At 70.8% G+C, this 114,286-nt stretch carries 97 protein-coding genes (1 of these 97 only partly in view); 43 read left to right on the top strand and 54 right to left on the bottom strand.

Annotated features, from left to right (window positions below):
- Together ABEA24_RS25585 and ABEA24_RS25580 are read left to right on the top strand one after the other, a co-directional pair.
- Nucleotides 1-785 carry the 3' portion of an alginate lyase family protein gene (locus ABEA24_RS25585; protein ID WP_345433586.1) on the top strand. It extends 448 nt beyond the left edge of the window, so 785 of the gene's 1,233 nt are visible here — the last part of the coding sequence; the start codon falls outside the window, past its left edge; the stop codon is at nt 783-785.
- An 81-nt stretch (nt 786-866) separates the two neighbouring features.
- Nucleotides 867-1,280 (top strand): cysteine/serine endopeptidase inhibitor, encoded by a 414-nt coding sequence (locus ABEA24_RS25580; RefSeq protein ID WP_345433585.1) that lies wholly within the window; start codon nt 867-869, stop codon nt 1,278-1,280.
- A gap of 105 nt (nt 1,281-1,385) precedes the next feature.
- Here the strand turns inward: ABEA24_RS25580 and ABEA24_RS25575 are convergent, their stop codons facing one another.
- The gene (locus ABEA24_RS25575) at nt 1,386-2,027 is read right to left on the bottom strand and encodes a TetR/AcrR family transcriptional regulator (RefSeq protein WP_345433584.1); all 642 of its coding nucleotides are present in this window, start codon (nt 2,025-2,027) and stop codon (nt 1,386-1,388) included.
- Nucleotides 2,028-2,123: 96 nt separating this feature from the next.
- On the opposite strand from ABEA24_RS25575, the gene ABEA24_RS25570 reads away from it, so the two are divergent.
- From ABEA24_RS25570 to ABEA24_RS25555, 4 genes are read left to right on the top strand one after another with little or no spacing between them, the layout of a single operon-like run.
- Nucleotides 2,124-3,467 (top strand): cytochrome P450, encoded by a 1,344-nt coding sequence (locus ABEA24_RS25570; RefSeq protein WP_345433583.1) that lies wholly within the window; start codon nt 2,124-2,126, stop codon nt 3,465-3,467.
- A complete protein-coding gene (locus ABEA24_RS25565) occupies nt 3,464-4,945 on the top strand; it encodes a flavin-containing monooxygenase (RefSeq protein ID WP_345433581.1) in 1,482 nt (493 codons plus the stop codon). The genes ABEA24_RS25570 and ABEA24_RS25565 overlap by 4 nt, the downstream gene beginning before the upstream one ends.
- Nucleotides 4,946-4,978: 33 nt before the next feature.
- Nucleotides 4,979-5,179 carry a ferredoxin gene (locus ABEA24_RS25560; RefSeq protein WP_345433580.1) on the top strand — a complete coding sequence of 67 codons (201 nt, stop codon included), beginning with the start codon at nt 4,979-4,981 and terminating at the stop codon, nt 5,177-5,179.
- 1 nt (nt 5,180) lies between these two features.
- Entirely contained in the window at nt 5,181-6,452 is a 1,272-nt protein-coding gene (locus ABEA24_RS25555) for a cytochrome P450 (RefSeq protein ID WP_345433579.1), read from the top strand.
- Nucleotides 6,453-6,498: 46 nt separating this feature from the next.
- Here ABEA24_RS25555 and ABEA24_RS25550 read toward each other — a convergent pair whose 3' ends face one another.
- Nucleotides 6,499-7,572, bottom strand: coding sequence for a LacI family DNA-binding transcriptional regulator (locus ABEA24_RS25550; RefSeq protein WP_345433578.1), 1,074 nt, complete (start codon nt 7,570-7,572; stop codon nt 6,499-6,501).
- A gap of 65 nt (nt 7,573-7,637) precedes the next feature.
- Nucleotides 7,638-8,645 (bottom strand): hydroxyacid dehydrogenase, encoded by a 1,008-nt coding sequence (locus tag ABEA24_RS25545; protein ID WP_345433577.1) that lies wholly within the window; start codon nt 8,643-8,645, stop codon nt 7,638-7,640.
- A gap of 270 nt (nt 8,646-8,915) precedes the next feature.
- Between ABEA24_RS25545 and ABEA24_RS25540 the strand changes: the two genes are divergently transcribed.
- The 5 genes from ABEA24_RS25540 to ABEA24_RS25520 all read left to right on the top strand — a co-directional run bounded on the left by ABEA24_RS25540 (nt 8,916) and on the right by ABEA24_RS25520 (nt 16,905).
- A complete protein-coding gene (locus tag ABEA24_RS25540) occupies nt 8,916-10,226 on the top strand; it encodes an ABC transporter substrate-binding protein (RefSeq protein WP_345433576.1) in 1,311 nt (436 codons plus the stop codon).
- A 2-nt stretch (nt 10,227-10,228) separates the two neighbouring features.
- The gene (locus ABEA24_RS25535) at nt 10,229-11,212 is read left to right on the top strand and encodes a carbohydrate ABC transporter permease (RefSeq protein ID WP_345433575.1); all 984 of its coding nucleotides are present in this window, start codon (nt 10,229-10,231) and stop codon (nt 11,210-11,212) included.
- On the top strand, nt 11,209-12,111 hold the full coding sequence (locus ABEA24_RS25530; protein ID WP_345433574.1) for a carbohydrate ABC transporter permease: 903 nt from the start codon (nt 11,209-11,211) through the stop codon (nt 12,109-12,111). Before ABEA24_RS25535 ends, ABEA24_RS25530 begins: the two co-directional genes overlap by 4 nt.
- Nucleotides 12,112-12,164: 53 nt before the next feature.
- The gene (locus ABEA24_RS25525) at nt 12,165-15,104 is read left to right on the top strand and encodes a hypothetical protein (protein WP_345433573.1); all 2,940 of its coding nucleotides are present in this window, start codon (nt 12,165-12,167) and stop codon (nt 15,102-15,104) included.
- Between the two features lie 106 nt (nt 15,105-15,210).
- Nucleotides 15,211-16,905 carry a glycoside hydrolase family 43 protein gene (locus ABEA24_RS25520; RefSeq protein ID WP_345433572.1) on the top strand — a complete coding sequence of 565 codons (1,695 nt, stop codon included), beginning with the start codon at nt 15,211-15,213 and terminating at the stop codon, nt 16,903-16,905.
- On the opposite strand, the gene ABEA24_RS25515 is transcribed toward ABEA24_RS25520, so the two are convergent.
- Complete coding sequence (locus ABEA24_RS25515) at nt 16,880-17,656, bottom strand: alpha/beta fold hydrolase (RefSeq protein ID WP_345433775.1); 777 nt, start codon at nt 17,654-17,656, stop codon at nt 16,880-16,882. The genes ABEA24_RS25520 and ABEA24_RS25515 overlap by 26 nt on opposite strands.
- A gap of 85 nt (nt 17,657-17,741) precedes the next feature.
- Here ABEA24_RS25515 and ABEA24_RS25510 point away from each other — a divergent pair, with 85 nt between their 5' ends.
- Nucleotides 17,742-19,745, top strand: coding sequence for a glycoside hydrolase family 36 protein (locus ABEA24_RS25510; RefSeq protein ID WP_345433571.1), 2,004 nt, complete (start codon nt 17,742-17,744; stop codon nt 19,743-19,745).
- A 77-nt stretch (nt 19,746-19,822) separates the two neighbouring features.
- On the opposite strand, the gene ABEA24_RS25505 is transcribed toward ABEA24_RS25510, so the two are convergent.
- Complete coding sequence (locus ABEA24_RS25505; protein ID WP_345433570.1) at nt 19,823-20,728, bottom strand: polysaccharide lyase family 20 protein; 906 nt, start codon at nt 20,726-20,728, stop codon at nt 19,823-19,825.
- Nucleotides 20,729-20,840: 112 nt separating this feature from the next.
- Entirely contained in the window at nt 20,841-21,299 is a 459-nt protein-coding gene (locus tag ABEA24_RS25500; RefSeq protein WP_345433569.1) for a MarR family winged helix-turn-helix transcriptional regulator, read from the bottom strand.
- 59 nt (nt 21,300-21,358) lie between these two features.
- On the opposite strand from ABEA24_RS25500, the gene ABEA24_RS25495 reads away from it, so the two are divergent.
- The gene (locus ABEA24_RS25495; RefSeq protein ID WP_345433568.1) at nt 21,359-22,168 is read left to right on the top strand and encodes an SDR family NAD(P)-dependent oxidoreductase; all 810 of its coding nucleotides are present in this window, start codon (nt 21,359-21,361) and stop codon (nt 22,166-22,168) included.
- Between the two features lie 5 nt (nt 22,169-22,173).
- Here ABEA24_RS25495 and ABEA24_RS25490 read toward each other — a convergent pair whose 3' ends face one another.
- Nucleotides 22,174-23,280 (bottom strand): aromatic ring-hydroxylating oxygenase subunit alpha, encoded by a 1,107-nt coding sequence (locus ABEA24_RS25490; RefSeq protein WP_345433567.1) that lies wholly within the window; start codon nt 23,278-23,280, stop codon nt 22,174-22,176.
- A gap of 32 nt (nt 23,281-23,312) precedes the next feature.
- On the opposite strand from ABEA24_RS25490, the gene ABEA24_RS25485 reads away from it, so the two are divergent.
- On the top strand, nt 23,313-23,909 hold the full coding sequence (locus ABEA24_RS25485; protein WP_345433566.1) for a TetR/AcrR family transcriptional regulator: 597 nt from the start codon (nt 23,313-23,315) through the stop codon (nt 23,907-23,909).
- A 167-nt stretch (nt 23,910-24,076) separates the two neighbouring features.
- On the opposite strand, the gene ABEA24_RS25480 is transcribed toward ABEA24_RS25485, so the two are convergent.
- Nucleotides 24,077-25,648: a phytoene desaturase family protein gene (locus tag ABEA24_RS25480; RefSeq protein WP_345433565.1), complete on the bottom strand. Its 1,572-nt coding sequence runs from the start codon at nt 25,646-25,648 to the stop codon at nt 24,077-24,079.
- A gap of 194 nt (nt 25,649-25,842) precedes the next feature.
- Nucleotides 25,843-26,847, bottom strand: a complete 1,005-nt coding sequence (locus ABEA24_RS25475) for an aldo/keto reductase (protein ID WP_345433564.1) — start codon at nt 26,845-26,847, stop codon at nt 25,843-25,845.
- An 85-nt stretch (nt 26,848-26,932) separates the two neighbouring features.
- Here ABEA24_RS25475 and ABEA24_RS25470 point away from each other — a divergent pair, with 85 nt between their 5' ends.
- Complete coding sequence (locus tag ABEA24_RS25470; RefSeq protein ID WP_345433563.1) at nt 26,933-27,817, top strand: AraC family transcriptional regulator; 885 nt, start codon at nt 26,933-26,935, stop codon at nt 27,815-27,817.
- A gap of 35 nt (nt 27,818-27,852) precedes the next feature.
- Nucleotides 27,853-28,737: a polysaccharide deacetylase family protein gene (locus ABEA24_RS25465; RefSeq protein WP_345433562.1), complete on the top strand. Its 885-nt coding sequence runs from the start codon at nt 27,853-27,855 to the stop codon at nt 28,735-28,737.
- A 10-nt stretch (nt 28,738-28,747) separates the two neighbouring features.
- Here the strand turns inward: ABEA24_RS25465 and ABEA24_RS25460 are convergent, their stop codons facing one another.
- Both ABEA24_RS25460 and ABEA24_RS25455 read right to left on the bottom strand, forming a co-directional pair.
- Entirely contained in the window at nt 28,748-29,608 is an 861-nt protein-coding gene (locus ABEA24_RS25460; protein WP_345433561.1) for an aldo/keto reductase, read from the bottom strand.
- A gap of 102 nt (nt 29,609-29,710) precedes the next feature.
- A complete protein-coding gene (locus ABEA24_RS25455) occupies nt 29,711-32,386 on the bottom strand; it encodes a glycoside hydrolase family 2 protein (RefSeq protein WP_345433560.1) in 2,676 nt (891 codons plus the stop codon).
- 240 nt (nt 32,387-32,626) lie between these two features.
- Here ABEA24_RS25455 and ABEA24_RS25450 point away from each other — a divergent pair, with 240 nt between their 5' ends.
- The gene (locus ABEA24_RS25450) at nt 32,627-35,650 is read left to right on the top strand and encodes a glycoside hydrolase family 3 C-terminal domain-containing protein (protein ID WP_345433559.1); all 3,024 of its coding nucleotides are present in this window, start codon (nt 32,627-32,629) and stop codon (nt 35,648-35,650) included.
- A gap of 93 nt (nt 35,651-35,743) precedes the next feature.
- Here ABEA24_RS25450 and ABEA24_RS25445 read toward each other — a convergent pair whose 3' ends face one another.
- From ABEA24_RS25445 to ABEA24_RS25405, 9 genes are all read right to left on the bottom strand, one after another.
- Nucleotides 35,744-36,358 carry a flavin reductase family protein gene (locus ABEA24_RS25445; RefSeq protein ID WP_345433558.1) on the bottom strand — a complete coding sequence of 205 codons (615 nt, stop codon included), beginning with the start codon at nt 36,356-36,358 and terminating at the stop codon, nt 35,744-35,746.
- 367 nt (nt 36,359-36,725) lie between these two features.
- Nucleotides 36,726-36,935 carry a hypothetical protein gene (locus ABEA24_RS25440; RefSeq protein ID WP_345433557.1) on the bottom strand — a complete coding sequence of 70 codons (210 nt, stop codon included), beginning with the start codon at nt 36,933-36,935 and terminating at the stop codon, nt 36,726-36,728.
- Nucleotides 36,913-37,521 (bottom strand): DUF5947 family protein, encoded by a 609-nt coding sequence (locus tag ABEA24_RS25435; protein WP_345433556.1) that lies wholly within the window; start codon nt 37,519-37,521, stop codon nt 36,913-36,915. Before ABEA24_RS25435 ends, ABEA24_RS25440 begins: the two co-directional genes overlap by 23 nt.
- Entirely contained in the window at nt 37,518-38,081 is a 564-nt protein-coding gene (locus tag ABEA24_RS25430; protein ID WP_345433555.1) for a NifU family protein, read from the bottom strand. Before ABEA24_RS25430 ends, ABEA24_RS25435 begins: the two co-directional genes overlap by 4 nt.
- Nucleotides 38,074-39,870, bottom strand: coding sequence for a nickel-dependent hydrogenase large subunit (locus tag ABEA24_RS25425; RefSeq protein ID WP_345433554.1), 1,797 nt, complete (start codon nt 39,868-39,870; stop codon nt 38,074-38,076). The genes ABEA24_RS25430 and ABEA24_RS25425 overlap by 8 nt, the downstream gene beginning before the upstream one ends.
- 28 nt (nt 39,871-39,898) lie before the next feature.
- The gene (locus tag ABEA24_RS25420) at nt 39,899-40,978 is read right to left on the bottom strand and encodes an NADH-quinone oxidoreductase subunit B family protein (RefSeq protein ID WP_345433553.1); all 1,080 of its coding nucleotides are present in this window, start codon (nt 40,976-40,978) and stop codon (nt 39,899-39,901) included.
- A gap of 34 nt (nt 40,979-41,012) precedes the next feature.
- Nucleotides 41,013-41,369 (bottom strand): hydrogenase maturation nickel metallochaperone HypA/HybF, encoded by a 357-nt coding sequence (locus ABEA24_RS25415; RefSeq protein WP_345433552.1) that lies wholly within the window; start codon nt 41,367-41,369, stop codon nt 41,013-41,015.
- Nucleotides 41,362-41,886 carry a hydrogenase maturation protease gene (locus tag ABEA24_RS25410; RefSeq protein WP_345433551.1) on the bottom strand — a complete coding sequence of 175 codons (525 nt, stop codon included), beginning with the start codon at nt 41,884-41,886 and terminating at the stop codon, nt 41,362-41,364. Before ABEA24_RS25410 ends, ABEA24_RS25415 begins: the two co-directional genes overlap by 8 nt.
- A complete protein-coding gene (locus tag ABEA24_RS25405; RefSeq protein WP_345433550.1) occupies nt 41,883-43,289 on the bottom strand; it encodes a hypothetical protein in 1,407 nt (468 codons plus the stop codon). The genes ABEA24_RS25410 and ABEA24_RS25405 overlap by 4 nt, the downstream gene beginning before the upstream one ends.
- A 317-nt stretch (nt 43,290-43,606) precedes the next feature.
- Here ABEA24_RS25405 and ABEA24_RS25400 point away from each other — a divergent pair, with 317 nt between their 5' ends.
- From ABEA24_RS25400 to ABEA24_RS25390, 3 genes are all read left to right on the top strand, one after another.
- Nucleotides 43,607-44,032, top strand: a complete 426-nt coding sequence (locus ABEA24_RS25400; protein WP_345433549.1) for a PadR family transcriptional regulator — start codon at nt 43,607-43,609, stop codon at nt 44,030-44,032.
- Nucleotides 44,029-44,640 carry a D-sedoheptulose-7-phosphate isomerase gene (locus ABEA24_RS25395; RefSeq protein ID WP_345433548.1) on the top strand — a complete coding sequence of 204 codons (612 nt, stop codon included), beginning with the start codon at nt 44,029-44,031 and terminating at the stop codon, nt 44,638-44,640. The genes ABEA24_RS25400 and ABEA24_RS25395 overlap by 4 nt, the downstream gene beginning before the upstream one ends.
- Before the next feature lie 67 nt (nt 44,641-44,707).
- Nucleotides 44,708-45,394: a D-sedoheptulose-7-phosphate isomerase gene (locus ABEA24_RS25390; RefSeq protein WP_345433547.1), complete on the top strand. Its 687-nt coding sequence runs from the start codon at nt 44,708-44,710 to the stop codon at nt 45,392-45,394.
- Between the two features lie 60 nt (nt 45,395-45,454).
- Here the strand turns inward: ABEA24_RS25390 and hypE are convergent, their stop codons facing one another.
- The 7 genes from hypE to ABEA24_RS25355 form a co-directional block, all read right to left on the bottom strand.
- Nucleotides 45,455-46,621, bottom strand: a complete 1,167-nt coding sequence (hypE, locus tag ABEA24_RS25385; RefSeq protein WP_345433546.1) for a hydrogenase expression/formation protein HypE — start codon at nt 46,619-46,621, stop codon at nt 45,455-45,457.
- The gene (hypD, locus tag ABEA24_RS25380) at nt 46,618-47,745 is read right to left on the bottom strand and encodes a hydrogenase formation protein HypD (RefSeq protein WP_345433545.1); all 1,128 of its coding nucleotides are present in this window, start codon (nt 47,743-47,745) and stop codon (nt 46,618-46,620) included. Before hypD ends, hypE begins: the two co-directional genes overlap by 4 nt.
- Nucleotides 47,746-47,757: 12 nt before the next feature.
- Nucleotides 47,758-48,027, bottom strand: coding sequence for a HypC/HybG/HupF family hydrogenase formation chaperone (locus ABEA24_RS25375; protein ID WP_345433544.1), 270 nt, complete (start codon nt 48,025-48,027; stop codon nt 47,758-47,760).
- Nucleotides 48,028-48,293: 266 nt separating this feature from the next.
- Entirely contained in the window at nt 48,294-48,923 is a 630-nt protein-coding gene (locus tag ABEA24_RS25370; protein WP_345433543.1) for a hypothetical protein, read from the bottom strand.
- Nucleotides 48,910-50,523, bottom strand: a complete 1,614-nt coding sequence (locus ABEA24_RS25365) for a vWA domain-containing protein (RefSeq protein WP_345433542.1) — start codon at nt 50,521-50,523, stop codon at nt 48,910-48,912. Before ABEA24_RS25365 ends, ABEA24_RS25370 begins: the two co-directional genes overlap by 14 nt.
- Nucleotides 50,520-51,683, bottom strand: a complete 1,164-nt coding sequence (locus ABEA24_RS25360) for a toxic anion resistance protein (protein ID WP_345433541.1) — start codon at nt 51,681-51,683, stop codon at nt 50,520-50,522. Before ABEA24_RS25360 ends, ABEA24_RS25365 begins: the two co-directional genes overlap by 4 nt.
- Nucleotides 51,684-51,692: 9 nt before the next feature.
- Nucleotides 51,693-52,757 (bottom strand): hypothetical protein, encoded by a 1,065-nt coding sequence (locus tag ABEA24_RS25355; RefSeq protein WP_345433540.1) that lies wholly within the window; start codon nt 52,755-52,757, stop codon nt 51,693-51,695.
- 203 nt (nt 52,758-52,960) lie between these two features.
- Between ABEA24_RS25355 and ABEA24_RS25350 the strand changes: the two genes are divergently transcribed.
- Entirely contained in the window at nt 52,961-53,866 is a 906-nt protein-coding gene (locus ABEA24_RS25350) for a LysR family transcriptional regulator (protein WP_345433539.1), read from the top strand.
- Nucleotides 53,867-53,944: 78 nt separating this feature from the next.
- On the opposite strand, the gene ABEA24_RS25345 is transcribed toward ABEA24_RS25350, so the two are convergent.
- The 4 genes from ABEA24_RS25345 to ABEA24_RS25330 all read right to left on the bottom strand — a co-directional run bounded on the left by ABEA24_RS25345 (nt 53,945) and on the right by ABEA24_RS25330 (nt 59,010).
- A complete protein-coding gene (locus ABEA24_RS25345) occupies nt 53,945-55,498 on the bottom strand; it encodes an alpha-L-arabinofuranosidase B (protein ID WP_345433538.1) in 1,554 nt (517 codons plus the stop codon).
- 267 nt (nt 55,499-55,765) lie between these two features.
- The gene (locus tag ABEA24_RS25340) at nt 55,766-56,836 is read right to left on the bottom strand and encodes a glycosyltransferase family 2 protein (protein ID WP_345433537.1); all 1,071 of its coding nucleotides are present in this window, start codon (nt 56,834-56,836) and stop codon (nt 55,766-55,768) included.
- Between the two features lie 321 nt (nt 56,837-57,157).
- Entirely contained in the window at nt 57,158-58,216 is a 1,059-nt protein-coding gene (locus tag ABEA24_RS25335) for a cellulose-binding domain-containing protein (RefSeq protein WP_345433536.1), read from the bottom strand.
- Between the two features lie 188 nt (nt 58,217-58,404).
- Complete coding sequence (locus tag ABEA24_RS25330; protein ID WP_345433535.1) at nt 58,405-59,010, bottom strand: TetR/AcrR family transcriptional regulator; 606 nt, start codon at nt 59,008-59,010, stop codon at nt 58,405-58,407.
- A 56-nt stretch (nt 59,011-59,066) separates the two neighbouring features.
- Between ABEA24_RS25330 and ABEA24_RS25325 the strand changes: the two genes are divergently transcribed.
- Nucleotides 59,067-59,978, top strand: coding sequence for an SDR family oxidoreductase (locus ABEA24_RS25325; RefSeq protein ID WP_345433534.1), 912 nt, complete (start codon nt 59,067-59,069; stop codon nt 59,976-59,978).
- Nucleotides 59,979-60,054: 76 nt separating this feature from the next.
- On the opposite strand, the gene ABEA24_RS25320 is transcribed toward ABEA24_RS25325, so the two are convergent.
- The 3 genes from ABEA24_RS25320 to ABEA24_RS25310 all read right to left on the bottom strand — a co-directional run bounded on the left by ABEA24_RS25320 (nt 60,055) and on the right by ABEA24_RS25310 (nt 64,197).
- On the bottom strand, nt 60,055-61,239 hold the full coding sequence (locus tag ABEA24_RS25320; protein ID WP_345433533.1) for an acyl-CoA dehydrogenase family protein: 1,185 nt from the start codon (nt 61,237-61,239) through the stop codon (nt 60,055-60,057).
- Between the two features lie 19 nt (nt 61,240-61,258).
- Nucleotides 61,259-62,443, bottom strand: coding sequence for a CaiB/BaiF CoA transferase family protein (locus tag ABEA24_RS25315; RefSeq protein WP_345433532.1), 1,185 nt, complete (start codon nt 62,441-62,443; stop codon nt 61,259-61,261).
- A 137-nt stretch (nt 62,444-62,580) separates the two neighbouring features.
- Nucleotides 62,581-64,197 (bottom strand): thiamine pyrophosphate-binding protein, encoded by a 1,617-nt coding sequence (locus ABEA24_RS25310; protein WP_345433531.1) that lies wholly within the window; start codon nt 64,195-64,197, stop codon nt 62,581-62,583.
- 260 nt (nt 64,198-64,457) lie between these two features.
- On the opposite strand from ABEA24_RS25310, the gene ABEA24_RS25305 reads away from it, so the two are divergent.
- The 5 genes from ABEA24_RS25305 (at nt 64,458) to ABEA24_RS25285 (ending at nt 69,115) form a co-directional block, all read left to right on the top strand.
- Nucleotides 64,458-65,456, top strand: a complete 999-nt coding sequence (locus ABEA24_RS25305; RefSeq protein WP_345433530.1) for an ABC transporter substrate-binding protein — start codon at nt 64,458-64,460, stop codon at nt 65,454-65,456.
- A 75-nt stretch (nt 65,457-65,531) separates the two neighbouring features.
- Nucleotides 65,532-66,473: an amino acid ABC transporter permease gene (locus ABEA24_RS25300; protein WP_345433529.1), complete on the top strand. Its 942-nt coding sequence runs from the start codon at nt 65,532-65,534 to the stop codon at nt 66,471-66,473.
- A complete protein-coding gene (locus tag ABEA24_RS25295) occupies nt 66,473-67,273 on the top strand; it encodes an amino acid ABC transporter ATP-binding protein (protein ID WP_345433528.1) in 801 nt (266 codons plus the stop codon). The genes ABEA24_RS25300 and ABEA24_RS25295 overlap by 1 nt, the downstream gene beginning before the upstream one ends.
- Nucleotides 67,274-67,277: 4 nt before the next feature.
- Entirely contained in the window at nt 67,278-68,444 is a 1,167-nt protein-coding gene (gene solA, locus ABEA24_RS25290; RefSeq protein WP_345433527.1) for an N-methyl-L-tryptophan oxidase, read from the top strand.
- 5 nt (nt 68,445-68,449) lie between these two features.
- On the top strand, nt 68,450-69,115 hold the full coding sequence (locus ABEA24_RS25285; RefSeq protein ID WP_345433526.1) for a GntR family transcriptional regulator: 666 nt from the start codon (nt 68,450-68,452) through the stop codon (nt 69,113-69,115).
- A 63-nt stretch (nt 69,116-69,178) separates the two neighbouring features.
- Here ABEA24_RS25285 and ABEA24_RS25280 read toward each other — a convergent pair whose 3' ends face one another.
- The 3 genes from ABEA24_RS25280 to ABEA24_RS25270 form a co-directional block, all read right to left on the bottom strand.
- A complete protein-coding gene (locus ABEA24_RS25280) occupies nt 69,179-70,075 on the bottom strand; it encodes a carbohydrate ABC transporter permease (RefSeq protein WP_345433525.1) in 897 nt (298 codons plus the stop codon).
- Nucleotides 70,072-71,040 carry a carbohydrate ABC transporter permease gene (locus tag ABEA24_RS25275; RefSeq protein WP_345433524.1) on the bottom strand — a complete coding sequence of 323 codons (969 nt, stop codon included), beginning with the start codon at nt 71,038-71,040 and terminating at the stop codon, nt 70,072-70,074. The genes ABEA24_RS25280 and ABEA24_RS25275 overlap by 4 nt, the downstream gene beginning before the upstream one ends.
- A gap of 65 nt (nt 71,041-71,105) precedes the next feature.
- On the bottom strand, nt 71,106-72,407 hold the full coding sequence (locus tag ABEA24_RS25270; protein ID WP_345433523.1) for an ABC transporter substrate-binding protein: 1,302 nt from the start codon (nt 72,405-72,407) through the stop codon (nt 71,106-71,108).
- Between the two features lie 186 nt (nt 72,408-72,593).
- Here ABEA24_RS25270 and ABEA24_RS25265 point away from each other — a divergent pair, with 186 nt between their 5' ends.
- Nucleotides 72,594-74,192 carry a glycoside hydrolase family 43 protein gene (locus ABEA24_RS25265; protein WP_345433522.1) on the top strand — a complete coding sequence of 533 codons (1,599 nt, stop codon included), beginning with the start codon at nt 72,594-72,596 and terminating at the stop codon, nt 74,190-74,192.
- On the opposite strand, the gene ABEA24_RS25260 is transcribed toward ABEA24_RS25265, so the two are convergent.
- The 8 genes from ABEA24_RS25260 to ABEA24_RS25225 all read right to left on the bottom strand — a co-directional run bounded on the left by ABEA24_RS25260 (nt 74,189) and on the right by ABEA24_RS25225 (nt 81,819).
- On the bottom strand, nt 74,189-75,187 hold the full coding sequence (locus ABEA24_RS25260; RefSeq protein WP_345433774.1) for a LacI family DNA-binding transcriptional regulator: 999 nt from the start codon (nt 75,185-75,187) through the stop codon (nt 74,189-74,191). The two genes, ABEA24_RS25265 and ABEA24_RS25260, sit on opposite strands and share 4 nt — an antisense overlap.
- Before the next feature lie 123 nt (nt 75,188-75,310).
- Entirely contained in the window at nt 75,311-75,985 is a 675-nt protein-coding gene (locus ABEA24_RS25255; RefSeq protein WP_345433520.1) for a 4-carboxy-4-hydroxy-2-oxoadipate aldolase/oxaloacetate decarboxylase, read from the bottom strand.
- 17 nt (nt 75,986-76,002) lie between these two features.
- Entirely contained in the window at nt 76,003-77,202 is a 1,200-nt protein-coding gene (locus ABEA24_RS25250; RefSeq protein WP_345433519.1) for an aspartate transaminase, read from the bottom strand.
- A gap of 1 nt (nt 77,203) precedes the next feature.
- The gene (locus ABEA24_RS25245; protein WP_345433518.1) at nt 77,204-77,947 is read right to left on the bottom strand and encodes an SDR family oxidoreductase; all 744 of its coding nucleotides are present in this window, start codon (nt 77,945-77,947) and stop codon (nt 77,204-77,206) included.
- Between the two features lie 46 nt (nt 77,948-77,993).
- The gene (locus ABEA24_RS25240) at nt 77,994-79,304 is read right to left on the bottom strand and encodes an MFS transporter (RefSeq protein ID WP_345433517.1); all 1,311 of its coding nucleotides are present in this window, start codon (nt 79,302-79,304) and stop codon (nt 77,994-77,996) included.
- Between the two features lie 11 nt (nt 79,305-79,315).
- Nucleotides 79,316-80,302, bottom strand: a complete 987-nt coding sequence (locus ABEA24_RS25235; RefSeq protein WP_345433516.1) for a 5-oxoprolinase subunit C family protein — start codon at nt 80,300-80,302, stop codon at nt 79,316-79,318.
- Nucleotides 80,295-81,017 (bottom strand): 5-oxoprolinase subunit B family protein, encoded by a 723-nt coding sequence (locus ABEA24_RS25230; RefSeq protein ID WP_345433515.1) that lies wholly within the window; start codon nt 81,015-81,017, stop codon nt 80,295-80,297. Before ABEA24_RS25230 ends, ABEA24_RS25235 begins: the two co-directional genes overlap by 8 nt.
- 1 nt (nt 81,018) lies before the next feature.
- Nucleotides 81,019-81,819: a LamB/YcsF family protein gene (locus ABEA24_RS25225; RefSeq protein WP_345433514.1), complete on the bottom strand. Its 801-nt coding sequence runs from the start codon at nt 81,817-81,819 to the stop codon at nt 81,019-81,021.
- Nucleotides 81,820-82,092: 273 nt separating this feature from the next.
- Between ABEA24_RS25225 and nac the strand changes: the two genes are divergently transcribed.
- From nac to ABEA24_RS25180, 9 genes are all read left to right on the top strand, one after another.
- Nucleotides 82,093-83,010 (top strand): nitrogen assimilation transcriptional regulator NAC, encoded by a 918-nt coding sequence (gene nac / locus ABEA24_RS25220; RefSeq protein WP_345433513.1) that lies wholly within the window; start codon nt 82,093-82,095, stop codon nt 83,008-83,010.
- An 89-nt stretch (nt 83,011-83,099) separates the two neighbouring features.
- The gene (locus tag ABEA24_RS25215) at nt 83,100-84,095 is read left to right on the top strand and encodes a 2-hydroxyacid dehydrogenase (RefSeq protein WP_345433512.1); all 996 of its coding nucleotides are present in this window, start codon (nt 83,100-83,102) and stop codon (nt 84,093-84,095) included.
- Nucleotides 84,092-84,865 carry an SDR family NAD(P)-dependent oxidoreductase gene (locus tag ABEA24_RS25210; RefSeq protein ID WP_345433511.1) on the top strand — a complete coding sequence of 258 codons (774 nt, stop codon included), beginning with the start codon at nt 84,092-84,094 and terminating at the stop codon, nt 84,863-84,865. Before ABEA24_RS25215 ends, ABEA24_RS25210 begins: the two co-directional genes overlap by 4 nt.
- A gap of 20 nt (nt 84,866-84,885) precedes the next feature.
- Complete coding sequence (locus ABEA24_RS25205; protein ID WP_345433510.1) at nt 84,886-85,914, top strand: L-idonate 5-dehydrogenase; 1,029 nt, start codon at nt 84,886-84,888, stop codon at nt 85,912-85,914.
- 194 nt (nt 85,915-86,108) lie between these two features.
- On the top strand, nt 86,109-86,477 hold the full coding sequence (locus ABEA24_RS25200; protein ID WP_425551238.1) for a cellulose binding domain-containing protein: 369 nt from the start codon (nt 86,109-86,111) through the stop codon (nt 86,475-86,477).
- 201 nt (nt 86,478-86,678) lie between these two features.
- Entirely contained in the window at nt 86,679-87,656 is a 978-nt protein-coding gene (locus ABEA24_RS25195) for an ABC transporter ATP-binding protein (protein WP_345433508.1), read from the top strand.
- On the top strand, nt 87,653-89,008 hold the full coding sequence (locus tag ABEA24_RS25190) for an ABC transporter permease (RefSeq protein ID WP_345433507.1): 1,356 nt from the start codon (nt 87,653-87,655) through the stop codon (nt 89,006-89,008). The genes ABEA24_RS25195 and ABEA24_RS25190 overlap by 4 nt, the downstream gene beginning before the upstream one ends.
- 7 nt (nt 89,009-89,015) lie before the next feature.
- Nucleotides 89,016-91,769 (top strand): alkaline phosphatase family protein, encoded by a 2,754-nt coding sequence (locus ABEA24_RS25185; protein WP_345433506.1) that lies wholly within the window; start codon nt 89,016-89,018, stop codon nt 91,767-91,769.
- Nucleotides 91,770-91,990: 221 nt separating this feature from the next.
- The gene (locus tag ABEA24_RS25180; protein WP_345433505.1) at nt 91,991-93,340 is read left to right on the top strand and encodes a right-handed parallel beta-helix repeat-containing protein; all 1,350 of its coding nucleotides are present in this window, start codon (nt 91,991-91,993) and stop codon (nt 93,338-93,340) included.
- A 47-nt stretch (nt 93,341-93,387) separates the two neighbouring features.
- Here ABEA24_RS25180 and ABEA24_RS25175 read toward each other — a convergent pair whose 3' ends face one another.
- The 9 genes from ABEA24_RS25175 to ABEA24_RS25135 all read right to left on the bottom strand — a co-directional run bounded on the left by ABEA24_RS25175 (nt 93,388) and on the right by ABEA24_RS25135 (nt 105,780).
- Nucleotides 93,388-94,053, bottom strand: coding sequence for a response regulator (locus ABEA24_RS25175; RefSeq protein ID WP_345433504.1), 666 nt, complete (start codon nt 94,051-94,053; stop codon nt 93,388-93,390).
- Complete coding sequence (locus ABEA24_RS25170) at nt 94,050-95,426, bottom strand: sensor histidine kinase (RefSeq protein ID WP_345433503.1); 1,377 nt, start codon at nt 95,424-95,426, stop codon at nt 94,050-94,052. Before ABEA24_RS25170 ends, ABEA24_RS25175 begins: the two co-directional genes overlap by 4 nt.
- 25 nt (nt 95,427-95,451) lie before the next feature.
- Nucleotides 95,452-96,306 (bottom strand): hypothetical protein, encoded by an 855-nt coding sequence (locus ABEA24_RS25165; RefSeq protein WP_345433502.1) that lies wholly within the window; start codon nt 96,304-96,306, stop codon nt 95,452-95,454.
- Nucleotides 96,306-97,238: an ABC transporter ATP-binding protein gene (locus ABEA24_RS25160; RefSeq protein WP_345433501.1), complete on the bottom strand. Its 933-nt coding sequence runs from the start codon at nt 97,236-97,238 to the stop codon at nt 96,306-96,308. Before ABEA24_RS25160 ends, ABEA24_RS25165 begins: the two co-directional genes overlap by 1 nt.
- A gap of 171 nt (nt 97,239-97,409) precedes the next feature.
- Nucleotides 97,410-98,939 carry a sensor histidine kinase gene (locus tag ABEA24_RS25155; protein ID WP_345433500.1) on the bottom strand — a complete coding sequence of 510 codons (1,530 nt, stop codon included), beginning with the start codon at nt 98,937-98,939 and terminating at the stop codon, nt 97,410-97,412.
- The gene (locus ABEA24_RS25150) at nt 98,936-99,670 is read right to left on the bottom strand and encodes a response regulator transcription factor (RefSeq protein WP_345433499.1); all 735 of its coding nucleotides are present in this window, start codon (nt 99,668-99,670) and stop codon (nt 98,936-98,938) included. The genes ABEA24_RS25155 and ABEA24_RS25150 overlap by 4 nt, the downstream gene beginning before the upstream one ends.
- 28 nt (nt 99,671-99,698) lie before the next feature.
- Complete coding sequence (locus ABEA24_RS25145) at nt 99,699-101,906, bottom strand: ArnT family glycosyltransferase (RefSeq protein ID WP_345433498.1); 2,208 nt, start codon at nt 101,904-101,906, stop codon at nt 99,699-99,701.
- Between the two features lie 64 nt (nt 101,907-101,970).
- Entirely contained in the window at nt 101,971-103,242 is a 1,272-nt protein-coding gene (locus ABEA24_RS25140) for a bifunctional glycosyltransferase family 2/GtrA family protein (protein WP_345433497.1), read from the bottom strand.
- A gap of 354 nt (nt 103,243-103,596) precedes the next feature.
- Nucleotides 103,597-105,780 (bottom strand): glycoside hydrolase domain-containing protein, encoded by a 2,184-nt coding sequence (locus ABEA24_RS25135; protein WP_345433496.1) that lies wholly within the window; start codon nt 105,778-105,780, stop codon nt 103,597-103,599.
- Between the two features lie 191 nt (nt 105,781-105,971).
- Here ABEA24_RS25135 and ABEA24_RS25130 point away from each other — a divergent pair, with 191 nt between their 5' ends.
- The 6 genes from ABEA24_RS25130 to ABEA24_RS25105 all read left to right on the top strand — a co-directional run bounded on the left by ABEA24_RS25130 (nt 105,972) and on the right by ABEA24_RS25105 (nt 114,031).
- Nucleotides 105,972-107,213: a PucR family transcriptional regulator gene (locus ABEA24_RS25130; RefSeq protein WP_345433773.1), complete on the top strand. Its 1,242-nt coding sequence runs from the start codon at nt 105,972-105,974 to the stop codon at nt 107,211-107,213.
- A 116-nt stretch (nt 107,214-107,329) separates the two neighbouring features.
- On the top strand, nt 107,330-107,452 hold the full coding sequence (locus ABEA24_RS25125; RefSeq protein ID WP_345433495.1) for a hypothetical protein: 123 nt from the start codon (nt 107,330-107,332) through the stop codon (nt 107,450-107,452).
- The gene (locus ABEA24_RS25120) at nt 107,449-109,251 is read left to right on the top strand and encodes an AMP-binding protein (RefSeq protein WP_345433494.1); all 1,803 of its coding nucleotides are present in this window, start codon (nt 107,449-107,451) and stop codon (nt 109,249-109,251) included. The genes ABEA24_RS25125 and ABEA24_RS25120 overlap by 4 nt, the downstream gene beginning before the upstream one ends.
- Nucleotides 109,248-110,168: an amidohydrolase family protein gene (locus tag ABEA24_RS25115; RefSeq protein ID WP_345433493.1), complete on the top strand. Its 921-nt coding sequence runs from the start codon at nt 109,248-109,250 to the stop codon at nt 110,166-110,168. Before ABEA24_RS25120 ends, ABEA24_RS25115 begins: the two co-directional genes overlap by 4 nt.
- Nucleotides 110,161-111,918, top strand: coding sequence for an FAD-dependent monooxygenase (locus tag ABEA24_RS25110; protein ID WP_345433492.1), 1,758 nt, complete (start codon nt 110,161-110,163; stop codon nt 111,916-111,918). The genes ABEA24_RS25115 and ABEA24_RS25110 overlap by 8 nt, the downstream gene beginning before the upstream one ends.
- 238 nt (nt 111,919-112,156) lie before the next feature.
- Nucleotides 112,157-114,031 (top strand): CASTOR/POLLUX-related putative ion channel, encoded by a 1,875-nt coding sequence (locus tag ABEA24_RS25105; protein ID WP_345433491.1) that lies wholly within the window; start codon nt 112,157-112,159, stop codon nt 114,029-114,031.
- Nucleotides 114,032-114,286 lie beyond the last annotated feature (255 nt).

Below are 114,286 nucleotides of genomic sequence, written 5' to 3'. Positions count from 1 at the left end.
GGTCCGCGGTGCTCAAGGACCACACCAACAGCAACGCGCCGCTGCAGTCCGGCTGGTCCGCGTCGGTCTGGCCGCGGGCCGCCGAGATCATCCGCTACACCTACACCGGCTGGACGAGCGACGCCGTCACCCGGTTCGCCGGGATGCTGCGGAACGTGTACCTCCCGAAGGTGATCAACGGTTCCAACAGCAACGGGAACTGGGAGCTCAGCATGATGGAGGCCGCCGTCGGCATCTCCGTCTTCCTGGACGACCGGACGAGTTACGACAAGGCGGTCGCCAGGTTCCGCAAGCGCGTGCCCGCCTACATCTACCTCTCCTCGGACGGCGCGCTCCCCGTCGCCCCCGCCGGCAGCGGCATCGACACGAAGGCCGAGATCGTCAAGTACTGGCAGGGCCAGTCGACGTTCGTCACCGGGCTCACCCAGGAGACCTGCCGCGACTTCGTGCACACCGGATACGGGATCTCGGCGATCTCACACGTCGCCGAGACGAGCCGGATCCAGAAAGAGGACCTCTACCCGGAGGTCGGCGAGCGACTCCGCCAGGCGCTGGGCTTCCAGGCCAAGTACCAGCTCGGCGCGGCCGTGCCGTCGTGGCTGTGCGGCGGCACGCTCAAGCGCGGCCTCGGGCCCGTGACGGAGGTCGCCTTCAACGCGCTGCACAACCGGATGGGCACCGCGATGACCAACACCCAGAAGCTCACCGAGCAGCAGCGGCCGGCCGGGACGAACAACCTGTTCGTCGCGTGGGAGACCCTCACCCACGCCGAAAACCCCGCCTGACCGGCGGCGGGGCCGACTTCCTGTCGGCCCCTATCGGTCCGATCGGACCATTTCCGAAGTCCGTGCGAAAGGTGATTCAGCATGGTGAAAATCAGGAAGGCGCTCGGGACAATGGCCGCGGCGATGGCGCTGCCTCTCCTGGCGCAGGGCACCGCGCACGCGGACATCCCGTTCGGCCAGACCATGAACGGGAACGCCACGTACTACAACGACGCCGGTTACGGCGCCTGCGGCACGCAGGTCAACGCGGCCACGGAGATGCTCGTGGCCGTTCCCGCCGCCTACTGGACCACCGCCAACCCGAACAACGACCCGCTCTGCACCGGCGTCTCCGTCGAGGTGACCTACAACGGGCGGACGATCAAGGTCCCGGTCAAGGACAAGTGCCCGAGCTGCTCCAGCACGCACATCGACCTCAGCTATCCGGCGTTCGCCCAGCTCGCCGACCCGAACCTGGGCAACATCCCGCTCACCTGGAAGTTCGTCCGCAGCTAGCGGACACCCCCGGGCGAAAGTGCCGTCCCCGCCCGCCAGGGGACGGCACTTTCATGCCCGGGGCCGTTCGCTCTCGCGGTGATCGGCCCGGCTCGCCGTCGGGTGTCACGTCGCGGCGTGCGGGCCGAGCAGCGCGATCGAGGACTGGACGGCGACCTCGGTGATGTCCCTGATCCGTCCGCCGTCCTCGACGGTGGTCGCGGTCAGTTCGCGCAGTCCGCCGAGCAGCATGATCGCGAGCTGGCGCGACACCGGGCCGACGCCGGCGGCGCGCAGCTCGTCGGTGTCGCAGAGCGTCTGGATCATCGTGGCGAAGGCCTCCATCATGTCGCGCTGGAGACGGCGTGCCGCGTCGCCGAGCGACGGCACGTCGCGGATCCAGCTGAGCGTGAGGGAGGGTTCGGACTCGGCGCCGGCGATCCAGGCCTCGACGGCCTGCCGCACCTGGTCCCTCCAGGGCGCGGTCTGGTCGACGGAGGCGGAGATCTGCCGGATCATCCCGGTGTTGGCGTCGGTCAACAGTGCGACGAAGCACTCTTCCTTGCTCGCGAAGTGTTCGTAGAAGGTGCGCCGCGAGGTGCGTGCGCGGCGCACGACGTCGGCGACCGTGGTGGTGCGGTAGCCCTTGTCCGCGATCGACGCGGCGAGGCCGTCGAGCAGCCGTCGGCGGAACCCGCCGGTGTCGTCGGATGCGGTCGCCATGTGTTCCTGATCCCGCCGGTGCCGCACGGTCGTCACCGTCGTCACGCTATACCTCCCGTCGGGGCCGGCCTTGAATCGAATGGTACATCGGCGTACCGTGCGCGGTACGGCCGTGTACCACGCCGAGAGGGGGGCTCCTCCATGACGACCGTGACGCTTCCGCCGGGCCCGTCGTCCCCGCGTTTCGTCCAGGGCGCCTTCGCGCTGACCACTCCGTTCCGCGGGATGCGCCGGATGCGCGCCCGTTACGGTGACGCCTTCACCGTCAACGTGCCGATCTTCGGCCGGGCCGTGGTCATCAGCCGCTCCGACGAGATCAAGCAGCTGTTCACGGCCGGTCCCGACCTCGTCGAGAACCTGCAGCCGAATCTCGGACGGGTGCTCGGCTCCGGCTCGCTGTTCGCCCTCACGGGTGAGGAGCACCGCAAGCAGCGCAAGCTGCTCGTCCCTCCGTTCCACGGCCGCCGGCTCAAGGCGTACGAGGAGATCATCGAGGAGGAGACGGTGCGCGAGCTGGCGTCGTGGCCGGAGGACCGGCCGTTCGCGACGCTGCCGTCGATGATGCGGATCACGCTGAACGCCATCCTGCGCGCGGTGTTCGGCGCGGACGGCGCCGAGCTCGCCGAACTGCGGGAGTTGCTGCCGCCGTGGGTCTCATCCGGCTCCCGGCTGGCAGTGATGCCGATCCCGCAGATCGACCTCGGGCGGTGGAGCCCGTGGGGGCGGTTCTGGATGGCGCGCCGGCGGTACGACGCGATCGTCGACCGGCTGATCGACAAGGCGGCGGGGGAGGACCTCGACGAACGCGACGACGTCCTCGCGCTGTTGCTGCAGAGCCGCTACGACGACGGCTCGCCGATGAGCCGCGACCAGATCGCCGACCAGCTGCTCACCCTGCTCACCGCCGGGCACGAGACCACGGCGACGACCCTCGCCTGGGCGGTCGAACGGCTCCGCCGCCACCCCGAGGTCCTGAGCGAACTCGTCGCGGAGGCGGACGCGGGCGGCGACGCGCTCCGCCAGGCGACGATCGTCGAGGTGCAGCGCACACGCCCGGTCATCGACCTCGTGGGACGCCACGTGAAGACCGACGGCTTCCGGCTCGGGCGGTGGACGCTGCCGAAGGGGTACACGGTGCTGGTCGGCATCACCTTGATCCACGACGACGAGTCGCTGTTCCCGAACGCACGGGCCTTCGACCCGCACCGCTTCCTCGACGCCAAGCCGGACCTGTACGAGTGGATCCCGTTCGGGGGCGGCGCCCGGCGCTGCCTCGGCGCCGCGTTCGCGACCATGGAGATGAACGTCGTCCTGCGCACCCTGCTGCGCGACCTCACCCTGACACCGACCACCGAGCCGGGCGAGCGATGGCACTCGCGCGGCATCGCCAACGCCCCGGCGAAGGGCGGCCGGGCGGTCGTGCGCCGTCGGAACTCCCCGCCGGTCCCGCCCGCCACGGCCACGGTCGCCGGAGCGCGGTCATGACCGAGCACGTCGACGTGCTGATCATCGGTGCCGGTCTGTCGGGCATCGGCGCGGCGCACCACCTCCAGGCGGCGCTGCCCGGCAAGACGTACGCCATCCTGGAGGCGCGCGAGACCATCGGCGGGACGTGGGACCTGTTCCGGTACCCGGGCGTGCGGTCCGACTCGGACATGCACACCCTCGGCTACCGGTTCCGGCCGTGGACGCAGGCGAAGGCCATCGCGGACGGGCCGTCGATCCTGCGCTACATCCGCGACACCGCCGCCGAGGCCGGCATCGACCGGCACATCCGCTTCCGGCACCGCGTCGTGAGCGCCTCCTGGTCCGGCGAGGACGCCCGCTGGACGGTCGAGGCGATCCACGACGGCGAACCGGTCCGCTTCACGTGCGGCTTCCTGTTCGCCTGCAGCGGCTACTACCGCTACGACGCCGGCCACCTGCCGGACTTCCCCGGCATCGAGCGGTTCGGCGGCACCGTCGTCCACCCGCAGCACTGGCCTGAGGACCTCGACCACACCGGCAAGAAGGTCGTCGTGATCGGCAGCGGCGCGACGGCGGTGACGCTGGTCCCGGCGATGGCCGGCAAGGCCGCGCACGTGACGATGCTGCAGCGCTCGCCCACGTACATCATGTCGCTGCCGGCCGAGGACGCGATCGCCAACACCCTGCGCCGCCTGCTCGGGGCCCGCCGGGCGTACCCGATCGTGCGGTGGAAGAACGTCGCCGCGGTCACGCTGTTCTACCGGCTCAGCCGCCGCCGGCCGCGCCTCGTGAGATCGATCATCCGCAAGGCGACGATCCGGCGACTGCCGCCGGGCTACGACGTCGACACCCATTTCAAGCCGCGTTACCGGCCATGGGACCAGCGGCTGTGCATCGTTCCCGACGGCGACCTGTTCGCCGCGATCCGCGACGGGCGCGCGTCGGTGGTCACCGACCGGATCACGGAGTTCACCGAGACGGGGCTGCGCCTGGAATCCGGGACCGAACTCGACGCGGACATCGTCGTCACCGCCACCGGCCTGCGGCTGCTTGCCCTCGGCGGCATCCGGCTCACCGTCGACGGCCGCGACGTGGCACTGCCGGAGACGATGGCCTACAAGGGCATGATGCTCAGCGGCGTGCCGAACTTCGCCTTCACGATCGGCTACATCAACGCGTCCTGGACCCTCAAGGCCGACCTCGTCAGCGAGTACGTCATGCGGCTGTTGCGCCATCTGGACGCCCGCGGTCATGATCAGTGTGTTCCGGTCAACGACGACCCCGATGTCACGGAGCAGCCGCTGATGGACTTCCAGGCCGGTTACGTGCTGCGCTCCATCGAGGAGTTCCCCAAGGCGGGCTCCCGGACCCCGTGGCGGATCCCCATGAGCTACGCCCACGACCTGGTCGACCTGCGGTACGGCCCCATCGACGACGGCGTCATGCGGTTCTCCCGCAGGCCCGTGCCCCGCGAGGCCGCCCGCCGTTCCGCGTGATCGACCGTCACACTTTCAGATCGGAGAGGCATCGTGAGAGTTCACCTCGACCCGGGGCGCTGCCAGGGACACGGCCGCTGCTATGACCTGGCCCCCGATCTGTTCGGCGAGGACGACGAGGGCTTCGGGACGGTCCTCGGCGACGGCATCGTGCCGCCGGACCAGGCGCAGGACGCGCGACGCGCGGCGGCCAACTGCCCCGAACACGCCATCGACCTTCGCGAAGGAGCATGAGATGACGGTCGATGACCGCTTCGCCCGAGACTTCCGGGAGACGGAGGACGACCGGCTCGCCGGAAAGCGCAACGAGGTCGTCACCGGTCCCGTCGCGGACTGGGCGACCGACTTCTCCCACACCGAGCCGGAGTGGGCCGCCGACCCGTACCCGATCCAGGACGACCTGCGGGGGCGCTGCCCGATCGCGCACACCGAGCGGTTCGGCGGCGCGTGGCTGCCCACCCGGTACGAGGACGTCGCCGCGATCGCCTACGACACCGAGCGCTTCTCCTCACGGGCGATCGTCGTGAGCAACTACCGGCCCCCACTGGACCTGGCGCCGGTCGGCGTGGTCCCGCCGATCTCCTCCGACCCGCCGTTCCACCACGACGCCCGCCGGCTGCTGCTTCCGGCGTTCACGAAGAAGGCGATCGCCGCGTACGAGCCGGACACGAGGGCGCTGTGCCACGCGCTGATCGACGGGCTGGAAGGGCGGGAAGTGGTCGACGCCGCGCGCGAGTACGCCCAGCACATCCCGATGCGGGTGATCGCCGGCATGCTCGGCTTCCCTCCGGAGGACGGGCCGAAGTTCGCCCAGTTCGTCGAGAACGCGCTCGAGAGCATCAACCTGCCCCCCGAAGAGCGCCTGCAGCGGATGGACCGGCTGTTCGACTACCTGCTCGTGCAGATCCGTGACCACGTCGACGACCCGCGCGACGATCTCACCACCTACCTCATCAACGCCGAGCTCTACGGCCGCAAGCTCGAGCCGTCGCACGTGGCCGGCGCGATGGCCCTGCTCCTCATCGCCGGGATCGACACGACGTGGAGTGCGATCGGGGCGTCGTTGTGGCATCTGGCCAAGACGCCCGGCGACCGTGAACGGCTGGTCGCCGAGCCCGGGCTGGTTCCGACCGCGATCGAGGAGTTCCTGCGGGTCTACGCCCCGGTCACGATGGCGCGGCTGGTCAAGGAGGACATGCACTGGCGCGGCGTCGACATGAAGGCCGACGACTGGGTGCTGCTGTCGTTCCCGGCGGCCAACCGCGACCCGGCCCAGTTCGACCGGGCCGGCGAGGTCGTCATCGACCGCGAGGTCAACCGGCACGCCGCGTTCGGCCTGGGCATCCACCGCTGCGTGGGCTCCCACCTGGCGCGCATGGAACTGCGGGTCGCCCTGGAGGTCTGGCTCGAACGGATCCCGGTCTTCGCCCTCGACGACCCGGACGCGGTGACGTGGGCGCCGGGACAGGTCCGCGGCCCCCGCGCGCTCCCGATCCGCGTCGGCTGAGACCGGCCGGCGCGGCCCCACCCGGCCGGCGCGGGTAGCGGTCCCGCTATCGCGGCGGGCTCGGTGGGGGACCGACGGAGTCGCGGACGACGACGTGGGTGCCCATCTTGAGGTACTGCCCGCTGTGCTCGTTCCGGTGGAGGGCCATCCGGACCGCGGCCCGGCCGAGCTCCTCATGGGGGACGTGCACGGTGGTCAGCGCCGGGAGGAGATCTTCGGCGAGGGGAATGTCGTCGTAGCCCACCACCGAGACGTCCTCCGGCACGCGGATTCCCGCCTCGCGCAGCGCGAGCAGCACACCGGCGGCGATCATGTCGGTCATGGCGAAGACGGCGCTGAACTCGATCTTCCGGTCGAGGAGCTCACGCGTCGCGCGGTAGCCGGATCGGCGGGTGAAGTCGCCCTCGACCATGAGCTTCGGGTCCGCGGAAAGCCCGCGGCCGCGGAGCGCGCGCTCGTAGCCCTGGACACGGGCGGTGGAGGTCGGCATGTCGTCGACGGTCCCCAGCAGCGCGATGCGCTCGTGGCCGGCCGACAACAGGTAGCTGGTCACCGCGAACGCGCCGCCTTCGTTGTCGTACTCGACGACCGTCTGCGGGACGTCGCCGTCCAGGGCCGGCCGTCCGCACAGCACGAGGCGTGAACCGCTCGCGTCCAGCGCATGGGCGAGCCTGCCCATGCGCTCCTGGTACTCGGGCGTCTCGGGCACGCCGCCGACCAGGATCACCGCCTCGGCGCGCTGCTCTCGCATCAGGTTGATCACGGCCAACTCGCGGTCGGGGTCGCTGTGGGTCGTGCAGACCAGGCACAGCCTTCCCTCGGCGGTGGCCTGCTGCTCGACGCCCTGCGCGATGTGGGCGAAGAACGGCCCGGTGACGTCGTTGACGACGAAGGCGACGGTGTTCGAGGTGGCGGCGACGAGCGCGCGGGCGTTGGCGTTGACGACGTAGTCGAGTTCGCGCATCGCCCGCCGTACGCGGGCGCGGGTGGCCGTGGCGACCGGGTAGGTGCCGCCGATGACCCGCGAGACGGTCGCCGGGGAGACCCCGGCCCGAGCCGCGACCTCCTTGATCGTACGGCGTTGGAGTGACTCACCCTCGGCGGCCGAGCGCCTCGCCATCGATCCTCCCCGCCTACCGGACTGTCCACCGTCATGCTAATGGGACGTCGGGCCGACGGCGGGCCTCAGGCCACCCGCTCCAGATCGCTCTTCCGCACCTGGTGGACCAGCGGCCGGCCGTCCGTCAGCCGTTCGAGCTCCTCCACCGTGCTCCTGCCGAGCCGCTCCAGCTCGTTGCCCATCGAGCCGGCCACGTGCGGCGTCAAGAAGACGTTGGGGAGGGTGAAGAGGGGAGAGCCGGCGGGCGGGGGCTCGGGGTCGGTCACGTCGAGGACCGCGCTGATGCGGCCGGCGACCAGCTCGTCGATCAGCGCGTCGTGGTCGACGAGGGCTCCCCGGGCGGTGTTGATCAACACGCCCCCGTCGGGGATCAACGCGAGGCGGCGCCGGTCCAGCAGTCCCCGGGTCTGTGGGATGTCCGGGGCGTGCACGCTGACGATCGTGCTGGTGCGCAGCAGGTCGTCCAGGGGCAGCAACGCCGCGCCGAGGCGGGCCGCCTCGGCGGCGTTCAGGTACGGATCGGCGAGCACCATGGTGAGGTCGTACGGCCGGAGCAGCTCGAGCACCCGGCGGCCCACTCGCGAGGCCCCGATGAGACCGACCCGGCGCCCGTAGTTGCCCACGGCGGGGTCGTCCTCCCGGCGGCGGTACGCGGGGTCGGCGCGGTAGCGCTCCCGGGCCTCGAACACGCTCTTGCCGGCCATCAGGATCGCGGCGACGGTGTACTCGGCCACGGGCATCGCGTTGGCCTGCGCCGCGCTGGAGACCAGCAGTCCGCGGTCCCAGCACGCCTCGTCGATCAGGTGGCGCACGGTGCCCGCGGCGTGCACGACGGCGCGCAGCCGCGGGGCGGCGGCGAGGACAGCGCGGTCCACGCGGGGGGCACCCCATCCCGTGATGAGGATCTCGGCCTCGGCCAGGGTCTCGGCGATCTCCGGCCGGTCGAACCGCCGGGCCACGAGCGACGGGTCGATGTCCACCAGCGTGGCGAGCCGGCTCATGAGGGGGGTCGGGAAGAGCTGGGGCAGGTACTGCGCACGCATGGCGAACAGCGCCTTCGGCCGGTCGGCCATAGATCACGCTCCATGATCGATAGAAAACGATTTCTACGCTAGGGGAACCCCCGCGACGGGTCAATCGCCTCTCCGGAGAGGCTGCAGAAGTCGTCGCTGTGGCGGATTGAGAAGCGTTCTACCTGTTCAAGTGCTTAGAAGGAAATCCGTGCGCAACTGGGGTGCAACATCTCTGCCATCCACCCCTTGTGGCGACGCACCGTGCAGTCGTACATTCCACAGCAAGCGTTTTCTATCCCAGTTTCCAGCGTGGGACGCCCAGGAGGCCTCATGCGCACCACACTCAAGGGCCGCGCCGGAGCGGTCGTCTCCATCTGCGCGCTCGCCGCGGCCCTGGCGGGTTGCGGCGGTGGCTCAGGTTCGGCCAAGGCCGACGGTCCCGTGACCCTCACGTTCTGGGGTGAGGCCGAAGGGCTGAGCAAGCAGACTGCGGCGTGGAACGCCGCGCACCCCGACATCCAGGTCAAGTTCACCAAGGTCACACTCGGTTACCCCGACTATCAGAAGATCGCGGCGGCGGTGAAGGCCGGGAACGGTCCCTGTGTCGGCCAGACCGACGCCGAGCACCTGGTCACCTTCGCCTCGCAGGGGCTGGTCCAGGACATCACCAAGTACGCGGGCAAGTACCAGAACCTGTTCACCGCTCCGGCGTGGAAGGCGATGAGCCCGGGCGGCACCACGTACGCCCTGCCGCTGTCCGCGTCGCCCAACTTCTTCGCCTACCGCACCGACCTGTACAAGAAGTACGGCCTGACGCCTCCGAAGACGTGGGACGAGTTCATCGCCGGCGGCAAGAAGCTGCGGGCCGCGGATCCCAAGCTGAAGATGATGAACTACGCGCCGGAGGACCCCAGCGGCTTCGTCGGTCTGGTCTGGGAGGCCGGCGGCAACTGGTACAAGCAGTCCGGCAACGGCTGGCAGGTGACCTTCACCTCCCCGGAGAGCCTGAAGGCCGCGAACGTCCTGCAGCAGTTCGTCGACGGGAAGCTGCTGTCGTCGGTGTCCTACTCCGACCCGGGCGTGTGGAAGACGTGGGACGACGGCGGCACCCTCTCGATGACCACGTCGACCTGGCAGCTTCCGATCTACGCCAAGTCGTTCCCCAAGTCGGACGGCAAGTGGGCCATCACCACCGTCCCGCAGTACGCGGCCGGTGAGTCCTCCACCGACAGCGGCTACCGCGGCGTCACCGTCTACAAGGGCTGCAAGGACCCGCAGCAGGCCGTGAAGTTCGCCGCCTGGCTGGGCGGCGACAAGGCCCCGGTCGGCGCGCTGGCCGATCCGAACTCCGGGTCGGGCCTGTTCCCCGCGCTCAAGGACGTGACGCCGTACGTCGCCGACGTGGCGCCCAAGAAAATGATCCCGCAGAGCGACGCCGCGCAGGTCATCACGACCGCCGCCGGACAGGTCAACGCGGCCTGGGAGTTCGGCCCGGACTACGCGACCATGTACCAGAAGATGCAGACCTACTGGCCGAAGGTGCTGTCCGGCCAGCTGAAGGTCACCGACATGCTGAACGAGATGCAGCGGTTCGTCGTCGGCGACCTGAAGTCCCAGGGCATCAACGTGGTGGCCGGCTGACCATGGCCATCGAGGCGGACCGGCGACGTCCGGTGACCACACCCGAGGCGGCCCGCGGCGCGGCGCCCCGAGCGCCCCGCTTCGGGCGCCGGCCCGGGAGCCCGCGCACGGGGGCGACGAAGGGCCTGCTGTTCAGCGTCCCCTACATCGTGGGCTTCCTGGCCGTCTACGTCATCCCGGTCGGCTACACGATCGTCCGGGGCCTGTACCGGCAGCAGCGGTCGGGGCTGGGATTCGGGCCGGCCCGGAGCGTCTTCGTCGGGCTCGGCAACTTCGTCAAGATCTTCCACGACGGCCTGTTCTGGACGGGCCTGCTGCGGGTGGCGCTCTTCGGGGCGGTGGAGATCCCGATCATGCTGGGTCTCGCGCTGCTGCTGGCGCTGCTGCTGGACGGCATCACGGCCCGCGCCGTCCGCCTCTTCCGGGTCGGCTACCTCATCCCGTACGTCGTGCCGAGCGTCGTGGCCGCGCTCATCTGGCTGTACCTCTACAGCCCCGAGGTCAGCCCGATCAACAGCACGGCGCGGCACGTCGGCGTGACCATCGACTTCTTCGGTCCGGTCACCACCTACCTGACGCTGGGCAACGTGCTGGTCTGGGAGCAGATCGGTTTCAACATGATCCTCATCTACTCCGCGCTCCAGGCCATCCCCCGGGAGCTGTACGAGGCGGCGCGGATCGACGGCGCCTCCGAACGGCGGATCGCCTGGTCCATCAAGATCCCGAACCTGCGGCCGGTGCTGGTCTTCACCGGGATGTTCTCCGTCATCAACGCGCTGCAGCTGCTCACCGAGCCGTTCGTGCTGCGGCTGGTGGGCTGGAAGTCCATCTCCAAGGACTTCACCCCGATGCAGATGATCTACAACGCCGCGTCGGCGGAGGGCAACTACGAGTACGCCGCCGCCATGTCGACCGTGCTCGCCGTGGTCACCGGGATCCTGGCGTTCGTCTTCTACCGTCTCACCAACCGGAAGGTCACCGCATGACGGCGCAGGCCGCGCTCGGGCGGCGCAGGACCCGCTCGGCGCCCGTCACCACCGGAGTGCGCCCGTCACGCGGGTCGGTCGCGCTCACCACCGTCCTGATGGTCCTCTTCCTCCTCTATTCGGTGGCGCCGGTCTGGTGGCTGCTGGTGTCGAGCACCAAGGGCCTGTCCGACCTGTACGGGTCGTTCGGCCTGTGGTTCTCCGGCGACTTCCACCTGGGCGCGAACATCCGGGACACGCTGACCTACCACGACCACATCTACCTGCGGTGGATCGGGAACTCCATCCTGTACGCCGGAGTCGGCGCGGCCGGGGCCACCCTGATCTCACTCGCGGCCGGCTACGGCATGGCGAAGTACCGGTTCCGCGGGCGCGCCGCCCTGTTCGCCACCACGATCGCCGCCTCGCTGCTGCCCACCACACTGGTCGCGCTGCCGCTGTACCTCGTGTTCACCAAGATAGGCCTGACCGGGACGGTGTGGTCGGTCCTCATCCCGAACTTCGTCAACCCGTACTGCGTCTACCTGGGCCGCGTGTACGCCGAGAGCACCGTGCCGGACGAGCTGATCGAGGCGGCCCGTATGGACGGCGCCGGGGAGTTCCGCATCTTCGCCACGATCGCGCTGAAGCTGATGACCACCGGTGCGATCACCATCTTCATGCTCGACTTCATCGCCATCTGGAACAACTTCTTCCTGCCGCTGTTCATGCTCAGCGGCGAGAAGACCTTCCCGGTCACCCTCGGCCTCTACGCGTGGAACCAGGAAGTGGTGCGCGCCCAGAACATGACGCCGATGGTCGTCACCGGCTCGCTGCTGTCGATCGTTCCGCTCGCCCTGTTCATGATCTCGCTGCAGCGGTTCTGGCGCGGCGGGATCCTCGCCGGAAGCCTCCGCTGAGTCCCGGACCCCCTCCAAGCGCCAAGCCTCAGACCTCCAAGGGAGGGCGAAGCATGCCCGAAAACCCGGTCTCCCGCCGCAACGTCCTGAAGTACACCGCAGCCGCCGGCGTCGGCGCCACGGCCGTCGGGAGGTTCGCCGGTACGGCGTCAGCCGCCGAGCCCGCCCCCGGCGCCGCCCGGGCACCGGGTCCGCTCGACACCCTCGTCTTCGGCGACGCGACATCGGAGAAGGCGCACGGCCTGACCGCGGCGCTGTCCGACGTCGTCGCCACGGGCGGACTGGGCCAGAGCGCCCGCGTCCTGCGACCGACCGACCCGGTGGGCTTCTGGGGCGGCCGGCTCGCCTTCACCATGGCGTGCGCCCCCACCGGCACGACGTACGTGACCGTCAAGCTGTGGGGCGACGAGAACGACGGGACGTCGCAGGAGACAGCGAGCGGCACCCGGATGTGGCGGCTCCAGCTGTTCTGCGACGGCCTTCAGGTCGGCCACACCGACGAGGGCGCGGTGGACTGTCTCGACATCCTCGACACCGCGCCGCGCGCCCCCGGCCGCTTCTTCTTCCACACCCTCCCGCTGCCGGAGAAGCTCACCAAGGGCAAGACGAAGGTCGCCCTGGAGATCCGCGCCGAGGGCCGGATCTGGTCCTACGGCAACACCAGCGCCAGCTTCTTCTACGACATGACGACGGCGTCCCGCGGCGTCTACCGCCTCTACACCCACACCGACCCGTACTTCACCCCGCCGGCCGGCGACGTCCAAGGGCCGGCGCCCACGCCGCGGGCGCGCACCTCGCCGGGGGCCGAGGTGCTCACCGCCATCAGGGAACGGGTGCTCAAGGACACCGCCCACCTGCTGAACGAGGCGACACCCGCCGCGCTGGACGGCTGGGCCATGCAGCAGCTCGCCGAGGCGTACCTGTGGCCGGACGGGCCCGCCTACCAGGACGACCGGGCGCTGGACCGTACGCTGCAGGCCATCGACGGCCGCTACCACGCCTGGAAGTCCGACGCCGGCGTGCTGACCGGATCGGACCAGCAGTGGCAGGGCTTCGGCCGGGTCGGGCTCGTCCTCGCGCTGCTCTGGGAGCACCTCGGCGACCGGTTGAAGGAACGCGTGACCGGATCCCCGTACGCGATCGCCAACCCGGGATTCGAGGAGGGCAGCGGCACGACGGCGACCGGCTGGGCGGTGATGGGCTGGGTCGCGAACGGCACCGCCACCCGCGACTCGACGGTCCACCGCTCCGGCTCGTACTCGATGAAGCTGGTGCGGGGCTCCTCGGGCGCGAACGCCATCGCGGTCGGCAACGTCACGAAGGTCTCGCTCGACCGGGGCACCTACGAGTACGGCGTCTGGGTCAAGACCCAGGACGTCACCGGCAAGGGCGTCTACCTCGACGTGCTGTTCTACGACGCCGGCGGGAAGATCGTCGGCACCGACAACAAGGCCTACTCCGCCACCGGCACCAACGACTGGGCGTACGTCTCGCTCAAACTGGACACCCCGCCCACGGCGACGCAGGCGTGGTTGTTCATCGGCGTGCCGGACGGCGGCACCGCCTGGATCGACGACGTCACCCTGGTGGCCCCCTCGACCGGCACCCACGTGCCGCCGGTGCGCCGTGACGCGTACGTCGAGATGCTCGCCGCCAGCCGGGAGTACTGGCGGCGGCACTTCCCGCACTATTCCAACCAGTCGCAGATCTGCGCGATCGGCCTGTACCAGTGCAACCGCGGCCTGCGGCTGCTCGACGAGAGCAAGGCGTGGCCGGAGGAGAGGGCACGCGACTACCTGTACCAGTCCATCGGCCTGAAACCGTGGCTCGGGCCGGAGGACGCCGACGGCACCCCGACGCGGCCGCTCGGATCCGGCTACCTGCAGGTCACCCGGAAGGGCCTGACCCGCGAGCTCGGCTACGTCGGTAACTACGGCGAGGTGACCGACTGGCTCATCATGATGTACGAGTCGGTCACCCGCGGGTACCGGGCGCAGGAGGCGCCCGAGCTGCGCGACCAGATGGTCAAAATGGTCAGGACGCGCGGCCTGTTCCACCCGTTCGACGTGGACGCCGACGGCTGCCGGGTGGCCCGGCTGGAGACCGTGATCGGCTGGCGCAACGAGGTCTACCCGGGCCAGCCCGGGTACGCGCAGCGCACCGCCTGGGACTCCCACCCGCTCCAGGCGGCCGTGGCCTTCGAGGACCCGCGGCTCATCGGCTGGACCCAGGAGATGATGGCCGACGGTCAGCTCTGGCCCCAGCTCCACCTGCTGCAGACGCACCCCTGGACGCGCGTCGGGCTCAACGCCTTCCGGCTCATCGCCCGCGACTGGGACGCCTTCCAGAAGCTGCCGCGGCACGGAGACCGGATGCCCACCGGCTGGGAGCGGCCCGACTTCGTGTTCACCGACGAGGAGAACGGCGCCGTCGCGGTCAAGAACGGTACGGAGATCCTCTACGCTTCGCTGTACTTCCGGGCCCGCCAGGCCGTCAACGACTACGCGCGGATCCACCTCCTCACCCCGGCCGACCAGCGATCGGCCACGATCCGCGAACGATCGGCCGGCCTGACCGGCGACACCTTCACGGTTCGCGACTGGATCACCTGGGACTACGCCATCAACGACCCGGCCGCCGGCGGCATCCCGCCCGGCGGCTTCCCGCCACCAGGCGAGACCCCGCACCAGGCCCTGGCCGGGGACGTCCTCCACCGGGCACCGATCCCCGCCGACGTCCCCGACCCCGCGCTCGGCGTGCACTTCGACGGCGTCGAGGAGATGCTGGTCGGCCGGGCGCCGCTCTATGTCTGCGAGTACGGGCCGTACGTCCTCGTGATGAACACGACCACCGACAAGGTCTACACCGTGCCGTCCCTCGGCGAAGGGCAGGCCCGCGACCTGCGCACCGGCAAGCGGGTGAACCTGCGGCAGCCCCACAGGGTGGGCCCGCTCATGACGCTGGTCCTGCGCCGGGAGGCGGAGGACCGGTGACCGAGGCCGGAGCCGGAGCCGGTCGGCGGCACGTGTCGCCGACCGGCCAGGCCGAAGCGGGCGCTCCCGTCCGAGTCCGCGAGAGCAGACGAAAGGACCTGACCCGATGGCCCGGCAGGTGATCCGCAATCCGGTGCTGCGCGGCTTCGAACCCGACCCGTCGATCCTGCGCGTCGGCGACGACCACTACATCGCGACCTCGACGTTCGAGTGGTACCCCGGCGTCCGGATCCACCACTCCCGTGACCTCGTCCACTGGCGCAGCCTCGGTGGCGTCCTCGACGACCGCCGGCTGGTCGATCTGGCGGGTGTACCGGACTCCGGGGGCATCTGGGCGCCCGACCTGTCGTACGCCGACGGCCGCTTTCACCTGGTGTTCACCCTCGTGGACGGGTACGCCGGAGGATGGCGGGACCTGACCAACCTCGTCACCACGGCACCGTCCATCGAAGGGCCGTGGTCCGACCCTGTGCCCCTGCACGGACGGGGCTTCGACCCCTCGCTGTTCCACGACGACGACGGCCGTAGCTGGCTGCTGAGCATGGTCCTCGACTGGCGGCCGGAGCGGCCGGGCTTCGCCGGGATCGAGCTCCAGGAGTACGACCGCGCGTCCCAGCGGCTGCTCGGCGAACCACGACGGATCTTCACCGGCACCGAGGCGGGGGTCACGGAGGGCCCGCACCTGTACCGCCGGGACGGCTGGTACTACCTCCTGGTCGCCGAAGGCGGCACCGGCTACGACCATCAGGCCACCGTCGCCCGCGCCCGGTCCATCACCGGTCCGTACGAGGCCGATCCCGAGGGCCCGATGCTGACCGCCCGGCACGATCCGGGCCTGGAGCTGCAGAAGGTCGGGCACGGGTGCCTGGTCGAGACCGGGAGCGGTGAATGGTACGTCGCGCACATCTGCGCCCGGCCGTACACCCCGCGCGGACGCTGCGTGCTGGGCCGGGAGACGGCACTGCAACGGGTCGTCTGGACCCCGGACGGCTGGCCACGGGTGCCCGGCGGGCTCGCCGCCGTCGAGGTTCCCGCACCGGACCTGCCTCTCGCACCGGACCCGTCCTGCACGCCGGGCCTGTCTCACATCCCGGACCCGTCTTGCCGGCCGGACCTGGCTCCGGTGCCGTTCACCGCCGACCGCGCTGAGCCCTCCGGCTCTCGTCTCGGTCCCGAGTGGAGCACGCTGCGCCGCCCCGCCTCACCGGACTGGCTGCGCGTGGACGGTCACATGCGCATCCACGGTGGCCAGTCGCCCACCGGCAGGCGCGCGCCCAGCCTGGTCGCCCGCCGGGTGACCGCGACCCGGTGCGGCTTCGCGGCGGACGTGCGGTTCACGCCATGTACGCCCGACCGGCTCGCCGGCGTCACGGCGTACTACAACACGCGCAACTGGCACTACCTGGCCGTCACCGCCGCCGATGACGGCGGCACCGTCCTCCAGGTGCTGAGCAGTGCCTCCGGCGAGCTGACCGTCCATCCCCAGCGGGTGCCGGTTCCCCCGGGCGCCGCCGTCCGCCTGCACGCCGAACTGGACGGACCCGTCCTGCGGTTCGGCCACGACCTGGGCGCCGGTCCGCAGTGGCTCCCGCTCGAACTCGACGCCACTGTCCTGTCCGACGAGCACGCCGACGAGTTCGAGGACGGGCGGGTGCGCGTCCTCGGGTTCACCGGCGCGATGCTCGGCCTCTGGGTCCTCGACCTCGACGGCGGTGGCTGCCACGCCGACTTCACGAACGTGACCTACCGAACCGGCCCCCGCCCCGACGCGCCGGTCAACGGTCGCACCACTGGTCGATGAGCCCCACTGTTTCGGCGACGCGCTCCTCGTGGAGGTAGTGGCCGACGCCGGGCCAGTGCTCGACGCGGGCACCGGGTAGCCGAAGACCGGCCTCCCAGGCGGCGTGCTCGGCGGAGGTCCAGACGGTGAGGGACGGGCACGCGCGGAGCCTCAGGTACGCCTCGCTGCGCGCGCGGATCCCCACCGCCTCCGGATCGGTGTACATCCCCGCGTACGCCTGTGCGACGACGTGGCCGGGCGCGCCGAGCATCGTCCGGACGTGGGCCGTGCGCAGACCGGCCGGAGCGTCCGGAGAGAAGGCGGCGGCGATGAACTCGGCGGCGGCCTCGGCGCCCTTCTCCTGATACGCGCGGAGCCGGCGGGGGATGTCCGCGACCTCGTCGCCGGCCGCTCCGTGCGCCGGGTCGAGCGCGATCACGGAGCACACCGCCTCCGGGTGCTCGACGGCGAGCAGGTTGACGACCTGACCGCCCATCGAGTGGCCGACCGCGACGACCGGACCGGTGGCGAGGCGCGCGACGAGCGCGGCGAGGTCCCGGGCCATCGCCCGGGGCGTGTTGCCGTCGGCGGGCACGTCGGAGCGGCCGTGGCCGCGCAGGTCCGGAACGATGACGCGGTGCCGTCCGGCCAGGGCCTCCACGTGCGGTGACCACTCGCGGCCGTCCCCACCCCAGCCGTGCACCAGGAGCAGGACGACGCTTCCCGACCCGTGGTCGGTGTGAAAGAGCCGGACGCCGCCCAGATCGCCCATCGACACCGAATGTCTCCTCTTCGTACGATTGGCCATAGAAATCGTTTTCTATCACTCGGTGCACGCTTGCTATGGAGAGGGTCCAGTGATCGAACGCTGGGGCAATGACGCGATCACGCTGCTGTTCGAGGACGGCGTCCGCCTCGCCGGGATCAACCGGCCGAGCCGCGCGGCGCTGCCGCTGGTCGAGATCGAGCTGACCGGTCACGGCAGGACCGGCACGGCCGGCGGCCGGCACGTCGACGGCCTGGCGTCCCGGCGGCTGCGGTGGGTCGGTCACGAGGAGGGTGAGGGCACGCTGGCGATCCGGATGCGCGATCCGGACACCGGCCTGCGGGTCGTCGCCCGCTACGAGCTGCGCGGTGCGGTTCTGCGCGCGTCGGCCGAGCTGACGGCCGAGCGGGAGGTCACGGTCGAACATGTCTCGTCGTTCGTCTGCTCCGGGATCGCGACCGCGCTGGGCACGCTCGACTGGGAGCGTGAGCTCGAGCTGTGGACCGCCCACAACCCCTGGAGTGGCGAGTACCGCTGGTCGGGCGCGCCCCTGGGGCGGCTCGGGCTGTACGACGTGGGCATGGTGCGGTTCGGCCAGACCGGCACCAAGAACCGGCTGTCCCGCACCGGAACCGGGTCCTGGCCGACCTCCGAGCATCTGCCGATGGGTCTCCTGCGCGGGGACGGCGGCTGCCTCGCCTGGCAGATCGAGCACAACGGCTCCTGGCACTTCGAGATCGGCGACCGCTTCGGCGACCTCTATCTGTCGCTCGCCGGGCCGTCGGGGCGGGAACACGGATGGTCGAAGCGCCTCCTTCCCGGCGAGTCGTTCGTCACGGTGCCGGTCGCGATCACGCTGAGCGACGACCCGTTCGGTGCGCTGACCCACCACCGGCGCGCGGTACGGCGCCCGCACCGCGACAACGTCGAACTGCCGGTCGTGTTCAACGACTTCATGAACTGCCTGATGGGGGATCCGACGACGGATCGGCTGCTGCCGCTGGTCAGGGCGGCCGCCCGCGCGGGCGCCGAGTATTTCTGCGTCGACGCGGGATGGTTCGACGACGAGATCGGCGCCGCGCCGGGCCCGGGCGGGGTGCCCGCCTGGTGGGACGCCGTCGGCGTCTGGCGGCCGTCCGCGAAGCGGTTCCCGCGGGGACTCGCGGAGGTGACGGACGCGATCCGCGCGGCGGGGATGGTGCCCGGCCTGTGGCTGGAGCCGGAGGTGGTCGGCGTCCGGAGCGGGCTGGACCTGCCGGAGGAGGCCTATTTCCGGCACGACGGCCGGAGACTCGTGGAGTGGGGCCGGCACCAGCTGGACCTCACCCATCCGGCGGCCGTACGGCACCTGGACACCGCGGTCGACCGGCTGGTCGGGGAATTCGGCCTCGGCTACCTCAAACTCGACTACAACATCGCCATCGCCCCCGCCTCGGGGCTCCTGGAGCACAACCGCGCCTACCTCGATTGGCTGGAGCGGCTGCAGGACCGGCATCCGGGGCTGGTGCTGGAGGCCTGCGCGGCCGGCGGGATGCGCGTCGACCCCGCCACGCTCGCGCGGGTGCCCGTCCAGTCGATCACCGACCAGCAGGACGAGACGCTCCTTCCGGCGATCGCCGTCGCGGCGCCGACCGTCGTTCCGCCCGAGCAGGGCGCGGTGTGGGCCTACCCGCAGCCGGACTTCGAGGACGAACGGATCATCTTCACGATGATCTCGGCGATGCTCGGCCGGATCCACCTGTCCGGCCGGATCGACCTCCTGTCCGGCCGGCAACTCGACCTGGTCGCCGAGGCCGTCGACGTGTACCGGACCTACCGCCGTGCGCTGGCGAGCGGGGTTCCCCGCTGGCCGCTGGGTCTTCCCGGCTGGCGGGACGGCTGGCTCGCCCTCGCCGTCGGCTGCGGGCGGGAGACGTTCCTCGCGATATGGCGCCGCGACGGCGCGTCCCCGACGTGCGAGCTGCCGCTCTCCGCCTCGTCCGTGTCGCTCCTGTATCCGGTCGCCGCCGTCCCGTGCTGGACGTCCACCCGGCCCCTACGCGTCACGTTGCCCGAGCCGTACACCGCCCGGCTGCTGCGCCTCACCGACCTCTGACGGGGCCGGCTCAGGGGGCGGCCCACTCCCGATGAGGGCGGGACGGGCCGGGACGCCGTTGTTACGGGGAGGCCGGGTCAGCGGGGGCGCACCGACGAGTACCCGCCGCCCCGGGAGAACCGGACCGCGTCGGCGTAGCTCACCAGGGGGATCGCGCCCGACGGGATCCGCGCGTCCGCGTGCCGCCAGGCCGGGTGATAGATGCCCATCTTGAAATAGGGCCCGGTCGCGTTGACGTACTCGTTCGGGCCGCGGTGCCGGACGACCTTCCTGCCGTCGTGCCACACCTCGAGCAGGCCACCGGACCGGTAGGACCACCTCGCGTGCACGACCCAGTCGGTCCAGCCGCCCTTGCGCGCCGAGCCGATGACGAACTTCTTCTGGTGCCAGCCCGGCCCCTGGGAGGTGTCGCCCTGGCCGTTCCAGTTCATCCGGACCTGCCAGGTGTCATTGATCAGGTACAGGGCCACGACGGGGTAGTTGTCGACGTCCCGGCCGACGAGCGCGTGCCACTGGGCCATGATGGTGCCCTTTGGATCGCGCTGCCAGCGCTTCGGCACGTTCACGCTGAAGCCGTACCAGCAGTCCGAGCCCATCGGCACCGTCTTGCGGGTGATCTCGGACCGGAACGACTTCGGTCTCGGCACGACCTCGAACCGGACCTTGTTCCGGCCCTCCCGCGAGCGGCCGCTCACCCGTCGTACCGGGCCGCCGGCCGGCCATGACGACGGCAGCGTGTGACCGTCGTTCAGACTGATCCCCCACCCGGACGCCTTCGGCCGCTCGAACCCTTCGGAGAAGCGCGCCACCTCACGCGCCGTGGAAGCCACCTCCTGACCGGCGGCCGGTGCCGGCGCGTCGCCGCCCGCCCGTTCCGAGGCGCCGGCGGTGCCCCCTGCCGCGACCAGGGCCACCCCGGCGATCGGCATCGTGATCCGTACCAATGCGGTGCCGCCGCGGCCGCCCGCGTCCTTCGTCATCATGACCGCCCCTCAATGCGTTCGTCCGGGATTGGACGCGGCTCCAGGGGCGGACGAGGACGACAACGCCGATCATTGGCCGGATACGGACGCACGGTCCACCGGCCGGCCTGATTCAGTCGTCGATCATGGCGCGGACGGCCGCGAGGACCTGGACGGCGTTGGCGAGCTGTTCGGCGGTGAGCGTGGATCCCAGGTGGTTCGACCAGCGGGCCTGTGCGGGCCCGATCGCGGTCAGGAGCCGTTCGGCCCGGGGGGTGAGGGCGACCAAGGGGGCGCGGCGGTCGCCCGGGTTGGGCCGGACCTCGACCAGTCCGTCCGCGCGCAGGCGCGTCACGAGCTCCTGCACGCTCTGCCTGCGCAGGCCGCGCCGGCGGGCGATCTGAGCGGCCGTCGCGGGCCCGTCGCCGATGGCTCCGAGGACCTGCCAGCGGGCGCCGGTGAGACCGAACTCGGCGGCCAGCGCGTCGCCCGCGCGCAGCAGCCTGCCGTTGAGCTGGAAGACCTCGTCGATCAGTGCGGTGATCAGATCGCCGCCGGCGTCTCGGCGATCCAGGGCCGGTTGCTGGTCCATGCCCGTACCTTAGTGCTAGATTTTCGACAGGATCCTGTCAATCTAGGAGAGGGCAGAGCATGGGCGCAACGAATGCAGACGGATCGTTGACCGGCCGGGTCGCGCTGGTCACCGGGGGCGGCCGGGGGATCGGCGCCGCCATCGCCCGCACGCTGGGCGGCCGCGGCGCGGCGGTCGCGGTGAACTACGTGAACAGCCCGGAGCCGGCCGGAGAGGTGGTGGCCGACATCGAGGCGGCGGGTTCGCGCGCGGTCGCCGTGCAGGGCGACGTCGGCGACACCGCCGCGGCCGAGCGGGTCGTCCGCGAGGCGGCCGGGGCCCTGGGGGAGATCGACATCCTCGTGTGCAACGCGTTCGGCCCCACGTCGGGCATCCGCCGGCAGCCGGCGGTGGACTCCTGGGAGTCCGTCGCGGCGATCCAGCGGCGGGCCGCCGTCCAGCTGGCCTGCACGCTGAACTGCTGCCACCTCGTGGTCCCGGGCATGCGCGCCCGCGGCGGCGGGTCCATCATCCTCATCGGGGCGAGCGGATCCCGCGCCGGCGGCGCCCCCGGTCTGGCCGAGATCGCCGTGGCCAAGTCCGCCCAGGACACGCTGGGCCTGGTGCTGGCCCGGGAGCTCGGTCCGGACGGGATCCTCGTCAACACCGTCGCCCCGGGCCTGGTGCCCACCGACGCCAACGCCGGCGAGCACCAGGCGGCCATGATCGCCCGAGCCGAGGCGGAGGCTCCGCTGGGGCGCGTCTCCCAGCCTGAGGACGTCGCCGAGGTGGTCGCCATGCTCGTCGCCGACGGGGCCCGCCAGGTCACCGGCGCGTACCTCAGCGTCGACGGCGGCCGGAGCCTGGGGATGAGCCTCGCGGTCGGCTGACGGCGTCAGGCCCAGACGGGGACGCCGTGGTAGGCGCGCGCGAGCATCCGCACCCACGCGTGCACGGCGTCCTCGCTCGGGGCGAAGGGACCGGGCCGGAAGTGCGGGGAGGCGAGGCCGCGCTGCACCGACTCGCACGCGGCCCAGTCCTGGCGGTTCGTCCGATCCCAGAACTCCACCGCGTAGCCGGCGTCGCCCGCTCCCTCCGGGACGTACCAGGAGCACTCGACCGTGGTGCGGTCCGGCGCGCGCGGCCGCAGGCGATGGGCCATGACGTAGTCCGGGTGCAGCGAGATCAGCAGGTCGGGGACCAGGCCGAAGTAGTGCACCCGACGGCGTTCGGCGCCCGGGATGAAGGCGCCGCCCGACCGGCCGTCCAGGGACATCGTCTCCGCGTGGTCGCGCAGGTCCATCGATCCGCCGACCCACGCGCCCGGCAGGTCGTAGTTGTCGCCGCTCGCGGGCGGCGACACCGCGCACAGCTCAGGATGGATCAGCGGGCAGTGGTAGCACTCGTGGTAGTTCTCGACGATCACCTTCCAGTTCGCCCGCACGTCGTACTCGTGCCGGGCGGCGAGCGTCAGCCTCTCCGGCGCGTACGGCTCCACCAGCGTGGTCAGCGCCCCGGCGTGCTCGGCGAAGGGCGGCGCGTCGCCGGTGGCGTTGACGAACGCCCAGCCGTGCCAGACCGTGAGCGGCAGGCGCGGCAGGTCGTACCCGGTCACCGTGAAGCCGGGCGCCCCGCGCAGGCTGCCGTCGAGCCGGTACGCCCACGCGTGGTACGGGCAGACGACGAGGTCACGCGTCCCGCTGCCGCCGACGGGCAGCAGTTCGTGGCCGCGGTGCCGGCACGTGTTCGCGAAGGCGCCCTCCGGCGTGAGCAGGACCGGCACGTCGCCCACGAGGATCCCGCGCTGCGTCACTCCGTCCGGCAGCAGTTCGTCCACCCGCCCCAGGCAGCTCCACGTGCCGGCGAACAGGTGCCGCCGCTCCCAGGCGAGCACCTCCGGCGCGGTGTACGCGCGGCCCGGCAGCATCGTCGCCTCGCCGAACGGCCGGAGCGCGTCGTCGAGGTCCTCGTCACCGAACGGTGCGGGCGGCCACGACCTCATCGGGGGCCTCCGGGCCGGGATAGTGTCGGCGCGTGGCTCGGTTGACCGCCCTCGACCGGCGCGAGGAGATCCTGCGCGCCGCCGTCGCCCAGATCGCCGAGCGCGGCGTCGCGGCCGTACGGGTCGCCGACGTGGCCGCCGCACTCGGGGTCAGCACCGCGCTCGTCTTCTACCATTTCCGGTCCAAGGACCGCCTGGTCGCCGAGGCGTTCGCGTACGCGGCGCGGCGCGACCTCGACCGGCTCGCCGACGTCGCCGGGTCGGGCGACTCCGCGCGCCGGCGCCTCGTCCGGGCGCTGCGCCTGTACCACCCCAGCGGGTCGGCGGCGCCGGGCTGGCGGCTGTGGATCGACGGCTGGTCGGCCGCGCTGCGCACGCCCGAGCTGCGCCGCGTCTGCCGCCGGCTCGACCTGCGCTGGCGCGACACGATCGCGGGTCTCATCGCGGAGGGCGTCGCGGCGGGGGAGTTCTCCTGCGCCGACCCGGAGGCCGCCGCGTGGCGCATCACCGCGCTGATCGACGGGCTGTCGGTGCAGACGACGGTGCACCGCGGCGTGCTGACCCGCAGGCAGGCCGAGACGTGGGCGTACGAGCAGGCGGCCCGTGAGCTCGGACTCGACTCGCTCTAGGGGGTGTCCGGCGGGTCTTGTTCGTAGCGAGCGGCGTCCAGAGTGTGCCTCGCAAGGCGGAGGAGGGAGGCAGCCTGGTGTTGGCTGCCGACCGACGACAACGCGGCGAGGCGCGCTCTGGACGCCGCGCAGCCGGACAAAGACCCACCGGACACCCCCTAGACGGGTCACCGGCGCCTCCGGCGGTCCTTGAGCACCTGCGCGACGACGTTGCGGCCGGGAACGCCGGTGACGCCGCCGCCTCCGTGCGTGGCCGATCCGGCCTGGTAGAGCCCCTTGATCGGCGTGCGCAGGTCGGCGTATCCGGCCGCCGGGCGCGCGTGGAACATCTGGCCCGGCGTCAGCTCGCCGTGGAAGATGTTGCCGCCGATGAGGTTGTACCGGTGCTCCATGTCGTACGGCCCGATCACCTGCCGGTGCAGGACCGAGGAGGCGAAGCCCGGCGCGACCGCCTCCATCCGGGCGACCACCCGGTCGGCGTACGCCTCGAGCTCCGCCGCGGGCTGCGCGGTGTGCCAGGTGTGCGGCACCCACTGGGTGAACATCGACACGATGTGGTGCCCCTCGGGCGCCAGTGAGTCGTCGAACACGCTCGGGATGCACACGTCGGCGAACGGCAGCGCGGCGGCCCGGCCGGCCACGGCGTCCTGGAAGGCACCCTCGATGTCGTCGAGGGACTCGGCGAGCACGATCGTGCCGCCGTGCACCTCCGGGTCGAATCCGGAGATCCCGCGGAACTCCGGCAGCCGGTCCACCGCCAGATTGATCTTGACGGTGCCGCTGCGGGTCTTCCAGCGCTCGATGTCCGCGACGAAGTCCGCCGGCAGGTCCTGGCGGTCCAGCAGCCGCAGGAACGAGATCTTCGGGTGCGCCGTCGTGATGACGGTGCCGGCCGTCAGCTCCTCGCCGGACTCCAGCGTGACACCGGTGGCCCGGCCGGAGCGGACGTCGATGCGGGCCACCGGCGCGGCCGTGCGGATCTCCGCGCCGAACCCGCGGGCGGCCGCGGCCAGAGCCCGGGTCACCCCGCCCATGCCGCCGCGCGGGAACCCCCACGCGGTCTCGCCGACGTGGTGGTGCAGCATGACGTACGCCGTCCCGGCGGACCGGGGGCCCGCCCAGGTGCCGATGACGCCGGACACCGACAGCACGCCCCGCATCGCGTCTGAGTCGAAGAAGTCCTCCACCAGGTCGGCGATGCTGTCGGTCAGGATCCGGGTGATGTCTACCGCCGAGCGCTCGTCCACGCCGCGCAGGGCGCGCAGCAGCCCGGCCTGCCGGAGGAGGTCGGCGGGCCGGTGCGAGCCGAGCTTGGGCGGGATCTGGTCGAGCAGCGGGCCGAGGAGCCGCCCCAGCCCGCCCATCCAGGAGTCCCACCGCTCGTACGCGGCGGCGTCCTTGGAGGAGAAGCGCTCGATCTCCTCCCGGCGCCGCACCGGGTCGTCGGGCAGCCGCAGGTGCCCGCCGTCGGCGCGCGGCGCGAAGTACGGGCCCTGCGGGTACACGTGGTAGCCGTGCCGGTCGAGCCGCAGGTCGCGGACCAGGGCGGGCGGCAACAAGCTCACCACGTACGACAGGGACGTGACCGTGTAGTCCGGGCCGAACGGATGCTCGCTCACTGCGGCCCCGCCCACCACCTCGCGCGCCTCGCAGACGCAGACCCGCAGCCCCGCCTTTGCCAGGTAGGCGGCGGCCACGAGGCCGTTGTGCCCACCACCGACCACCACGACGTCGTACATGGCGACTCCTTACTGATTCTCGAGTCAGTATCCGTCGCGCCTCGGGACCGGACAAGGGCGCGTGTCGTCCCGTCCGGCGGGACTCACCGGTCCGTCGCGCCGCCATGCTCCGGCGCCGCCCGGCGTGCCCGTCGCGTCGGCGTTCCGAGCACGTGGACGGCCGCCCGCCCATCGACCAGGAAGGGGGCGGAATGTCACCAGGCCGGCATCATCGCCTCGGGGTAGCGGGAGCCGGCCGCTCCGTGCGGAAGGATCTCCAGGATGCGGGCCAGGTCCTCAGCCGTGAGGGTGACGCGTGCCGCGGCGACGTTCTCCTCGAGACGCCGTGGGCTGCGGGTCCCGGGGATGGGCACGATGTCGTCGCCCTGGGCCAGCAGCCAGGCCAGCGCCAGCTGCGTCACCGCGATGCCCTTGGCCTCGGAGAGGGCGGTCAGCTCACGCACGGCGGCCAGGTTCTTCTCGTAGTTGCCGGGCTGCCAGCGTTCGTCCCGGCTGCGCATGTCGTCCGCGGGGTATTCGGCGGCCGGTTTGACCGCCGTGGTGAGGAAGCCGCGGCCCAGCGGCGAGTACGGCACGAAGCCGATGCCCAACTCGCGTACGACCGGCAGCACCTCGGCCTCCACGGCCCGCTCGAAGACCGAGTACTCGGTCTGCAGCACCGACACGGGGTGGACGGCGTGGGCGCGCCGGATGACGTCGGGGCCGGCCTCGCTGAGCCCGAAGTAGCGCACCTTGCCTTCGGCGATCAGTTCACCGACCGTGCCCGCCACGTCCTCGATCGGCACGTCGGGGTCGACGCGGTGCTGGTACAGCACGTCGATGTGGTCGGTGCCGAGGTGCCGCAGGCTGTTCTCGGTGACCTCGCGGATGTGCTCCGGCCGGCTGTCGAAAGCGGTTCCGATCTTCTGCGGATCGCTCAAGTCGAAGCCGAACTTGGTGGCGATCACGACCTCGTCGCGGAAGTCCTTCACGGCACGGCCGAGCAGTTGCTCGTTGCTGCCGGTGCCCATGCCGTACAGCTCCGCCGTGTCGAAGAAGGTGACGCCGAGTTCGTACGCCCGGCGGATGGTGGCGATGCCGCCCGGTTCGTCGGCGGCCCCGTACGCCATCGTCATGCCCATCGTGCCGAGACCGATCGCCCCGACCTGCAAGCCCTGTGTGCCGAGCGTGCGCTGAAGCTTCTCGTCATGCTGTGTCATGCGGTCAACGCTAGGAACGCGGCGCGACGGAGTCATGGGGCGGACATCGCATAGGATTGCCTAATTCTCTCAGTAAGGAGTACCTGTGCTGGATCGGCTCGCCACGGCCGTCAAGCGGCACTGCGCGGGCCTGTGGTCCGAGAGCGCGGTGCCCCGGCTCTCGCTGGTCGCGCTTGACGAGTTCATCGCCCCTACTGACCAGCTGTACGAGCCGATGATCTGTTTCATCGCCGACGGCGCCAAACGCGTCGTCGCAGGAGAGCACAGCCTGGTCACCAGACGCGGTGAGATGTTCCTCAACTCGCTCGAACTCCCGGCCTCCGCCGTATTCGAGAAGGTGCCGTACCGGTCCGCGGTGATGCGGCTCGACGGGCGGGCGCTCGCGGATCTGCTGCTGGAACTGGACGAGAGCGGCCCGCGCACCCCACCGGGCGCCGGCGGACAGGCCACCGCGCCGATGACACCGGAGCTCGTCGACGCGGTCACCCGGTGGGTCGGGCTGCTCGATGCCCCGGAGGACATTCGCCTCCTGGCGCCCCGCATCGAGAGCGAGATCCTCTACCGGTTGCTGGGCAGCCCGCTCGGCCCCGTCCTGCGGCAGTGGTCGCTGGCCGACTCGGCCGCGGCCCGGATACGCGAGGCGGCGAAATGGATCTGCGCGCACTACGCCGAACCGCTCAGCGTCGACGCGATCGCGGCGGTGGCCCATATGAGTCCCGCCACGCTGCACCGGCACTTCAAGGCGGCCACCGGCATGAGCCCGCTGCAGTTCCAGAAACATCTGCGGCTGCAGGAGGCGCGGCGGCGACTGATCGCCGGTGACGCGACCGCGGCCCAGGTCGCGGACGCGGTCGGGTACGTGAGCGCGACCCAGTTCAATCGCGAGTACCGCCGCGTCTACGGTCTCCCGCCCGGCCAGGACGTGGCCCGGCTTCGCTCCCGGCTGGCCGACGCCCCGCAGGGTGCTTAACCTGGCGTCAACGCCACGAGCACGATGATTGCGGCGTGGACCACCGAATGCCTCCCAGCCGCCGCGCGGTGCTGGCGGCCATGGCGGCGGGTGCGCTCGCCGGCTGCGCGGGCCCGTCCGGTACGGCCCGTGGTGGCCGGTCCGGCACCGGGGTGCCCCGCTCCGAGGCCGCGAGCGGCGGGCCGAGTCTCACCCCGCGGCCCGCGGTCGCCCACACGCTGACGCGTTCCGAGGTGGTGGCCCGCTACGGGCGGCGCAAACCGCACACCTGGGGTTTCGACGCGCCCGGGACGGTGCGCGCACTGCCCACTCGAGGTGCGATCGCGCTGACCTTCGACGCCTGCGGCGGACCGGGCGGGAGCGGCTACGACCAGAAGCTGATCGACTTCCTGCGCCGGCGGGAGGTGCCGGCGACCCTCTTCATCAACTCCCGCTGGATCGACGCCAACCCGGCGGTCTTCCGGCGGCTGGCCCGGGAACCGCTGTTCGAGATCGCCAACCACGGCACCCGGCACCGTCCGCTGTCGGTCACCGGGCGATCGGCGTACGGCATCGCCGGCACGCGCAGCTCCGGTGAGGTGTACGACGAGGTCGCCGGCAACCATGTCAAGCTGACCCGGCTACTGGGCTTCCCGCCGCGCTTCTTCCGTTCCGGCACCGCGTACTGCGACGACGTCGCGGCGCGGATCGTCACCAACGTGGGGGAGCGGTTCGTCGGCTTCAGCGTCAACGGCGACGCGGGCGCCACGTACACCCCCGCAGAGGTCCACCACGCCGTCGGGTCCGCCGCCGACGGCTCGATCGTGATCTGCCACATGAATCGGCCCAAGGGCGGCACGGCGGAGGGCATCGCCGCCGCCGTGCCCCGCCTGCTGGCGGCCGGCCACCACTTCGTGCGCCTCTCCGACCAGTTGCACTGACGGCCGGGGATCAGACGAACAGCGGCTCGGCCTGGGATCGCTGGACCAGCGCGTCCATCGCGGCGTCGTCGGGCGCTTCGTCGAAGCGGGACGCGGCGTCGAGGACGCGGGGCAGCAGGTCGACGTCGCCGACGCTGTTGACGAAGACGCCGGGCCGGCTGAGCGCCCACCAGACCGCGAGGTCGATGTCGTCCTGCCGCTCCAGCGGTTCGTACCAGGTGGACCGGGTGTGCGGGCGGCCCATCCAGGGGCGCAGCGCGATCGACTTGATCGTCTGCATCGCCACCCGCCGTTCCTGGCACGTCCGGTACAACGCCTCGAAGTTGTCCGCGTAGTAGGTATTGCGCAGGGTGAGGTAGTTGTACGGCAGCAGGACCGAGTCGAAGTCGAACCTCTCCAGGCTCCGCCGGTGGCTCGCCGCGATCTGCGTGCCGTGGCCGGTCACGCCGATCCACCGCACGAGCCCTTCCTCCCGCGCCGCCAGGGCGGCCTCGAGCGCCCCGCCGGGGCTGAGAGCGATGTCCCACTCGATGGGGTCGGCCAGGGAGTGCAGCTGCCACAGGTCGACGTGGTCGACGCCGAGGCGGTCCAGCGACCGGTGAAGCTCCTCGCGCGCCTCGGCCGCCGTGCGCTCGCCGGTCTTGGTCGCCAGGAAGAACCGGTCCGGTTCCCGCCGCAGCAGGGGCCGGAGACGCACCTCCGCCTCGCCGTAGGAGGCGGCCACGTCGATGTGGTTGATCCCGTGCTCGAGAATGACGTCGAAGGTCTGGTCCGCGACGCTCTGGGACACCGCTGCCAGCGCGGCGGCGCCGAAGATGACACGCGTGCTGTTGTGACCGGTACGCCCGAAGTCCGCTGTTTCGATCGGCACCTGCGCCCCTCCCAGGACAGGCGGGCCGTTCCCCGACGCCTTGTCGGGGAACGGCCCGCGTGGTGCGACCCACGCTACGCCACCGGTCCCGGCCTCCCCGGTTCAGGGACCGGTGGTCATCGTCGTCCGGGTGGCCACGTTCCAGCCGGAGACGCGGACGCCGGCCGTGGATCCGTGCAGGTCGGACGTGCGGTAGGTGGCGGTCAGCGTGGTCGACTCGCCGGGCCACAGGCTGACCGCGTTGTCCGACCACCGCACCGGGAGCACGGGGTCGCCGGAGGCGTCGACGACGTGGGCGTCGACGTAGAACGCCGGGATCTTGCCGGTGCCCGTGTTCTTGAGCGTCACCGTGGTCGTGGTGGTGCCGTCCCCGGCCGCCGTCGAGGAGACCGTCGCGCTCACCGGCGCCGCCGTCATGCCCGACAGCCCGCTGAGGTCGGCGTAGCTCGACGTCGGCACGTAGTACCAGTCGTTCTTCGACCAGTCGATGACGTCCTTCTTGGTGGACAGCCAGTACACGTTGCGATCGATCTCGCGGCCGTCCTTGCCGGCGACCGTCAGGCGCACCAGGTAGGTCGTGGACAGGCCGCTGATCGACGACGGGAGGGTCAGCGCCGTCGTACGGCCGCCGTCGCCGGGGACGCTCACGGTCGCGGTCTTCGTGTACTTCGAGGTGCCGTCGAGGTTGTACACGTCGGCCTTCACCGTGAGGTCCGACGCCGCGCCGTGATCCGAGTTCACGACGGCGACCGACCGGTCGTCATAGGAGTACTGCGCGTGCAGCGGCCGGTTCGCCTCCTTGGCGCCGTAGTAGGAGCCGCCCTGGTCGAGGTAGTAGTCGAACAGTTGCCAGTGCAGTGAGGTCCAGCCGCTGTTCAGCATCCAGTAGACGACGCCCGTGGACGGCTTGGACGAGTCGGTGAAGTTCCGGCCGTATGCCTCGAACTGCGCACGCACCGCCTCGTACTGGGCGAGCTGCGCCTTGCGTACGTAGTCCTCCAGGCTCGTCGGCTTGCCATAGCGGCCGATGAGCGCGTTGTCGAAGATCTTCAGGGTGCCGAACGTGCTGGACGGCGAGCGGTGGTACTGCTTCGCGGAGGGGTCCTGCCACAGCGTGGCGAGCTCGCTCGAGCTCATCATCCGGCGGAGCGTGTCGAGGGTCGGCACGTCCGGGCCCGCGCTCGTCTCGGAGTTGAAGCCGTACGCTCCGCCCTCCTTCTTCGTGTACCAGTAGTTCGGCGGCACCCAGTCGTACGGTCCGGTCATCTTCATCCCCGACGAGCCCGTGATCGGCGCGGACGCGTCCGACGCGGCCGGGACGATCGGGTTCGGCCAGTCCGCCGCCTTCAGCGCGTCGACGTACTCCTGCTCCACCTGCTTGGTCGGCGCCTCGTCGCTGCCGATGAGGAAGGAGATGACGCTCGGGTGGTCGCGGAGCCGCGCGGCCTCGGCGGCCATCGACGCCTTCGCGACGGTGTGGTCCGCGGAGCTCCAGCCGCTCAGGCTCTGCCACTTGTCGCAGCACTCCCAGCCGGGCAGGGCCAGGATGCCGTACTCGTCGGCGAGGTCGAAGAAGTCGTCCGGCTCCAGGTGCCCCTCCAGACGGATCGTGTTGAGCCCGAGGTCACGGGTGTAGCGGATCCGGTCCTCGAGGTAGGTGCGGTCGGGGCGCAGGAACAGGTCGGGCGACCAGCCGCCGCCGCGGATGAGCAGCGGCCTGCCGTTGATCGTGTACGTGCGGGCGCCGTCGGAGTTCAGCGCGGAGCGCACGTCGCGGACGCCGAACCGCTCATGCGCCGTGTCGGTCGCGGTCCCTTCCACGGTGGCCGTGAGGTCGAGGTCGTAGAGCGGCTGGCCGCCCATCCCGTACGGCCACCAGACCTTCGGGTTCGCGATCGACGCGGTGAAGGTCAGCGTCTTGGTCTCGTGGGCTGCGAGGGAGACGTCCTGGGAGAAGGACGCCGGACCGGCGGTGCCGGCGACCGTCGCCTTCACCGTCGCGGAGGAGTCGTTCCGGGCGTCCACCTTGACGGTCAGGTCGGCCTTGTCCAGGGCGGGCACGGCCAGTTTCGTCGTGACGTGTGCATTGCGCAGCGCCACCGAGCCGCTGCGCCGGACGAAGACGTCGCGGAACAGGCCCATGTTGTGGTCGGGCGGCGACTGCACCCAGTCGATCCAGCCGGTCGTGAGGTTCTTGTCCGGGTCGTTGGGGTTCACAGAGAACGCCACGGAGTTGGTGCCGGGGTGCACGAGTGCGGTGATGTCCGGCTGGTACCGCGGATAGGCGCCGGCGGTCTGCGCGGCGGTCGCCACCCGCGTGCCGTTGACCCAGACGTCCGCGCTGGAGATGACGCCGCTGAAGTCGAGGAAGGTGTGCAGGTCCGCTTCCGAGCCGAGGGTGAAGTCCGCGCGGTACCACCACGGCACGGTGAAGTCGCTCGCCGGGATGGACTTCAGCGCGGTCGAGTAGAACGGGTCGCCGTACTTGCCGTTCGCCAGGAGAGCGGCCAGGACGGTCGAGCGCGGGCCGGCGGCGTACCAGCCGGACGCGCCCGCGTATCCCGGGGTCGAGATGGCGGCGCCGGAGTCCGACACCTTGGCCGACGACTGGATCCGGTATCCGGCCAGGGCGGTCGCGGAGCCCGAGCCGGCGGAGATCCGCGTGATCGGCTTCGGCGGCACCCGGCCCGACGCCGCGGCGGCCGCACCGCCGAGGGCCAGTACGAGTGCGCAGGCCCAGAGAGAGCAGAGGAGAGCGCGGGCGCGTCCAGCGGTCATCGAGTTCCTCCGGCGGGGGCAGAGGGAAACTGTTAGGAAGACTCCCTAACGAATGTAATCGCCTTCTGTGTCAATGGTCAAGACTCCCGTCACCGACCGCTTTTAACGCTGAAATGCGTGAATTTCAAGATCTTGACGGTGAATTGCGGGCGAACCTAGCTTGATCATTCCGGTAGGCCTCCTGACTACCGACGCACCCGCGTCCCCGACCACCACCTCGCCAAGGATGTGCGTCGAAACATGACCAGATCACGTGCCCACGGGCGCAAGCCCCAGCGCCTGTGGGCGGCGATCGCCGGCGTGGCGATCGCCTCCGGAGGGCTGCTCGTCCCCGTCCAGTCCGCGTCGGCCGATGCCGGACAGCCGTGGATGAACGCAGCCCAGAGCCCGTCGACACGGGCGGGCGAACTGCTCGCGGCGATGACACTCGCCGACAAGGTGAACATGCTGCACGGGAGCGGAGACGCCCCCGTCCCCACCGTCGGGTACATCGCGCCGATCCCGCGCCTGCACGTTCCCGGCATCACCATGACCGACGGTCCGGCCGGTGTGCGCGACCGCGTCGACAAGAGCACCGCGCTGCCGTCTCCGTCGGCCCTCGCGGCCGGTTTCGACCCCCGGCTCGCCGAGGAGTACGGCTCGGTGCTCGGCGGCGACGCCCGGGCGCTCGGCCAGGACGTGGTGTTCGGCCCGGGCCAGAACATCCAGCGCGTGCCCGTGAACGGCCGTAACTTCGAGTACTTCAGCGAGGACCCGTACCTGTCCGGCACGCTGGCCGGCGCGGACGTCCGCGGCATCCAGCGCCGCGGAGTGATCGCCACGGTGAAGCACTACGTGGCCAACAACCAGGAGACCAATCGCAAGACCGTGTCGGCCAACATGGACGACCGTACGCTGCACGAGATCTACGAGAAGAACTTCGGCGTGGCCGTCGCCGACGGCAGGCCCGGCTCGGCGATGTGCTCGTACAACCGGATCAACGACGTGTACGCCTGCGACGACAGCGAGACTCTCGGGTCGCTGCGCTCGCAGCTGGGCTTCGACGGCTTCGTAGTGTCCGACTACCCGGCCACGCACGCCACCACGTCGATCAAGGACGGGTTGAACGTCGAGCTGCCGACCGGGGTGTTCAACACCCTGCCCAACGTGCAGGCCGCGCTGGACAAGGGCTCGATCACGATGGCCGACATCGACGCCCGGATCCGCGAGACGCTGACCGTGCTGTTCAGGTTCGGGCTGTTCGACCGCGACACCACCGCCCGCGGCCCGATCGACCAGGACGCCGACAACGCGGCCGCCCAGCGGATCGAGGCCCAGAGCGCGGTGCTGCTGAAGAACGACGGGGACGTCCTGCCCCTGGGTTCCTCGACGCATGACATCGCCGTCATCGGCGCCCCGGCGAAGGCCTCCGCACAGGGCGGAGGCAGCAGCAAGGTCAACCCGCTGTCGATGGACAACACCTACGACGCCATCGTCTCCCGCGCCGGCTCGCCGGCCACCGTCTCGTACGCGGACGGCTCCAACGTCGACCAGGCGGCGGCGATCGCGAAGTCGGCCCAGGTCGCCCTGGTGTTCGTCAAGGACGGCGAGGCCGAGGGCAGCGACCGGTCCAACCTGAGTCTGCCGGGCAACCAGGACGCCCTGGTCGACGCGGTGACGAAGGCCAACCCGCACACCGTGGTCGTGCTCCAGACCGGTTCGGCGGTGCTCATGCCCTGGCTGAAGCAGGTCGAAGGCGTGCTGCAGACCTGGTACCCGGGCGCCCGGGGCGGCGCGGCCACCGCGCAATTGCTGTGGGGCGACGTCAACCCCTCCGGCAAGCTGCCGCAGACCTGGCCCGCGAGCAACGCGCAGACGCCGGTCGGCACGCCGGCGCAGTACCCCGGCATCGACGGCGAGAGCTCCTACTCCGAGGGCGTCTACGTCGGCTACCGGTGGTACGACCAGCACGACGAGACCCCGCTGTTCCCGTTCGGCCACGGCCTGTCCTACACCGGCTTCCGCTACAGCGACCTTCGGCTCCACCACTCCTCGGGTGACTCACGCGACCCGGTGACGGTGTCGTTCAGGATCACCAACACGGGCGACCGGGCGGGCGCCGAGGCGCCGCAGGTGTACGTCGGCAAGCCGGACACGCTGGCCCCGACCGCGCCCAAGGAGCTCGGTGCCTTCGGCAAGGTCGCGCTCGCCCCGCATCAGACCAGGACGGTCACCCTCGCGGTGAAGCCGCGGGAACTGGCCTACTGGGACAGCGGCGCCCAGGCCTTCACCGTCCAGGACGGGTCCTACACGATCGCGGTCGGTGGCTCCTCGGCCTCGCTGCCGCTGCACGCGACGTACCGGGTCAGGAAGACCGACGGCCCGGTCCGCATCACGATCGACGGGCTGCCCGGCGTCGTCCAGCCCGGGACCACCCACACGGCGACCGCCACGGTGAGCAACCTGTCCGATGTCCCGCTCACCTCGGCCACGCTCAAGGTCTCCGCGCCGTCCGGCTGGCGGGTCGCCCCAGGGAAGGGTTCCATCGGGACGGTCCAGGCCGGGCGGCGAGCGAGGCAGACCTTCCGCGTCACGGTGCCGGCCGGCGCCGCGCCGGGAGCGGCCGGCCTGTCCGTCACCCTCAGCGGACGCGTGGACGACCGAAGGATGTCGGCCATCCGGACGGTCCGGCTGAACGTGCCGTACGCCTCGATGGCGGCCGCCGCCGACACCGTCGGCGTCACCGACAACGGGGATCCCGGTGTCGGCAACTTCGACGGCAGCGGGTACAGCTACTCGGCGCAGAGCCTCGCGGCCGACGGCGTCACCCCGGGCGGCACGGTGAAGGTGGGCTCCGCCACGACCGTCTTCCCCGCACAGGCTCCCGGCACGCCGGACGCGGTCAGCGCGTCCGGGCAGGTCGTCAAGGTCGGCGGCACCGGCGGGTCCCTGGTGGTCCTCGGCGCGGCCCACAACGGAGTGGGACGCGGCACGCTGAAGGCGATGTTCACCGACGGCACGTCGGCCGACGTGCCGATCGACTTCGCCGACTGGTACGCCAACGCGCCGACGGGTTCCGGCTCGATCGTGTCGACCGGACAGTGGAACCAGCCGCTCACCGGCGGCAAGGGCCCGCACGACGTCAGCCTCTATGGCGAGGTCCGTCCGCTGCCGGCGGGCAGGACGCTCGCCTACGTCACCCTGCCGGCCGTCGGCAACATGAGCCTGTTCTCCGTCAGCGTCGACGCCTCCGCGGCGCCTTCCGGAGCCGCCACGCGCCCCTGATCGAGCCGGACCCGGGCCGGACGGTTACGCCCGTCCGGCCCGATCCGCCACGGAGAACGGGCACCGCGTGCCCCGGCCGCACCGCCACGCGCGTCAGCGTTCGCAGGGCGGAGGCTCCTCGTAGGGGATCCGGGACATGTGCAGCACGTCGCCCAGCGTGCCCCAGCCGTCGCCGCCGAGTTTGGTGAGCGGACGCAGCCGCTCGGCGCTGGGCCGGCCGTCGACGACGTACTCCTCGTGCACGGCGGCGTGGAGTACACGTCCCAGGACGAGCGTGGAGTTGCCCACGCGAAGCGTGATGTGAGAACGGCATTCGAGGACCACGGGCGCGGCCGCCACTCTGGGCGGCCGGACGTAGCGGCTCGGTTCGCGTTCGATGCCGACCAGGTCGAACTCGCTGACGGCCCGCGGGAAATCGGTCGCGGTCCGGTTGATCAGTTCCAGCATCGACTCGGTGGAGAAGTTCACGACGAATTCGCCCGTGTCCTCGACATTGCGCAGAGAGTCCTTACGGCCGATCGAGGTGAACTGGACGATCGGGGGATCCGTGCTGGCGATGGTGAAGAACGAATGCGGGGCGAGGTTCTCGGTGGATCCGTCCGGTGTGACGGTCGACACCCAGGCGATCGGGCGAGGGATCACGAGGGACGTCATCAGCCGAAAGAAGTCGACGCCGCGCATGATCTCGGGGTCATAGTCGACGCGCACTGTCATATCTTCATGCGCAAGCGCCGCCACGAAATACCCGTAATGCGGCAAATGGCGACAATAATGCATAAAGTTTCGGAATACGGGCCTGGAACATGCACAGTGGCGATAGCGGCGATCTCCTCGATCGCCCATCGTATGCACCGTTCCAAACGTCATCGAGGGCCGCGGGCGGGCGACGCCGTCTCGCCCGGCCGGGGTCGCGGCGCGGCCCCCTCATGACGCCCGTCGCTGGGCGGTGTCACATGCGCCAGATCCTGAGCTCGCGCCTGAGTGCGGGGAACTGCCGGACGGCCAGCACGACGACACCGGCGATCGCCGTGCCGATCAGCGCCTTCTTGATCATGGTCGTTTCCTCCGATCGATGTCAGCCCGGCGGCAGGTTGGGCATGATCTTGAGGATCGCGTTGTGCTTCCTCGGCTTGATCCCCGTGGAGCGGCGCGCGTCGGCGGTGCCGTCCCTGCGGTGACCGATCTGCCTGCTGAGCCTCCGCTTCGCGTTGCCCTCCCGTATGCCGGGCACGTGGGCCGGGGTGTCCGGCCTGACGTCCGGCTTACCGACCCGGATCCGTCCCATGGCATCTCCTCAGTTCGTCGAAGAACAGCTCGATCTCGCTCCACACCAGCGCACCGCCTGACATTCCCGTCCAGTGCCGGCGCACGATCGCGACCAGGCGGTAGCAGTCGTCGATGGGGACCAGCCAGGCCTCCGTGCATCCCCGGGCGGTGTTGACGAGGACCGCCTCGACGTCGGCCGTCATGGACGTCAGCGGCTCGGCGTCCGCGACGGCGGACCGCCACCGCGGTGGATCGACCTCCCACCGTGTCGCGCCGGCCGGGCTCGGATAGTGCGCGATGACGCGGCCGTCCGGACGCCGGACGAAGAACGCCAGCCCGACCGGGACGCCCACCGTCGCGGGCGCGAACGCGGGCAGCGGGACGCGGCGGTCGGGAATCAGCGCGAAGTGCCCCTGGCCGGCCTCGTCCCGTTGGAAGAGCACCGAGCACGCGTAGCAGACGCACCGTGGCTCATCCGCCCGCAGATCCAGCAGGTGCCGGTGGTCCTCCGCGATCGGCCGGGAGCACAGTTCGCACGGCTGCCCCGGCCGGCCCGCTGCCGTCGTACGGTCGACAACCCGCCGCAGCGCACCCGTGCTCTTCACGCCGTCCCATCCGGAATCCGGGTGGCCGGCCGGCGCAGCAGGGAGTCGGCGGGAATCACCGTCGGGGCGCGCTCGGCGGGCGTGACCTCGACCCGCCGTAGCTCAGGAGCCACGGCGAGCACGGCGTCGGCGAGGGCCCGTTCGACCGCCGCCGCCGACGACGCGCAGCCCCGGCTCCCGGACCATCGAAGACGCGCGACGTCGCCGGTGATCTCGGCCAGCTCGACCGCGCCGCCGGTCCGAAGGGCGGGGCGCGCGTCGTCGAGCACGCGTGCGACGCGTTCCTCGACCGGCTGCGGGTGGATGCCGTGCAGGATGAGGAGGTGGTGCACCAGCTCGTCCCGGGTCAGCGCCGAGGCGAGCTCCGGCAGCCCGTCGACCAGGGCCGTCATGCGGGCGAGCGCGGTGCCGTACACCTCCGTGAGGGCTTCGACCGCCTGCGCCGCGATCTCGGCGACGGGCCCGGTGGCCTGCTCGAGCCGTTCGAGAAGCGTGTCGAGCCGGACGAGCCGGTCCTGGACCTCGTCCTCCGGCAGGCCCGCGGCCGGCGGGTCAGCCATGGCCCGCTCCGAACGTCGGCGAGTGGAGCTTCTTCAGCACGGTGCCGTTGCCGAGGTACATGTGGACGCCGCAGGGCAGACAGGGATCGAAGCTGCGGACGGCACGCATGATGTCGACGCCCTTGAAGTCGTCCGGGCCGTTCTCCTCGAAGATCGGCATGTCCTGGACGGCGTCCTCGTACGGGCCTGGGACGCCGTGGATGTCACGGGGACTGGCGTTCCACGGGGTCGGCGGATACGGGTGGTAGTTGGCGATCTTCTTGTCCTTGATGACGAGGTGGTGGGACAGGACGCCGCGTACCGCTTCGTGGAATCCGCAGCCGATGCCCTCGTCCGGGACCGTGAAGTCCTGGAAGACCTTGACGTCCCCGGCGCGGACGCGCCCCATGGCGCGCTCGAGGAAGTGGAGGGACATGGCGGCCGCGTAGGCGATGAAGTAGGCCCGGGCACGGTCCCGCTCGAGCGCGTTGGACCACCGCGGGATCCTCCACTCCAGGGTCGTCTCCGGAAGTTCGTCGCCGCGGGGCAGGCTTATGCGCACGCTGGAGCCGGTCGCCTTGACGTACGGCGTGTCGACCAGGCCGGCGAGCGCCGTGACGTAGAGGCGGGCGAACGGCCCGCCGCCGGTGTCGAGGGCCAGGTTCTCACCGGTGCGCTTGTCGAACCAGCGGGGGCTCATCACCCAGCTGTACTTGTTCTCGAAGTCCCGCTTCTGCGGCACCGGCAGCGTCGTCTGGTTCCACGGGTGCCGCATGTCGACCGGGTTGCCCAGCGGGTCGTGCGTGACGAACGGGTCCTCGTTGACCCAGTCCTCGTAGTACGAGCTGCCGAGCAGGATGCGGATGCCGAGGTTGATGTCGACGAGGTCGGTCGTGACCAGCTGGCCGTCCACGACGACGCCGGGGGTGACGTTCATCGCCCGGCCCCAGTGGGTCATGTTCTCGTACCGGTAGTCGCAGACCTCGGGGTCCTGCCACGCTCCCCAGCAGCCGAGCAGGACGCGCCTGCGCCCGACCTCCTCGTACCCGGGCAGGGCCTCGTAGAAGAAGTCGAAGACGTCGTCGTTCATCGCGACGGCCTTCTTGACGAAGTCGATGACCGAGATGAGGCGGCTCAGGTAGTCGGTGAACAGGGTCGGCTCGGGCATCGTCCCCACGCCGCCCGGATAGACGGTCGAGGGGTGGACGTGCCGCCCCTCCATCAGGCAGAACATCTCCCGGGTCGTGCGGCTGACCCGCAGCGCCTGCTTGTACACCTCGCCCTCGAACGGGTTGAAGGCCTCCATGATGTCGGCGATCGTCCGGTAGCCGTGGATCTCCGCGCCCGGCGCCTCCGTCTGCCGTGCCCGCTGCAGCACGCTCGGGTTGGTCGCCTTGACCATCGCCTCGCAGAAGTCGACGAACACCAGGTTGTCCTGGAAGAGCGTGTGGTCGAACATGTACTCGGCGGCCTCGCCGAGGTTGATGATGTCCTCGCCGAGCGGCGGGGTCTTGATGCCGTACGCCATGTTCTGGGCGTACACCGAGCAGGTCGTGTGGTTGTCCCCGCAGATGCCGCAGATCCGGCTGGTGATGAAGCCGGCGTCGCGCGGATCCTTGCCCTTCATGAACACCGAGTAGCCGCGGAAGAGCGACGAGGTGGCATGGCATTCGGCCACCCGCCGGTTCGCGAAATCGATCTTCGTGTAGATGCCGAGGTTGCCAATGATCCGGGTGATCGGATCCCAGGCCATCTCGACGAGCTGCTCGCCGGCGCGCTGCGGCGCTCGCGTCCGATCGGTCAGTGCCATCTGTCGGTCTCCTTCGCCCTCCGGCCGGTCACGGACGCCAGTGCGGGTCGTATCCGCTGGTCAGTTCGCGTTTGTTGTGGCGCCACTTGGGTTCGGTGTTCACCGTCTGGTTGGTGAAGCCGCGCAGTCGGCGGATGAACATGCCGTACGGCTTGGCGAGGGCCGACGACAGCGATCCGCCCGGGGGCTCGTCCATGAACGGCATGAACTTGTCGGGGAAGCCGGGCATCGTGCAGCCGATGCAGATGCCGCCGACGTTGGGGCAGCCGCCGACGCCGCCCATCCAGCCGCGCTTGGGCACGTCGCAGTTGACGACCGGTCCCCAGCAGCCGACCTTCACCTGGCACTTGGGCGAGTTGTAGTCCTTGGCGAAGTCGGCCTGCTCGTAGTACCCGGCCCGGTCGCAGCCCTCGTGGACGGTCTTGCCGAACAGCCACTGCGGGCGCAGCATCTTGTCCAGCGGCGGCGGGGGAGCGTCGCCCGCGGCGTGCTGCAGCACCCAGGTCAGCGTCTCCATGAAGTTGTCGGGCTGGATCGGGCATCCGGGGACGTTGACGATCGGCAGCCCGCCGGTCGACGTGAAGTCCCAGCCGAGGTAGTCGGCCAGGCCCATGCATCCCGTCGGGTTGCCGGCCATCGCGTGGATGCCGCCGTACGTCGCGCAGGTCCCGGCCGCGACCACCGCCCAGGCCTTCGGGGCGAGGCGGTCGATCCACCAGTTCAGGGTGAGCGGCTCGCCGGTCTGCGGGTCGTTGCCGAAGGACGTCCAGTAGCCGTCGCCCTCGATGATGTTCTGGTTGGGAACGGATCCCTCGATGACGAGGATGAACGGCTCCAGCTCGCCGGCGGCCGCCGCGCGGAACGGCGCCAGGAACTGCTCGCCGCCCTGGGCCGGTGACAGGACCTTGTTGTGCAGGGTGACCCGGGGCAGGCCCGGGATGATGCCGAGGACGATGTCCTCGATCGGCGGCTGCGTCGCGGCCGTCATCGCGACCGTGTCGCCGTCGCAGCTCATCCCCTCGGAGATCCACAGGATGTCGATGTGCTCGAAACCCTGGCCGCTCGTGGGCTTCTCGGCGGTCTGCTGGTATCCGGGCTCGGTGCTCATGTCCGGGGCCTCCCCCCTGGCCGGTCACGCTCCATCACGATCTCCTCTCCTCGGCAGGCTCGAACGCGATCGACTCCAGCACGACCTCTTCGGCGTCCATCGCCTCGACGTCGATGCCGCCGCACCGCGGGCAGGCGGCGAGGGAGAGGGCGTCGGTGGCATCGGTGCGAACGCCGCAGCCGCGGCAGTGGACCGACGGTGGCCGGACGACGAGCTCGACGCTCGCCCCTTCCGCCACCGTTCCGGCCGCGGCCAGCCGGAAGCCCTGGTCGATGACGCCCGGATCGACCGGGTGGCCGGCCACGGACACCCGCACGCCGGTCACCCGCCGCCCTCCGGCGCGGCGTACGGCCGCGTCGACGATCGCGTCGCACAGTCCCATCTCATGCATCGGCCGGTCGCCTTTCCGCCCTTCCGGGCTTCGTCGCTTCTTCGCACGCCAGCTCCGTCACGAGCGAGACCGCGTCGTCCACGACGGCGCGCACCGGCTCGGACAGCCCCATCCGCTCCTCGATGACGGCCGGCCGGCAGCCCACGACGAGCACCCGGTCGACGTCGCCGCCGATGGCACGGAGCAGCCCGAGGACGGCTTCCGGATCCATGCCGTGACCGTCGAGAGCCGGGGGAGGCGGTGGCTCCGGGCCGGTCGGCGGATCGACCTCGAGGACGGCCAGCGTCCCCGGCGGGCCGTCGAGGGGGACGGCGTCGACCATGATCAACGTGTCGTGGCGGCCGTCGAGCAGTTCGTACGCCAGGTGGACGCCCCGGATCCCGTAGTCGGCCACGTCCACGGTCGCGGGAAGCGCCGACGCGTCGATCCGGCCGACGACCTCGACGCCGAACCCGTCGTCGCCGAGGAACACGTTGCCGATGCCCGCCACGAGCACCCGGCGGCCGGGCGCGCTCATCCGGTGCCCTCCGCATCGGCGAGCGGCTCGATCTCGGCGGGGGAGAAGTAGCGGAACCGCCCGTACCATCGGTCGAGCTCGGCCCCGGGATCGTCCTCCAGGGTGACGGCCAGCTGACGGGAGCCGTCCACGTCGAGGAGCACGGCCTCCACCCTGGCGGTCCGGCCCTCCAGGAACATGTCCTGCGGGTCGGCGCCCCGCCGGTGCGGCAGCAGGCGCACCCGGCTGCCCCTGGTGACACGCAGGCCGGCCACGATGACGACGTCGGCGTCGGGGGGCAGGCCGGTCAGGTCGGGCGGGCTCCAGCGTGACGGAGGCGACGCGCCACCGCCGGCCGGGCCGAGGGAACGGACGGCCCCGTGCAGGCGGGACATCACCTCCGGCGGCATCGCGTCGACCCGGTCGATGATGGCCGTGGCACGGGGATCGGTCGCGCGGGCCTCATGTTTCTCGGCGTCGGTGAGCGTCAGCGTGCGCAGCGAGAGGATCTCGTCGATCTCGGTGGCGTCGTGCAGATCCCCGGGACTCTCCGGAGCGACCGCCGGGTGGTCGTAGAGCAGGATCGGTGACGACAGCAGGAGGCCCCGCTCGCCGGGCGGCCCGGCGAGCACGGGGAAGGTCCGCACGTTCGAGCAGGCACGGGCCTCCGCCTCGGCCCAGGCCGGCGGGTCGAGCAGCGAGACGAACGACGCGTCGCGCGCGGCCGCCATGGTGTGTGCGGCGATCGGCGATCGGCGCAGCGCCTCGGCCCGGGAAGCGTCCGGCGGGGTCGTACGGTCGGCGTTCTCGACGCGCACGCGCAGCCGGACGAGCCGGGGCGCGGTGGAACAGCGGGTCGCGGAGACCGCCACGGACGCGTCCACCGGCCAGGACCGCGACACCGTCCGTCCCACCGGGCGGCCGGCGTCATCCGCGAGCGCCGCGACGTCCTCGCCACCGGGAGCCCGAACGGCGAACCGCCGTTCGCCGGACAGCGCTTCGCCGACGGTGATCCGCACGTCGAAGTCCCGGGGGATCGCCTCGTCGAAGGCGAGCTCGAGCCGGGTGCCGATCCGGATGCGGTCGACCGGGCGATGGCCTCCATCCGGGCTTCGTTCCTCCACCGACCTGCTCCGCAGCTGCAGGAAGCGCACACGACACCAGATGGCGGACTCATCACTCGCCTCGAGCAGGCACTCGGTCTGCTGCCACCACCCTTCGGCGGACCCGGCCACCCCCTCGTCGTCCACCCCGCGCGCCTCGGTCCAGGCCCGCGGGGTCAGCACGCCGAACTGCCAGCGGACCCGGTTCTTCGCCGACGAGCGGCGATACGGGTACAGCAGATAGCCCTCGTAGAGGATCGCGTCGGCGACCGCGAGGGCACGATCGAAGGCGGCGCCGGCGGAGACCGGCTCAGCTGTCATGATCGCTGGCTCCCTTCTCCGACGGGGCGGACGCCGACCATCGACCGGCGAAGGTCCGGCAGGTGGTCCCTCGCACCGCGGAAAAGCGGCGTTACCGGTATAAGGCACGAGTGCCACGGAGAGTAAGTGACCCCTCCCTCTATGTGCTCTCGTCAGGTAGTCCCGGGTGCGAGGGGGCGCGCCTCGTCCGCGCCCCCGCCGCCCGAAGCCGGCCGGAAACGAGGGGCGGGCGTGGGTGTGATCACGATCATATGGGTACTCCCGGTGATGGAGATATCGCTCTCCGTATCGGCCGCGTCGATCAGCCGGGGGTGGACATGGCAAGGTCCGGCCGGGACCTGGGGTCGACGGCCCGCGCCGCGCACGCCGACCGTGTCGTGGCCCGGCCCGTCGGTGAACCCCGGAACTTCCTGCAGTGCTGCCTGCTCCTGCTGCTGCGGGAACGGCCCGCGCACGGCTATGAGCTGCTCGAACGGCTCAAGCCCTTCGGCATCGCGGAAGGCGACCCGGGGCACCTCTACCGCAGGCTCCGCTCACTCGAGCGCCAGGGGATGCTGTGCTCGAAGTGGGAGGCCTCGGAAGCGGGACCGCGACGGCGCACCTACCACCTCACCGACCGCGGTGAAGTCCTCTTGGGCACCTGGGCCGGCGTCCTGGCCGAGACCCGCGCGCTCCTCGACTACTACCTGGTCCGCCACGCGTCGGTCGCCGCGCCGGCCGAGGCCGGAGGGCAGGGGCGATGACGGTCTCGGAGGATGCGGTCGCCGCGGCGTTCGGCCGCCGTACGGAACCGGCGGAGGCCCTCGCCGCGGAGGCGGAGCCCATCGCCCGGGCCTGCCACGCCATGGCCGTACGGTTCCACCGGGGCGGCAAGATGATCGTCTTCGGCAACGGGGCACAGGCCACCGACGCGGCGCACATCGCGGTGGAGTTCGTCCATCCCGTCATCGTCGGCAAACGCGCGCTGCCGGCGCTGTCCCTCGCCGCCGACCCGAACGCCCTCACCGGCGTCACCCGCAGGGCCGGATTCGAGGAGATCTACGCGGCCGGCGTCCGTCTGATGGGAGCACCCGCCGACATCGCCGTCGGGCTGTCGGCGGACGGACGGTGCGAGAACGTCCGGCGTGGCCTGGCGGCCGCCCACGAGATGGGCCTGCTCACGGTCGCGCTCCTCGGTGGCGACGGCGGACGGATCGCGGGCGCCCCGCCGATCGACCACACTCTCCTGATCCGCGCGGACGATCCGCGCGTCGTCAAGGAGATCAGCGTCACCGCGTACCACATCCTCTGGGAGCTCGTGCACGTCTTCCTCGAGCAGCCGGGCGTCCTCGAACCGGAGCCGGGCCGATGAGCGGGCACCCGCCGGCCCCTGCCCTGCCACGCCGAAGGAGGCGATCTCGATGGTCCCGGGAGCCGGAATGAGCAGCGCCGCGTCCGACGACATGCGGTCGCTCTATCCGTCGCTGTACGACGGCGGTGCGGACTTCGACGCGGTGCTCGCGGAGGTGACCCGCTCCACGGTCGAGAAGGCACACGAGATCGTCGCGCTGCGAGCGGAGATGTGCCGGCGGAACGCCGGCCGGATCGCGGCGTGCGCGAGGGCGCTCGCCCGGTCGTTCGAGCAGGGCGGACGGCTGTTCGCGTTCGGCAACGGGGGGAGCAGCACCGACGGGCATGCGATCGCCGAGCTGTTCACCAACCCGGGACCCGGGGCGTGTCCGCTGCCTGCACTGGCGCTCACGAGCGACGTCGCGGTGCTCACCGCGCTCGGCAATGACGTCGCCTTCGAAGTGATCTTCGCAAGGCAACTGGCGGCCCTGGGCCGGACCGGAGACATCGTGGTCGGGCTGTCGACGAGCGGCGGATCGGCCGACATCGTCCACGCGCTGGAGGAGGCGCGGCGGCTCGGAATGGTGACCGTGGGCTTCGCCGGGTACGACGGCGGCCGGATGGCCGAGTGCGGCGCCGTCGACCACCTGTTCGTCGTGCCCTCCTCGTCGGTGCACCGGATTCAGGAGGCCCAGACGACCACGTACCAGGTCCTGTGGGAACTCATCCGGCGGGAACTGGACGCCGGCACCGGGCGAGCCGAGTCGCCGCGGTAGAGCGTTCCGCGTCTCGCGGTAGGGCGGTGCCGGATCCGCGTCCCGGATCGGGTGCGAGGGTCAGCAGATGCGCGGAAGTGGGTCGCCGACGAGGAGGTCGACGATTCGCGTTCCGCCGAACGCCGTGTTGAGCATCACCAGACCCGGCGGATCCGCCGCGACCCTCCCGATCAACGCCGCGTCGGCGCCCAGGGGGTCCGCGCGCAGGGCGGCGAGCGCTGCGTCGGCGTCGGCGCCGTCCACGACCGCGACCATGCGGCCTTCACAGGCGACATAGAGGGGGTCGATGCCGAGCAGCTCGCCGGCGCCGGCGACCTCCGGGCGGATCGGCACGGCCGCCTCGTCGATGACGATCGCGACCTCGGACGCGGCGGCCACCTCGTTCAGGACCGTCGCGACACCGCCGCGCGTCGCGTCCCGGAGCACCCGGGTGCCGGGCGCCGCCTCCAGGAGTGACGCGCACAGGTCGTGCAGGGGCGCCGTGTCGGACGTCAGATCCGCGTCGATGTCGAGTTCCCCGCGCGCGAGCATCACGGTGATGCCGTGATCGCCGATCGGCCCCGACACCAGCACCGCGTCACCGGGGCGCGCACCGCTCGCGGACAGGCACAGGCCACGGCCGAGCACGCCGATGCCGGCCGTCGTGATGTAACAGCCGTCGGCCTTCCCGCGCTGCACGACCTTCGTGTCGCCGGTGACGACCCGCACGCCGGCGCGGGCGGCGGCCCGGGCCATCGAACCGGCGACGCGCTGGAGCTCGTCGACGGGGAAGCCCTCTTCGAGGACGAACCCCGCGGACAGGTACAGCGGCCGCGCGCCGCACACGGCCAGATCGTTGACCGTGCCGTTCACCGCGAGATCGCCGATGTCGCCCCCGGGAAAGAACAGCGGGGAGACCACGAAGGAGTCGGTGGTGAATACCAGCCGCGCGCCGTCCACGGTGACGGTCGCGCCGTCCTCCATCGCCTCGAGCAGCGGATTGCGGAACGCCTCCAGGAACACCGCGTCGACCAGCGTGCGCGTCGCCTTGCCGCCCGCGCCGTGCGCGAGCGTGATGCGCTCTTCTCTGAGCCGGGGCCTGCGGCGCCGTACCTGCTCGATGCGCTCCAGAACCCGTCGTTCCCGATCCGGATCGCCGGTGGCGGGCGGCGCCTCGGGGACGTGCTCCGCCGCCGCCTCCCGGACGGCGCGCTCCGCCCAGACGGCGTGCTCCCGTGCCTCGCTCATGTTCCGCTCGCCTCCCGGGCGCGCTCCCGGCTGAAGCGGCCGAAGTTGTAGTACGCCGCGCAGGCGCCCTCAGAGGAGACCATGCAGGTCCCGATGGGGGTCTCCGGCGTGCAGGCGGTGCCGAAGACCTTGCACTCCCAGGGCTTCAGCACGCCCTTGAGGACCTCCCCGCACTGGCATGCCTTCGGATCGGCGACCCGGACACCCGGCAGGTCGAAGACCCGCTCGGCGTCGAAGCGCGCGTACGCGTCCCTCATCCGGAGCGCGGAATGCGAGATGAACCCCAGGCCGCGCCACTCGAAGTACGGGCGGGGCTCCATCACCTCGCCGATGACGCGCAGCGCCGTCTGGTTGCCCTCCCACGGCACGACCCGCGCGTACTGGTTCTCGACCTCGGCACGGCCCTCGGCGAGCTGGCGCAGCAGCATGTGCACCGACGCCAGGATGTCCAGCGGTTCGAACCCGGCGCAGACGAGCGGTCTCCCATAGTCGCGGGCGATGAACTCGTACGGCCCGCAGCCGATCACCGTGGAGACGTGACCAGGCCCCAGGAATCCGTCGAGGCGCAGATCGGGGGAGTCGAGGATCGCCTTGATCGCCGGAATGATCATCACGTGGTTGCAGAACACCGAGAAGTTGTCGACGCCGTCCGCCGCGGCGCGCAGCACCGTCATCGCGGTGGACGGCGCCGTCGTCTCGAACCCGATCCCCATGAACACCACGCGCCGATCCGGATTGGCACGCGCGATCTTCAGGGCGTCCAGCGGGGAGTACACCATCCGGATGTCCGCCCCCGCGGCCTTGGCGTCGAAGAAGGACCCCTGGCCGCCGGGGACGCGCATCATGTCGCCGAACGAGGTCATGATCACATCGGGCTGCCCGGCGATCGCGATCGCGTCGTCGACCCGGCCCATCGGAATGACGCAGACCGGACAGCCCGGTCCGTGGACGAGTTGGATCGCCTCGGGCAGGTGGTCCTCGATGCCGTGCTTGTAGATCGTGTGCGTGTGCCCGCCGCACACCTCCATGAGCCGGTACCTCCGCCCGGGCTCGCACAGCGCGGCGATCCGCGAGGCCAGCACCCGCGCCTTTCCCGCATCCCGGTACTCATCGACGAAGCGCATCCCGGCCCCCTCCTACAGGTTCGACTCCCGAAGCGCGGTGACCTCGTCGTCGTACGCCTGGCCCATGTCCTCGAGGAGGTCCAGGACGGCCTGAGCCTCCGACTCGGAGATCTTGGACAGCGCGAAGCCGACGTGAACGAGCACCCAGTCGCCGGGCCGCAGGCTCTGCCCCTCGAGCAGGCCGATGTTGACCCGCCGCCGGACTCCGCTCACGTCGACGGTCGCCAGGTCCGGAGGATCGTCACAGAACGCGACCAGCTCTCCAGGGATCCCCAGGCACATCCGCGTACTCCCGCCCCCATGGTCTGGACGGCCACCTCGCCGCCGCGCACTGACTTCGGGCATCCGTCACGCCACGGGAAGGACCGCCCGCGACCATTCCGGCGACATGCCCTCCCGCGATCCGTGATCCGCTCACCGGAGCGCTCGGTCGCCGACGGGGTACCTACCCCCGGTCTTCCGGGAATCGCCATGGGCGCCGTCATCTCCCGGAAAAGACAGCCGTCATCTCCTGGAAGAGACACTCGACGAAGAAGGTCCGCCGCCGCTCACCCTGCCGCCGGTGGGGCTCCGAGGTCGTCGCCCGGCTCGCGGTCGCGCAGGTAGCGAGTGTGGTCGCGCATCCGCCGCGTGTCGGCGTCGTAGACGTCTTCGGCGGTCTTCGTGACGGACGCCGTGATCAGGTCGAGCTGGGTGACGAGCTCCTCACCCGCCGTTCCGTGGCCGATCCGGCGGGCGGCGTACCAGCGGGGCAGGTTGAGGTAGGTCTCGAAACCGGTCGGAAGGTCGGTCCGGATCGCGCGGGACACCTCGTACAGCAGGTCGGGTGAACCGTTCAGCACGTCGGACCGCAGCAGGACGTCGCGGAGCATGGACGCGATCACGTCGAGGCGCTCCAGGGCCTCCGCGGGCACGCGATGGTCGCGCACCCGGGCGACCAGCCCGTCGAGGTCGGCGCGCAGCCGTCCGATCTCGGCCGTCGTGTCGTCGACGACGAGGTTCACCCTCTGCGGTGGTGCGGCCAGTGCCCCCACGCCGTACAGGCCGGCCACGACGAGCGGCCAGTACGGCCCCGCGAGGCCCGCGAGGTGCAGGCCGAGCCCGGCCAGGCCGGCCACCGAGCCGACGAGGTTCTTGGTCGACCCGAGGTAGCGGACGACCCGGTCACTGATAGCCACGGATCTCCTTGAACACCACGGACAGCGACTGTGACCGGGCGTCGAACGTCCTGCCCTGCGTGAGCTGCGCGAGCGCGGTCATCTGACCGATCGCCGACTCCCCGAACAGGACCGTGAAGACCGGGATCCGCCGCAGCTGCGGAGGCTGTCCCTCGTACCAGGCGCGGAAGGATTCGGCCGAGGCGCCCTTGTTGCTCTCACCGTCCGACATCAGCACGATCGACGTGAACCGGTCGGATTCGCCTCCCGTCGGCCGTACGGCCACCGAGTACGCCTGCTCCAGGCTGTCATAGATCGCGGTGGCGCCTCCGGCGGTGAGGCTCTGGGCGAAGCCGCGGATCCGCGCGAGTTCCGACTCGGGCCGGCTCGGGGGCAGCACGTACGTCGCGGGGGCCTCGGGCCGGGTGCTGAAGGGCAGCAGCGTCACCTCCTCGCGGTCGTGGAACCGCTGGAAGCGCCCGGCGAGAGTGGAGTCCGCGCCGGTCAGCGCCGTCAACGCGGCCTTCAGGGACGCCAGCCGCGCGCCTTCCATGGAGCCGGAGACGTCGAGCACGTAGACCGTGCGCGCCGGTCGGCGGAGCCGGTTGAAAAAGGCGTCGATGAGCGCCTCGACGGCGTCCGCGCGGGCGGGAAAGGGCAGCTCGGGCGGCTGGGCCGTGAACTCGGCCCCGGGCCGTACGTCCGGGTCGGCCGGCCGCCGGTGGGTCTGCGTCATGATCTTGCGCTGGACGTCGGCGCGTCGCAGGTAGCCGGTCAGCCTGCGGAAGGCGTCCCCGGCACCGCCGGACGCCGAGGACAGCAGCGTGAGCGGGTAGTCCGCGGTGACCACGCCGTCGCTCGGGTAGACGACGGTGAGCGGCTCGGGGAGCCGTCGCGAGGAGTTCAGGCCGAGGAGCACGGACTCGTAGTTGACCAGGCCGTCGACGCGGGACGGGTCGCGCGCGTACGTGTCCGACAGCCAGCCGGAGGATCCCGCGGTGAGCCGCTGGGCGGCGAAGAAGCCCTTCAGCCGAGGTGCGATCCGGTCGATGGCCGGGCCGTCCAGCGCGGCGCCGGTGCCCGACAGCGCGGCGGCGACGCCGACGATCGCGGAGAACCCGGAGTTCGACGACGCCGGGTCGGTCATGCCGTAGGTGAACCTCCCGGCCGACGCGGCGGCCGCGATCGCGGCCCAGGTCGGCCTGGTGCGGTCCCAGCCGAGGCGCCGTGCGGTCGAGGAGCGCAGGCCGAGCACCACGGGAGAAGACATGATCTTCACGGCGGGCCCCATCCGGGACCGGCCGTCCGGGCGCAGCGCCAGGTAGCGGTCGGAGGAGAACCAGACCGCGTCGTGCCGCGCGCCCGCCGTACCGCTGAGGACCTGCTGAACGCCGTCGAGGGTGCCGGCGTAGTCGAGGCTGACGCGAACTCCGGTGGCCTTCGTGGCCTCGCGGAGGATCGGCCCCAGGTCGGACAGCTCACTGCCCGCGAGGATGCGCAGCGTGCCGGCCTTTTTCGCGTCGGCCGGGGCACCGCCGCTGCAGCCCGCGGCGACCGCCAGGACCCCGGCGGCCGCGAGCCGCGCGAAGACGCGCCACACCCGTGGGTGGGGTCCCGTCATGATTCGAGCTCGTTCCGCTGATGGGCGCGGTTCAGGTACGCGGACGCCCGGTTCAGCTCCGTGCCGAGCGCGTCGACCGTGGCCTGCATGTTGGTCACGGCCTGCACCTTGAACGAGTCGATCGCGTCGATCGTGCGATAGATCTGCTCGAACGACGTCCGCAGGGTCTGCACGCCGACGGCCGGGTCGGCGGCGATCCGCTGGATCTCGCCGCTCTGCCCGGCGAGCATCTCGGCGTTGGTGCGGATGATGTCCTCGGTGGTGGCCCGCAGGGCGTTCACCTGCTCGATGACGAGCTTCTGGTTGGACAGCGCGGCCGCGATGGTCACCGCGATCCGCAGCGCGGACACGGTGGTCGACGCGGCCCGGTCCACGCCCCTGACCAGCTCGTCGTTGTTGCGGCGCACGGTGTCCAGCGCGAGGTACCCCTGGGCGCAGACGGCGAGCTGGGTGAGCAGATCCTGCCGCTTCTGGCGTACGGGGAACAGCACGTCGGCGCGCAGCGCGTTCGCCGTCTCCTCGTCCGCCGTCTCCATGATCTTCTGTTCGACGGCCTCATCGAGTGCCTGGGCGAGCACCACGTACTCCTGGAGCTTGCCCATCGTGGCCCACAGCGCGGCGCGCTCGTTCTGGATGGCGGCATTGTCGCGCCGCAGCTCGTCCTGCCCGGACCGCAGCGCGGCGACGATCTTGTTGATGTTGACGTTCGCCGACTGGTAGCGGGAGACGAAGTCGCGGAGGGACTTGCCGAACGGCAGCTTCGACAGCAGCCGCCGGCCGGTGACCTTGCCGACGTCCTTGGGATCGAGATCCTCGACCGTGCGCCGCAGCTCCACCAGGCCCTTGGCCACCCGTTGCTGCGCATCCGCGGACTCGCCCTTGGCCCCGGCGAGAGCCGCCACCGAACGGCCGAGCATCCTGTTCGCGGCCTGGGCCGACGCCCGGATCTCCCCGTCCCCGAGGGCGGCCACCTGGCCGATCTTGCCGGCGAACTCCGGGCTGCGCGGATCGAGCGCCGCGACCTCGTCCACGTACGTCCGCGCCCGCCGCGTCAGCTCTTCGCGCTTCGCGTCCTCGAGAGGGATCAGTGTCTCCGCGCGGTCCGCCGGGACGGCGGCGACGGGTTCAGGGGGCGTGAGGATGAGATCCTCATCTGCCATTGAGGCTCCTTAGCCGTACGACTTGGCGACGCCCGCGAGCAGGTGCTCGAGAGTGTCGTAAGAGGGAATGTCGACCACGTCGATCAGGTCGGTCGCGACCGGGATCCGGTGGTCGGTGGTGAGCTTGGTGAACCGCGCGGGATCCGCGGTGCGAAAGCCGTGCTGGGCCGCGAGCCGCTGCAACTCGGGGTCGCTGCTCAGCAGCCGGCCGACGCGGTCGCCCTTCGTGTCGAGCGGAACCAGCGTGTGCGCGGACTGCACCGTCGGCGACGGGTACATCAGCACCATGTCGGGCCGCAGTCGCCCCCGTACGCCGGCGTCGACGAACTGTGCCTCGTACGCGCAGACCAGGGGCGTCTTGCCCATTCCGAGGGACAGGTAGTCCTCGAAAGGGCCTTCGGTCGTGTTCTCGGTGTAGCCCTGGTCGAGGAAGAGCTCGGACAACAAGGGCAGCACCTTCTTCTCCGCCGCCTCTCCGCGCACGACGGAGTCTCCGTTGGCGACGTACGAGGCGATGGCCAGGTACATGGCCGCCGAGTTGGAACTGCGGGGGTCGGTCGTGGAGACGAGGATGTTCTTGCGCACCGGATAGGAGGTGTTGTTCTTCAGCTGGTCCCAGCGCACCTTCCGGGCGACCAGCCGGAGGTACCGCGACATGTCGAAGGTCCAGGTGGCGCCGTGGCGGGCGACGCCCTCCCGGGCGAGCAGCTCCGCGATCGGCTGGAACGTCGCGATGACCATCGGAGAGCTGAAGGGGGTGTACTTCGTGGTGATCCGGCGTTCCTGCTGGATCCGGTCGGCCGCGGGCGCGCTGGAAGGGAAGGCGAAGTCGTATCGCCCAAGGTCGATGGAGGTCGCGATCTGCCGCGAGCCGGCCGGGTCGACCTCGACTTTCAGCCCGTTACGGGTGAACGCCTTCCGCACCTGTGGGTCGTCGAAGAACGCCTGCTTCTCCGAACCGATGACGCCGCGGATCGTGATCGCCCCGTGCGACGATCCGCGTCCCTCGATGATCGCTATGACGACGCCGACCGCGAGGACCCCCGCCAGCGCCATGGAAATGAGCCGCCTCATGTCTGACGGCATTGTCCGCCGCGCGATCGACCGCCGCACCAGCGGCCGATGGCCGTCGGGTGACCGGGACGTTACGCGCTCACCGGTCGCGCGGTACGTCGAGGTGCGCGCGGAGCGCCGTGGCGACCTCGACCATCGGAGGGCGGGCGAGAAACGCCCTGGTAATCTCCCTTAGCCGAATACTGAAGAAGCCGAAGAAGCCTGTGGACCTGCGCGATATCGAGATCTTCCTGACGCTGGCCGAGGAACTGCACTTCGGCCGGACCGCCGAGCGCCTGCACGTCACTCCGGCCCGGGTCAGCCAGTCGATCAAGAAGCAGGAGCGCCGCATCGGCGCGCCCCTGTTCGACCGCACCACCCGCGTGGTACGACTCACTCCGGCCGGAGAGCAGCTCTACGAGGAGCTCAGCGTCGGCTACCGGCGGATCATGCACGGGATCGACGCGGTATCCGCCGCCGCGCGGGGCATCACCGGCACGCTCCGCGTCGGCTACTCCATTCCGTGGGCCGGTGACGTCCTCCTCCAGGCCGGCCGGGTCTTCCGCGACCGGAATCCCGGGTGCGCCGTCCAGGTCCAGGAGATCCAGTTCAACGACCTCCTCGGCCCGATGCGGCGCGGCGAGGTCGACCTGCAGATCAGCGAGTTCCCCATCGACGAGCCCGACATCACCGCCGGGCCCGTCGTCTTCTCCGAGCCCCGCGTTCTCATCGTCCCCGCCGACCACCTCCTCGCTCGGCAGGAGACGGTGTCGCTCGAAGACCTCGCCCAGGTTCCGCTGATCGCCGCCCGGCAGATTCCGGGCTCCCTGCTCGACTTCCATTTCCCGCGGCACACCCCGGACGGCCGCCCCATCCCACGTGGCCCGGCCTACACCTACTGGCCCGAGGTGCTCGCCCTGGTCGCCGCCGGTCTCGGCGTCTCCCCGGCCGCCGCCCGCGCCGCCGACTACCACGACCGTCCGGGCATCGCCTTCGTGCCCTTCCGCGACGCGCCAACCCTCGACTACGGCCTCCTGTGGCCCGCCGACTCCCGTGCCCCTCGCTTCATCCACGCCTTCATCGACACCGTCTGCGAGAGCGCCGGCATCACGCGACACGACGCGGACTGAGGAAGCCCGCGGTCTGGGGGAGGACGGCGGGGAGCCGCCCCCGTTGACCGGGGACGGCTCCGCTCGGGCCGACCGCGTCTACACCCAGGGCTGGCCGACGGCCCAGCTCACGTCGTCGGTCCAGGATGAGGAACTGTCGAAGTCGTGCGAGCCGCCGTTGGAGGCGACGTAGACGGTGTTGTTGTAGTGGCGGAGGAACCGGTCCGGGTAGTTGTACGAGGCGAGCGAGGTGCCCTGGCCGCTCTTGCCGGTCTGCGGGCAGAAGGTGGCGTCCGCGGCGAACAGCGAGCTGCCGTCGTTGTGCTGCCGGTACACCTGGAAGTTCTGGTGCCGCAGGTAGTCGCCGGGGTAGTTCTTCGACTCGAACGACACGCACGAACTGCTGGCCAGGCCGCTGTGCACGATCCACGTGGCGTCGTTCTTGTCGAGGTCCGAGCTGGACGAGGTGATCACCGACGTGATGGCCTGGTCGTTGTAGTGGCGGACGTAGCGGTCGGTATAGCCAGAGGTCGTCGCGCGCAGCGAGACCGACGAGCCGGGGGTGAGCGTTCCGCCGGAGCCGCCGCCGCTCGTCGTCGCGTATCCGCCGGCGACGATGCTCGCCTGGACCGCGTTCTCGGTGGCGTCGGTCGGGTAGCCGGAGGTCATGACGCCTTCGTAGAAGGTGCCGGCGGAACCCTTGCTGTTGTCGCCGCCGATTCCGAGGATGATGGCGCCTTCCTTGTGCATCGGGTTGTAGCCCGAGACGTTGGGGCGTTTTCCGCTGTAGTAGGTCGACAGGCCGCCGGACTGGGCGTTGCCGGCCCGGATGGACCACAGATTCGCCCCGCCCTTGACGATGGCGGTCAGGTAACGGTGGCTGACGGTCGGGTCATTGGCGTTGTATCCCGCGTTCACGCCGGAGAACAGGCCGTTCTCGAGGTCGGCCATGACCCAGGGGCCGTTGCCGGTGCCGTAGCCCCAGACCTTGATGTTGCCGAAGTAAATGGCCTCCATGTGGCCGTTGCCGGTGTCGTTGTTGCTGGTCTCGGCGTTCCCGTAGTCGAAGCAGCAGCCGCCGTTGTAGTGCGTGCCGTCGAAGACCGCGTACATGCCCTCCGGCTGGTCTCCGGTCGCGATGCCCGAGGTGTGGTCGTTGCGGTAGCCGGTGCCGGCAGCCACGTAGACGCCGTAGGCCTTGTGACCGTTGATCATGGTCGGCGCCGCGGTCGCGACCGCGAGGTTGTCCGGGCCGCCGGCCGCTCCGCCGCCGGGCGCCTGGGTGAGGTTGTTCCCCCGGCCGGACTGGTCGTAGATGATGGTGATGAGGCAGGTCGTGCCGGAGCAGAACGAGTCCTGCGAGGCGGCGTCGGCGTACCCGCCGGCGCTCAGCACGCCGATGTTCCGCGTGGCGTTGTCCGAAGAGCGGCGCACCTGGTACAGCGACCCGTTGTAGGAGGCGTACAGGGCACGGGTCGTGCTGTGCGCCGCCACGCACGGGGTGCCGCCGGCGGCGTAGATGTCACACGGCAGCGACGTTGCGGCCTGGGACGGCGTGGAGATGCCGCTCTGCAGGCCGGCGGCGAGCGTGACCGCCGCGCCCGCCGAGATCAGTGCTTTTCGCGCGCGGCGGAGCCGTGACAGAACATTCATGCTGAGCCTCTCATCCGGCGTCGGCCCGGGAGCAGTGGCGGTCTGCTTCGCATTTCTCTTCGTCTCCTCCGGACTTCGCCCTTTGCGTGTTCGATATATCGAACAATGTTCGGAAGCGGTCGTCTGGACGTTAAGACGCCTGTTGTGGCCTGTCAACGGCCTTTCATCGATTACTTGACAGACGCCCCGATCACAGCGTCAACGCCATCTCCGGCAGGAGGTGTGGTCGCGTACGGCCGGCGGCGGCCGTACGCGACCACGTCATTCCTATGCGCCGGGAGTCGTATTGGCGCGTCCCTTCTCGTACACGACGAGCCCCTGGGAGAGGCGGAGCGGGACGAGGATCAGTTCGACGATGAGGGCCTTCCACGCGTAGTAGAGATTGACCGCCTTTGTCAGGTAGACGAACGAGACGTTCATCAGCACCCGCAGCACCGGCAGCCTCCGCCGCCGCGCCGCGTAGATCAGCGGGGGCGTGGTGAAGACCAGCTCGGAGCCGAGCCACCACGCCAGGGTCTGGCCGACCGGGTGGTGCATCCCGAGGGTGAGGAGGAACGGGGCGGCCCACCACAGTGGCGCGGTGAAGACCTCGAACACCGCCAGGATGATCCACAGAGCCAGCATGGGCTTGCGGACGATCAGCCCTCCGAGGTGCAGCCGCACGTTCTGGAAGAAGCCGGCCATCCAGCGCCACACCTGCTTGCGCAGGTAGGTGAGGGTCTCGGGGTCGGCCGCCCACGCGACCGCGTCGCCGACGTAGACGGCCTTCCGGCCCGCGATCTGCTGGGACCAGGTGATGTCCATGTCCTCGACGATGGTGCGCTCGGGGAAGCCGCCGAAGGTCACGAGCATGTCCCGTCGGAACGCCGAGCAGCAGCCGGAGCAGACCACCGGGCTGTTCGCGTGGTTCTGGATCGGCCGGTTCCAGTGGAAGCCGAAGAGGTACTCGGTCGACCGGCCGCGCTCCCAGACGGTGCGGGTGAACCGCGTCTGCACATTGCCCGCCGCGACGACGACGGCCGGATCGTCGAACGCCGGCTTGATCTTCTCGATGTAGTCCGGCGCGAGCACGGTGTCGGCATCGACCGCGAGCACGAGATCGGTCCGGCAGTGCGGCAGCGCGTGGTTCTGCGCCTTGGCCTTGCTGCCGAGGTTGTGCGGGGGTGTCAGCACGGTCACCCCGTGGGCCCGCGCGACCACGCCGGTGCGGTCGACCGAGCCGTCGTCGACCACGATGATCTCGTCGGGCGGGACCGTCTGGCGGAGAAGGGACTCCAGCGTCGCCGGAAGCCCTTCCTCCTCATTGTGGGCCGGGACGATGACGGTGAGGGAGGCCATTATTTGCGCCTCCTGAACCGCGCGGCCGCCGTGACGAGCCCGACGACGCCGTAAATGATGGTGCTGAACCCTATGAAGGGCAGACCCCCGTGCATTTCGACCCCTTTCGTGAACGCGGCACCCGGTGGCGGCCGAGTGGCCCGCCATCACGGCGGTGGTGACCACCGGGGACTTCATCATCGCGTTCGTCGAACCGGCGCATCCAGGCGTCATCACGGGCTGTGGATAACTCGATCGCGCGACGCGTCAACCCGCCGAATGGAACGTCCTGCGGTCTGCCGGAGGGCGGCGTGGCGCTCCGGCCACGCCGCCCGGAATCGGTCAGGAGAGGAAGCTGCCGAAGGGGCCGTTGAGGATGCCGTTCTTCTGTGTCGGGCTGAAGTGGCAGTTCGGGTAGTCGTAGAGGGACGCCGACATGCAGGTCCCGTCGGTGGACGTGGCGTCGGGCAGGCCGAACGCGTGCCCCAGTTCGTGCACCATTCCGCCGTACCACCGGTTCATCGGGCCGTTGATGCCTGCCGCGCCGTCGGCGTCGTGGCCGCTGAGGATCACCCATCCGTTGCCGCCGCCGCCACCGGCGCCGTCACCTTCGGCGCTGATCTCACCGACGTTGATCCAGCGGTTGTCCGGTGCGCCGAGACCGAACTTACGGCGCAGTTCGTCTTCCATGTTGCACACCGACCACCAGTACTTGTCGCCGCAATTCGGCGTGTTCTCGTACCAACTTCGCTGCTTGTCGCCGTTGACGACCTCGACGACCGGGCTGTTCAACGTGAACGTCTTGCCCAGTTCCTGTTTGAAGAAGCGCTGCGCCTCCTGCAGGACCTTGGTGATGCCGTCCGGGTACCGCTGGTCGTACGCCACGTCCGACGGCTTGAGCCAGAAGACCCGCACCGTCCGCTCCGGCGGGGTGCCCGTCGGCGGTGTCGGCGTCGGAGTGGGAGTCGGTGTGGTGGTCGTGCCGCCCGTGCAGGAAACGCCGTTGAGCGTGAAGGCGGTCGGCACGTCATTGCTGGAGTTGTTCCACGTGCCGTTGAATCCGAACGAGGTGCTGCCGCCCGATGCCAGAGAGCCGTTCCAGCTCACGTTGGAGGCGGTCACCGCACTGCCGCTCTGCGCCACCTGGGCATTCCAGGCCTGGCCGACCGTCTGCCCGGAACCGAAGTTCCAGCGCAGGGTCCAACCGCTGAGGGGATCGCCAAGGTTCTGGATCGCGACGTTGGCGCTGAAGCCGCCGGCCCACTGCGAGCCGACGGTGTAGGTGACCTGACAACCGGCCGAGGCGGCGCGTGCCATGACCGTGGTCGCCACCGCGGCGCCGACCAGGCAGGCCGCCATGATCCAGGCGATAAGACCCCCACGTAGTGCTCGTTGGTGCATCCCATTCCTCCATCGCGGCTCGACCTGCGCCGTACTACCTTTGGGCAGTCGAATGTGAGCGCTAACAATCGAGTACGGTGAACGAGCCGCCGCCGCCATGTCAATGAGCGTCGATGGCGGCCGCTGGGGACGTGGGAGAACGCCGCCCGGAATCAGAAAGTTTCAAACCGCGGCCGCCGGGCGGCCGTTCAGTCCGATGCCCCGGAACGCCTTGCGGCGAGCAGCAGCTGGATCACTTGATTCAGAGTGGACGCCGGCGCGTAGCTGTCGGGATCGAGCGTGGAATGCAGGACGAATCCGTCACCGGCCGCGATGATGAGCGACGCCATCGGCTCCGGATCCACCCATTCGGCGATGTAGCCGCTTTCGCGCAGTTCGCGGATGCTCGCCGCCAGAGCGGCGCGGAGTTCGGCCAGCAGGCCGACGACCTGGTCGCGGACGGTCTCGTTGCGTGACGCGGTCGCCAGGGCCTCGATGTAGGCGGGGAAATGCTCGCGTGCCTGCTCCAGGGCCTCCTGAAGGGCGAGCACCGTCGCGAACAGACGGCCCAGCGGATCGTCCGCGACGCCGGTCAGCGCGGTGCGGGCGGGCTCGATCCAGGTGCGGACGGCGTGGACCAGCGCCTGCGCCACGAGCTCGTCCTTGGAACCGAAGTGGTACGTGATCGCCTGAAGGTTCACTCCCGCCGCGGAGGCGATCTGGCGGGACGTCGCTCGGGCGACCCCGTGGGTGCGGAGCACATCGAGGGTGGCGTCGAGCAGGCGGCGACGGGTAGGGTCAAGGTGCTCAATCATACGTATGTATGAATCCGGTGGTGGCCGCCGGAACCGTGCCGACGGAGGGATGGGTCATGAGCCAGGTAGATCTTGTGACGGGTGCGTACGGATACTCCGGAACCTACCTCAGGCGCCGGCTCGAGATGGCGGGCCACACGGTCCGTACGCTGACGAACCATCCGGCGGCCGACGCCGACATCGACGTGTTCCCGCTCGACTTCAGCGACCCGGAGGCATTGGCGGAGGCCTTCGACGGCGTCACGACGTTCTACAACACCTACTGGTCCCGATACGCGCCGGCCGGCACCAGCCATCTGGACGCGGTCGCCAATACCGGGACACTGCTCGAGGCCGCCGCCCGGATGGGGGTCGAGCGGGTCGTGCACCTGAGCATCACCAATCCGGATTCGGCCTCCTTCTACACCTATTACCAGGGCAAGGCGGCGGTCGAGGATCTCGTCATGGCCGGCGGCATGTCGTACGCCATCGTCCGGCCGAGCGTGATCTTCGGCGGAGACGACATCCTGATCAACAACATCGCCTGGTTGCTGCGCCGGTTCCCGGTGTTCGCCATTCCCGGGACGGGCCGGTACCGGCTGCGTCCGGTGCACGTACAGGACCTCGCCGACCTGTGCGTACGCCTGGGGGAGGAGCGGACGAACACCGTCACCGACGCGATCGGCCCCGAGTCGTTCGGTTTCGAGGACCTGGTCGGCACGATCGCCCAGGCCATCGGAGTCCCGTTCCGGCCGGTGCATCTCCCGGCGACCGTCGTGTCCGTCCTCCTGCGCGGAATGTCGATGCTGACCCGGGACGTCGTGCTCACGCGGGACGAGATCGAGGGGCTCATGGCGGAACTCGTCATGGTCGAGGGCGAGGCCACCTGCCCCACGCCGCTGACCGGCTACCTGTATGAGAACGCCGACCGGATCGGCAGTCGCTACCAGTCAGAACTCGCCCGCCGTAAGGTCCCGGCGGCCCTTTGAGCGCTGCTGACGGCCGAGCACTCGGCCGCTGACGGCGGCCGAAGCCCGGCTCTGTGACGCGCTCATTCCCGGCGTCTCAACCGCGGAACGCCGGGATGCCGGTGAGGGCCTGACCGAGCACGAGCGTGTGCATCTCCGAGGTCCCCTCGTAGGTGAGCACCGACTCGAGGTTGGTCATGTGGCGGATCACGGGATATTCCAGGGAGATCCCGTTCGCGCCGAGGATCGTGCGGGCGGTGCGGCAGACGTCGAGTGCCTCGCGGACGTTGTTCAGTTTCCCGAAGCTGACCTGGTCGGGGCGGATCCGGTCGTCGTCCTTGAGCCGGCCGAGGTGCAGGGCGAGCAGCAGCGCCTTGTGCACCTCGAGCGCCATGTCGGCGAGCTTGGCCTGGGTGAGCTGGAAGCCGGCGATGGGCCGGTCGAACTGGACTCGGGAGCCGGCGTAGTCCAGCGCCGCCTCGAGTGACGAGCGGGCCGCCCCGACGGCGCCCCAGATGATTCCGTACCGGGCCTCGTTGAGGCAGCTCAGCGGGGCACGCAGGCCGGTCCCCTCGGGCAGCGCCGCGGTGGCGGGCAGCCGTACGTCGTCGAGCACGAGCTCGCTGGTCACCGAGGCCCGCAGGGACAGCTTGCGGTGCATCAGCGGTGCGTCGAACCCGGGTGTGCCGGTCGGCACGACGAAGCCGCGAACGCCCTCCTCGGTCCGCGCCCAGACGACGGCGACGTCGGCGATCGAGCCGTTGGTGATCCACATCTTGCGGCCGTTCAGCACCCAGTCGTCGCCGTCACGGCGCGCGGTGGTGCTCATGGAGCCCGGATCCGATCCGTAATCGGGCTCGGTGAGGCCGAAACAGCCGATCGCCTCGCCGGAGGCCATCCGGGGCAGCCACTCGCGCTTGTGCTCCTCGGACCCGAAGCGCCGGATCGCGTACATCGCCAGCGAACCCTGGACCGACACCAGCGAACGGATGCCCGAGTCGCACGCCTCCAGTTCCAGGCACGCGAGGCCGTAGGCGACCGCGCTCATCCCGGCGCAGCCGTACCCCTCGAGGTGCATGCCGAGCAGGCCGATCTTCCCCATCTCCAGGGCCAGCTCTCGCGCGGTCGGCAGCTCACCGCGCTCGAACCAGTCCGCGATGTGCGGGGTGACGCGCTCGGCGCAGAACGCCCGCACGGTGTCCCGGACGGCGAGTTCCTCCGGGCTCAGCAGCGAGTCGATGTCCAGCGGGTCGTGCGGCCGGAACGTGGACGTGGCGGTCATGGTGCTCCTCGGTCGGGGATCAGGAAGCTGTCGGGGAGGACTGGGGCGGGATCGGGCCCGGATCGGCCGAGCGCAGCCACGCCCGGAGCGCGTCACCGTGCTCATCCAGGTCGGGCGGCGGCGTCGGCGCGGTCGCGGCGGTGTCGGAGAACGTGATGGGCGGTCGCACCTGCGGCGGATGGTCGTCCCCGACGTGGAGCAGCGGGGACAGGCCGAGCTCGGTCGCGTAGTCGATGGCCGCGGGGATGTCGTTGACCCGCGAGCAGGCGATCCCGGCCGCGGTCAGCCGCCGCTGCCAGTCTCCGGCGGTGCGGGCCGACAGCGCTCCCTCCAGCAGGTCGACCAGATCCGCGCGGTGCTCGACGCGGGCGGCGTTGGTGGCGAACCGCGGGTCGTCGGCGATGCCGTGCAGCCCCAGCTCGGCGGCGAACCTGCGGAACTGTGTGTCGGTGCCGACCGCGACGGCGAGCAGGCCGTCCTCGCACCGCAGCGTCTCGTACGGCGCGATGCTCGGATGCCGGTTGCCCATCCGAACGGGAGCCTCCCCGGTCGTCAGGTAGCCGGAGATCTGGTTCGCCAGCCCGCCGAGCAGGCTGGTCAGCAGGTTCACCTCGACGTGCTGCCCCCGGCCGGTGCGGTCCCGCTGACGCAGGGCGGCCAGGATGCCGATCAGGGCGTCCTTGCCGGTGATGACGTCGATGAGGGCGACGCCGACCTTCATGGGATCGCCGTCGGCCGCGCCGGTGATGCTCATGAGACCGCCCGCGGCCTGGACGACGAAGTCGTAGCCGGGCAGGTCCGCCCCTGCCGCGCTGCCGAACCCGGAGATGGAGGCGTAGACCAGGCGCGGGTTCAGCTCGGTGGCCTGTTCGTGGTCCAGCCCGTACCGGGCCAGCACTCCGGGCCGGAAGTTCTCCACCAGCACGTCGGCGCGGCGCACCAGCTCGGTCGCGGCCTCGCGGTCGGCCGGGTCGGTCAGATCGAGCGCGATGCTGCGCTTGCCGCGGTTGACACCCTCGAAGTACGAGCTGGACCGCGGCGTCCAGGGCGGTCCCCAACGGCGCGTGTCGTCCCCCTCACCCGGCCGCTCCACCTTGATCACGGTCGCGCCGAGGTCCGCCATCATCATGGTGGCGAGCGGGCCGGCGAGGACCCGGCTGAAGTCGGCCACCAGCAGTCCGGACATCGGACCGCGGTCCGTCATCGGTGCTCCCCGCCCTCGGGGGAGGACGTCTCCGCACGGCTTCGGGCCGTGCGCGGGCCTCTCCTGATGGAGACCGCTGTCATGGTCGGGCTCGCTTTCGTGCTCGGGTCGGGTGTAAGAGCGCCGGCGCCCGCCGGTCAGTCGCGCCAGCGCGGGGAGGTCGTACGGGGCGGGGGCAGCGCGGCCGGCAGCCGCAGGAGCATCGGGCCGCCGTGTCCCGCCGCCTCGCGCAGCGCGGAGGGGAGCTCCGCGACGCCGGGCACGTCCGCGGCGCCGATGCCGAAGCTGCGCGCGAGCGCCACGAAATCCGGGGTCGTCAGGTGCACGCCCTGCTCGGGATGCCCGAACCGCTCCTGGTCATAGCGGAGCATGCCGTAGCAGGCGTCGTCCACGACGAGGACCGTCACCGGTAGCCGCTCCTGCGCGAGGGTGGCGAGCTCGCCGACGCCGAACATCAGGCCGCCGTCTCCGCAGACGGCGAGGGTGGGCGTGCCGGAGACCGCGGCGGGGCCGATCGCCGCCGGGAGGGCGTAGCCGAGCGTGCCCCAGCCCACCGGGTACTGCAGCCGCCGCGGGCGTCCCATCGAGGCGTACCCGCCGATCCAGTAGCCCGCCACGGCCATGTCCGCCACGACCGCGCCCGCTGTGGGCCAGGCGTCCTCGACGGCCTCGACGAGGCTCAGCGGCTCGTCGCACTTCTCGCCGCGCAGCCGCTCCCTGACCTTCTCGCGCAGTCCCGCCGCGTCCGTCCACGACACGGGGCGGGCGGCGACCGCGTGGGCGAGCGCCCGCAGCGTCTCCCGGGCGTCGCCGAGGACGCCGACGTCGGGGGAGTAGTTCTTGCCGAGGTCGGTCGCGTCGCAGTTGATCGCCACCAGCCGGGGTGGGCGCGGCATCGACCAGTTGCGGGTGTTCATCCCGTCGAAGTCGGTGCCCACCGCCACCATCAGGTCCGCCTCGGCGATCAGCGCGGCGACCTCGGGTTCGTGCGGCGGGGCCGCGACCAGGCACGGATGGTCGTCGGGCAGCACTCCGCGCGCGCCGAACGTGGTGACCACGGGGGCGCCCAGCCGCCGGGCCAGGGCGTCGAGGTCGCTCTCGGCACCGGCCTGCACCACCCCGCCGCCGGCCCACAGCACGACCCGTTCGGCCCGGTCGATCTCGGCCACGGCGGCGGCGAGCCGGTCGCTTCCGGGGGCGGCGCGTTCCGGCGCGGTGTGCCGCACGGGCGTGCCCGGCTGCCCCAGGACGTCGGTCGGCACGTCCAGGTAAACGGGCCCCTGCGGCCAGGTGAGCGCGGTGGTGATCGCCGCACCGACCGCCTCCGCGACCTCGCCGGGCGTACGCGGCCGGTAGACGGCCTTGGCCAGCGGTTCGAACAGCGCCGCCTGGTCCGCGCTCTCGTGCAGGATGCCGCGCACCACGCCGGGGCGGCGCAGCGTGGTCGCGACCTCGCTGGCGACGAGCAGCACCGGGCTGTGCGACGCCGCGGCCTCGCCGAAGGCGGCGACCGCGTTGGCGGCGCCCGGGCCCGTCGTGGTCAGCGCGACGCCGAGCGAGCCGGTGGCGCGGGCGGCGCCGTCGGCGGCGTACACGGTGGTCTGCTCGTGCCTGACCCCCACGATGCCCGGCCGGCCGCGCCGTTGCTGTTGCCAGAACGCGAGGTTGTGCACGCCCGGAAGGCCGAAGACGCGCTTCGTCCCGATCGACGCGAGAGCGTCGAGGACGCTGCCCGCGACGGTCACCTGCTCCATGTGAGCCTCTCCGATCTTCGGCCGACGAACCGGCCTCGAGATTCCTGACGGTCCTCGAAAGCCCTGGCGGAGGGTCTTGCGCCCAAAATTGGATCCACTATACATTCGCCAAAAGTTCTTACCCCGACCACCGATCCGACGGCAAGTCCCCGCCCTCTCCACCGAGTCGGCTGTCGGTGGCTCCACCCGCCGACGAAACAACGAATCCCTCATTCCGCGCTCGCGGCAGACCATGCCGCCCACCCCTGAGGAGACCTGCGATGACCCACTCCCACGGCGGCACGGACTCACCCGGACGCCTGGACACCTCCGGCGGCGCGGACGGCCGGATGCGTCGTCTCCGGTGGGCCTCGGTCGCGCTGGCCGCGCTCGCGGTGACCGCGACGGCCTGCAGCAGCGGCCAGCCGGGCACCACGAAGGGGGGCGAGGCCAAGGCCGCCGCCGACACCACCGGCAAGTTCGACGCGTTCGCCGGCGTGACCAAGGACGACGCCGCCGCGGCCAAGCTCCCCGCGCGGATCAAGTCGGCCGGGAAGCTGGTCGTGGTGATGAACGTGTCGAGCCCGCCGACCAAGTTCTACGCGACCGACAACAAGACGATCATCGGGCTCAACCCGGACCTCGCCCGCGCGCTGGGGCGCGTCCTGGGCGTCCAGACGCAGATCCAGGACGTCCAGCTCGACGGCATCATCCCCGGTCTCAGCGCCAAGCACTTCGACTTCGCGATCTCCAGCATGTCGGCCACACCGGAGCGGCTGAAGGCCCTGGACATGGTGCGGTACGGCGCCTGGGGCACCTCGCTCGCGGTGGCCAAGGGCAACCCCGCCAAGCTGACGGTGGACGGCCTGTGCGGCCACAAGATCGCGGTGCAGCAGGGCTCGATCCAGGAGGCCGTGCGGCTGCCCGGGCTCTCCAAGGCCTGCCAGACGGGCGGCAAACCGGCGGTGCAGCCGGTGGTACTGCCGAGCCAGACCGACGCGCTGATGCAGCTCGGCAGCGGCAGGGTCGACGGCGTGCTCGCCGACACCCCGGTGCTCGCGTACGCGGCGGTCCAGACCCCGGACAAGTTCCAGCTCGTCAGCGAGATGAACCGCAGCCCGGTCGCCATCGGCCTGCCCAAGGGCTCCGACCTCACCCCCGCGCTACAGGCCGGGCTCGGCGCGCTGATGAAGTCCGGCACCTACCAGGCGATCTTCGACAAGTGGGGGCTGAAGAACGCCGTGACCGACAAGCCCGACCTGGAGAAGACCGCCTCCTGACCACCTCGCCCGCCCGAAGGGAAACCTGATGAACACCCTGTCCTCGCTGCCGTCCGGCAGAGTCGAGGCCCGGCGATGACGGCGGCCACGGACCGGGCCGTGCGGGCGGACGACGGCGAGGACCTCGCCATCGTCCCCCGGCGGAACCCACTGAACCTGGTCGGCATCGTGGTCCTCGCCGTGCTCGGCGCGATGCTGGTCCACACGCTGGTCACCAACGACAACTTCGACTGGGGCGTCGTCAAGCTCTACCTGAACGCCGAGGCCATCGCGCGGGGCGCGCTGCTCACCGTCGAGCTCACCGCGATCTCCATGGTGCTCGGCGTGCTGCTCGGCATCGTGCTGGCGGTGATGCGGCTGTCGCGCAGCCGGGTCCTGTCCGCCTCCGCCTGGGCCTTCGTGTGGTTCTTCCGGGGCACGCCGCTGCTGATCCAGCTCATCTTCTGGTTCAACCTGTCGGCGTTGTTCCCCCGGCTCTCGCTCGGGATCCCGTTCGGGCCGGAGTTCGTCTCCGGCAGTGCCAACGCCTTCATCACCCCGTTCGTGGCGGCGCTGCTCGGGCTGTCGCTGAACGAGGGCGCGTACATGGCCGAGATCGTGCGCGGCGGGCTGCTGAGCATCGACCGCGGCCAGAGCGAGGCCGCGCAGGCGCTGGGGATGCGGCCCGCCAAGACGCTGCGCCGCGTCGTGCTGCCGCAGGCGATGCGCGCCATCGTGCCGCCGACGGCCAACCAGACGCTGTCGATGCTGAAGAACACCTCGCTGGTCAGCGTGCTCGGAGCCGCCGACCTGCTGCACGCCACGCAGATCATCTACTCCCGTACGTACCAGACCATCCCGCTGCTGATCGTCGCCGCGCTCTGGTACCTGGCGATGACCTCGGTCCTCAGCGTCGCGCAGTATTACCTGGAGCGCTTCTACCAGCGAGGCGACCTGGGCGCGTCCCGGCGCCGGCTGTTCCCGCGCAGGCACGCCGCCGAGACGGCGGAGGCCGACTCACCGAAGGCGGTGTCGTGATGACCGACGTCCAGGATCGCGAGGAGAGCAGGACCCAGCGGGACGTGCTGATCCGCGCCCGCGGGATCCGCAAGTCATTCGGCTCCCAGCAGGTGCTCCGGGGCATCGACCTGGACGTGCAGTCCGGCGAGGTGTGCTGCGTCATCGGGCCCAGCGGGTCGGGCAAGTCCACCCTGCTGCGCTGCATCAACCATCTGGAGAAGCTGGACGGCGGCCAGATCCACGTCGGGGGCGAACTGATCGGCTACCGCCGGTCCGGGAACAGGCTGCACGAGCTGTCCGTGCGCGAGGCGGCCCGGCAGCGCGCCGGCATCGGGATGGTCTTCCAGCGCTTCAACCTGTTCCCGCACAGGACCGCCCTGGAGAACGTCATGGAGGGGCCGCGGCAGGTCAAGCGGGAGCCGGCCGCCGAGGTCCGCGAGCGGGCGCTGGCGCTGCTCGGACGGGTGGGACTGCGCGACAAGGCCGGCAGCTATCCCGCCCAGTTGTCCGGCGGCCAGCAGCAGCGGGTGGCCATCGCCCGCGCGCTGGCGATGCGGCCGCAGGTGATGCTCTTCGACGAGCCGACCTCGGCGCTGGACCCCGAGCTGGTCGGCGAGGTGCTGGAGACCATGCGGTCGCTCGCCGAGGAGGGCATGACGATGATCATCGTGACGCACGAGATCGGCTTCGCCCGCGAGGTGGCCGACACGCTGATCTTCATCGACGAGGGAGTGATCGTGGAACAGGGACCGCCCCGCGACGTCATCGCGGCCCCCTCCCACGAGCGGACCCGCGCTTTCCTGTCGAAGGTGCTGTGACGGGATGAACGGTGCGCTCGACGCCGAGATCGGCGTCATCGGAGTCGGAACCGTCGGCGCGATGCTGATGTGGCAGCTCACGCGCCGCGGAAGAGCGGCGATCGGATTCGAGCGGTACGCCCCCGGCCACGACCGCGCGGCGGTCGGCGGAGAGACCCGGCTGTTCCGGGTCGCCTATGCCGAGGGCGCGCAGTACGGCGACCTGTTGCGGCGGGCGCTCGGACAGTGGCGGGAGCTGGAGGCCGCCGCCGGCGTCCCGCTGCTGAACGCCTGCGGTGGCCTGGCCATCGGCGACCCCGGCCACCCGTACATCCGTGGCCTGCGGGCCAGCGCAGAGGCGTCCGGCATACCCGTGGAGGTGCTCGACGGGCGGGCCATGCGGGACCGGTACCCCCAGCATCGACTGCTGGACGGGGAGGTCGGCGTCCTCGACCCGCAGGCCGGGTTCGTGCGATGCGAGGCGGCGGTGGTCGCCGCGGCCGATCTGGCCGAGCGGGACGGTGCGACCGTGCTCCGGCACACCGAGATCGACTCGGTCGCCGAGCGCGACGACTACGTCGAGATCCGCGCGGGCGGGACGGCCTGGCGGGTGCGCGAGGCGGTCGTGTGCGCCGGATCGTGGACCGGCCGGTTCCTCCCGGATGACTGGCGGCGGCATCTGCAGCCCCGCAGGCTGTTGCTGAGCTGGTTCGCCGCCCGGCGTTCGGAGGAGTACACCCCGGAACGGTTCCCGATCTTCATCCGGGAGAGCGGTGGCGTGCACCTCTACGGCGCGCCCTCGGTGGACGGCGTCGGTGTGAAGGTGGCCGGCGCGGTACCGGGCATGCCCGTTACGGAGCCGGATGCGATCGAGCGGCGGCACGGCGCGGCCGAGACCGCCAGGATCTCCCAGGCCGTGGCGGAGCTGCTCCCTGGCCTGCATCCGGACCCGATCCGCGAAGACGCCTTCACCGACCTCTACACCTCCGACGGGGAACCCTTCGTCGGCAGGGTCGGTCGCGGTAGGCTCTCGATCGCGTCAGGCTTCTCCGGCCGCGGCTTCAAATACGCTCCCGCGCTCGCCGCGGACGTCGCGGATATGGTGGTGAAGGGCACTGGCGCCCCTTGGGATTTCATGGCACCGCGGCGGCTCGTGCCCGAGATCTCCACGTCCTCCGGGGAAGGCAGGTGAGCGCGATGCCGGTTGGCGGGGTCTCGCGTCCGCCGACGGTACAGGGCTTCGTGCTCGCCGAGGTCCGCAAGCTCATCATCGCCGGGGAGCTCAAGCCCGGCCAGCCGATCAGGCAGGAGCTCCTCGCCGAGCGGTTCGGCGTGAGCCGGGTCCCGGTCCGGGAGGCCCTGAAGATCCTGGAGGGTGAGGGCCAGGTCGTCCACCGGCCGCACCACGGGTACATGGTGACCGAGCTGTCCCTGCCGGACCTGCTGGAGGTCTACCACATCCGGGGGCTGCTGGAGTCCGAGGCGGCCCGCCTCGCCGTCGAGAAGGTGAGCGACGCCGACATCGAGCGGATCGTCGCGGCGCAGCGGGAGGTGGAGGTCGCCTCCGCTCGAGGCGACCTGCTGTCGATGACCGCGGCCAACCGCAGGTTCCACTTCTCGATACTCGAGGCCTCGCGGATGCCGCGGCTGGTCCGTATGATCCGCTCGCTGTGGGACTCCACCGACCCGTACCGCACGGTCTACTACAACGCGCCCACCAACCGCGAGCTGGTCGAGCGCGAGCACACCGACATCGTGGACGCGGTACGCGACCGCGACGGCGATCGTCTCGTGAAGCTGCTCGCCGAGCACCGCGACCACGCGGTCGAGGCGCTTCGGCAGATCATCTCCGACGAGAGCTGATCCCGCGTCGCGGAGGCCGCGCCGTCTGGGAGCTCGTCAACGGGAGTGTGGCTCGAGCGGGCCTCATCCCTTCAGCCCGCCGGCCAACAGATCCGCGCGCCAGAAGCGTTGCAGGACCAGGAGGAGGGCGATCAGCGGGATGATGGACACGGCCGAGCCCGTGATGACCAGTGAGTACAGGTCGGTGTCGCCCGCGCCCTGGCCCAGGAACGTGTACAGGCCCAGTGTGATGGGGTACTTGTCCTGGTCCGAGAGCATGATGAACGGCAGCAGGAAGTTGTTCCAGATGCCGACGAACTGCAGCAGGAACACCGTGACCAGTCCCTGAACCATCATGGGCAGCACGATGCGGCCGAAGATGCGGAGCTCACTGGCGCCGTCCAGGCGTGCGGCCTCCAGGGTGCTCTGCGGGACGGCGGCGGCGGCGAAGACCCGGCACAGGAAGATGCCGAACGGGTTGATGATGACCGGCAGGAGCACCGACCAGTAGGTTCCGGCCAGGCCGACTCTCGCCAGCAGGAGGTACTGCGGAACGGCCAGCACGATGCCGGGCACGAGCACGCCGGCGAGGATGACGGAGAACAGGGCTTCGCGGCCGCAGAAGCGGAACTTGGCCAGCGCGTAGCCGGCCATGGCCGACACCAGCGTCGACAGCGTCGCACCGACGCCCGCGTACAGCAGTGAGTTGAGACCCCACTTCCAGAACCGGCCGCCGCCGTAGCCGCTGAGGTCGGCGAGATTGCGGACCATGCCGCCACCGGGAGCGAAGGAGAACGTGCTGAACAGCTCGCGAGGGGTCTTGGAAGCGGCGACGACCACCCAGGCCACGGGGGTGAGGCAGTACAGCGCGCCGAGCAGCAGCACGAGCAGCGGCAGCAGCGGCCGCCGCTGGACGGCGGGCCGGTCGTGTCCGCGGAGACGGCGGTCGCCGGTGCGGTGCGGGGTTTCGGTGGCGTTCATGCGTTGTCTCCGAAGGTCCGGCGCTGGAAGAACCGCAGCAGCACCAGCGAGATGACGAGGATTCCCAGGGCCAGGAGGACGGAGGCGGCCGCGGCGCCGCCGAGGTTGTCGTTCATGAACGCCTCCCGGTAGATCTTCATGAGCGGCACCCAGGAGTAGGAGATGGTGGTCGTCATCGGCCGCAGTGTCGCTGGCTCGCTGTACAACTGCAGGGTGCCGATGACGGAGAACAGCCCGGTGAGGACGAGTGCGGGGGAGACCAGCGGGATCTTGATCCGCCAGGCGATCTGCAGTTCGCCGGCGCCGTCGATGCGGGCCGCCTCGTAGACGGAGGTGGGAATGGAACGCAGCGACGTGAAGATGATGATCATGTTGAAGCCGACACCGGACCACAGGGCGATGTTGGCCAGTGAGAAGTACAGGACGGGCGGGCTGAGGAAGTCCAGCGGCCCGGCGTGCAACCGCTGGGCGACGTAGTTGATCGGGCTGGTGCTGGGCAGGTACATGAAGCCCCACATGAGGCTGGCGATCACGCCGGGCACCGCGTACGGAACGAAGATCGCGGTACGGGCGAAGCCGCGGCCCCGCACCCTCGGGGTGTCGAGCAGCAGTGCGAACAGCAACGCCAGACCCAGGACACTGGGGACGGCAATGGCGCCGTAGATCAGCACCCGGCCGAGCCCGGAGACGTACTGAGGGTCGCTCAGCGCGGCGTGGTAGTTGGCGAGCCCGACGAAGGACTGCACGCGCCGCCCGAAGGCGCCGCCCTCGACACGGAACCCGTGGAAGCTCAGGTAGATCGCGTAACCGATCGGGATGACCACGAATAGGGTGAAGAAGACGATCGCGGGCGTGGCGAACAGCCAGGGTGTGGCGGCGGTTCGAACGCGTCGGAGCCGGCCGGCCGGCGCGGAGGGCGAGGCGGAACCGGCGGGCGCGGAGGTCGAGGTGGAGGTCACGGGCATGAGGCGTCCAGAGTGGTCGAGGTGCCGACGCCGCTGGGCCCGGCGGGTCGCCGGGCCCAGGGCGGTTACTTGGTCACGGTGAAGCCGGACTTCTGCAGGTCGGCGACGACGGCCTGCTGCGTCGCCTGGTAGACGTCGCGGAAGGAGGTCTTGTGGAGCGCGGCGGCGTTCAGTTTGTCCCCGAAGGCGTTGGAGGCCACGTTCACGTCGGGCCCCCACGACACCGGTACCGTCGAGTTCTTCACCACCTGGTCGGCGACCTGGTAGAAGTCCTTCTGCTGGGGCATCAGCTTGGGCGGCTCGTGCGTCAGGGTCGCCTGGCGGCCGGCCTTGCCGGCGGGGTAGATGTCGAGATTGAGAGTCAGCTTGGAACCCTCATCGGAACCGCCCAGCCAGGCGGCGAAGGCCGCGGCCTCCTTGGCGTGCTTGGACTTGGCCGGCACCAGATAGGCGGAGCCGCCCAGGAACGGCACCGCGGCGCTGCCGGGTGCCCACTGCGGTAGCGGTGCCGATGCCCACTTGCCCGCAGTGTTCGGCGCGACCGAGGCGATCACATTGGGTGCCCAGGCGGCGGCGGCCCAGCTGAGGAGCTTCCCGCTGTTGACCTGAGCGTTCCATTCCGGCGTGAGCAGCGGCTCGACCTTGACCAGATCCCGATCCACGAGGTCCTGCCAGAAGTCTGCGGTCTTCAGCGACTGTTGGCTGTCGATGCCGACCTTCCAGGACTTGCCGTTGTTGCTCCACCAGGTGGCGCCGGCCTGGGCGGCCTGGGCGGCGAAGAACTCGAACTCTTTGGCGGAGAAGCTGGCGATGTAGACGCTGGGGTCCTTTTTGTGGATCTGCTCGGCGGCCGTGGCGTACTCGGCCCAGGTGGTGGGGACCTTGACGCCGTACTTGTCGAACAGGTCCTTGCGGTAGGTGAGCATCATCGGCCCGAGGTCCTGGGGCACACCGTAGACCCGGTTGTTGAACGTGGTCAGTGCCCAGGTGTTGGGGTCGATGCCGGCCTTGGCGCCGGTCACGTCGCCGCTGATGTCCTTGACGGCGCCGGCCACCACCATGGCGGGCACGGCCCGGTACTCCAACTGCACGACGTCGGGGGCGTCGCCGCCCCGGTTGGCGGCCAGCAGCTTGGCGGCGGTGTCGTCGGTCCCGCCGACCTCCGACAGCTTGATGGTGACGTTCGGGTGTTCCTGGTGGTACCTGTCGGTGATCGCCTTGGCCGCCGGAACACTGGCCTTGAGGTTCCAGGTCCAGACGTTCAGCGTGACCGGCCCGCCACCGGACGAGGCGTTCGAGGAGGAGTCGCCGGACGAGCAGGCGGCCAGCGACGTCGCCAGGGCGGCCGCCAGCAGGGCGGCGCTCACCCTCCGCCGACACGGACGGTGCCGGCGCCCCACACGGGCTCGAGGTGAGGGGAAGGGGAGTGGGGTCATGACGATCTCCTCGTTAGACAGAGCATCACAGCGGGGGTGCGTGGGGACTAATGTCTTGTTAACGTTTTCATGTTGTCAAGCCCCTGCTCGTGACAGAGCTGAAACTTTCGGAGCCCCGTGGCCACCACCTTCCGCAACCCGGTCCTGCCCGGCTGCTATCCGGACCCGTCGATTTGCCGGGTCGGCGAGGACTTCTACCTGGTCACCTCGTCGTTCGCCTACTATCCCGGCATCCCGGTCTTCCACAGCCGGGACCTGGTCCACTGGCACCAGCTCACACATGTGCTGAACCGGCCGGGTCGGCTCTCGCTGGAGGGGCTGGACGTCTCCGACGGCGTCTGGGCACCGACCATCCGCCACCATGACGGCACGTTCTACGTGGTCTCCACCCTGGCCAGGCGGCGGCGAGGCGACCTCACCTTCGTCGTCACCGCCGACGATCCGGCCGGGCCATGGTCCGACCCGATCCCGCTGGAGGCCGAAGGCATCGATCCATCGCTGTTCTTCGACGACGACGGCCGGTGCTGGTTCACAGCCTGCCGGGACGCGGCTCATCCGAGCGGTGACGGCCCCGGCGAGCTGTGGATGCGTGAGCTCGATCTGGAACGCCTCGAGCTCGCCGGCCCGACCCATGTGCTCTGGCGCGGCGCTGTACGCGGGGCTTGGGTGGAGGCACCACACCTGTACAAGCACGACGGCGTATACCACCTGATCGCCGCCGAAGGCGGCACCGAGAGCAATCACAGCGTCACCGCCGCGCGCTCCGACGTCGTCACCGGCCCCTACCTCACGGACCAGCGCAGTCCTCTGCTCACGCACCGGCATCGCGGCCCGGATGAACCCATTCACAACGTCGGCCATGCGGACCTGGTGGACACCCCCGACGGTGAGGTGTGGGCCGTGACGCTCGGGGTGCGGCCGATCGAGGGCACCCACACACTAGGCCGGGAGGTGTTCCTGGTGCCTGTCACCTGGAGCGCTCACGGACCCGTCTTCGCCCCGGAATCGGGCGGCGTACGGATGTCGGAGCGGCTGCCGTCGATCGCGTCCGGACGGCCGAACGGCGACACTGCGGTGACGGGCCGCGTGCGCTTCGACGAGCCGGCGCTCGGCCTGGAGTGGAACAGCCTTCGTGGTCCGGTCGGCGACCGCGTCAGACCCTCGGCGGACGGGGGAGGGCTCGACATCGACCTGGCACCCGAGCCGCTCAGTTCCACCGGTGTGCCGGCCTTCATCGGCCGGCGCCAGCAGCATGTCCGCTTCCACGCGCGGACGAGGATCGGCTTCACCGCAGCCCATCCTGCGGAAGAGGCCGGCGTGGCCGTCTTCCAGAACCAGGACCACTACGCCACTCTCGCCCTCACGGCGGATGGCGGCGGAAGGGCGCAGGCGGTGCTGACCGCGCGGGAGGCGGGCACGAGCACCCGCCTGGCCTCCGTTCCGATGACGGCGAGTGAGGTGGTGCTGGCGGTCGAGGGGGATGAGGCCGGCTACACCTTCCGCCTCACGCATCTGGGCGCGGACCAGTGGATCACCCTGGCCACCATCGAGCGAGCCTTCTTCAGCACCGAGTGCGCGGGTGGGTTCGTGGGGGTCTATCTGGGTCTTTACGCGACCAGCAATGGCCGGGCCGGCGGCGGTCGCGTGCGTGTCCACTGGTTCGAATACCAGCCGCGCGTGCGGAGCGAAACGGCGCAGGCGGCGTACGCCCCTTAGCTCTCCGGCCGCGGTGGGGCGGTGCTGCGCCGGACCACGAGTTCGGGGGCGATCCGCTCGCATGAGGCCGGCTCGCCCCGCATCATCCGTAGCACCTGCTCGATCGAACGCTCTCCCAAGGCGACGAAGTCCTGGCGGACCGTCGTCAGCGCGGGCACCAGATAGGCCGTTCCGGCGCTGTCGTCGAATCCGACGAGCGAGACGTCATCGGGGACCTTGACGCCGAGGTCGGCGAAGGCGGCCAGCACTCCCATGGCCATCTGATCGTTGCCCGCGAAGATCGCCGTTGGAAGCTCGGCCGTCGAGCGGGTGAGGTAGGAGGCGAGCCGGTAGCCACTGTTTCCTGTGAAGTCGCCCTCAAGTAGCTCCCCCTGGGCCGCCGGGGCGCTCTTCAGCGCTGCTCGCCAGCCTTCGACGCGCGCTCGGGCGTCGAAGGTGCTCAGCGCGCCGGTCAGGTGAACGATGCGGCGATGCCCCAGCTCCAGTAGGTGCTCCACGGCGAGCCGCGCGCCCAGTTCCTGATCCAGCTCGACGAAGCCGAGGTCCGGATTGGGCACGTTGCCGGACATGATCACCGTTATGGGAACGCCGGTGACGACGTCGGCCAGGGCGTCTACCACCATGGGGCGGTCGGCGATGACGGCGATGGCCTCGACCGCCTGGTCGGTCAGCCGCTGCAGTGTCTCGGTCATGTCCTTCGTGGTGCCGCCTTGCCAGCTGGCCAGGTTGACCCAGTACCCGGCCCGCTGCGCCGCGCTCTGCACGCCGCGCAGGACGCGCGGCAGCTCGTACAGTTCGGTCCCGGCGAGCACCACACCGATCGTCGAGGAGCGACGGCTCTTGAGAGCGCGGGCGACGCTGTTGGGCCGATAGCCGAGTTTGTCGATGGCAGCCTCGACGCGAGCCCGGGTCTCCGGCCGGACGGAAGGATGGTCGTTCAGGACGCGGGATACGGTCACGTGTGACACGCCCGCTTCGCGTGCCACATCGACCATGCCTGGTGACCGGCCCATGTCCTTCGCTTCCTGGCTTCGCGGCGGCATATCCGCCCGCCGGCGTTGTAAGCGATGGTGCCACATCCGCCGCCATTGTGCCGGTGCCGCTTCCTCGTCTCGGTGCTACTCGTCGATGAGCAGGCCCTTCGCCTCGAGGACGGCGGCGAGGCCGCTGACCTCGATGACGCTCTTCCCGGCGCGATAGGCGGCGATGTACCCGGCCTCGGCGTCGACGCGCTCCTGGGATCTGCGGACGGCCTCGCCGAGGTCCTCCCGCCGCACCACCACGACGCCGTCGGCGTCACCGCGCACCACGTCGCCCGGGCGTACGATCTCGCCGCCGATCATCACGGGCTCCGCCATGGGGCCGACGGTCTCCTTGACCGTGCCCTTGATGGAGACGCTCAGGGAGAACACCGGGAATCCGAGCTCGCGCAGCTCCCGGGTGTCGCGGACGCCGGTGTCGGTGATCAGCCCGCCGAGGCCCTTGGCCACGCAGGCGTTGGCCAGCACGTCGCCGAACGAACCGGCCTCGGCGTACTCGCCGGCGGACACCACGATGACGTCGCCGGGCCTGGCGTACGCGATGGCGACCTGGAGCATGATGTTGTCCCGGGGAGCGCAGCGCACGGTGAACGCGGGCCCGCACAGCGACATCGCGTCGTCCACCGGCTTGATCGTCGAGCTCAGGGCGCCGAGCCGGCCCTGCGCCTCGTGGATGGTGGCGGAGGAGTACTCGCTCAGCCGCTCGACCAGTGCCGGGTCGGGGCGGTCGAACTTGGTGTTGACGTGCGGCATGGGTCCCTCTCTGCAGATCAGGAAAGGTCGGCGCAGGCGCGGGCGATGCGCTCGCAGCTCTCGGTCAGGACGGCGTTCGACGTCGCGAAGGAGATGCGGAAGTAGCCGGGTGCGCCGTAGGCCGCCCCGTGGATCACCGCCACCCGCTGCGACTCCAGCAGGTAGCGGGCGAACTCCTCGTCCGTACGGATCTCCTCGCCGGCAGGCGTGCGCCGGCCGAGCAGCCCGGCGCATCCGACGAGCACGTAGAAGCCGCCGCTCGGCGCGGTGCAGGTCAGGCCGGGGACGTCGGTCAGCGTCTTCACCGTCTCGTCCCGCCGGGCCCGGTAGACGGCGACGGTGTCGCGGATGAAGCCCTGGTCGCCGGTGAGCGCGGCGGTGGCGGCCGCCTGGCTGATCGAGGAGGGGCACGAGGAGATCTGCGACTGCAGCTTGTTGACCGCCCCGACCAGCTCCGCCGGGCCCGCGCCGTAGCCGATCCGCCAGCCGGTCATGGCGTACGTCTTGGAGACCCCGTTCGTGAGGAACACCCGGTCGGCGAGGCGCGGCTCGACCGCGACGATGGTGCGGGGGAGTTCCGGTCCGTACCAGATCTCGTCGTAGATCTCGTCGGTCAGCACCCGGACGTGGGGGTGGGCGAGCAGCACGTCGGCGAGGGCGCGGAGCTCGTCCGTGGTGTAGGCGGCGCCCGTGGGGTTGTTCGGGGCGTTGAGGATGACCCAGCGCGTTGCGTCGGTGATCGCGGATTCCAGCCGCCGGGCCGTCAGCTTGAACCCGTCGGCCTCCGGGCACGGGACGACGACGGGTGTGCCGTCGTTGGCCAGCACCATGTCCGGGTAGGACACCCAGTACGGCGTGGGGACGATCACCTCGTCGCCCGCGTTCAGCGTGGCCGTCAGCGCGAGGAAGATGATCTGCTTCGCGCCGCCGCCCACGGTGATCTGCTCGGTGGGGAAGCGCAGTCCGTGCCGCCGGTCGAGCTTGTCGGCGATGGCCGCCCTGAGCTGCGGGGTCCCGTTGACAGGCGTGTACTTGGTCTCGCCCCGCCCGATCGCCTCGATCGCGGCGGCCTTGACATGGTCGGGGGTGTCGAAGTCGGGCTCGCCCACCGTGAGGTCGAGGATCTCGTGGCCCTGCGCCTTGAGTTCGCGCACGCGCTGGGCGGCGGCCGTGCTCGGCGACGGTTTGATGCGGTCGACCCGCTGCGCCAGTGCCATGTCAGTCGGCCCGCCTCTCGAAGTTGAGGCCGCCCGGCACCTGGAAGGTCGGCATGATCTCCAGGTGCCCGATGTTCACGTGGCGTGGCGCGGAGATGGCGAAGTCGATCGCGTCGGCGATGTCCTCGGGCTTGAGCGATTCGTACCCGTCGTAGTACCGGCGCTGTGCCTCTTCCATGTCGCCGAGCAGCCGGCCGAAGATCTCCGTCTCCACCCGGCCGGGGCAGATCTCGGTGACGCGGATCCGGTGACCGTACCCGTCGACGCGAAGCTGACGGGAGAGGGTGTGCACGGCCGCCTTCGTGGCGTGGTAGATGGTGTTGCCGCCGAAGTTGTAGACGGCGGCGATCGAGCTGATGTTGACGATGTGCCCGAGGTCGCGTTCCACCATCCCCGGCATGATCAGGCGTACGAGGTGCAGCACCGCCTGGATGTTGACGGCTATCTGCTCGTCGACGGCGAACTCGTCGGCGGTGAGGATGTTCCCCGACCGGGAGACTCCCGCGTTGTTGACGAGCACGTCGACCTGGATGCCCCGCACGACGTCGGCCACCGCGGCGGTGTCGGTGATGTCGACGGCGTGCGGCGTGCATCCCGTACGCCGGGCCAGCTCGCCGAGTCGCTCGGCGTCGCGGGCCACGGCGTGGACCTCGAGCCCCTGCTTGGCCAGGCGCTCGACGACCACCGCTCCGATCCCGGTGGAGGCACCGGTCACCAGGGCGGTCTTGTAGTCGGAGAAGGGCATGTCAATTGCTCCCGGAAAGATGGCGGATGGGTGAGGAGGCCGGCCGTTACGCGTCGCGCAGCGGCTGGTGGGCCCTGTCCTTCACCCGGGATACGGCGATGAGCGTGCCGAGCGCGGTGAGGACCGCGTAGAAGGCGGGCACGTAGACGCTGCCGGTCTTGTCGATGAGGTACGTCATCAAGAGCGGCGCGGTGCCGCCGAAGAGGGCCGAGGAGATGTTGTATCCGAGCCCGTAGGCGGAGTAGCGCACCCGGGTCGGGAAGAGTTCGACGAGCAGGATGTGGATGACGCCCGTGTGGCCCGCGAAGATGACCGCCATGACGCACGCGCCCAGGATGGCGAGCGGGACGCTGCCGGTGCCGATGAGCAGGTAACAGGGGATCCCGGCGATCGCCATGGCGATCGCGGCGCCGGCGATGACCTTCTTGCGCCCGACCCAGTCGGAGAGCCTGCCCATGTAAGGGATGGCGATGGAGATGGCCACCAGGCTGGTCGCGGTGACGAGCAGACCCTGCACCTTGGTGAAGTGGAGGTCGCCGCTCATGAAGGTCGGCATGAAGGTGAACAGCACATAGTAGCCGGAGCCGTTCATCAGCGGGATGAACAGGGCGAGCAGCATCGCGCGGCGGTGCTCGGCGGAGGTGAACGCCTCTTTCAGCGGGTTCCTCGAGACCCCGTCGGCCTCCCGCAGGCGCAGGAAGTTCGGCGTGTCGCTGATGCGCTTGCGGATGTAGATGCCGGTGATCCCCAGGGGCACGGCCAGCAGGAACGGGATCCGCCAGCCGTACGACTCCATGCGGTCCGCGCCGAGGCCGCCGGTCAGGGCGGCGGCGAACAGCGTCCCGGTGAGCAGGGAGAGGAAGGAGGCGATCTGGGCGTAGCTGGTGAACAGGCCGCGTTTGCCCTCGGGGGCGTGTTCGGCGAGGAAGCTCATCGCGCCGGACGCCTCGCCGCCCACGGAGAAGCCCTGCAGCACGCGCAGGAGTATCAGCAGGGCGGGTGCCGCGATGCCGATGCTCGCGTACGTGGGCAGGACGCCGATCGCCGCGGTCGCGGCGCTGATCAGCAGGATGACGAAGACGAGCATGCGCTGCCGCCCGATGCGGTCCCCGAGGTGACCGCAGATGACGGCGCCGAGGGGGCGGAAGAAGAACGACACCGCGTAGCCCAGGAAGACGAGCTGGACGGCGTTCTTCGAATCGTGGAAGAAGACGGTGCCCAGCGTCCCCGCCATGAAGCCGAAGATGCCGTTGTCGTAGAGCTCGGCGAAGATCCCGACGCAGCCGGCGAGGGTGATCTTTCGTGCCGTTCTCGAGTCGACCGCGTTGGGTACCGGTTGTGCTGCCAGGGTGGCCATGGGCTGCCTCCTTAGTGACTGACGGTAACGGGAATGTGGAGTGCGTCGAACACCGTGCGTACGCGGGTCCGAAGGGCGTTGATGCAGGCGCGCTGCGACCGGTACGCGGCCACGGCCTCGGCGACCGTACGGCGCCGGAAGCGGATCGACTGGCCGGGGCGGGCCTGCCCCAGCGCGGACAGGCCGGTCGACGTGACGACCGCGAGGACGGGATAGCCCGCGGTGACGCCACGGCCTCGGTGCAGGACGAGCAGTTCGTCGCCCGCGGGCACCTCGACCGCTCCGACGGGCACTCCCCGGGAGAGCACCTCGCCGGTCGCCGTCCGGCGCGGCACGTGGCCCCGCATTCGCAGGCCGATGTGGTCGCTCTGCGGGGTGACGGTGAATTCCGACCGGAACAGCCGGTCCGCCGAGTCACCGAACTCCGCCCGGTCGGGGCCGTCGGTGGCGTCGATCGTCCATGCGTCGCCGAAGCGCGGTACGGCCGCGTGCAGACGGAACAGCGGGATGCCGAAGACCGGGTGGCCGATCGGAGGCAACGGGGCACGTACGGCGAGCCGGTCGCCGTCCCGCAGCGTGCGCCCGAACCCGAGGATCGTGTCGGGAGCACAGCTGCCCAGCAGGAACGGCGCCTCCACCGAACCGTGCACGGCGAGGTAGACGCGGACACCGAGCCTGATGCCGGTGACGCGGATCGTCTCGCCCGCCCGGACCACGACGGGTTCCCACCGTGGACGCGGAACGCCGTCGACGGTGAGGTCGGCGGGGGCGCCGGTCACGGCGATGAGCACGTCGGCCGAGGGCGTGCAGCCGAAGTCGAACGCCGTGATCTCCAGCAGCGGCGCGCCTTCGTCGTTGCCGGCCAGCACGTTGGCGACGCGGGCGGAGTACTGGTCCAGCGCGCCGTTGACCGGCAGGCCGTAGCGGGAGCGGCCCAGCCGCCCGAGGTCCTGCACCGCCGAGAGGCCGGCGCGGTCCACGGTGAGGGTGTCAGCCATGGGCCACCGCCTCGGCCGTCAGCATCGCGCCGTCGTGGCCGGGCCACTCCCCGGCGGTGATCGGTACGAACCGGAAGGTGTCGCCGGGCCGGTACGGGGCCGGCGGCTCGGCGTCGAGGTCGAGGACGCGCAGCGGGGTACGTCCCAGCAGCGGCCATCCGCCCGGAGAGCGCATCGGGCAGATGACGGCCTGCCTGCCCGCCACCGCGATCGACCCGGGCGGGACGCTGGTACGCGGCGAGGCCAGCCTTGGCACCGGCTTCGGGAACGCGGGGCCGTCCATCATCGGGGCCCCCACCGGCGCGCCGAGACAGCGCACCGTCAGGTCCTGGGCGGTGTGCAGCTCGACGACCTCACGCTCGGTCAATCCCAGTTGCTCCGCCACCACGGGCAGGTCGGGGCCGTACTCGCCGCCGTAGACGACCGAGACCGTGAAACGTCTGGGCGAGGGCGACGAGGCCGGGCTCTCGGCGAGCCGCCCGGCCGCGCCCCGCAGGGCGCGGTGAACGGTGTCGTGGTCCGTGGTGGAGCAGTCGAACTCGACGAGGAGCGAGTCGTAGGCGGGGACGATGCCGTACACCCCGTCGAGCCGGGCCGCCTCGATCACGTCGGCCAGGGCGTGCACGACCTGCCAGGCGTGGTCGTCGGCGCCGGCGGCCTTGACGACGACGGCCGAGTCACCGCAGTCCGCGATGCGGATGCCGTGGTGGTCCATCTCAGGCGCCGTTTCCGGAGACGCCGGACCGGGCGTCGAGCACGTCGGTCAGCGGGGCGATCGCCACGCCCGCCGCGAGCAGTTCCCTGCGGATGAGGTGTGCGAGGGAAATGGCGCCGGGGGTGTCGCCGTGCAGCAGGACGGTGTCGCACGCGACCGGGATGTCGCGGCCGCCGGCGCTGCGGATCACGCCTTCGGTCACCATCCGGACCGTCCGCTCGCTGATCTGCCGCTCGTCGTGGATGACGGCGCCGGGTTCGCTCCTCGGCACGAGGGTGCCGTCGTCGCGGTAGGCCCGGTCGGCGATCCCGACGATGCCGACCCGCAGGCCACGGGCCCGGGCGGCGTCGGCGAGCTCCCCGTCCTGCGCCAGGACGATCAGTGACCGGTCGAGGGAGGCGACCGCGTCGGCCACGGCGCCCGCGTAGTCCTGCCTGGTCGCGACCAGGTTGCCGAGACGGCCGTGCGGCGCCACGTGCCGTACGCGGGTGCCGTGCGCGGCGGCGAACGCCTGCAGGGCTCCGACCTGGTAGAGCACGTCGGTGCGGACCTCGTCCGGCGACAGGTCCATCGCACGGCGGCCGAATCCGACCAGGTCGGGAAAGCTGGGGTGCGCGCCGACGGCGACACCGCGCTCGACGCAGTGGCGGACGGTGGCGTCCATGATCCGTGGATCGCCCGCGTGGAAGCCGCAGGCGATGTTGGCCGAGGTGAGGACGTCCAGCAGCGCCTCGTCGTCACCCATGGTGTAGGCGCCGAACCCCTCGCCGAGGTCGGCCACGAGATCGATCACGTGTGTCATGTCGTCCTCCGCTCGAGCGGCGAAAAGGAGGGGATATTTCATTCGGAAAGCGGTTCGCGGCGCCGATTTACGCGGCCGTTACGATTCCTTCAGAAGTTCGCCGCGAGGTTGGAATTTCGCGTTTCGATGACGGTAATGCTGCGGCATCACGGCATCAAATACGTGTTGGGTGTGACGTGATAAGGCCTTGCTATGACCGAGCGCCGGTCCGGGCCGACACGGTCCGTGTCCGCCCCCGTACGATGAAGCCTCTGGTCAGGCAGGAGGTCGCCGATGGACACCAGGCGCCTGTACTCATTCGTCAAGATCGTCGACGCCGGGAGCATCACGCGCGCCGCCGACATCCTGCACATCGCGCAGCCGGCGCTGAGTCAGCAGGTCTCCGTGCTCGAGACCGAGTTCAAGCAGCAGCTGCTGATCCGGAGCAAGCGCGGGGTGGCGCCGACCGACGCCGGGCGCGCCCTCTACCGGCACGCCCAGCTGATCCTGCGCCAGCTCGAACACGCGCAGGCGGCGGTCGACGTGTGCGGCCGGGCGCCCGCCGGGAGCGTCTCGGTCGGCCTGGCCCCGTACAGCACGGGCGCGGTGCTGGGCCTGCCGCTGTTGCGGGCGGTGCGGGAGCGCTACCCCGACATCCTGCTGCACATCAACGAGAACTTCGGCGGCGTCATCAGCGAAGCGATCATGACCGGCCGCATGGACATGGCGTTCATCTATGACGCCGGCCCCATCCGCGGCGTCCAGTTCGAGCCGATGCGCACCGAGGACCTGTGCCTGGTCGCCGCGCCGGGCACCAGGCCGGCGTCCGAGGGGGACGACGTCTCCATCGCGGAGCTGGCCGATGTCGACCTGCTGCTGCCGAGCCGCATCCACACCATCCGCCAGGTCGTGGACACCGCCTTCCGCCGTGCCTCACTCGAGCCGAAGGTCGTCGGCGAGATCGAGTCCGTCCTGACACTGGTGAGCGCCATCAGCGCCGGTCTCGGCGCCACCGTGCTGCCCTGGTCGGCGGCACAGGCCATCCTCGACGTGCGGAATCTGGTGGTGCGGCGGATCGTCGACCCCACGATCGAGGTCAAGCTCTCGCTGTGCACGTCCGACCACCAGCCGCTGTCGGAACCCGCCCTCGCCGTGCACGATCTCTTTCACGAGCTGATCCTCGAATTCGGCAGGAATCACGGTGGCCGATGACGTCACACGAATCAGGTATTGGTCGGGTCGGCTGAGCCGGCACTAACGTTTTCGCCGCCAGTACCAAAAAGGCATCAGGGGAGTGGTGGATGAAAAGGCGTGTGCTCAGTACTCGTGACACTCTCCCCGGCGGCGGACTGGCCCGTCTGACGTCCCGTGCGGACACGGACGTCGTGTCCTGGGCGGGCACGGGCAAGCCGGAGCCGGCCGAACTGGCCGCACTCGCCGAACGGACGGGCGGCGTGAGCGCCATCCTGGCCCTGGGCAACGACCGCGTCGACGCCGGACTGCTGGACGCGGCCGGCCCGGAGCTGAGGGTCGTCAGCCTGGCGAGCATGGGGTTCGACGGCGTCGACCGGCGGGCCGCCGCCGAGCGCGGGGTCGTGGTCACCCACACCCCCGGCGTGCTGGCGGAGACCACCGCCGATCTGACCTTCGGGCTGATCCTGGCCGCCCGCCGCCGGCTCGGCGCCGCCCGTGACTCGCTGCACGCCGGAGTGTGGGAGCTGTTCCGGATGGACGACCACCTTGGCCTGGACGTGCACGGCGCCACTCTGGGCCTGGTCGGCTACGGGCAGATCGGCCGCGCGGTGGCCCGGCGCGCCACCGGATTCGGCATGAGGGTGCTGCACCACGATCCGTTCGGCCCGGCCGCCGACGGGCCTTCGACTCCGGTCGAGCTGCCGCGGCTGCTCGCCGAGTCCGACATCGTCTCGCTGCACGTCCCGCTCACCGACTCCACCCGCCACCTGATCGGCCCGGCGGAACTGCGCGCCATGAAACCGACCGCGACGCTGATCAACACCTCCCGGGGCGGGGTGGTGGACGAGGCCGCACTGCTGCGCGCTCTCGACGACGGCACCATTCACTCGGCCGGGCTGGACGTGTACGAACGCGAGCCGCGCGGCGCGGACGTGGCCGACCTGACCGGCCGGCCCGGCCTGTTCGCCCTGCCACATATCGGCTCGGCCACCGAGGCCACCCGCGCCGCGATGGTGGACCTCGCCGTGGACAACGTGCTGGACGTCCTCGGCGGCCGCCCGGCCCGTACCCCGCTGCCCGGCACGATGGCGGTGCCGGCATGACGGGCAGCCCGCTGTTCGACATCGCCGGGCGCATCGCGCTGATCACCGGATCCAGCCGGGGCATCGGCCGCGCGCTGGCGCAAGGGCTGCTGGAGGCCGGTTGCACGGTGGTCCTGAACGGCCGTGACGAGGTGGCCCTCGCGCGGACCCGCGCCGAACTGGCCGAGCTCGCCGGCGGCACGGTGTTCGCCCGGGCCTTCGACGTGACCGACTCCGCGGCCGTGGCCACGAACGTCGCCGCGATCGAGGCCGAGGTGGGGCCGATCGACATTCTGGTCAACAACGCTGGGATGCAGCGCCGCGCGCCGCTGGTGGACTTCACCGACGACGACTGGCGCCGGCTGATCGACACCAACCTCACCAGCGCCTTCGTCATGGGCCGGGAGGTCGCCCGCCGGATGGTCCCGCGCGGCCACGGAAAGATCATCAACATCTGCTCGGTGCAGAGCGAGACCGTACGGCCCGGCATCGCCCCCTACTCGGCCACCAAGGGCGGGCTGAAGCTGCTGACCAAGGGCATGTGCGCGGACCTCGGACCATCGGGCATCCAGGTCAACGGCCTGGGACCGGGCTACTTCGAGACCGAGCTCACCGAGGCGCTGGTCGCGGACGAAGAGTTCAGCGCGTGGGTACGGGGGCGCACGCCGGCCGGCCGATGGGGCAGGGTCTCCGACCTGATCGGCGCCCTGATCTTCCTGTCGGCGCCGGCGTCCGACTTCGTCAACGGACAGGTGCTGTACGTCGACGGCGGCATGCTGTCCGTCCTCTGAGTCCTGTGAGGGAGCATCACATGCTTGCGTGCGTTGTCCACAAGGCGGGCGATCTCCGCGTCGAGGAGAGGGCCCCCGGACTTCCCGGCCCGGGGGAGGTGCTCGTGGCCGTGACCCTCGGCGGCATCTGCGGCTCGGACCTGCACTACTACCATCGCGGCTCGGTGGGCGACTTCCAGGTCCGCGAGCCCCTGGTGCTCGGCCACGAGGTCGTCGGCCGGGTCGCCGCGCTCGGCGTCGGCACGGACGGCCCGGCCGTCGGTACACCGGTGGCCATCCACCCGGCCACCCCGTGCGGCGCGTGCCCGGAGTGCACGAACGGCCGGCGGAACGTGTGCGGCCGGGCACGCTATCTCGGCAGCGCCGCTCGGACACCCCACGTGCAAGGCGGTTTCGCCCAGCGTCTGGTCGTACCCGCCGGCCAGGTTCGCGTGCTGCCGCCCGGTCTCGACCTTCGCCGGGCCGTGCTCGCCGAGCCGCTCTCCGTCGCCCTGCACGCGGTGCGCCGCGCCGGGGAGGTGGCCGGGAAACGGGTGCTGGTCACCGGCGCGGGCCCGATCGGTTCCCTGGTGGTCGCCGCACTGCGTCACGCGGGAGCCGCCGAGGTGACCGTGAGCGATCTGCTGGACGCTCCTCTGGGCATCGCCAGGAGCGTCGGCGCCACGGCGACCGTCCGGGCGGACCGCCCCGACGACCCGGCGTGGCCGGAGGAGGTCGACGTCGCCGTCGAGGCGTCCGGCTCCGGAGCCGGCCTTCGCACCTGCGTTCAGCGCGTACGCCGCGGCGGTACGGTCGTCCTCCTCGGACTGCTCCCGCCCGGCGAGACCGGGTTCCTGGGCAACGTGGTGGTCACCCGGGAGATCACCATGCGGGGGGCCTTCCGCTTCGACCACGAGTTCGACGACGCGCTGTCGCTGCTGGCCTCGGGCCTGGACGTCGATCCGGTCATCAGCCACACCATCCCGCTGGCCCGGGCGGTCGAAGCGTTCGACCTGGCCGGAGACCGTGCCCTGGCGTCGAAGGTCCTACTCGATCTCGGCGGCGAATGACCGGCGGTCGTCACCGTGACGGGGCTGTTCGCCTGGCCGGGCTGCCGGTGAAGGAGCCGAACGCGTCGCCCAGCCACGGTTGCTCCGCTGCTCAGCGGCTGTGCGCCGTTCTCTCCGGGGATCCCGCGGAAGATGGGAGCGCCGGCGCTACCCGACTCGATCGGCATGGTCAGGGCGACGCGCTGATCGAACGCATCGGCCACGAAAGCGCCCTTGCCGAACCGCGAGCATCCCGTGACACCGGTGGCACGGGCCCCACGCCGCCGGCCGGTGGCTGCACGGCCGCCTACAGCGTGGTCGGGCAATGGTCCGGCGGCTTCCAGGCGTCGGTCAAGGTGACCGCCGGGACCACCGCCATCACGGGCTGGACCGTCACCTGGCATTACGCCGGCGGTCAGACGGTCACCCAGATCTGGAACGCGACGCTCACCAGTTCCGGGTCCCAGGTCACCGCCCGCAACGTCGGTTACAACGGCGCACTCGGCGCGGGTGCCAGCACGGAATTCGGGTTCCTCGGCTCCGGCACCGGCGAAATACCCGCGCTCACCTGCGCCGCGACCTGACCCAGGCCGATATCGCCTCGTCCGCGCGCCCCGGCGCGTGGCGGAAGCGCCGTGACTGCCGGGTTGACAGTTTGATCAACACATTAGCTGCCCGTGCTGGCGTATTTGTTGTCATTTGTCCAAAGTTCTACTGTGCGCCCTCCTTAGGCAAACCGCGATCTCTAGGTTGCTTCTGCTGAAGATCGAAGCTAGGAGACCGGCATGCACAGGAGCCCCGCAGTCCGGGGTCGCGGGATCAGGAAGTCCTTCGGTGACGTGGTCGCACTCGACGGGGTCGACCTCGACGTGGCGAGCGGGCAGGTCCACGGCCTGGTCGGCCCGAACGGCGCGGGCAAGACGACCCTCCTCGGTCTGCTGCTGGGCTTGGCGGTCGCGGACAGCGGCAGCCTGGAGATCCTGGGTACGCCGGTCGGACGGACCCTCGCCGTCCCCGACGGCGTCGCGGGCTTCGTGGACGGGCCGGGGCTCTATCCGTCGCTCACCGCGCGGCAGAACCTCTCGGCCCTGGCAGCCCTGCGCGGGCAGGACGCCGGTCGCGCCGCAGGTGTCGACGACGCGCTGGAGCAGGTCGGGCTCACCGACGTCGCCGACGACCGCATCCGGGGATTCTCGCTGGGCATGCGCCAGCGGCTCGGGCTGGCCGCCGCGCTGCTCACCACGCCGCGACTGCTCGTACTCGATGAGCCGGCCAACGGTCTGGACCCGGCCGGCAAGCACCACGTGCACCGCGTCATCAGCGGGCTCGCCGCGGACGGCACCGCGGTGGTCCTCTCCAGCCACCGCATGGACGACCTCGCCGCGCTGTGCTCCGAGGTCACCGTCCTCGCCACCGGCAGGGTCGTCTTCTCCGGGCCGGTGGGCAAGCTCGCCGCCGAGAGCGGCGAGCTCGACTACCGGGTGCGCACCTCCGATTCGGAAGCCGCCCACACGGTGGCGCTGGACACGCCAGGGCTCCGCGTCGTGCCCGGTCGCGGCGGCGTCGAGCGGCCGGACGCCGACGTCCTCGTGGTCCGCGGGCCGGTGCCGGCCATCGAGGAGCTGGTGGTGCGGCTGGTGGGAGCCGACGTGGCGGTGCGTGAGCTGGCGCCCGTGGTGGCACCGCTCGAGGCCGCGTTCCTGGCCCTGACCGGGACCGGGCAGATCGACGAGGAGGACCTCGTGACGAAGGAAGACTCATGACCGCTACCGTCGCGCCGCCCTCGGTCGAGGCCCGGCCGGCACCGGTGCTGCGTGGCTACCGGTTCGAGCTGGTCAAGCTGCTCTCCCAGTGGCGGATCCGCGTGCTGCTGCTCGCCTGCTGGCTCGCCCCCGCGGGCTTCGTGGCCGCGGTGAGCCTGCAGAGCCAGCTGCCCGCCGACACGGTCTTCGGCCGCTGGATGCACGCGACCGGCTGGGCGGGGGCGCTGGTCGTCCTGGACTTCTCGCGCAGCTGGGCGCTCCCGCTGCTGACGGCGCTGGTCGCCGGTGACGTCTTCGCGGTCGAGGACCGGCTGGGCACCTGGCGCCACCTCCTCGTGGCGGTCCGCTCGCCGAGGCGGATCTTCGTGGCGAAGGGCCTCGCCAGCCTCACGGTGCTGCTGCTTCTGGTGGCCGGGCTGGCCGCCTCGGGCATCGCCGGCGGCCTGGCCGCGGTCGGCAACCGGCCGCTCGTCGGCCTGGACGGCCATCTCCTCACCCCCGGGGACGCGGCCGGCACGGTCCTGCTCTCGTGGGTCTGCGTGCTGGCGCCGACGCTGGCGTTCGCCGCGATCGGTCTCCTCGGCTCGGTGGCCCTGGGCCGCTCCACGATGGGGCTGCTGATACCCGCGCTCCTCGCGTTCGCGCTGCAGCTCGCGCAGTTGCTCCCGCTGCCGGTGGCCGTGCGGCTGGCCCTGCCGAGCCACGCCTTCCTCGCCTGGCGTGGGCTCTTCACCAGCCCGGCGCAGGCGGGCCCCCTTCTCATCGGCCTCGCGGTGAGCCTGGCATGGGCGGTCGTCGCCACCGCGCTGGCCTACCACCTGTTCCTGCGCCGCGACTTCACCGACCTCGCGTACGACGGCTCGGGCCGGCGTGTCCTCGTGTCGGGGGCGCTGCCTCTGGCCGGCCTGGTCGCCCTCACCGCCGTTGTGGTCACCGTCGCGACCCCGGCCAAGGGCTCCGGGATCGGGCAGTCCAAGATGCAGGACTCGCTCGCCACGGCGTACGCCCACCTCTACCGGCTGCAGACGCGGGAGCTCCATCGCCCCGCCGTCACCGAGGCCCAGCTTCAGGCCACCGCGTCCTGCGACAAGGGCGGCTCCCGGGTCCTTGACCAGGGACCGGGCAACGACTGGCGGTGTGTCGTGTCCTGGCACCTCCCCGGCGCGACCGCCGTGGGCACCGCCATCTACCAGCTCGACGTCACCGCGGATGGGCGGTACGTCGCGGACGGAGACGGTCCGAAGGAGGTGAACGGCTACTTCCAGGTGCGCACCCCGACCGGGGACGCACCTAACCCCCTGTGGCAGTTCGACGGGAACGTCGATCTGCTCGCAAGCGCTCCAAAGGATTGATTGATTCATGCATGTCACCCGCCAGCGCGTCGAGAAGGTCCCCCTCGGGCTCTTCCGCCGACTCACCGGTCGCCGGTTCCGCCTGGTGGCGGCCGGTACCGCAGCCCTCGCCATCACCAGTGGGGGCGTCTCGTACGCCTCCACCCGGATGTTCGGCACCGACCAGGTCGGCCAGACCACCAAAAAGGGTCTGGTCGTGTCCGCTGACCAGTACATCAAGCCGATCGGCGAGCGCCTCGTCATCAACAACGGCAAGATCATGTCGTCCACGGTCAGCCCGGACGGCACCCACGTCGCGGCCAACATCACCGACGGTGGGATGGCTCTCGCCATCGTGGATCTCAAGAGCTGGAAGGTGCAGCAGCTCGTCGGCAACAACAAGGCCGCTGATCTGAAGATCAGCGGCAACGACGTGGGCCAGGAAGGCCCCACGTACTCGCCCGACGGTTCGCAGCTGTGGCTGAGCCAGAGCGACGGCTACACCAAGTTCACCGTGAACCCGGACGGCACCCTCGCCAGCCCGACGGCCATCAAGATCCCGGCGGACGGGCCCAAGCGCGCGCTGGTGGCCAAGGCGGTGTTCTCGGCCGACGGCAAGACCGTGTACTCCGCCGTCAACGGCCAGAACCGCGTGGTCGCCATCGACGCCGCGACCGGTGCGATCCAGCAGAGCTGGGCCGTGGGCAACGCCCCGCGTGGCATGGCGCTGGTCGGCAACAAGCTCTACGTCAGCAACGAGGGCGGGCGCCCGGCGAAGCCCGGCGACACCACGATCAACTCCTACAACACCCAGGTGCCGGCCAACCCGGAGACCGGTGCCACCACCACCGGCACGGTCAGCGTCATCGATGTGGCGAACCCGTCCGCCGCCGCCACTAGCATCGACGTCGGTCTGCACCCGACCGCCCTGTACGCCAAGAACGGGGCGCTGTTCGTCACCAACACCGCCACCAACAACGTATCCGTCATCGACACGGCCAAGGACAAGGTCGTCCAGACCATCGCCACCCAGCCGTGGCCGGAGGCGTCGGTCGGCTACGAGCCCGACGCGGTGACGCTCACCGACGACGGTCACCTGCTGGTGACGCTCGGCCGCGCCAACGCCGTCGCCGTCTACCGGTACAGGTCGCCGCTGGAGCCGGTCAGCTACGTCGGCCTGCTCCCGACGGACTACTTCCCCTCGGAGATCACCACCGTCGGCGACGACGTGCTGGTCTCCAACACCCGTGGCATCGACGCCCGCCGCACGCCGCCCGCCAACAGCGCCGGGCACGGTACCCACGACACCACGTCGAGCCTGCAGCGGTTCAAACTGCCGGCCGACGGCATCATCAGGGCCTACACGCACAGGGTCTTCCAGCAGAACGGCTGGACCCCCAACTCGGTCCAGCTGGGCAAGGGCAGGGGTGCGAAGCCGGTGGCGGTCCCGGTGCATCTCGGCGACCCCTCGACGATCAAGCACGTCTTCCTGCTCGTCAAGGAGAACCGGACCTACGACCAGGTCTACGGTGACATCCCGGAGGGCAACGGCAGCCCGACGCTGGCCCAGTACGGCGAGAACGTGACGCCGAACCAGCACGCGCTGGCCAAGCAGTTCGGGCTGTACGACAACACGTACGACATCGGCACGAACTCCGCCGAGGGTCACAACTGGCTCATGCAGGCCGACGACCCGGAGTACACCGAGTCCTCGGCCGGTGAGTACACGCGCAGCTACGACACCGAGGACGACGCTCTCGGCCACCAGCGGACCGGTTTCATCTGGACCGGTGCGCAGGCGGCCGGCAAGTCCGTCAAGGACTACGGCGAGTTCCAGTCGTTCGAGAGCAAGCCGGCCGGCGCGACCTGGCAGAACCTGTACTGCGACGCCAAGACCATGGCGGCGAACCCAGCGCAGAACACCGCCTACCCCATCCAGACGGGTTCGGCGATCCCGTCGCTCAACAAGGTGTCGGTGCCCGGCTTCCCGCTCTTCGACACCAGCGTCCCGGACATCTACAAGTACGAGATCTGGAAGCGGGACTTCGACAAGAACGGCCCGGCGAACCTGAACATGTTCTGGTTCTCCAACGACCACACCGGTGGTCCGCCGACCGGGCCCGCTCAGGTCGCGGACAACGACCTCGCGACCGGCAAGGTGGTCGACGCGATCTCGCACAGCAAGTACTGGAAGGACTCCGCGATCTTCGTGGTCGAGGACGACTCCCAGGCCGGCGTCGACCACGTCGACGGCCACCGTGCCCCGATCCAGATCATCAGCCCCTGGGCCCAGCACGGCACCGTCGACAGCCACTACTACTCGCAGATCACGATGATCCGCACCATCGAGCAGATCCTCGGGATCCACCCGATGAACCAGAAGGACAGCGCCGCCACCCCGATGAGCGCGGCGTTCACCAACCAGCCCGACAACACGCCGTTCACCGCTCTGCCCAACCGGACCTCGCTGACCTTGGGGCTGTCGACCCAGCCGTCCTGCGGTTCGGACACCCCGGCGCCGCAGGACGTGAAGGCCGCGGCCGTGCCGTCGGCGACGGTGCCGAAGGCCGAGCAGCCGGTGGCGGCCAAGTGGCAGGCATGGAAGGCGAAGCAGCCGTTCACCGGGCCCAACGCCAAGGCCGACTCCGCCAACCCCGAGCAGATGAACCACTTCTCGTGGTACGAGGCGCACGGGTGGACGAAGCCCTACCCGGGTGAGACCAAGATCTACGCTCCGGACCAGGTGCCCGGCGCGTACATCCCCTCGTCGGACAACGACTGACCTCCGCACAACTGACGCGACGGCCCGCCGGGATCCCGGCGGGCCGTCGCCACGTCCGGGCGGGCACCCTGAAACTTTCATCGCTTCGCCGCAGGCTGCCTGCGGTAACGAGGGGATGGTCGGGGCAGCCGACGACGAGGCATTGACTGCGGTTTTGTTACCGGTAACATCTGCGCTCGGGCGCTGTTGATCATTCGCACCTTCGCGCGAGGGAGATCTCGATGTATCCGACACCGCGGTGGCGAGCCCTTCGCCGGGTCGCAGCGGCCTCGGCGATTCTGACCCTGAGCGGCGCGATCGGTGCGATCACGGCGGCCGCGAGCAGCGCGGCGGCCGGGAAGGTCTATTACGTCGCCCCGACGGGCAATGATAGCGCCGCGGGGACGCAGGCCGCGCCCTGGGCCACGATCGCGCATGCTCAGTCCGTCGTCACGGCGGGTGACACGGTGTATTTCCGGGGTGGCACCTACGCCTATGCACACGCCGACAGCAGCTGCAAAAGCCAGACGGACAAAGTCGACGCGATCACCCTGAACAAGAGCGGCGGTTCCGGCAGTCTGATCAGCTACCTGGCCTACCCGGGGGAGAAGCCGGTCTTCGACTTCTCCCGCATGACGGACGACTGCCGGATCAAGGGCTTCGATGTCACCGGGAACCGGATCCACCTCAAAGGGCTGGAGGTCAAGGGCGTTCCGCAGAACAACGACCTGAACCACGAGTCCTGGGGCATCTGGGTCTCCGGCAGCGACAACGTCTTCGAACTGATCAACGCCCACAACAACATGGGGCCCGGCCTGTTCATCCAGGACGGGGGCGGCAACCTCGTCCTCAACTCCGACTCGCACGACAACTACGACCTGCACACCTCCAACGGGGCCGGCGAGAGCGCCGACGGGTTCGGAGCGCACATCTCGGCCGGCCATCCCGGGAACGTGTTCCGGGGGTGCCGCGCGTGGTGGAACTCCGACGACGGGTTCGACCTCATCAACGCCTTCTCGTCGGTGACCATCGAGAACTCATGGGCGTGGCGGAACGGGTACGTGCCGGAGACGACCACGGCGGCCGGCAACGGAAACGGTTTCAAGGCGGGCGGCTACGGCGGTGGTTATGTCGCCGGCGGCGCCAAGCACACGGTCCGCTCCTCGGTGGCATTCGCCAACAGGGCGTCGGGTTTCTATGCCAACCACCACACGCTGGCGAACGACTACTTCAACAACACCGGCTACGGGAATCACCCGGACTTCAACATGCTCGGCGTGAACTCGAGCGGCGCCGCCGTCGGTCTGGGCAAGCTGCGCAACAACGTCGCCTACACGGGCACCCTGACGTCGAACATGACCGGTACCGACGCCGCGTACAACTCCTGGAACCTGAGCGTCACCCTGTCGGACGCGCAGTTCCAGAGCGTGTCGACGTCGGGCTGGGACGCGTCTCGCCAAGCCGACGGCAGCCTGCCCGTGCTGCCCAATCTCCGCCTCGCGGCGAACAGCACCCTGATCGACAAAGGCGTCGATGTCGGTCTGCCCTACAGCGGCCGGGCGCCGGATCTCGGCGCCTTCGAATCCCCGTGAGCCGACTCGCGCATGGTCGGCTCGGCTCAGAGGTTCTTCGGAATCGCTCAGGTACGGGGCCTGACCAGCCCGGCGTCGTACGCCATGATCACGGCCTGGATGCGGTCGCGCGCACCGATCTTGGCGAGCACCCGGCCGACGTGCTTTTTCACCGTGGACTCGGTGAGGACCAGCCGTTCGGCGATCTCCGCGTTCGTCCATCCCCTGCCGATCGCGACCAGCACCTCGTGTTCGCGTTCGCTCAGCGTCCGCAGCCTGGGGTCGGCCTCCGGTCCGGCGGTGGGGGAGAGGACCTGATGGGCGTGGGCGTCCAGCAGACGCCTGGTCAGGCTGGGTGCGACGACCGCGTCGCCGGTGGCCACCGCCTGGATCCCGGCGATGAGTTCCTCGGGCCGGGCGTCCTTGAGCAGGAAGCCGCTGGCTCCGGCGCGCAGCGCCGCGTACGCGTACTCGTCCAGGTCGAAGGTGGTGAGGATCAGCACGCGCGTGCGGCCGCCGGCGGCGACGATCCGCCGGGTGGCCTCGATGCCGTCCGTGCCGGGCATGCGCACGTCCATGAGGACGACGTCGGGCCGTAGTTCGGCGGCCATGCGGACGGCCTCCGCGCCGTGTCCGGCCTCGCCGACCAAGGCCATGCCGGGGGTGCCCTCCAGCAGCATGCGGAAGCCGAGGCGCTGCAGGGGCTGGTCGTCGGCGATCAGCACGGTGGTCATGAGGCGTGGTCTCCTGGGGCGTCTCCCGCGGTGGGCGGCGGGGATGCGGGGGGCACTTCGAGGATGACGTCCACGATCCAGCCGGGCCGGTCGCCGCGCGGTCCGGCGGTGACCGTGCCGCCGTACATCGCGGTCCGCTGGCGGACGCCGACCAGTCCGTGTCCCGGCCCGCCGGTCTCCATCCGGGGCTCCGGCGGCGTCCCCGTATCGGGCGGCGGCCCGGTGTCGGTGACCCGTACCCGGATCTCGGCGTTCTCGGCGGTCAGGGAGACGTGCGCGGCCGAGCCGATGCCGGCGTGCTTGAGGGTGTTCGTCAGGGCTTCCTGGACGATGCGGTAGATGGTGAGCTGTATCCCGCTGCCCAGGGCGGCGAGGTCCCCGGCGGTCCGGTAGGAGACGCTCACACCGGCGGCGCGCACCCGGGCCAGCAGCGTGTCCAGGTCGGCGACGCCGGGCTGCGGATGGAGCCGTACGCCCTCCGGCTCATCGCCCAGGACGCCCAGGACGCGGCGGAGTTCGCCCATCGCCTGGCGGCCGGTCTCCCCGATGATGTTCAGGGCTTCGGCGGCCCGTTCGCCCCGGCTGGCCGCGAGGGTGGCGCCGCCGTCGGCGAGGCCCACCATGACGGACAGGTTGTGGCCGACGATGTCGTGCATCTCCCGGGCCACGCGGGAGCGCTCGGCGGCGGCGGTGAGCCGTTCCTGCTGGTCCCGTTCGATCTCCAGGCGGGCCGCCCGGTCCTCCAGGGCCGCCAGGTACACCCGCTGGGTGCGGAACGTCAGACCCAGGGCGATCGCGGCGGTCTCCCAGCCCGCCAGCATCACCAGGCCCACCACAGGACGGTCGGTGGGCTGCAGGAACCACACCACCATGGACAGTTCGCCGAATATCGCCGCGGCCGCCCAGCCCAGCACCCGAAGGGAGCCGTGCAGCGCCAGGTTGTGCAGGGCGGTGAGCAGGCTGGCTCCGGCCAGTAGCCACATGCCCAGCGACCAGGGGATCATGGCGCCCAGCGCGACGATCGTGAAGGCGACGGCCGGCGCCCGGCGCCGCCACCACAAGGGCAGGGCGAGCCCGAGGCTCAGGGCGAGCAGGACCCCGAGCGGCAGTTCGGCGGCGCGGTCGATGTGCATGCCGAGCGGGCCGCGATCGTCTTTGGCGAGGGCGGCCGGCAGGGACCCGGCCGCGACGATCAGCACGATCAGCGAGTCGAGCAGCCACGGATGCCGGCGGTCCGTCCACCGCAGGCGGCGCTGCACCCACAGCACACGGCCCAGAGCCGGATGCCCCCAGGCGACCGGCGGCCCGTCCTCCGCCCCCTGGGCGCGGGGCGGGCCACCGGCAACGGGCGCCGTCGCCGTCGGCGCTCTCATCGGGTGCATGTCCTCGGTACTCCGGTCACGCGTCGGAACGGACCAGCCGGTACGCCGCACCGGCCAGGGCCAGCGCCACCCACCCCGCGAACACCGCCAGGCCCGCCCAGGGGCCGAGCTGGTGCGCCGACTGATGGAGGGACATCACCGCCTGGCCGGCGTTGCTGGGCAGGTAGGGGCTGACAGCGTCGGACCACGAGTCGGGCAGCAGCCCGGTCAGGCCGGGCACGATGAGCAGGACTCCCACCAGAACGGCGATGGCGCCCGCGCTGGAGCGGAGCAGCACGCCCAGGGCCACGCCCGCCACGCCCACCAGGCCGAGGTAGAGGCCCGCGCCGACCAGTGCGCGCAGCACCCCGTCGTCCCCCAGGGACAGCGCGATCTTCTCCCCGCGGAGGCCGAGACTGCCCAGCAGGAACGCGGCGAGCGCGCCGGCCGTGGCGAGGGGCACGGAGATCGCACCGAAGACGGCGCTCTTCGACCACAGCACCGGCAGCCGTCTCGGCACCGCCGCCAGCGTGGAACGAATCATGCCAGTACTGTACTCACCTGCGGAAACGAGGACTCCGAGCACGCCGATGGCGAGCTGGGCGAACATCGAACCCAGCAGGGCCAGGCCGACGGCGTCGCTTCCGGAGTTGGAGCCCGGGCCGGGCGGCCCGTTGCTCGCGACGGCGTCGGGACTGTACGTGGCGGAGGCGATCGCCCCGATGGCGACCACCAGGAGCAGGGCCACGCCGAGAGTGATCCAACTGGATCGCAGCGACCAGAACTTGCCCCATTCCGAGCGCAGCACCCTCAGGCCGGTGACCCGGTAGGCGGGCCTGGCGGACCCGCGGGGTTCGGTGGTCGCGGAGTCGGCGAACGCGGTGTCGGTCATCAGGCGGCCCTCCGGCGGGCGGTGTCGGCGGGGGCGCTGTGGTACTCCACAGCGTCACTGGTGAGTTCCATGAACGCTTCCTCCAGCGACACGGTCTGCGGGGTGAGCTCGTACAGCGGTACGCCGTGCTCCACGGCGATCGCCCCGATCTGACGGGAGTCCAGGCCGCTCACCACGAGCTCCTCCGCGGTGGTGGAGGTGATCGTGACGTCCGGGCCGGACAGCAGCAGGCGCAGCCGTTCGCCCTCGGCGGTGGCGACCTTCACACCTCTGCCGCCGGCGTTCTCGATGAAGGCATCGACGGTGGTGTTCGCGAGCAGCCGGCCGCGGCCGATGATGACCAGGTGGTCGGCGATCAGCGCGGTCTCGCTCATCAGGTGGGAGGAGAGCATCACCGTCCGCCCCTCGGCGGCCAGCCCGGACAGCAGCTGCCGTACCCAGAGCACCCCCTCCGGGTCGAGGCCGTTGACCGGCTCGTCGAGCATCACGATCTCCGGATCGCCGAGCAGCGCCGCCGCGATGCCGAGCCGCTGGCCCATGCCGAGGGAGAAGGCGCCGGCCCTCTTGTGGGCCACGCTGCCCAGGCCGGCCAGTTCGATGACCTCGTCGACCCGGGAGCGAGGGATCCCGTGGGTGCGGGCGAGAGCCATCAGGTGGGCGAAGGCGGTGCGGCCCGGATGGACCGACCTGGCCTCCAGCAGGGTGCCGATCTCCTGCAGCGGCGCGGCGTGCTCGGCATAGCGTCGGCCGCCCACCGTGACCGTGCCGCTGGTGGGCGCGTCCAAGCCGATGATCATGCGCATCGTCGTGGACTTGCCCGCGCCGTTGGGACCGAGGAATCCGGTGACCTGCCCGGGCTGCACCGTGAAGCTCAACCGGTCGACCGCCGTCTTGTCCCCATACCGCTTCGTCAGCTCATGTACGTCGATCATGTACGTCGATCCCCGCCTCTGTTCTCGCGGCCCCGGCCGGTCCGGAGCGCGTGGCCATCACGCTAGGTACGGAACCGGCCGGACCCCTGGGACCAGGGGAGGCACTTCGGCACCGCGGTGGTACCGCGGTACCACTGCGAGTACGGCCGTGGTCGGCACTCCAGGCCGGGCTCAGGGCGTACCGGAGCCTGCGGGCAGCACGAGCCGGAAGACGCTTCCGCGTCCGATGGCGGTCTCGAGTTCCAGCCGGCCGCCGTGACCCTGGGCGATCGCGCTCGCGATGGCCAGGCCGAGGCCGGAGCCGCCGTGATCGTGGGAGCGGGACGGGTCGACCCGGTAGAAGCGTTCGAAGACCCGGTCGGCCGCTTCGGGGGACAGACCGGGGCCTTGGTCCGCCACCTCCAGTACGCAGATCCGCGTTCCCTCCCGCAGCGGTGGCGAGGGGCTCGTCCGGCCGGGCCGATTCGTGCCGCCGGTCGTGGGGCCGGCCCGCCCGCTTCCGACGCGTACGTCCACCCTCGTACCGGGCGGAGTGTGCGTCAGCGCGTTGGACAGCAGATTGCCCACGACCTGCCGTAGCCGGTGCGGATCGCCGGTCGCCTCGACCAGCTCCAGTTCGTCCTCGTCGGCGGCCGCCCCGGTGCCGAGGGCGCCCAGCCGGATCGGGTGCCCGTGGCTCTGGTGTGCCGCCGCGCTCACGGAGTCGGCGGCGACCGACAGCAGGTCGACCCGCTCGCTGCGGTAGGCGGGTTCCTTGTCCAGCCTGGCCAGCAGCAGGAGATCGTCGATGAGCAGGCCGATCCGCTCGGCGTTCTGGGCGATCAGCCGGTCGGCCTCGCGCCGTTCGGAGCTCGACCGTCCCTCATGGCGCAGGGCCAGTTGGGCGAAGCCCTGGATGGAGGTGAGCGGTGTGCGCAGTTCGTGTCCGGCGTCGGCGACGAACCGGCGCAGCCGGGCCTCGGAGACCTCGCGTTCGCGGAGGGCCTGTTCCAGCCTGTCCAGCATCGTGTTCAGCACGGTGCCGAGGCGGCCCACCTCGGTACGGGGGTCGGTGTCCGGCAGCCGCAGGCTCAGGTCCCTGACCGTGATGTCCTGCGCGGACCGCTCCATGCGCGTCAGCGGCAGCAGGCCGATCCGGACGACCCAACGGCTGAGCGCGATCAGACCGGTGAGGGTGGCGGCCAGCACGATGCCGTTGAGCCACAACAACTTGGAGGTCGCGCCGTCCAACGTGTCCAGGGGCAGCGCGACGACGTACCAGGTGTGATCGGGCTCTGTCTTCTTCCGGATCCGCCAGCGCCCGTCACCGGAGACGGCCGGGACGGTGGCCGGCCGGCGGTCGGCCGGACGCGACCGGCCGACGGAGTCGGGGAGATCCGGCCCCGGAGCCTTGCCGGTGCCGAGGATGCCCAGCTCGCGGCCTGCCGCGTCGTAGAAGGTGAGGCGGAAGTCGGAGGGCAGGTTCACCGAGCCGGGATCCGGAGGCCGGGGCATCTCGGCGATACGGGAGAAGGCCTGCTGCGGCAGGAAGAAGTCGTCGAGCTGCTCATCGACGCGATTCAGCAGCCATGAGCGCAGCACCAGGAATCCGATGGTCTGAGCGGCAAGGACCGCGACGGCCGCCAGCAGCGCCGCACCCCACACCAGGCGGCTGCGCAACGATCTGGGCCGTGCGGCGCGCAGCCGGATCCGGCGGGTCACCCCTCGGCCCGCGGGGTGTGGTCGCGCGGCAGGCGCAGGCAGTACCCCACGCCCCGCTCCGTGTGGATCAGCGGCGGATCGAGGCTGTCGATCTTGCGCCGCAGGTACTTCACATACGTTTCGACGATGCGGCCGTCGCCGGAGAAGTCATAGCCCCAGACGCGGTCGAGGATCTGGCTCTTGCTCAACACCCGGTTGGCGTTCTCCATCAGGAAGGCCAGCAGCTTGAACTCGGTTGGGGACAGCGGGATGTACCGCCCCGCCCGATGGACCTCGTGCGCCCCCTCGTCCAGTTCGAGGTCCGCGTAGCGCAGCACCTCGGCCTCTCCCGCGCCGTACGGGACGTCGTGCCCCGTACGGCGCAGGATGGCGCGGATGCGCAGGATCACCTCTTCGACGCTGAACGGCTTGCCGACGTAGTCGTCGCCGCCCGCGCCGAGGCCGGCGATGCGGTCGTCGATCTCCGTGCGGGCCGTCAGGAAGAGGACCGGTGTCCGCACGCCGACCGCGCGCAGGCCTCGGGTGACCTCGAAGCCGTCGAGGTCGGGCAGCATCACGTCGAGCAACAGGAGGTCGGGGCGGAAGCGCTCGACCTCCAGCAGGGCGCCGTGCCCCGTGGCGACACTGCTCACCTGGTATCCGGACAGGCCCAGGGCCGACTCCAGCAGGAAGCGGATGCCGGGGTCGTCCTCCACCACGAGGATGCGCTGGGTTGCGGGCTGCTCGGCCATGTCGCGTCGTGGTCCGTTCTGCCGTCGCCTACTTCTTGGCGGCGCAGTCGTACAGGGTGGTGCCGGCGCCCATCATGCCGAGGAATCCGGAACCGTTGCCGGTCGAGCCGCCGGCGCTGCCGCCGTAAGCGGAGGGCGGGACCTTGGTGCAGTGGTCGCTGATCCACTTGGAGCGCTGAGCGGCGTGGCTGTTCTTACCGCCCGCCATCGCGCCGAAGCCGACGCCAACCGCGCCCGAGCCCAGGACGTAGCGCAGCTCGCCCTTGCCGGTCCACGTCTCCAGCTGCTTGACGGACGGCGCGTCGTCCGTGCCGATGAAGCCGCCCATGCCGATGACCGTGGCGTCGCTGTTGAGGATGAATGAGGCCGCGGCCATGGCACCTCCATCGACGGCGAGCCTGATCCGGGCGGAGCCGGAGTGCTCGACCGCGTACTTGAGGATCTTGCGCTGATCGGTGGAGAGGCCGGTGCCTCCGAAGAGCCCGCGCATGTCGCCCATGCCTCCCGCGCCGCCACCGCCACCGCCGAAGCCGGGCATGCCCTCCGGCATCCTGCCTGGTCCTCCACCGGGCATCCCGGACGGCGCACCCTGTGGCATTTCGCCGGAGCCTCCGCCGGGCATGCCACCCGTGCCGCCGCCGAAGCCCTCGGGCAGCTCGAAGCCTTCGGGCAGCTTGAAACCCTTGGGCGGCTTGAAGCCCCCGGAGCCGGAGCCCCCGCCCGGGAAGGAAGCCGGGCCGGCCGTGGGGTTCGCGCCGCCCATCGCGGAGTTGGACCCGGGAACACTGACCGCCCAGGCACCGGGCGCCAGCAGTACGGCCAGGACGGCACCGCCCAGGGCGGCCGGCAGCAGTCGGTGCCGCCGGCCCGAGAACAGCAGGAGTGCGATCGCGCCGAGTCCGGCGAGCACCACCGGCCACGCCAGCCAGCCGTTCCAGGAGGACTGCCGCTCGATCATGACGACCGCCCAGACGATCGTGACCAGCACGGCGCCGGCCCCCGTCGGCAGGGCCCAGCGGGCACCGGCCCGATGGGCGCGGGAGAGCGCGGTCGCGAGGCCCGCGGTGAGCGCGGCGACGGCGGGGGCCAGCTGCGTCGTGTAGTACGGGTGGAACGTGCCCTCCTGGGTGGCGAACACGAGCCCGCACACGACCAGCCAGGTTCCCCACAGAATCCACCCGGAGACGGCCAGCGGCTCGCCCGTGGTCGTGCCGCCGCGTCGGCGCAGCACCACGACGGTCACCGCCACGCCCAGCGCGACCCCGCACAGTGGCAGCAGCCAGCTGATCTGGCCGCCGACCTGGTCATTGAAGAGCCGGCCGAGCCCGGCGGATCCACCGAAGGAGATCCCGCCCATCCCGCCGGTGGCACCGTTCTCGCCGAAGATCCGGCCGAGCCCGTTGTAACCGATCACCAGGTTCCAGGCCGAGCCGTCCTCGCTGCCGCCGATGTACGGCCGGTCGCCGGGCCACAGCGCCACCATGGCCACCCACCACAGGGAGGTCACCGCCAGCACCGCCCCCGCGATCAGCAGACGGCGCACGCGGACGAGCCAGGTCCCGGCCGCGCCGACAAGCCAGGCCGCCGCGAAGGCCGGGATCACCATCCAGGCGGCCAGCATCTTCGTCAGGAAGCCGACGCCGACGAGGAAGCCGCTGCCGCACAGCCACCACAGGGCCGTCCGGCCGGCCGGAGCCTGCAGGGCCCGGGTCAGCGCGTACGCCGCCGCGACCAGGGACAGCACCAGCAGCGTGTCCGGGTTGTTGTCGCGGTTGATCGCCACCGTGATGGGGGTGAGCGTCATGACCAGCGCGGCGAGCAGCCCGGCGCCTTCGCCCGCCCAGCGGCGTACCGTCCGGTGCAGGACGAGGACCGCCGCGACGCCTTCGAGTATCTGGGGCAGGATCATCGCCCAGCCGTGCAGGCCGAAGATCTTGGTGCTGATCACCTGCGGCCACAGGGCGGCCGGCGGCTTGTCGACCGTGACCACCCCGGCCGGGTCGAACGAGCCGAAGAGGAAGTTGGTCCAGCCGCGGCCCATCGACTTCACCGCGGCCGCGTAGTAGCTGTTGCCCCAGCCGAGGGAGCCGAGGGCCCAGCCGTAGAGCGCCGCGGCCAGCAGCAGGATCGCTCCGAGTGCGGCAGGGGCGGCCCAGCGGGGCAGCGCACGGCCGGCGACGACCGGCGGCGGTGCGCTCGCGGGCGTGGTCGACGGCCCTGGTGATATCTGCGTCATAGGTGCGATTCGCTTTCCTGGAAGAGACGGGGGTATCAGGCCCGGGCTGACGGTGGTGTCGGGCTCAGGACGTGGAGCGCCGGAAGACGGCCAGCCGCAGCACGAGGAAGCGCACGGCGGTGACCAGCACGGAGGAAGCCGTCAGCACGAGGGTTTCGGCGGCCGCCGAAGCGTCCGGACTGCTCTGGCGGTACAGGAGTACGGCGGCGGAGGTGACGAGGTATCCGATGACGAACAAGGCGCCCGCGCCCAGGTGCGCCCGTCCCACTCCCGTATCGGACCAGCGGAACGTCAGGCGGCGGTTGGCCTCGGTGTTGAACACGGTGAGAACCAGCAGCGACACGAGGTTCGCCAGCACGGGCGGCCACCAGCCGCGCAGCAGCCAGTAGAGCAGCGCCTGCCCGATGGTCGAGGCGACGCCGATCGCGACGAAGCAGCCGACCTCCCAGGTGAACCGGGAACGGCCGGTGCCGGAGGCCAGCACCGCGTCCGGATGTTCGGCGGCCGGAGCGGGACGGCGCGGCAGCGCGACCCGGGCGGCGCCGGACGCCTTCAGTCGCGCCATCCGGTACAGACCCCGCAGGTCGTCGGCCGCGGTGCCGACGACGTCGACCCGGGTGTCCACGTCCTCCACCCAGTCGACCGGGACCTCGTGGATGCGCAGTCCGTTGTGCTCGGCCAGCAGCAGGAGTTCGGTGTCGAAGAACCAGGCGTCGTCCTGCGTCTTCTCCAGCAGCGGCCGCAGCACCTCCGTACGGGCCGCCTTGAAACCGCACTGCGCGTCGGTGAACCGCGCTCCGTGCGTCAACCGGATCAGCCCGTTGTAGCAGCGGGAGATCAGCTCACGGCGAGGCCCGCGTACGGTCCGCGCGCCGGCCGCGAGACGGCTGCCGATGGCCAGGTCGGAATGACCGCTGGCCAGCGGTGCTATCAGGGGCAGCAGCGCATCGAGCCGGGTGGACAGGTCGACGTCCATGTAGACGACGATGTCGGCCTCGCTGGCGCCCCACACGGTACGCAGCGCCAGGCCGCGGCCCTTGCGGTCCAGGTGGAACACCCCTACTCCGGGCAGCTCGTCGGCCAGTTCCGCCGCCACCTCGAAGGTCCGGTCGAGGCTGGCGTTGTCCGCCACCGTGATCCGCCACGGGAACGGCAGCTGCTCACGCAGCCTGGCGTGCAGGGTGCGCAGGCAGCCGGGCAGCGCACGCTCCTCGTTGTAGACGGGAACGACGATCTCGACGGTGGCGGTGTTCGTACCGGACGGGTCGGAGTGACCAGGTCGGGCTGCGGGCTGGAAGCCGCGAGCGATGCTCAGTCCACTGGAAGTCTGGGGCATGGATTCCTCGTACGGAGAGGCGGCGATGGGGCGACGCGTCGCGCCGAGGCCCCGGCACGTGGCGTCGCCGACCGGAGCGGTGATGCCATGTGCCGTGAGCCGTGCAGAACCATCGCGGCCCCGGCAGGGAAACCCGCGACAGCGAGCTGGGAATTCGCCGAGAATTCGTGCTCACACGGTAAGAAGCCGTGGACGGGAAACCCTGGTACCGAGGGGGACAATGACGGGACACCGGTGGTACCGCGGTACCACTCGACTCATGAGCAGGCATGCGATCGGCGCGCTGTGCCGATCGCATGCCTGCGAAATCACGCTGAGGATGGACGAAGGCGCGCGTACGCGCTCAGCGGTCTGTCAGCTCTGCTGCGGTGTCAGCAACCGGAGGGACACGTCGCTCGCGTAGAGGTTGACCGGGCCGGTGTCCGCCGTACGGATCTGGACGTGGGTGTCCGCCGCCGACGGGACCGCGCCCTGGATGGTCAGCGTCTGCGGCGTGCCGGTCAGCTGGACGGTCTGGCTGGTCAAGTCCTGCTGCCCGTTCCAGAAGTCCAGGTAGACCGTACCGGTGCCCTCCAGGGTGATCGAGGCCTGGTAGCTCTGGCCCGCGGGCAGCCCGGACTCCGGATCGACCCAGATCCAGGTGTTGGGCGCCGCGTTGGTCTCGGTCCAGTGCACCGCGCTCTTCCCTTCGGGTGAGGTGGCGGAGTCGACGGTGCCGGGCACCGAGCCCACGCCGTTCTGCACCGGCCCGTGCCAGGACAGTTCGCCGGTGGGCGCGCTGCCGAGCAGGTTGGGTCCGGTCGGGGTGAGGATGACCGGCTTGCGTCCCGGCGGGAACTTCAGCGGCCCGGCCGGGTAGGACGGGGGTGCGTCGGAGGCCGTGGCCGCCCACGACGTGTCGGCGGTGGGCGTGAGGGTGAACGCGAGCTCGGTGGTGGCCGGTCGGCTCGACGGGGCGTCGGCCCCGGTGAGCAGCGACGCGGACAGCCAGGCCGGAGCCCAGGGCTTCCCGTTGACGGACACGCCGTGCACGTAGGCGGTCGTCGAGGCGCCCGGCGCGGTCAGCTTGAGGTGGTGGCCGCCGGGCAGGTCGAACTCGGCCCGGGAGAAGATCGGCGCGCCCAGCGCGAGCACCGGTGTGCCCGGGGTCGCCGGGTACATGCCGAGGCTGGACCAGACGTACCAGGAGCTCATGGAGCCGAGGTCGTCGTTGCCGGGCTCACCGCCGGGTGTGTCCGCGTACACCGAGGTGAGCAGGCGGTGCACGATCTCCCCGGCCGGCCTGCCGTCGGGCCCTGCGGGCACGCGCGGAGCGCCGGTGCCGTGCGTGCTCATCTTCGTGCTGCCGGGCGTCTTCACGACGGTCTCCTGGCGGATCGAAACCGCCGAGGCCAGCAGGTCGACCGGGCCGTCGCCCGCGGTGCGCACCTGGAACTGCGGCCTGCCGATGGAGCCGGTCGGGATCGGGGCGTCCACCGTCAGGGTGACCGGGGTGGAGGTGAGCTTGACGGCCTTTCCGCCGACGTCCTGCCGCCCGTTGTAGAAGTTGAGGTAGACGTTGCCGCTGCCCTGCAGGGTGACGGTGGCCTGGTAGGTGTCGCCCTGGGGCAGAGCCGGGGGCGTGGTCTCGATCCAGGTGTTGGCGAGGGCGTTGCTCTGCTTCCAGGCGACGGCGCTGCTCCCGTCGGGCGTCTTCGCGGGGGTGATGCTCGCCGCGGTTCCGCCGCTCGCCACCTCGTGGTAGCTCCAGGGAAGGTCACCGGCCTGCTGGGTGAAGACGTTCGGCCCGGTGGGCGCGGTGTGCCACGTGCCGTACGAGGAGAACGGCCGGGAGAACTTGGCGACGAAGTGCACCGGATACGTCCCCGGCGAACCGCAGAACTGCCCGGCCGTCTCCGTGCCGGTCACCTCGTCGTCGCCCACCACCTGAACGCTCGCCGACTGGTTGCCGGACTGCGCGGCGCCCATCTTGAACAGCAGGTTCGCGGCGGTGGTGCCGGGATAGGTGAACCGCCCGATGCCGGTACGGGCGGTGGCCGCCAGGTCGGCCCGTACGGCCGTGGGCTTACCCGGGTTGAGCCCGACCGAGTACGAGCCCGGCGCGGCGTGCTCGTCGCCGTGCTGGAACGCCGCGGTGGTGTTCGCCGGGTCGTCGTCCAGCGCGCCCACGGTCGGCAGGATGGGGAAGTCGCCGAAGGCGCCGCAGCCCGGGCCGGACATGTGGGTGAGGCTGAAGCCGGTGATGGCGGAGTCGTCGTAGTTGTAGCCGCCACCGTCGGGTCGGGAGGGCGTGTCCGGGCTGAAGGACACCATGCCGAAGGGGGCCGTCGCTCCCGGATAGGTGTCCACCTGTCCGACCGTGGCACCGCCGGATCCGGTTCCGATCAGGGGATCGACCAGCGACGCGGGGTCGCTCACGAGCGCGTCCCCGGCGGAGCCGCCCGGCGGGGAGACGGCCAGGGCGCGGGCCCCGGCCGTTGCGCCGCCGCCGGCCGCGAGCGTCCCGGCGGCCGCGATGACGACCACGAGGGCCCTCAAGAGCCGGCTTCGCGAAGGTCTGTGTCGAAGGGGCATGCGGGGGAACCTCTCCCTATGACAACGTTGTCCAGGTTGTAACCTTTCGGGCGCTGCCGTACAACCCCTCCTAGTTGTCCTAACGAAATGATCATCCTCGTGTTCGGGCGTCCGTCGTCCACTGACGTGGTGTTAAGACTTGCCAGGTGAGTGAGATGCCGTACCAGTGGCTGCTGGGCCTACGGGCGGAGGGCGGCGGGCACGCGCCTGCGGCGTCCCCCGTCACCCTGGCCTTCGCCCGCGAGACGATCGGGGAGGGCCCGACGGGGTGGGCGGTGGAGACGGCCGTGTGGATGACCCAGGAGGTCATCCGGCAGGTACCCGCCTACGGTGGCGGGCGGACCTCGTTCGAGACGCTGCGGCGTTCGGTGGAGGCCAGCGTGCTGGCCGCGCTGGTCGGGCTGTTGCTCGACGTCCGCCCGTCGCCGGAGATGGTGCCGGTGGAGGCGGTGGAGGGCAACGCGGAGCTGGTACGGCGCGGGGTGCCGCTGGATCTGGTGCTGCGCGGGGTGCGGATCGGGCACGCGTGCCTGCATCAGCGGTTCATGGACGCGATCGACGCCCAGGGCGAACCGGTGCGGCCGGCGGAGAGCCATCGGGTGAGCGAGTTGCTGTTCTCCTACGCCGACGCGCACGCCAGCCGGATGGCCGAGGAGTACATCGCCGAGCGGGACCGCTGGCAGGCCAGCACGGAGGCGGCGCGGCGCCGGATCGTGGAGGACGTCCTGGCCGGGCGGCGCATCGATCAGGAGGCGGCGAGCCGGACCCTGGGTTATGAGCTGGCCCGGCACCATCTCGCCTTCGTGGTCGCCGCCGATGAGCTCGACACCCCGGCCGAGGTGCTGCGGCGCTTCGCCGCGGAGGTCAGCCGGTCCGTCGGCGGGCAGGGGGTGCTGACCGTGCAGGCGGGTCCGTCGGACGTGTGGGCCTGGACGGCCTGGCCGGCGCCGGCCGCCCCCGCGCTGGAGATCCGGGTGCCGGAGGGGCTGCGGCTGGCGGTAGGGCCGCCCGCGTACGGGGTGGCGGGGTTCCGGCGCAGCCATCTGGGCGCGCGGGAGGCGCAGGGTTTCCTCGGCGAGGACGTGCGGCTCTGCCGGTACGCCGACATCCGGGTACGGTCGCTGCTGGCCGCGCGAGGAGAGCCGGCCCGCTGGTTCGCCGAGGAGACGCTGGGCGCGTTGCTCGGTGGAGACAGGCGGACGGCGGAACTGCGCGAGACCCTGCGCGTCTACCTGGCCGCGGGCCGCAGTCCGCAGCGCGCGGCCGAACTGCTGCACGTCTCCCGCAACACCGTGTCCTACCGGATCAAACGGGCCGAGGAACTGCTCGGACACGCCCTGCCGGACGACCTGCTGGACCTGCGCTTGGCCCTGGAGATCGCCCGTACTCCGCCCTGAGCCCGACCTGCGCGCCGAGCCCAATCACCGGCGGTGTTTTCAGGCTGCGAGCACAAGCGGCCGGACACCGTGCCTTCGTTAAATCGGCGTGACGAGCCGATGACGAAGGGAAGCTCATGCGGGTTGCCAACCTCGCCGGCCGGGCGGTGCTGCTCGCCGGCGGCGGCACGATCGACATCGAGAAGGGCATCAGAGGGCGCAGCGTGACCGTCATGGGGCCTACAGGGGAGGCCACGTGACTCACCACACCGTGGGCGACCGCCCCCTGGTCCTGGAGCCCGGAGACCTGCCGCTGGTGGAGACGGTCCCGCTGGCCGAGCGGAGCCTGCCCGCCTCCACCTATGACCTGCTGCGCCGCACCGCCACCACGACCCCGGACGCGCCCGCCCTGCACCTGCTGGGCGAGGGCGAGGAGGTCACCTGGAGCTACGCCGAGCTGCTGGCCCGCGTGCACCGGGCCGCCAACCTCTACACAGGCCTGGGGCTGGCCGCGGGCGGGACGGTGGGCCTGCTGCTGCCCAACTCCGGCCACACCTACGCCGCCCTGCTGGGAGCCCAGGCCGTCGGCATCGCCAACCCGGTCAACCCGATGCTGGCCGACGAGCACATCGTCGACATCTTCCGCCTCACCAAGGCCGAGATCCTGGTCGTGTCCGCGGCCCTGGGGGAGAAGGCGCAGCGCGTCGCCGAGCGCCTGCCGGGCCTGCGCGCGCTGCTGGTCGCCGGCGGAGACGCCGTCGACGCGCCGGGCGGCGATTTCGAGCGGCTCGCCGCCGAACAGCCCGGCGACCGGCTGATCACCTCCTACGGGCCCGGACCACAGGAGCTCGCCGCCTACTTCCACACCGGCGGCACCACCGGCATCCCCAAGGTCGCCCCGCACACCCACGCGATGGAGGTCTACATGGCCTGGGCGCTCGGCTGCTCGGGCGCCTACGTGGGAGGCGGGGTGGCGCTGGCCGGGCTCCCGCTCTTCCACGTCAACGCCTTGCACGTCACCGGCCTGGCGCCGTTCATGCACGGCGCGAGCGTGGTCAGCCTCGGCCCGCTCGGCTACCGCGACAAGACGCTCATGGCCGGCTTCTGGCGCATCGTCGAGCGCTATCGGGTCACCGCGTTCTCGGCCGTGCCGACCGTGTACGCGAATCTGCCGCCCGTACCCGAGGGGGTGGACATCTCCAGCCTGCGCGCGGGCGCGGTCGGCGCCGCCCCGCTGCCCGGACGGGTCCGCGCCGACTTCGAGCAGGCGGTCAAGGTGCCGATGCTCGAGGGGTACGGGCTGACCGAGGCCACCTGCGCCAGTGCCGCCACCCCGGCCTTCGCGCCCCGGGCCGGGTCGGTCGGGCTGCGCCTGCCGTACCAGCACATCAAGGCCGTCACCGTGGACGCCGACGACCGCCCGACCGGCGACTGCCCGCCGGGCCGGACGGGTGTGCTGGCCATCAGCGGCCCGGCCGTCTTCCCCGGCTACCTGGGCCCGGACGGTCCCGACCCGACCGGCAAGGTCTTCGACGGCTGGCTGGTCACCGGTGATCTCGGGCACGTGGACGCCGACGGCTACGTCCACCTCACCGGCCGGGCCAAGGACCTCATCATCCGCGGCGGCCACAACATCGACCCGCGGCCCATCGAGGAGTCCCTGCTGGCCCACCCGCACGTGAGCGGCGCGGCCGTGGTGGGCCGTCCCGACGCGCACTCCGGCGAGGTGCCCGTCGCGTACGTGACCGTCACCGGCCCGGTCGCCGAGCCCGACCTGCTGGCCTGGGCGCAGACCCGCGCCTCCGAGCCGGCCGCCGCACCCAAGGCCGTCCACGTCGTCGAGGCGCTGCCCACGACCACGGTCGGCAAGCTGTTCAAGCCCGAGCTGGTCGCCGACTCCATCCGCCGGCTTCTCACTGAGCTCGTGCCCGGCCACGCGTTCGACGTCGTCCTGGAGGACGGCCGCGCCGTCGTCCTGATCGGCCCGGATCCGAACCTGGCCGCCGCGCTCGATCGCTACCCCATCCACTACCGCACGGTGCAGGGAGAGCCCAGATGAACCACCGTGTCGACGTGCACCAGCACATGGTCCCCGAGCCGTACGCCCGCCGGCTGCGGTCGCATGGCGTCGACGCGCCCGGCGGCCGGCCGCTCCCGGCGTGGAGCCCGGCCGAGGCGCTGGAGCTGATGGACCGGCAGGGCATCGCCACCGCCATCCTGTCGCTGACCACGCCGGGCGCCTACCTGGGCGACGGCGTTGACGCGGCGTCCGTGGCCAGGCAGGCCAACGAGTACGGCGCCGGGCTGGCCGAAGCCCATCGCGACCGGTTCGGCTTCTTCGCCACGCTGACCCTGCCCGACGTCGAGGCCGCCATCGCCGAGGCCGAGCACGCACTCGGTGAGCTGTCCGCCGACGGGGTGACGCTGCTGGCCAACAGCCGCGGCGTGTACCTGGGCGACCGGGCCTTCGACCCGCTCATGAGGATCCTCGACGAGCGCGCCGCGGTCGTCTTCGTCCACCCGGCCGAACTGCCCGGCCCCGCGATCGAGGGCATCCCGCCGTTCGCCGCCGACTTCCTGCTCGACACCACCCGCGCGGCGTTCAACCTGGTCAAGCGCGATGTGCCACGACGTTTCCCGCGCATCCGCTTCATTCTGGCCCACGCCGGCGGCTTCGTCCCGTACGCGGCGCACCGCCTGGCGATCACCGTCTTCAACGACACCGGCCGCGATCCGAACCAGGTGCTGGAGGACTTCGGCGGCTTCTACTTCGACACCGCCCTGTCGGCCAGCCCCGCCGCGCTGCCCTCGCTGCTGGCCTTCGCCCGACCCGGCCACGTGCTGTACGGCAGCGACTGGCCCTTCGCCCCCGAACCAGCCGTGGCGTACTTCAACACCTGGGCCGACGACGCGGCGATCGACCACGGCAACGCCCGTGAACTCTTCCCCCGCCTGAAGGAGGCACCCCGTGCATGACGTGCTCATCGTGGGCGGCGGCGGTGCCGGCCTAACCGCCTCCATGCTGCTGTCCCGGCTCGGCGTCGACCATCTGCTCGTCAGCGCGCTGCCGACCACCTCGGTGCTGCCCAAGGCGCACGTGCTCAACCAGCGCACCATGGAGATCTTCGCCGACCTCGGCATCGCCGAGACCGTCTACCGGCGCGCCACACCGCCCGAGCAGATGCGCTACTCCGGCTGGTACGCCGGGCTGGCCGGACCCACCGATGACCACGGCAGGCGCTTCGGCCTGGTCGAATCCTGGGGCTGCGGCGGGTCGTCGCCCGACTGGGCCGCCGCCAGCCCGCAGCACCAGACCAACCTGCCACAGATCCGGCTCGAGCCCGTCCTCAAGGAACGCGCCGAGGAACTGGCCCCCGGCCGGGTGTGCTTCCACCGTGAGCTGACCGCCTTCACACAGGACACCGACGGCGTCACCGCCACCGTCCTGAACCGCGACACCGGCCGCTCCTCCCACATCCGTGCCCGCTACCTGCTGGCCTGCGACGGCGGCCGCACCGTCGGCAGGCGGCTCGGCATCCGCATGGAAGGCGCCCGCGACCTGGCCCGCATCGCCACCGTCCACCTGTCGGCCGACCTGTCGGCGTGGGCCCGCGACCCCGAGGTGCTCATCCGCTGGTTGACCCTCCCGCACACCGGCGGCGGCGCCACCATGGTCCCCATGGGCCCCGACCGCTGGGGCCCGCAGTCCGAAGAATGGGTCGTCCACCTCAACTACGCCACCGACGACCCGCGCGGCCTCGACGACGAGCAGGTGATCGCCGACCTGCGCGCCGCGCTCGGCCTGGCCGACCACCCGATCACCGTGCACCTCATCACCCGCTGGTCCATCGAGGGCGTGGTCGCCGACCGCTTCCGCGACGGCCGCGTCTTCCTGCTGGGCGACGCCGCCCACCGCCACCCGCCCACCGGCGGCCTCGGCCTGAACTCCGCCATCCAGGACGCCGCCAACCTGGCCTGGAAGCTGGCCGCCGTGCTGCACGGTCAGGCCGAAGAGCGGCTGCTGGACACCTACGAGCCGGAGCGCAGGCCGGTCACCGCCCGCAACGTGCAACGCTCAGTGGAGAACGCCCTCAACCACATCGTCACCGCCCAGACCGCCGGCATCTCTCCCGACGCCGACCCGGAGACGAACTGGCGCCAGACGCGCCGGCTGTGGAGCGGCCTGCCCGAGGACGCCGAACACGCCCGCGCGGTCCGCCGCGCCATCGCCGGCCAGTCCATGGAGTTCGACGAGCACAACATCGAGTACGGCTACACCTACACTTCGGCCGCCGTCATCCCCGACGGCACCCCCGAACCCGGCAACCCCGACCCGATCCGCCTGTACCAGCCCTGCGCCCGCCCCGGCCACCCGCTGCCGCACGCCTGGCTGGACGACGAGACCGGCCGCCGCCTGTCCACACACGATCTCCTCCGGCCCGGCCGCTTCCTGCTGATCGCAGGGGAGGACGGCGAGGACTGGTGCCGGGCCGCCGCCGAGCTCGCCGGCGCCTGGCCGCTGGACGCGGTACGCGTGGGCCATCTGGACGGCGATCTGCTCGACCCGCGCTCCACCTGGACCCGCCACCGAGGCCACGGCCCAGGCGGCGCGGTCCTCGTCCGCCCGGACCGGTTCATCGCCTGGCGTGCCCAGGAGGCCGCCGACGCGCCGGCCCGGCTGTCCCAGGCCCTGCGGTCGATCCTCGGAGCGGGCACGACCTCATGACCCGCCACACCGACGCACGATGGTCGCGTCTGCTCCTCAAGCGGTGAAGGTCTGGCGGAGATCGCCGATGCCGTCGATGCTGCTCACCAGCTCGTCTCCGGGGGTGAGCCAGCGTTGAGGCGTGCGACCCAAGCCGACGCCGGGCGGCCGCGTCGGAGGCCCGCCGAGTCCCGTGTGTGCGGCCTGGTAGCTTCATGCGGCGCAGAACACGGCATACGGCGAGACGTGGGGGATCCGAGTGGCTCAGGTGCGGTGGCGGGATCGTGCGCGGTACGCCTTCGACAACACCATGTCGAGGGGCACGCCGGCGCTGATCGGCTGGCTCGGCCTGGCCTCGGCGATCCTGATCGTGGTGATCGCCTCCTTGACGGTGACGCTTGCGCCCGGTGACGCGAAGCAGGATGGGCACTGGCCGGGGATGCTCTGGCGCACCCTGATGCGCGCCATCGATCCGGGCACCGTGGGCGGGGACACCGGCAGCCACATGTATCTAGCGTTGATGCTGGCCGTCACGGTCGGCGGCATCTTCGTCGTCAGCGCCTTGATCGGTGTGCTCACCACCGGCCTGGAATCCAAGATCGCCGATCTGCGCAAAGGGCGTTCGAAGATCATTGAGCGGAACCACACCGTGCTGCTGGGCTGGTCGGACCAGATCTTGACGGTGGTGTCCGAATTGGTGAAGGCCAACGAGAGCCAGCGCCGCTCCTGCGTGGCGATCCTCGCCGACCAGGACAAGGTCGACATGGAAGAGGCGATCCGTCACCACGTCGGCGACACCGGCGGCACCCGGGTGGTCTGCCGCCGCGGCAATCCGCTCAACCGCGCCGACTTGGAACTCGTCAGCCCTGGAACCGCCCGGTCCATCATGGTCATCGCGCCGCCCGCCGATGACCCCGACACCCACGTGATCAAGGTGCTGCTCTCCCTCGGAGCGCGGAAATGGGAGGAGCACCGGCCGCCGGTCGTTGCGGCCGTGACCAACTCGGCCAACCTCCCCGCGGCCAAGCTCGCCGGCGGCCCGGCCGCCCACGTGGTCGACGCCGATGACATCGGCGTCCGGCTGGTCGTGCAGTCCCACCGCCAGTCCGGGCTGTCCACCGTCTGCACCGACCTGCTGGACTTCTCCGGCAACGAGTTCTACCTCCGGTCCGAACCGGCCCTGGCGGGTAGGACGTACGGCGACGCGCTCGACGGGTACGAACTCGGCATCCCGATCGGGCTACGGCGCAGGGACGGCGCCGTAGTGGTCAATCCGCGCATGGACACCGTCATCGAGACCGACGACGAGGTCATCGTGCTGGCCGAGGACGACCTGCTGATCCGGCTCACCGACAGCCCGACGCAGGTCGTCGCCGAGGCGATCAGCGCCACCGAGCCCCAGCCCGCCACGCCCGCCCGAACGCTGCTCATCGGCTGGAACCAACGCGCACCGAAGATCATCAGCCTGCTCGACGCGTTCGCCCGGCCCGGATCGGTCCTGGACGTCGCGGCGCTCCGGGACGACCCGCGCGAGCAGCTCACCGCTCCGGCGAACCTCACGATGGGCTACACCCGCTGCGACCCAACCGACCGGGCCGTGCTGGAGACCCTCGACGTCGGTTCCTACCAGCACGTCATCGTGCTGTCCGACGACGCCTACGAGCCGCAGCACGCCGACGCCCGCACCCTGGTCACGCTGCTGCACCTGCGCGACATGGAGGAGCGCATCGGCGATCCGTACTCGATCGTCAGCGAGATCAATGATGAGGGCAACCGGGAGGTCGCCCAGGTCACCAAGGTCGACGACTTCGTCGTCAGCGCCAGACTCATCAGCCTGCTGCTCACCCAAATGGCCGAGAACCACCACCTGCGGGACGTGTTCGCCAATCTGCTCGACCCCGCCGGGTCGGAGATCTACCTCAAACCCGCCACCGACTACCTCCTGCCCGGCACGTCGGCCAACTTCGCGACCGTCATCGAGGCCGCCCGCAGACGCGGGCAGACGGCGCTGGGGTACCGCAGGCACGAGGCGTTCCACGAGCCGCCCGGTTATGGCGTCGTGCTGAACCCCGACAAGGCCGCACCTCTCACCCTGGCGGCCGACGACCGCGTCATCGTCCTGGCCGAACAGTGACGATCAGCGTGCTGCGGTGATGAAGGCTACGAGCTCCGCAGCGTGGTCCACGTCTTGCCGAGGACATCGGACGCGACGAGAAGGACGTTGAACGCCCAGAAGGTGATCGCCGCCCACGCGTTGCGTCGCCTGGCCATGGCGGATCTCCACGCCTCGGTCGGCTGTGGCACACCATGTCGATCAGGCAGATCCCGCAACTGAGTGTCTGGAGACACGAACACCTCGCCCCCTCGCTCACTTTATATCTATTACTTG

Origin of the sequence: Actinoallomurus vinaceus (genome assembly GCF_039542055.1) — a bacterium.
Taxonomy (GTDB): domain Bacteria; phylum Actinomycetota; class Actinomycetes; order Streptosporangiales; family Streptosporangiaceae; genus Actinoallomurus; species Actinoallomurus vinaceus.
This window is presented reverse-complemented; position numbering and strand designations above follow the sequence as displayed.

Coding starts and splice junctions, on each gene's coding strand:
- solA (WP_345433527.1), top strand. CDS start 67,278: ATGAACGGTGCGCTCGACGCCGAGATCGGCGTCATCGGAGTCGGAACC.
- ABEA24_RS25515 (WP_345433775.1), bottom strand. CDS start 17,656: ATGGGCGATCTGGGCGGCGTCCGGCTCTTTCACACCGACCACGGGTCG.
- ABEA24_RS25140 (WP_345433497.1), bottom strand. CDS start 103,242: ATGCCCCAGACTTCCAGTGGACTGAGCATCGCTCGCGGCTTCCAGCCC.
- ABEA24_RS25310 (WP_345433531.1), bottom strand. CDS start 64,197: ATGGAGCAGGTGACCGTCGCGGGCAGCGTCCTCGACGCTCTCGCGTCG.
- ABEA24_RS25315 (WP_345433532.1), bottom strand. CDS start 62,443: ATGACGGACCGCGGTCCGATGTCCGGACTGCTGGTGGCCGACTTCAGC.
- ABEA24_RS25240 (WP_345433517.1), bottom strand. CDS start 79,304: ATGGCCACCCTGGCAGCACAACCGGTACCCAACGCGGTCGACTCGAGA.
- ABEA24_RS25195 (WP_345433508.1), top strand. CDS start 86,679: ATGCACAGGAGCCCCGCAGTCCGGGGTCGCGGGATCAGGAAGTCCTTC.
- ABEA24_RS25480 (WP_345433565.1), bottom strand. CDS start 25,648: ATGTACGACGTCGTGGTGGTCGGTGGTGGGCACAACGGCCTCGTGGCC.
- ABEA24_RS25415 (WP_345433552.1), bottom strand. CDS start 41,369: ATGCATGAGATGGGACTGTGCGACGCGATCGTCGACGCGGCCGTACGC.
- ABEA24_RS25565 (WP_345433581.1), top strand. CDS start 3,464: ATGACCGAGCACGTCGACGTGCTGATCATCGGTGCCGGTCTGTCGGGC.
- ABEA24_RS25185 (WP_345433506.1), top strand. CDS start 89,016: ATGCATGTCACCCGCCAGCGCGTCGAGAAGGTCCCCCTCGGGCTCTTC.
- ABEA24_RS25395 (WP_345433548.1), top strand. CDS start 44,029: ATGACGGTCTCGGAGGATGCGGTCGCCGCGGCGTTCGGCCGCCGTACG.
- ABEA24_RS25345 (WP_345433538.1), bottom strand. CDS start 55,498: ATGAATGTTCTGTCACGGCTCCGCCGCGCGCGAAAAGCACTGATCTCG.
- ABEA24_RS25430 (WP_345433555.1), bottom strand. CDS start 38,081: ATGGCTGACCCGCCGGCCGCGGGCCTGCCGGAGGACGAGGTCCAGGAC.
- ABEA24_RS25230 (WP_345433515.1), bottom strand. CDS start 81,017: ATGGACCACCACGGCATCCGCATCGCGGACTGCGGTGACTCGGCCGTC.
- ABEA24_RS25130 (WP_345433773.1), top strand. CDS start 105,972: ATGCCGTACCAGTGGCTGCTGGGCCTACGGGCGGAGGGCGGCGGGCAC.
- ABEA24_RS25505 (WP_345433570.1), bottom strand. CDS start 20,728: ATGATGACGAAGGACGCGGGCGGCCGCGGCGGCACCGCATTGGTACGG.
- ABEA24_RS25180 (WP_345433505.1), top strand. CDS start 91,991: ATGTATCCGACACCGCGGTGGCGAGCCCTTCGCCGGGTCGCAGCGGCC.
- ABEA24_RS25440 (WP_345433557.1), bottom strand. CDS start 36,935: ATGGGACGGATCCGGGTCGGTAAGCCGGACGTCAGGCCGGACACCCCG.
- ABEA24_RS25535 (WP_345433575.1), top strand. CDS start 10,229: ATGGCCATCGAGGCGGACCGGCGACGTCCGGTGACCACACCCGAGGCG.
- ABEA24_RS25300 (WP_345433529.1), top strand. CDS start 65,532: ATGACGGCGGCCACGGACCGGGCCGTGCGGGCGGACGACGGCGAGGAC.
- ABEA24_RS25255 (WP_345433520.1), bottom strand. CDS start 75,985: ATGCCGCACGTCAACACCAAGTTCGACCGCCCCGACCCGGCACTGGTC.
- ABEA24_RS25490 (WP_345433567.1), bottom strand. CDS start 23,280: ATGAGGTCGTGGCCGCCCGCACCGTTCGGTGACGAGGACCTCGACGAC.
- ABEA24_RS25360 (WP_345433541.1), bottom strand. CDS start 51,683: ATGGCAGATGAGGATCTCATCCTCACGCCCCCTGAACCCGTCGCCGCC.
- ABEA24_RS25275 (WP_345433524.1), bottom strand. CDS start 71,040: ATGCCCGTGACCTCCACCTCGACCTCCGCGCCCGCCGGTTCCGCCTCG.
- ABEA24_RS25325 (WP_345433534.1), top strand. CDS start 59,067: ATGAGCCAGGTAGATCTTGTGACGGGTGCGTACGGATACTCCGGAACC.
- ABEA24_RS25420 (WP_345433553.1), bottom strand. CDS start 40,978: ATGAGCACCGAGCCCGGATACCAGCAGACCGCCGAGAAGCCCACGAGC.
- ABEA24_RS25580 (WP_345433585.1), top strand. CDS start 867: ATGGTGAAAATCAGGAAGGCGCTCGGGACAATGGCCGCGGCGATGGCG.
- ABEA24_RS25235 (WP_345433516.1), bottom strand. CDS start 80,302: ATGGCTGACACCCTCACCGTGGACCGCGCCGGCCTCTCGGCGGTGCAG.
- ABEA24_RS25305 (WP_345433530.1), top strand. CDS start 64,458: ATGACCCACTCCCACGGCGGCACGGACTCACCCGGACGCCTGGACACC.
- ABEA24_RS25170 (WP_345433503.1), bottom strand. CDS start 95,426: ATGAGAGCGCCGACGGCGACGGCGCCCGTTGCCGGTGGCCCGCCCCGC.
- ABEA24_RS25455 (WP_345433560.1), bottom strand. CDS start 32,386: ATGACCGCTGGACGCGCCCGCGCTCTCCTCTGCTCTCTCTGGGCCTGC.
- ABEA24_RS25215 (WP_345433512.1), top strand. CDS start 83,100: ATGAAAAGGCGTGTGCTCAGTACTCGTGACACTCTCCCCGGCGGCGGA.
- ABEA24_RS25525 (WP_345433573.1), top strand. CDS start 12,165: ATGCCCGAAAACCCGGTCTCCCGCCGCAACGTCCTGAAGTACACCGCA.
- ABEA24_RS25205 (WP_345433510.1), top strand. CDS start 84,886: ATGCTTGCGTGCGTTGTCCACAAGGCGGGCGATCTCCGCGTCGAGGAG.
- ABEA24_RS25375 (WP_345433544.1), bottom strand. CDS start 48,027: ATGTGCCTGGGGATCCCTGGAGAGCTGGTCGCGTTCTGTGACGATCCT.
- ABEA24_RS25355 (WP_345433540.1), bottom strand. CDS start 52,757: ATGAGGCGGCTCATTTCCATGGCGCTGGCGGGGGTCCTCGCGGTCGGC.
- ABEA24_RS25160 (WP_345433501.1), bottom strand. CDS start 97,238: ATGATCGACGTACATGAGCTGACGAAGCGGTATGGGGACAAGACGGCG.
- ABEA24_RS25500 (WP_345433569.1), bottom strand. CDS start 21,299: ATGGACCAGCAACCGGCCCTGGATCGCCGAGACGCCGGCGGCGATCTG.
- hypE (WP_345433546.1), bottom strand. CDS start 46,621: ATGAGCGAGGCACGGGAGCACGCCGTCTGGGCGGAGCGCGCCGTCCGG.
- ABEA24_RS25425 (WP_345433554.1), bottom strand. CDS start 39,870: ATGGCACTGACCGATCGGACGCGAGCGCCGCAGCGCGCCGGCGAGCAG.
- ABEA24_RS25145 (WP_345433498.1), bottom strand. CDS start 101,906: ATGACGCAGATATCACCAGGGCCGTCGACCACGCCCGCGAGCGCACCG.
- nac (WP_345433513.1), top strand. CDS start 82,093: ATGGACACCAGGCGCCTGTACTCATTCGTCAAGATCGTCGACGCCGGG.
- ABEA24_RS25530 (WP_345433574.1), top strand. CDS start 11,209: ATGACGGCGCAGGCCGCGCTCGGGCGGCGCAGGACCCGCTCGGCGCCC.
- ABEA24_RS25405 (WP_345433550.1), bottom strand. CDS start 43,289: ATGACAGCTGAGCCGGTCTCCGCCGGCGCCGCCTTCGATCGTGCCCTC.
- ABEA24_RS25340 (WP_345433537.1), bottom strand. CDS start 56,836: ATGGCCTCCCTCACCGTCATCGTCCCGGCCCACAATGAGGAGGAAGGG.
- ABEA24_RS25285 (WP_345433526.1), top strand. CDS start 68,450: ATGCCGGTTGGCGGGGTCTCGCGTCCGCCGACGGTACAGGGCTTCGTG.
- ABEA24_RS25475 (WP_345433564.1), bottom strand. CDS start 26,847: ATGACACAGCATGACGAGAAGCTTCAGCGCACGCTCGGCACACAGGGC.
- ABEA24_RS25295 (WP_345433528.1), top strand. CDS start 66,473: ATGACCGACGTCCAGGATCGCGAGGAGAGCAGGACCCAGCGGGACGTG.
- ABEA24_RS25175 (WP_345433504.1), bottom strand. CDS start 94,053: ATGACCACCGTGCTGATCGCCGACGACCAGCCCCTGCAGCGCCTCGGC.
- ABEA24_RS25520 (WP_345433572.1), top strand. CDS start 15,211: ATGGCCCGGCAGGTGATCCGCAATCCGGTGCTGCGCGGCTTCGAACCC.
- ABEA24_RS25190 (WP_345433507.1), top strand. CDS start 87,653: ATGACCGCTACCGTCGCGCCGCCCTCGGTCGAGGCCCGGCCGGCACCG.
- hypD (WP_345433545.1), bottom strand. CDS start 47,745: ATGCGCTTCGTCGATGAGTACCGGGATGCGGGAAAGGCGCGGGTGCTG.
- ABEA24_RS25320 (WP_345433533.1), bottom strand. CDS start 61,239: ATGACCGCCACGTCCACGTTCCGGCCGCACGACCCGCTGGACATCGAC.
- ABEA24_RS25330 (WP_345433535.1), bottom strand. CDS start 59,010: ATGATTGAGCACCTTGACCCTACCCGTCGCCGCCTGCTCGACGCCACC.
- ABEA24_RS25450 (WP_345433559.1), top strand. CDS start 32,627: ATGACCAGATCACGTGCCCACGGGCGCAAGCCCCAGCGCCTGTGGGCG.
- ABEA24_RS25125 (WP_345433495.1), top strand. CDS start 107,330: ATGCGGGTTGCCAACCTCGCCGGCCGGGCGGTGCTGCTCGCCGGCGGC.
- ABEA24_RS25150 (WP_345433499.1), bottom strand. CDS start 99,670: ATGGCCGAGCAGCCCGCAACCCAGCGCATCCTCGTGGTGGAGGACGAC.
- ABEA24_RS25390 (WP_345433547.1), top strand. CDS start 44,708: ATGAGCAGCGCCGCGTCCGACGACATGCGGTCGCTCTATCCGTCGCTG.
- ABEA24_RS25570 (WP_345433583.1), top strand. CDS start 2,124: ATGACGACCGTGACGCTTCCGCCGGGCCCGTCGTCCCCGCGTTTCGTC.
- ABEA24_RS25335 (WP_345433536.1), bottom strand. CDS start 58,216: ATGCACCAACGAGCACTACGTGGGGGTCTTATCGCCTGGATCATGGCG.
- ABEA24_RS25545 (WP_345433577.1), bottom strand. CDS start 8,645: ATGGCCGACCGGCCGAAGGCGCTGTTCGCCATGCGTGCGCAGTACCTG.
- ABEA24_RS25555 (WP_345433579.1), top strand. CDS start 5,181: ATGACGGTCGATGACCGCTTCGCCCGAGACTTCCGGGAGACGGAGGAC.
- ABEA24_RS25210 (WP_345433511.1), top strand. CDS start 84,092: ATGACGGGCAGCCCGCTGTTCGACATCGCCGGGCGCATCGCGCTGATC.
- ABEA24_RS25245 (WP_345433518.1), bottom strand. CDS start 77,947: ATGCCCTTCTCCGACTACAAGACCGCCCTGGTGACCGGTGCCTCCACC.
- ABEA24_RS25550 (WP_345433578.1), bottom strand. CDS start 7,572: ATGGCGAGGCGCTCGGCCGCCGAGGGTGAGTCACTCCAACGCCGTACG.
- ABEA24_RS25115 (WP_345433493.1), top strand. CDS start 109,248: ATGAACCACCGTGTCGACGTGCACCAGCACATGGTCCCCGAGCCGTAC.
- ABEA24_RS25260 (WP_345433774.1), bottom strand. CDS start 75,187: ATGGTCGATGTGGCACGCGAAGCGGGCGTGTCACACGTGACCGTATCC.
- ABEA24_RS25280 (WP_345433525.1), bottom strand. CDS start 70,075: ATGAACGCCACCGAAACCCCGCACCGCACCGGCGACCGCCGTCTCCGC.
- ABEA24_RS25495 (WP_345433568.1), top strand. CDS start 21,359: ATGGGCGCAACGAATGCAGACGGATCGTTGACCGGCCGGGTCGCGCTG.
- ABEA24_RS25225 (WP_345433514.1), bottom strand. CDS start 81,819: ATGACACACGTGATCGATCTCGTGGCCGACCTCGGCGAGGGGTTCGGC.
- ABEA24_RS25540 (WP_345433576.1), top strand. CDS start 8,916: ATGCGCACCACACTCAAGGGCCGCGCCGGAGCGGTCGTCTCCATCTGC.
- ABEA24_RS25410 (WP_345433551.1), bottom strand. CDS start 41,886: ATGAGCGCGCCCGGCCGCCGGGTGCTCGTGGCGGGCATCGGCAACGTG.
- ABEA24_RS25365 (WP_345433542.1), bottom strand. CDS start 50,523: ATGACGGGACCCCACCCACGGGTGTGGCGCGTCTTCGCGCGGCTCGCG.
- ABEA24_RS25165 (WP_345433502.1), bottom strand. CDS start 96,306: ATGACCGACACCGCGTTCGCCGACTCCGCGACCACCGAACCCCGCGGG.
- ABEA24_RS25400 (WP_345433549.1), top strand. CDS start 43,607: ATGGCAAGGTCCGGCCGGGACCTGGGGTCGACGGCCCGCGCCGCGCAC.
- ABEA24_RS25250 (WP_345433519.1), bottom strand. CDS start 77,202: ATGGCACTGGCGCAGCGGGTCGACCGCATCAAACCGTCGCCGAGCACG.